The sequence below is a fragment of the Luteococcus peritonei genome, assembly GCF_039526385.1.
GTDB classification, from domain to species: Bacteria; Actinomycetota; Actinomycetes; order Propionibacteriales; family Propionibacteriaceae; genus Luteococcus; species Luteococcus peritonei.
The window spans coordinates 1-112,257 of record NZ_BAAAIX010000001.1; the positions used below are offsets into that span (position 1 = coordinate 1).

At 71.4% G+C, this 112,257-nt stretch carries 107 protein-coding genes, 1 tRNA gene and 2 pseudogenes (1 of these 110 only partly in view); 67 read left to right on the forward strand and 43 right to left on the reverse strand.

Annotation, left to right across the window (positions count from 1 at the left end):
- Nucleotides 1-180: 180 nt before the first annotated feature.
- The 5 genes from ABD073_RS00005 to rpmB are packed head-to-tail and all read right to left on the reverse strand — an operon-like array spanning nt 181 to nt 1,367.
- A complete protein-coding gene (locus tag ABD073_RS00005) occupies nt 181-453 on the reverse strand; it encodes an HU family DNA-binding protein (RefSeq protein WP_343871641.1) in 273 nt (90 codons plus the stop codon).
- A gap of 11 nt (nt 454-464) precedes the next feature.
- On the reverse strand, nt 465-644 hold the full coding sequence (rpmF, locus tag ABD073_RS00010; RefSeq protein ID WP_343871642.1) for a 50S ribosomal protein L32: 180 nt from the start codon (nt 642-644) through the stop codon (nt 465-467).
- A gap of 3 nt (nt 645-647) precedes the next feature.
- Entirely contained in the window at nt 648-947 is a 300-nt protein-coding gene (gene rpsN / locus ABD073_RS00015; RefSeq protein WP_343871643.1) for a 30S ribosomal protein S14, read from the reverse strand.
- Nucleotides 947-1,114 (reverse strand): 50S ribosomal protein L33, encoded by a 168-nt coding sequence (rpmG, locus tag ABD073_RS00020; protein WP_343871644.1) that lies wholly within the window; start codon nt 1,112-1,114, stop codon nt 947-949. The genes rpsN and rpmG overlap by 1 nt, the downstream gene beginning before the upstream one ends.
- A 16-nt stretch (nt 1,115-1,130) precedes the next feature.
- Nucleotides 1,131-1,367 carry a 50S ribosomal protein L28 gene (rpmB, locus tag ABD073_RS00025; RefSeq protein WP_343871645.1) on the reverse strand — a complete coding sequence of 79 codons (237 nt, stop codon included), beginning with the start codon at nt 1,365-1,367 and terminating at the stop codon, nt 1,131-1,133.
- Nucleotides 1,368-1,470: 103 nt separating this feature from the next.
- Between rpmB and ABD073_RS00030 the strand changes: the two genes are divergently transcribed.
- Nucleotides 1,471-1,728, forward strand: coding sequence for a type B 50S ribosomal protein L31 (locus ABD073_RS00030; protein WP_343871646.1), 258 nt, complete (start codon nt 1,471-1,473; stop codon nt 1,726-1,728).
- Nucleotides 1,728-2,819, forward strand: a complete 1,092-nt coding sequence (locus ABD073_RS00035) for a CobW family GTP-binding protein (RefSeq protein WP_343871647.1) — start codon at nt 1,728-1,730, stop codon at nt 2,817-2,819. The genes ABD073_RS00030 and ABD073_RS00035 overlap by 1 nt, the downstream gene beginning before the upstream one ends.
- Nucleotides 2,820-2,834: 15 nt before the next feature.
- Here ABD073_RS00035 and cobA read toward each other — a convergent pair whose 3' ends face one another.
- Together cobA and ABD073_RS00045 are read right to left on the reverse strand one after the other, a co-directional pair.
- Entirely contained in the window at nt 2,835-3,584 is a 750-nt protein-coding gene (cobA, locus tag ABD073_RS00040) for a uroporphyrinogen-III C-methyltransferase (RefSeq protein WP_343871771.1), read from the reverse strand.
- Nucleotides 3,585-3,661: 77 nt separating this feature from the next.
- On the reverse strand, nt 3,662-4,147 hold the full coding sequence (locus tag ABD073_RS00045) for a precorrin-2 dehydrogenase/sirohydrochlorin ferrochelatase family protein (RefSeq protein ID WP_343871648.1): 486 nt from the start codon (nt 4,145-4,147) through the stop codon (nt 3,662-3,664).
- A 61-nt stretch (nt 4,148-4,208) separates the two neighbouring features.
- Here ABD073_RS00045 and ABD073_RS00050 point away from each other — a divergent pair, with 61 nt between their 5' ends.
- Together ABD073_RS00050 and ABD073_RS00055 are read left to right on the forward strand one after the other, a co-directional pair.
- Nucleotides 4,209-4,970: a precorrin-6A/cobalt-precorrin-6A reductase gene (locus ABD073_RS00050; protein WP_343871649.1), complete on the forward strand. Its 762-nt coding sequence runs from the start codon at nt 4,209-4,211 to the stop codon at nt 4,968-4,970.
- Between the two features lie 42 nt (nt 4,971-5,012).
- Complete coding sequence (locus ABD073_RS00055) at nt 5,013-6,116, forward strand: LacI family DNA-binding transcriptional regulator (protein ID WP_343871650.1); 1,104 nt, start codon at nt 5,013-5,015, stop codon at nt 6,114-6,116.
- Here ABD073_RS00055 and ABD073_RS00060 read toward each other — a convergent pair.
- The 3 genes from ABD073_RS00060 to glnA all read right to left on the reverse strand — a co-directional run bounded on the left by ABD073_RS00060 (nt 6,103) and on the right by glnA (nt 11,048).
- Complete coding sequence (locus tag ABD073_RS00060; protein ID WP_343871651.1) at nt 6,103-6,420, reverse strand: TfoX/Sxy family protein; 318 nt, start codon at nt 6,418-6,420, stop codon at nt 6,103-6,105. The genes ABD073_RS00055 and ABD073_RS00060 overlap by 14 nt on opposite strands.
- A gap of 26 nt (nt 6,421-6,446) precedes the next feature.
- Nucleotides 6,447-9,530 (reverse strand): GH92 family glycosyl hydrolase, encoded by a 3,084-nt coding sequence (locus ABD073_RS00065; protein ID WP_343871652.1) that lies wholly within the window; start codon nt 9,528-9,530, stop codon nt 6,447-6,449.
- 96 nt (nt 9,531-9,626) lie between these two features.
- Nucleotides 9,627-11,048: a type I glutamate--ammonia ligase gene (gene glnA / locus ABD073_RS00070; protein WP_343871653.1), complete on the reverse strand. Its 1,422-nt coding sequence runs from the start codon at nt 11,046-11,048 to the stop codon at nt 9,627-9,629.
- A gap of 152 nt (nt 11,049-11,200) precedes the next feature.
- On the opposite strand from glnA, the gene ABD073_RS00075 reads away from it, so the two are divergent.
- Both ABD073_RS00075 and ABD073_RS00080 read left to right on the forward strand, forming a co-directional pair.
- Complete coding sequence (locus ABD073_RS00075) at nt 11,201-11,632, forward strand: RDD family protein (RefSeq protein WP_343871654.1); 432 nt, start codon at nt 11,201-11,203, stop codon at nt 11,630-11,632.
- Nucleotides 11,632-12,762 (forward strand): glycosyltransferase, encoded by a 1,131-nt coding sequence (locus ABD073_RS00080; RefSeq protein WP_343871655.1) that lies wholly within the window; start codon nt 11,632-11,634, stop codon nt 12,760-12,762. The genes ABD073_RS00075 and ABD073_RS00080 overlap by 1 nt, the downstream gene beginning before the upstream one ends.
- Nucleotides 12,763-12,826: 64 nt before the next feature.
- On the opposite strand, the gene ABD073_RS00085 is transcribed toward ABD073_RS00080, so the two are convergent.
- From ABD073_RS00085 to ABD073_RS00105, 5 genes are all read right to left on the reverse strand, one after another.
- The gene (locus ABD073_RS00085; protein ID WP_343871657.1) at nt 12,827-14,623 is read right to left on the reverse strand and encodes a calcineurin-like phosphoesterase C-terminal domain-containing protein; all 1,797 of its coding nucleotides are present in this window, start codon (nt 14,621-14,623) and stop codon (nt 12,827-12,829) included.
- Nucleotides 14,624-14,787: 164 nt separating this feature from the next.
- Nucleotides 14,788-16,581, reverse strand: coding sequence for an ABC-F family ATP-binding cassette domain-containing protein (locus ABD073_RS00090; protein WP_343871658.1), 1,794 nt, complete (start codon nt 16,579-16,581; stop codon nt 14,788-14,790).
- A gap of 3 nt (nt 16,582-16,584) precedes the next feature.
- The gene (locus ABD073_RS00095) at nt 16,585-17,343 is read right to left on the reverse strand and encodes a DUF4191 domain-containing protein (protein ID WP_343871659.1); all 759 of its coding nucleotides are present in this window, start codon (nt 17,341-17,343) and stop codon (nt 16,585-16,587) included.
- A 139-nt stretch (nt 17,344-17,482) separates the two neighbouring features.
- Entirely contained in the window at nt 17,483-19,324 is a 1,842-nt protein-coding gene (gene sucB, locus ABD073_RS00100; RefSeq protein WP_343871660.1) for a 2-oxoglutarate dehydrogenase, E2 component, dihydrolipoamide succinyltransferase, read from the reverse strand.
- A 157-nt stretch (nt 19,325-19,481) separates the two neighbouring features.
- Nucleotides 19,482-20,966 (reverse strand): leucyl aminopeptidase, encoded by a 1,485-nt coding sequence (locus tag ABD073_RS00105; RefSeq protein ID WP_343871661.1) that lies wholly within the window; start codon nt 20,964-20,966, stop codon nt 19,482-19,484.
- A gap of 195 nt (nt 20,967-21,161) precedes the next feature.
- Here ABD073_RS00105 and gcvT point away from each other — a divergent pair, with 195 nt between their 5' ends.
- The gene (gene gcvT / locus ABD073_RS00110; protein ID WP_343871662.1) at nt 21,162-22,280 is read left to right on the forward strand and encodes a glycine cleavage system aminomethyltransferase GcvT; all 1,119 of its coding nucleotides are present in this window, start codon (nt 21,162-21,164) and stop codon (nt 22,278-22,280) included.
- A gap of 12 nt (nt 22,281-22,292) precedes the next feature.
- On the opposite strand, the gene ABD073_RS00115 is transcribed toward gcvT, so the two are convergent.
- Genes ABD073_RS00115 through ABD073_RS00125 form a run of 3 tightly spaced genes read right to left on the reverse strand, consistent with a single transcriptional unit; the run spans nt 22,293 to nt 23,499 of the window.
- Nucleotides 22,293-22,604, reverse strand: coding sequence for a hypothetical protein (locus tag ABD073_RS00115; protein ID WP_343871663.1), 312 nt, complete (start codon nt 22,602-22,604; stop codon nt 22,293-22,295).
- Nucleotides 22,601-22,819, reverse strand: coding sequence for a hypothetical protein (locus ABD073_RS00120; protein WP_343871665.1), 219 nt, complete (start codon nt 22,817-22,819; stop codon nt 22,601-22,603). Before ABD073_RS00120 ends, ABD073_RS00115 begins: the two co-directional genes overlap by 4 nt.
- 35 nt (nt 22,820-22,854) lie before the next feature.
- Nucleotides 22,855-23,499, reverse strand: coding sequence for a DUF3043 domain-containing protein (locus ABD073_RS00125; RefSeq protein WP_343871666.1), 645 nt, complete (start codon nt 23,497-23,499; stop codon nt 22,855-22,857).
- Between the two features lie 251 nt (nt 23,500-23,750).
- On the opposite strand from ABD073_RS00125, the gene ABD073_RS00130 reads away from it, so the two are divergent.
- The 11 genes from ABD073_RS00130 to ABD073_RS00180 all read left to right on the forward strand — a co-directional run bounded on the left by ABD073_RS00130 (nt 23,751) and on the right by ABD073_RS00180 (nt 32,062).
- Entirely contained in the window at nt 23,751-24,998 is a 1,248-nt protein-coding gene (locus tag ABD073_RS00130) for an inorganic phosphate transporter (protein ID WP_343871667.1), read from the forward strand.
- A 14-nt stretch (nt 24,999-25,012) separates the two neighbouring features.
- Complete coding sequence (locus ABD073_RS00135; RefSeq protein ID WP_343871668.1) at nt 25,013-25,312, forward strand: hypothetical protein; 300 nt, start codon at nt 25,013-25,015, stop codon at nt 25,310-25,312.
- The gene (locus ABD073_RS00140) at nt 25,312-25,662 is read left to right on the forward strand and encodes a DUF3349 domain-containing protein (RefSeq protein WP_343871669.1); all 351 of its coding nucleotides are present in this window, start codon (nt 25,312-25,314) and stop codon (nt 25,660-25,662) included. Before ABD073_RS00135 ends, ABD073_RS00140 begins: the two co-directional genes overlap by 1 nt.
- Nucleotides 25,662-25,970, forward strand: a complete 309-nt coding sequence (locus tag ABD073_RS00145; protein WP_343871671.1) for a DUF3349 domain-containing protein — start codon at nt 25,662-25,664, stop codon at nt 25,968-25,970. The genes ABD073_RS00140 and ABD073_RS00145 overlap by 1 nt, the downstream gene beginning before the upstream one ends.
- Before the next feature lie 192 nt (nt 25,971-26,162).
- The gene (locus ABD073_RS00150; protein ID WP_386751643.1) at nt 26,163-27,002 is read left to right on the forward strand and encodes a PspA/IM30 family protein; all 840 of its coding nucleotides are present in this window, start codon (nt 26,163-26,165) and stop codon (nt 27,000-27,002) included.
- Entirely contained in the window at nt 26,999-27,280 is a 282-nt protein-coding gene (gene pspAA, locus ABD073_RS00155) for a PspA-associated protein PspAA (RefSeq protein ID WP_343871672.1), read from the forward strand. The genes ABD073_RS00150 and pspAA overlap by 4 nt, the downstream gene beginning before the upstream one ends.
- Nucleotides 27,280-28,350 (forward strand): glycerate kinase, encoded by a 1,071-nt coding sequence (locus tag ABD073_RS00160; protein WP_343871673.1) that lies wholly within the window; start codon nt 27,280-27,282, stop codon nt 28,348-28,350. The genes pspAA and ABD073_RS00160 overlap by 1 nt, the downstream gene beginning before the upstream one ends.
- A 137-nt stretch (nt 28,351-28,487) precedes the next feature.
- Nucleotides 28,488-28,844, forward strand: coding sequence for a HesB/IscA family protein (locus tag ABD073_RS00165; RefSeq protein WP_343871675.1), 357 nt, complete (start codon nt 28,488-28,490; stop codon nt 28,842-28,844).
- A gap of 232 nt (nt 28,845-29,076) precedes the next feature.
- On the forward strand, nt 29,077-29,943 hold the full coding sequence (ctaC, locus tag ABD073_RS00170) for an aa3-type cytochrome oxidase subunit II (protein ID WP_455429798.1): 867 nt from the start codon (nt 29,077-29,079) through the stop codon (nt 29,941-29,943).
- A 59-nt stretch (nt 29,944-30,002) separates the two neighbouring features.
- A complete protein-coding gene (gene ctaD / locus ABD073_RS00175; protein WP_343871773.1) occupies nt 30,003-31,664 on the forward strand; it encodes an aa3-type cytochrome oxidase subunit I in 1,662 nt (553 codons plus the stop codon).
- Nucleotides 31,661-32,062, forward strand: a complete 402-nt coding sequence (locus ABD073_RS00180; RefSeq protein WP_343871676.1) for a cytochrome c oxidase subunit 4 — start codon at nt 31,661-31,663, stop codon at nt 32,060-32,062. Before ctaD ends, ABD073_RS00180 begins: the two co-directional genes overlap by 4 nt.
- 70 nt (nt 32,063-32,132) lie before the next feature.
- On the opposite strand, the gene ABD073_RS00185 is transcribed toward ABD073_RS00180, so the two are convergent.
- The 3 genes from ABD073_RS00185 to ABD073_RS00195 all read right to left on the reverse strand — a co-directional run bounded on the left by ABD073_RS00185 (nt 32,133) and on the right by ABD073_RS00195 (nt 35,143).
- Nucleotides 32,133-33,590 carry a GuaB1 family IMP dehydrogenase-related protein gene (locus ABD073_RS00185; RefSeq protein WP_386751644.1) on the reverse strand — a complete coding sequence of 486 codons (1,458 nt, stop codon included), beginning with the start codon at nt 33,588-33,590 and terminating at the stop codon, nt 32,133-32,135.
- Between the two features lie 90 nt (nt 33,591-33,680).
- Nucleotides 33,681-34,721: an anthranilate phosphoribosyltransferase gene (gene trpD / locus ABD073_RS00190; protein ID WP_343871677.1), complete on the reverse strand. Its 1,041-nt coding sequence runs from the start codon at nt 34,719-34,721 to the stop codon at nt 33,681-33,683.
- Entirely contained in the window at nt 34,721-35,143 is a 423-nt protein-coding gene (locus tag ABD073_RS00195; RefSeq protein WP_343871678.1) for a response regulator transcription factor, read from the reverse strand. The genes trpD and ABD073_RS00195 overlap by 1 nt, the downstream gene beginning before the upstream one ends.
- Before the next feature lie 146 nt (nt 35,144-35,289).
- Between ABD073_RS00195 and ctaE the strand changes: the two genes are divergently transcribed.
- From ctaE to qcrB, 4 genes are all read left to right on the forward strand, one after another.
- A complete protein-coding gene (gene ctaE / locus ABD073_RS00200; protein WP_455429799.1) occupies nt 35,290-36,033 on the forward strand; it encodes an aa3-type cytochrome oxidase subunit III in 744 nt (247 codons plus the stop codon).
- 62 nt (nt 36,034-36,095) lie between these two features.
- Nucleotides 36,096-36,902, forward strand: a complete 807-nt coding sequence (gene qcrC / locus ABD073_RS00205) for a cytochrome bc1 complex diheme cytochrome c subunit (protein WP_343871679.1) — start codon at nt 36,096-36,098, stop codon at nt 36,900-36,902.
- On the forward strand, nt 36,869-38,005 hold the full coding sequence (gene qcrA / locus ABD073_RS00210) for a cytochrome bc1 complex Rieske iron-sulfur subunit (protein ID WP_386751647.1): 1,137 nt from the start codon (nt 36,869-36,871) through the stop codon (nt 38,003-38,005). The genes qcrC and qcrA overlap by 34 nt, the downstream gene beginning before the upstream one ends.
- On the forward strand, nt 38,005-39,696 hold the full coding sequence (gene qcrB / locus ABD073_RS00215) for a cytochrome bc1 complex cytochrome b subunit (RefSeq protein WP_343871681.1): 1,692 nt from the start codon (nt 38,005-38,007) through the stop codon (nt 39,694-39,696). Before qcrA ends, qcrB begins: the two co-directional genes overlap by 1 nt.
- 52 nt (nt 39,697-39,748) lie before the next feature.
- Here qcrB and ABD073_RS00220 read toward each other — a convergent pair whose 3' ends face one another.
- The 3 genes from ABD073_RS00220 to ABD073_RS00230 form a co-directional block, all read right to left on the reverse strand.
- On the reverse strand, nt 39,749-40,423 hold the full coding sequence (locus tag ABD073_RS00220) for a prepilin peptidase (protein WP_343871682.1): 675 nt from the start codon (nt 40,421-40,423) through the stop codon (nt 39,749-39,751).
- A 1-nt stretch (nt 40,424) separates the two neighbouring features.
- A complete protein-coding gene (locus ABD073_RS00225) occupies nt 40,425-40,928 on the reverse strand; it encodes a hypothetical protein (protein ID WP_343871683.1) in 504 nt (167 codons plus the stop codon).
- Between the two features lie 208 nt (nt 40,929-41,136).
- Nucleotides 41,137-42,177, reverse strand: coding sequence for a sunset domain-containing protein (locus tag ABD073_RS00230; RefSeq protein ID WP_343871684.1), 1,041 nt, complete (start codon nt 42,175-42,177; stop codon nt 41,137-41,139).
- Nucleotides 42,178-42,447: 270 nt separating this feature from the next.
- On the opposite strand from ABD073_RS00230, the gene ABD073_RS00235 reads away from it, so the two are divergent.
- A complete protein-coding gene (locus ABD073_RS00235) occupies nt 42,448-42,960 on the forward strand; it encodes a peptidylprolyl isomerase (RefSeq protein WP_343871685.1) in 513 nt (170 codons plus the stop codon).
- 94 nt (nt 42,961-43,054) lie between these two features.
- Nucleotides 43,055-43,330, forward strand: a complete 276-nt coding sequence (locus tag ABD073_RS00240; RefSeq protein WP_343871686.1) for an Lrp/AsnC family transcriptional regulator — start codon at nt 43,055-43,057, stop codon at nt 43,328-43,330.
- A gap of 3 nt (nt 43,331-43,333) precedes the next feature.
- Here ABD073_RS00240 and ABD073_RS00245 read toward each other — a convergent pair whose 3' ends face one another.
- Complete coding sequence (locus ABD073_RS00245; protein ID WP_343871687.1) at nt 43,334-45,142, reverse strand: DEDD exonuclease domain-containing protein; 1,809 nt, start codon at nt 45,140-45,142, stop codon at nt 43,334-43,336.
- A 112-nt stretch (nt 45,143-45,254) separates the two neighbouring features.
- On the opposite strand from ABD073_RS00245, the gene ABD073_RS00250 reads away from it, so the two are divergent.
- Genes ABD073_RS00250 through ABD073_RS00260 form a run of 3 tightly spaced genes read left to right on the forward strand, consistent with a single transcriptional unit; the run spans nt 45,255 to nt 47,800 of the window.
- A complete protein-coding gene (locus ABD073_RS00250) occupies nt 45,255-45,554 on the forward strand; it encodes a hypothetical protein (RefSeq protein ID WP_343871688.1) in 300 nt (99 codons plus the stop codon).
- A 52-nt stretch (nt 45,555-45,606) separates the two neighbouring features.
- On the forward strand, nt 45,607-46,719 hold the full coding sequence (locus tag ABD073_RS00255; protein ID WP_343871689.1) for a C40 family peptidase: 1,113 nt from the start codon (nt 45,607-45,609) through the stop codon (nt 46,717-46,719).
- Nucleotides 46,720-46,750: 31 nt separating this feature from the next.
- Complete coding sequence (locus ABD073_RS00260; protein ID WP_343871776.1) at nt 46,751-47,800, forward strand: ROK family glucokinase; 1,050 nt, start codon at nt 46,751-46,753, stop codon at nt 47,798-47,800.
- Here the strand turns inward: ABD073_RS00260 and ABD073_RS00265 are convergent, their stop codons facing one another.
- Nucleotides 47,801-48,304, reverse strand: a complete 504-nt coding sequence (locus tag ABD073_RS00265; protein WP_343871690.1) for a hypothetical protein — start codon at nt 48,302-48,304, stop codon at nt 47,801-47,803.
- 230 nt (nt 48,305-48,534) lie between these two features.
- Here ABD073_RS00265 and ABD073_RS00270 point away from each other — a divergent pair, with 230 nt between their 5' ends.
- The 5 genes from ABD073_RS00270 (at nt 48,535) to ABD073_RS00290 (ending at nt 53,778) form a co-directional block, all read left to right on the forward strand.
- On the forward strand, nt 48,535-49,458 hold the full coding sequence (locus tag ABD073_RS00270; RefSeq protein WP_343871691.1) for a lysophospholipid acyltransferase family protein: 924 nt from the start codon (nt 48,535-48,537) through the stop codon (nt 49,456-49,458).
- A gap of 3 nt (nt 49,459-49,461) precedes the next feature.
- Nucleotides 49,462-50,625: a MacS family sensor histidine kinase gene (macS, locus tag ABD073_RS00275; protein WP_343871692.1), complete on the forward strand. Its 1,164-nt coding sequence runs from the start codon at nt 49,462-49,464 to the stop codon at nt 50,623-50,625.
- Nucleotides 50,625-51,293 carry a response regulator gene (locus ABD073_RS00280; RefSeq protein WP_343871693.1) on the forward strand — a complete coding sequence of 223 codons (669 nt, stop codon included), beginning with the start codon at nt 50,625-50,627 and terminating at the stop codon, nt 51,291-51,293. Before macS ends, ABD073_RS00280 begins: the two co-directional genes overlap by 1 nt.
- 65 nt (nt 51,294-51,358) lie before the next feature.
- Nucleotides 51,359-52,747, forward strand: coding sequence for a class II 3-deoxy-7-phosphoheptulonate synthase (locus ABD073_RS00285; protein WP_343871694.1), 1,389 nt, complete (start codon nt 51,359-51,361; stop codon nt 52,745-52,747).
- Between the two features lie 8 nt (nt 52,748-52,755).
- The gene (locus tag ABD073_RS00290) at nt 52,756-53,778 is read left to right on the forward strand and encodes a threonine aldolase family protein (RefSeq protein ID WP_343871695.1); all 1,023 of its coding nucleotides are present in this window, start codon (nt 52,756-52,758) and stop codon (nt 53,776-53,778) included.
- Nucleotides 53,779-53,780: 2 nt separating this feature from the next.
- On the opposite strand, the gene ABD073_RS00295 is transcribed toward ABD073_RS00290, so the two are convergent.
- Together ABD073_RS00295 and ABD073_RS00300 are read right to left on the reverse strand one after the other, a co-directional pair.
- Nucleotides 53,781-54,005 carry a helix-turn-helix domain-containing protein gene (locus ABD073_RS00295; protein ID WP_343871696.1) on the reverse strand — a complete coding sequence of 75 codons (225 nt, stop codon included), beginning with the start codon at nt 54,003-54,005 and terminating at the stop codon, nt 53,781-53,783.
- A complete protein-coding gene (locus ABD073_RS00300; RefSeq protein WP_343871697.1) occupies nt 54,002-54,655 on the reverse strand; it encodes a hypothetical protein in 654 nt (217 codons plus the stop codon). The genes ABD073_RS00295 and ABD073_RS00300 overlap by 4 nt, the downstream gene beginning before the upstream one ends.
- 107 nt (nt 54,656-54,762) lie before the next feature.
- Between ABD073_RS00300 and ABD073_RS00305 the strand changes: the two genes are divergently transcribed.
- Nucleotides 54,763-55,407 carry an MBL fold metallo-hydrolase gene (locus ABD073_RS00305; RefSeq protein ID WP_343871698.1) on the forward strand — a complete coding sequence of 215 codons (645 nt, stop codon included), beginning with the start codon at nt 54,763-54,765 and terminating at the stop codon, nt 55,405-55,407.
- A 4-nt stretch (nt 55,408-55,411) separates the two neighbouring features.
- Here the strand turns inward: ABD073_RS00305 and ABD073_RS15515 are convergent, their stop codons facing one another.
- A complete protein-coding gene (locus ABD073_RS15515) occupies nt 55,412-55,603 on the reverse strand; it encodes a PASTA domain-containing protein (RefSeq protein WP_417498562.1) in 192 nt (63 codons plus the stop codon).
- A gap of 21 nt (nt 55,604-55,624) precedes the next feature.
- Nucleotides 55,625-57,598: pseudogene (gene pknB, locus ABD073_RS00310) on the reverse strand (Stk1 family PASTA domain-containing Ser/Thr kinase); the annotation flags it as partial.
- 153 nt (nt 57,599-57,751) lie between these two features.
- Between pknB and ABD073_RS00315 the strand changes: the two are divergent.
- The 3 genes from ABD073_RS00315 to ABD073_RS00325 are packed head-to-tail and all read left to right on the forward strand — an operon-like array spanning nt 57,752 to nt 59,318.
- A complete protein-coding gene (locus ABD073_RS00315; RefSeq protein ID WP_343871701.1) occupies nt 57,752-58,489 on the forward strand; it encodes a thiamine phosphate synthase in 738 nt (245 codons plus the stop codon).
- Nucleotides 58,486-58,983: a guanyl-specific ribonuclease gene (locus tag ABD073_RS00320; protein ID WP_343871702.1), complete on the forward strand. Its 498-nt coding sequence runs from the start codon at nt 58,486-58,488 to the stop codon at nt 58,981-58,983. The genes ABD073_RS00315 and ABD073_RS00320 overlap by 4 nt, the downstream gene beginning before the upstream one ends.
- Nucleotides 58,980-59,318: a barstar family protein gene (locus ABD073_RS00325; RefSeq protein ID WP_343871703.1), complete on the forward strand. Its 339-nt coding sequence runs from the start codon at nt 58,980-58,982 to the stop codon at nt 59,316-59,318. The genes ABD073_RS00320 and ABD073_RS00325 overlap by 4 nt, the downstream gene beginning before the upstream one ends.
- A gap of 25 nt (nt 59,319-59,343) precedes the next feature.
- Here the strand turns inward: ABD073_RS00325 and ABD073_RS00330 are convergent, their stop codons facing one another.
- From ABD073_RS00330 to ABD073_RS00365, 8 genes are all read right to left on the reverse strand, one after another.
- Entirely contained in the window at nt 59,344-60,444 is a 1,101-nt protein-coding gene (locus ABD073_RS00330) for a polyprenyl synthetase family protein (RefSeq protein WP_343871777.1), read from the reverse strand.
- A 47-nt stretch (nt 60,445-60,491) separates the two neighbouring features.
- Entirely contained in the window at nt 60,492-62,675 is a 2,184-nt protein-coding gene (locus tag ABD073_RS00335; RefSeq protein WP_386751648.1) for a HelD family protein, read from the reverse strand.
- Nucleotides 62,676-62,841: 166 nt separating this feature from the next.
- Nucleotides 62,842-64,173 (reverse strand): hypothetical protein, encoded by a 1,332-nt coding sequence (locus ABD073_RS00340; protein ID WP_343871705.1) that lies wholly within the window; start codon nt 64,171-64,173, stop codon nt 62,842-62,844.
- A complete protein-coding gene (locus ABD073_RS00345) occupies nt 64,170-64,769 on the reverse strand; it encodes a DUF4126 domain-containing protein (protein ID WP_343871706.1) in 600 nt (199 codons plus the stop codon). Before ABD073_RS00345 ends, ABD073_RS00340 begins: the two co-directional genes overlap by 4 nt.
- A gap of 69 nt (nt 64,770-64,838) precedes the next feature.
- Complete coding sequence (locus ABD073_RS00350) at nt 64,839-65,717, reverse strand: hypothetical protein (RefSeq protein WP_343871707.1); 879 nt, start codon at nt 65,715-65,717, stop codon at nt 64,839-64,841.
- Complete coding sequence (locus ABD073_RS00355; protein ID WP_343871708.1) at nt 65,705-66,616, reverse strand: hypothetical protein; 912 nt, start codon at nt 66,614-66,616, stop codon at nt 65,705-65,707. The genes ABD073_RS00350 and ABD073_RS00355 overlap by 13 nt, the downstream gene beginning before the upstream one ends.
- Nucleotides 66,616-67,518 carry a hypothetical protein gene (locus tag ABD073_RS00360; protein ID WP_343871709.1) on the reverse strand — a complete coding sequence of 301 codons (903 nt, stop codon included), beginning with the start codon at nt 67,516-67,518 and terminating at the stop codon, nt 66,616-66,618. The genes ABD073_RS00355 and ABD073_RS00360 overlap by 1 nt, the downstream gene beginning before the upstream one ends.
- A gap of 46 nt (nt 67,519-67,564) precedes the next feature.
- Entirely contained in the window at nt 67,565-68,461 is an 897-nt protein-coding gene (locus ABD073_RS00365) for a helix-turn-helix transcriptional regulator (RefSeq protein ID WP_343871710.1), read from the reverse strand.
- A 350-nt stretch (nt 68,462-68,811) separates the two neighbouring features.
- On the opposite strand from ABD073_RS00365, the gene ABD073_RS00370 reads away from it, so the two are divergent.
- From ABD073_RS00370 to ABD073_RS00385, 4 genes are all read left to right on the forward strand, one after another.
- Nucleotides 68,812-69,255, forward strand: a complete 444-nt coding sequence (locus tag ABD073_RS00370; protein WP_343871778.1) for a DUF6504 family protein — start codon at nt 68,812-68,814, stop codon at nt 69,253-69,255.
- Nucleotides 69,256-69,312: 57 nt separating this feature from the next.
- Nucleotides 69,313-73,206 (forward strand): DNA polymerase III subunit alpha, encoded by a 3,894-nt coding sequence (locus tag ABD073_RS00375; RefSeq protein ID WP_343871711.1) that lies wholly within the window; start codon nt 69,313-69,315, stop codon nt 73,204-73,206.
- A gap of 260 nt (nt 73,207-73,466) precedes the next feature.
- Complete coding sequence (dinB, locus tag ABD073_RS00380) at nt 73,467-74,615, forward strand: DNA polymerase IV (RefSeq protein ID WP_343871712.1); 1,149 nt, start codon at nt 73,467-73,469, stop codon at nt 74,613-74,615.
- A 94-nt stretch (nt 74,616-74,709) separates the two neighbouring features.
- Complete coding sequence (locus tag ABD073_RS00385) at nt 74,710-75,078, forward strand: DUF3040 domain-containing protein (RefSeq protein ID WP_343871713.1); 369 nt, start codon at nt 74,710-74,712, stop codon at nt 75,076-75,078.
- A 96-nt stretch (nt 75,079-75,174) separates the two neighbouring features.
- Here the strand turns inward: ABD073_RS00385 and ABD073_RS00390 are convergent, their stop codons facing one another.
- Genes ABD073_RS00390 through ABD073_RS00400 form a run of 3 tightly spaced genes read right to left on the reverse strand, consistent with a single transcriptional unit; the run spans nt 75,175 to nt 79,830 of the window.
- The gene (locus ABD073_RS00390; RefSeq protein ID WP_343871714.1) at nt 75,175-77,643 is read right to left on the reverse strand and encodes a transglutaminase TgpA family protein; all 2,469 of its coding nucleotides are present in this window, start codon (nt 77,641-77,643) and stop codon (nt 75,175-75,177) included.
- Nucleotides 77,643-78,905, reverse strand: a complete 1,263-nt coding sequence (locus ABD073_RS00395) for a DUF58 domain-containing protein (RefSeq protein ID WP_343871715.1) — start codon at nt 78,903-78,905, stop codon at nt 77,643-77,645. Before ABD073_RS00395 ends, ABD073_RS00390 begins: the two co-directional genes overlap by 1 nt.
- 4 nt (nt 78,906-78,909) lie before the next feature.
- Entirely contained in the window at nt 78,910-79,830 is a 921-nt protein-coding gene (locus ABD073_RS00400; protein ID WP_343871779.1) for an AAA family ATPase, read from the reverse strand.
- Between the two features lie 299 nt (nt 79,831-80,129).
- Between ABD073_RS00400 and mraZ the strand changes: the two genes are divergently transcribed.
- From mraZ to ABD073_RS00510, 22 genes and pseudogenes are all read left to right on the forward strand, one after another.
- Entirely contained in the window at nt 80,130-80,558 is a 429-nt protein-coding gene (gene mraZ / locus ABD073_RS00405; RefSeq protein ID WP_343871716.1) for a division/cell wall cluster transcriptional repressor MraZ, read from the forward strand.
- A 202-nt stretch (nt 80,559-80,760) separates the two neighbouring features.
- Nucleotides 80,761-81,735, forward strand: coding sequence for a 16S rRNA (cytosine(1402)-N(4))-methyltransferase RsmH (gene rsmH / locus ABD073_RS00410; RefSeq protein WP_343871780.1), 975 nt, complete (start codon nt 80,761-80,763; stop codon nt 81,733-81,735).
- On the forward strand, nt 81,732-82,370 hold the full coding sequence (gene ftsL / locus ABD073_RS00415; protein WP_343871717.1) for a cell division protein FtsL: 639 nt from the start codon (nt 81,732-81,734) through the stop codon (nt 82,368-82,370). Before rsmH ends, ftsL begins: the two co-directional genes overlap by 4 nt.
- A gap of 155 nt (nt 82,371-82,525) precedes the next feature.
- On the forward strand, nt 82,526-84,340 hold the full coding sequence (locus ABD073_RS00420) for a peptidoglycan D,D-transpeptidase FtsI family protein (protein WP_386751649.1): 1,815 nt from the start codon (nt 82,526-82,528) through the stop codon (nt 84,338-84,340).
- The gene (locus ABD073_RS00425; protein ID WP_455429800.1) at nt 84,337-85,932 is read left to right on the forward strand and encodes a UDP-N-acetylmuramoyl-L-alanyl-D-glutamate--2,6-diaminopimelate ligase; all 1,596 of its coding nucleotides are present in this window, start codon (nt 84,337-84,339) and stop codon (nt 85,930-85,932) included. Before ABD073_RS00420 ends, ABD073_RS00425 begins: the two co-directional genes overlap by 4 nt.
- Nucleotides 85,919-87,388, forward strand: coding sequence for a UDP-N-acetylmuramoyl-tripeptide--D-alanyl-D-alanine ligase (locus tag ABD073_RS00430; RefSeq protein ID WP_343871719.1), 1,470 nt, complete (start codon nt 85,919-85,921; stop codon nt 87,386-87,388). The genes ABD073_RS00425 and ABD073_RS00430 overlap by 14 nt, the downstream gene beginning before the upstream one ends.
- Nucleotides 87,385-88,461 carry a phospho-N-acetylmuramoyl-pentapeptide-transferase gene (gene mraY, locus ABD073_RS00435; protein WP_343871720.1) on the forward strand — a complete coding sequence of 359 codons (1,077 nt, stop codon included), beginning with the start codon at nt 87,385-87,387 and terminating at the stop codon, nt 88,459-88,461. Before ABD073_RS00430 ends, mraY begins: the two co-directional genes overlap by 4 nt.
- Complete coding sequence (gene murD, locus ABD073_RS00440) at nt 88,440-89,945, forward strand: UDP-N-acetylmuramoyl-L-alanine--D-glutamate ligase (protein WP_343871721.1); 1,506 nt, start codon at nt 88,440-88,442, stop codon at nt 89,943-89,945. The genes mraY and murD overlap by 22 nt, the downstream gene beginning before the upstream one ends.
- A 301-nt stretch (nt 89,946-90,246) precedes the next feature.
- The gene (ftsW, locus tag ABD073_RS00445) at nt 90,247-91,434 is read left to right on the forward strand and encodes a putative lipid II flippase FtsW (protein WP_386751650.1); all 1,188 of its coding nucleotides are present in this window, start codon (nt 90,247-90,249) and stop codon (nt 91,432-91,434) included.
- Nucleotides 91,435-91,505: 71 nt separating this feature from the next.
- Entirely contained in the window at nt 91,506-92,675 is a 1,170-nt protein-coding gene (murG, locus tag ABD073_RS00450; RefSeq protein ID WP_343871723.1) for an undecaprenyldiphospho-muramoylpentapeptide beta-N-acetylglucosaminyltransferase, read from the forward strand.
- Nucleotides 92,665-94,080 carry a UDP-N-acetylmuramate--L-alanine ligase gene (murC, locus tag ABD073_RS00455; RefSeq protein ID WP_343871724.1) on the forward strand — a complete coding sequence of 472 codons (1,416 nt, stop codon included), beginning with the start codon at nt 92,665-92,667 and terminating at the stop codon, nt 94,078-94,080. Before murG ends, murC begins: the two co-directional genes overlap by 11 nt.
- On the forward strand, nt 94,077-94,835 hold the full coding sequence (locus ABD073_RS00460) for a cell division protein FtsQ/DivIB (RefSeq protein WP_343871725.1): 759 nt from the start codon (nt 94,077-94,079) through the stop codon (nt 94,833-94,835). The genes murC and ABD073_RS00460 overlap by 4 nt, the downstream gene beginning before the upstream one ends.
- A 213-nt stretch (nt 94,836-95,048) precedes the next feature.
- Nucleotides 95,049-96,036: pseudogene (gene ftsZ, locus ABD073_RS00465) on the forward strand (cell division protein FtsZ); the annotation flags it as partial.
- A 348-nt stretch (nt 96,037-96,384) separates the two neighbouring features.
- Entirely contained in the window at nt 96,385-97,146 is a 762-nt protein-coding gene (locus ABD073_RS00470; RefSeq protein ID WP_343871727.1) for a purine nucleoside phosphorylase YfiH/LACC1 family protein, read from the forward strand.
- A gap of 69 nt (nt 97,147-97,215) precedes the next feature.
- Entirely contained in the window at nt 97,216-97,743 is a 528-nt protein-coding gene (locus ABD073_RS00475) for a cell division protein SepF (protein WP_343871729.1), read from the forward strand.
- 135 nt (nt 97,744-97,878) lie between these two features.
- Nucleotides 97,879-98,907, forward strand: coding sequence for a DivIVA domain-containing protein (locus ABD073_RS00480; protein WP_343871730.1), 1,029 nt, complete (start codon nt 97,879-97,881; stop codon nt 98,905-98,907).
- Between the two features lie 174 nt (nt 98,908-99,081).
- A complete protein-coding gene (locus tag ABD073_RS00485) occupies nt 99,082-99,504 on the forward strand; it encodes a TraR/DksA family transcriptional regulator (RefSeq protein WP_343871731.1) in 423 nt (140 codons plus the stop codon).
- A gap of 71 nt (nt 99,505-99,575) precedes the next feature.
- Entirely contained in the window at nt 99,576-100,043 is a 468-nt protein-coding gene (gene lspA, locus ABD073_RS00490; protein WP_343871782.1) for a signal peptidase II, read from the forward strand.
- Complete coding sequence (locus ABD073_RS00495) at nt 100,040-100,960, forward strand: RluA family pseudouridine synthase (RefSeq protein ID WP_343871732.1); 921 nt, start codon at nt 100,040-100,042, stop codon at nt 100,958-100,960. Before lspA ends, ABD073_RS00495 begins: the two co-directional genes overlap by 4 nt.
- Nucleotides 100,961-101,068: 108 nt before the next feature.
- Nucleotides 101,069-102,493: a pyruvate kinase gene (gene pyk / locus ABD073_RS00500; RefSeq protein ID WP_343871734.1), complete on the forward strand. Its 1,425-nt coding sequence runs from the start codon at nt 101,069-101,071 to the stop codon at nt 102,491-102,493.
- 105 nt (nt 102,494-102,598) lie between these two features.
- A tRNA-Leu gene (locus ABD073_RS00505) sits at nt 102,599-102,681 on the forward strand.
- 124 nt (nt 102,682-102,805) lie between these two features.
- The gene (locus tag ABD073_RS00510) at nt 102,806-103,450 is read left to right on the forward strand and encodes an ANTAR domain-containing response regulator (RefSeq protein WP_386751651.1); all 645 of its coding nucleotides are present in this window, start codon (nt 102,806-102,808) and stop codon (nt 103,448-103,450) included.
- Between the two features lie 120 nt (nt 103,451-103,570).
- Here the strand turns inward: ABD073_RS00510 and ABD073_RS00515 are convergent, their stop codons facing one another.
- On the reverse strand, nt 103,571-103,999 hold the full coding sequence (locus tag ABD073_RS00515; RefSeq protein WP_343871736.1) for a PaaI family thioesterase: 429 nt from the start codon (nt 103,997-103,999) through the stop codon (nt 103,571-103,573).
- On the opposite strand from ABD073_RS00515, the gene polA reads away from it, so the two are divergent.
- Entirely contained in the window at nt 103,998-106,775 is a 2,778-nt protein-coding gene (gene polA / locus ABD073_RS00520; RefSeq protein WP_386751645.1) for a DNA polymerase I, read from the forward strand. The genes ABD073_RS00515 and polA overlap by 2 nt on opposite strands.
- A 36-nt stretch (nt 106,776-106,811) precedes the next feature.
- On the opposite strand, the gene ABD073_RS00525 is transcribed toward polA, so the two are convergent.
- Nucleotides 106,812-107,513, reverse strand: coding sequence for a class F sortase (locus tag ABD073_RS00525; protein ID WP_343871739.1), 702 nt, complete (start codon nt 107,511-107,513; stop codon nt 106,812-106,814).
- Nucleotides 107,514-107,793: 280 nt separating this feature from the next.
- On the opposite strand from ABD073_RS00525, the gene rpsA reads away from it, so the two are divergent.
- The 4 genes from rpsA to uvrB form a co-directional block, all read left to right on the forward strand.
- Nucleotides 107,794-109,257, forward strand: a complete 1,464-nt coding sequence (rpsA, locus tag ABD073_RS00530; protein WP_343871740.1) for a 30S ribosomal protein S1 — start codon at nt 107,794-107,796, stop codon at nt 109,255-109,257.
- Between the two features lie 166 nt (nt 109,258-109,423).
- Nucleotides 109,424-110,437, forward strand: a complete 1,014-nt coding sequence (locus ABD073_RS00535) for an alpha/beta fold hydrolase (RefSeq protein WP_343871741.1) — start codon at nt 109,424-109,426, stop codon at nt 110,435-110,437.
- Nucleotides 110,434-111,054, forward strand: a complete 621-nt coding sequence (coaE, locus tag ABD073_RS00540; RefSeq protein ID WP_343871742.1) for a dephospho-CoA kinase — start codon at nt 110,434-110,436, stop codon at nt 111,052-111,054. The genes ABD073_RS00535 and coaE overlap by 4 nt, the downstream gene beginning before the upstream one ends.
- Before the next feature lie 45 nt (nt 111,055-111,099).
- Nucleotides 111,100-112,257: the 5' portion of an excinuclease ABC subunit UvrB gene (gene uvrB / locus ABD073_RS00545; RefSeq protein ID WP_343871743.1), read on the forward strand. The gene runs 936 nt beyond the window's last position; only the first 1,158 of its 2,094 coding nucleotides appear in the window; its start codon is at nt 111,100-111,102; the stop codon falls past the right edge of the window.

The window sequence follows — 112,257 nt, forward strand, 5'->3', positions numbered from 1 at the left end:
CCGCCTCCGCTGCCTACTCATCGCCGGCGGCCTCGACACGTGACCCCCACCTCAAGTCCGAAGAGCCGAATTGTCACCCGCCTCGCCGGGGAAATCTGTGGTGATGTGGTGAGTTCAGACATGAACGGACCCGGGACGGTGGGTCGTCCCGGGTCCGCGACGGTCTGCGGAGGACCTGGATCAGGCCACGGCGCGCTTCAGGGCGGCGGCCGGGGTGAGTCGGACGGCAGTGCGCTCGGGGATGGTGATCGGCTCCCCGGTGCGCGGGTTGCGTCCGCTGCGCTCCTTGCGTCGGGTGGGCTCGGCCACCAGCAGGCCGGCGAGCTGGACCCGCTCGCCACGACCCAGGGCCTGGCCCACCAGCTCGGCGGTGCTACCCAGCACCTCGTTGACGGTCTCGATGGGCAGGTCGGTGGCGGTGGCGACGGCGGCCACCAGTTCGGAGTGGTTCATGGGCTTGCCTCTCAGATCGTGAAGGTCTCGGGGTCGACCAGGCCGCGGTGCACGGCCCGGACCAGGTTGCGGGGCACGCGGTACTGGTGCCCCTGGTGGGTGATGGTGGCCAGGTCGGGCGCGGTGGTCTTCCACTGGGCGCGGCGGTGGCGGGTGTTGGAGCGCGACATGCGTCGCTTGGGGACGGCCACGGCTCACCAGCTCGACTTCGTGATGCCGGGCAGCTCGCCGGCATGGGCCATCTGGCGGAAGCGCACCCGGCTCACGCCGGCCTTGCGCAGGTAGCCGCGCGGGCGGCCGTCGACGGCATCGCGGTTGCGCAGCCGCACCGGCGAGGAGTCGCGGGGCAGGCGGGCCAGGGCGGCCATCGCGGCCTCGCGCTCCTGGTCGCTGCCGCTGCGGATGGTGCGCTTCAGCTCGGCACGGCGCTCGGCGAAGCGCGCCACCAGTTCTCGGCGCTGGCGGTCCTTGGCGATCTTGGACTTCTTGGCCATCAGCGGGCCTCCTTGAACTCGACGTGGGCCCGAGCGATCGGGTCGAACTTGCGCAGCACCAGCCGCTCGGGATCGTTGCGCCGGTTCTTGCGGGTCACGTAGGTGTAGCCGGTCCCGGCGGTGCTGCGCAGCTTCACCAGCGGGCGCAGCTCGGACTTCTTGGCCATCGGACTTCCTTCCTGCTCAGAGCTTCTCGCCGCGAGCCTGCAGCTCGGCGACGACGGCGTCGATGCCACGGGCCTCGATCACCCGCATCCCCTTGGTGCTGATCCGCAGCCGGACGGTGCGCCCCAGGCTGGGGACCCAGTACCGGCGGGTCTGCAGGTTCGGGTCGAAGCGGCGCCGGGTGCGCCGGTGGGAGTGCGAGACGTTGTTCCCGAAGCGGGGAACCCGCCCGGTCACCTGGCATCGTGCTGACAATCGGCACCTCCTGGGGTGGTGGCTGCCACCTTGACAGCCGAAGACAAAATGATAATCATTCTCAAGTCAAGGTCAAGTTCACGACGAGGAGTTGCCGCACCCGATGAAGAAGCAGATCCATCCCAGCTACACGCCCGTGGTCTTCCGGGACCGTTCCGCCGGCACCAGCTTCCTGACCCGCTCCACGCTCGCGGTGGGGCCCGAGTCGCCGCGCATCGAGTGGACCGACGGGCAGAGCTATCCGGTGGTGGACGTGCAGATCTCCAGCGCCAGCCATCCCTTCTGGACCGGCCGCTCGCGCACCATCGACACCGAGGGCCGCGTCGAGAAGTTCAACCGCCGCTACGGGAAGAAGCAGTGATGCTGGACGTGGTGCTGCTGGCCAGTGTGGACCCCACCGTGCGCGACGTGGCCTCGTTGGGCCTGGCCTGCGACATGGCCGAGGGCGTCGAGGTGCGCCACGACCTGGTGCAGACCGACCAGGGGCAGGTGGTGCGCTGCACCGTGGCCGACCTGGGCGGCGTGGTGCACCGCGAGGACGTCGAGCTGGACCACGGCTGCCTGAGCTGCACCGTGCGCGAGGGCCTGGTGCCCACCCTGCGCTGGATCGCCGCCCAGCAGCGCTGGCGCCAGGTCCTGGTCACGCTGCCCACCACCGGCGCCCCGGATGCGGTGGCCCACCAGGTGCAGCAGGCGCTGGACGACGGCGAGCTGGACGCTCTGCGACTGGCCCACGTGCTGACCGTGGTGGACCAGGCCCGTCTGGTGCACGACCTGCTGGGGGATGACCTGCTGGCCGAGCGCGGGCTGGAGTTGAGTGAGCAGGACGTGCGCGCGGTGGGGGAGGCGCTGGCCAACCAGCTGGACTACTGCGACACCGTGCTAACCCTCGACGACGCCGACCCCGTGGCCCTGGCCCTGCTGGAGCACGCGCTGGTGCCCGGCGTGGACCTGGTGCAGGGCATCGGTTCGCTGGACGTGGCAGCCGTCTTCGCCTCGCGCCACCAGGTGGAGCGCAACCAGCAGCGCATGGCACCCACCCGGCGTCGGGCGCGGACCCGGCAGGAGCGGCACGGGGTGTGGACCGTCGAGCTGCACAGCCCCCGCGCCTTCCATCCCGGCCGGCTGCTGGAGCAGATCGAGCTGCTGGGCATCGGGGAGGTGCGCGCGCGAGGCTGCTTCCACCTGCCCAGTCGCCCGGGCGTGGTCTGCATCTGGGACGGCTCGGGAGGCCAGCTCAGCATCGGCGAGGCCGGGCTGTGGCAGGAGCGCACCCCCTTCACCCGGCTGGTGGTGAGCGGCATCGACGAGCAGGTGCGCGACCGGATCGCCCGCGCCTTCCACGACGTCCTGCTCACCGAGCACGAGCAGCGGGTGTCCTCCCGCTGGGCCGGGCGCCCCGACGGGCTGGAGCCCTGGCTGGGCGAGGTGGAGCTGCCCTGGGCGGGCTGACGGCCCGCCCTCGGCTCAGCTGAAGTCGAGCCCGGCCACCTCGCCGATCACCGTCACGGCGGGAGGCCGGATACCCTGGGCCCGGGCGACGATGTCGGCCACGGTGCCCCGCACGGTGCGCATCTCGGGATGACCGGCGCGGGCCACGACGGCGGCCGGGGTGCCCGCGTCCAGCCCGGCGGCCAGCAGCGCGTCGATGATCTGCGGCAGGTGGGTGACGCCCATCAGGACCACCAGCGTGGTCCCCGTGGTGGCCAGCGCCGACCAGTCCAGGTCCGAGCGCGGGTCCCCGGGGGCCACATGGCCGCTGACCACGGTGAAGCCCTGCACCAGGCCACGATGGGTGACCGGGATGCCGGCCAGGGCGGGGGCGGCGACGCTGCTGGTCACCCCGGGCACCAGGCGCACCGCGACGCCGGCCTCGGTGCAGTGCTGCCACTCCTCGCCACCGCGGCCGAAGACGAAGTTGTCGCCGCCCTTGAGGCGCACCACCCGTCGTCCCCGGCGGGCGTGCTCCACCAGCAGCTCGTTGATCCGCTCCTGGGCCACGAACTCGCCGTGCGGGTGCTTGCCCACCCCGATCACCTCGCAGTCGGGGCGGCAGTGCTCCAGGCTCTCCTGCGGCGCCAGGTGGTCCACCAGCACCACGTCGGCCTGCTGCAGCGCCACCATCCCGGCCACGGTCAGCAGCCCGGGGTCGCCGGGGCCACCGCCCACCAGGGTGACGGTGCCGGGCACCAGCGGGGCCAGGGTGGACGAGCTCATCGTGGTCATGTCCTTCGTTCTTCGGGGGATGGCGGCGTGCGGGTCGCCGGGGCCCCTGGATTCTCCCAGCGGCGAGCTCACCCCTGCTGCCCGCTTCCAGCCGCTGGGACGGTGATCGCGGCGGCGATCCGGTCGCGCAGGGCGCGGGTGGCCAGCGGGTCGCCGGTTCCCAGCACGCCGACCGTGAAGCCGTCGACGGCCAGCCGCGTGGGGGTGCGGGCGCTGCCGGCCGCGGCCCGGTCGCAGCGCACGCAGAAGGTCTGCTGCCGCTCGGCCGCCTCGCCCACCAGGGCATTGGCCCGGGCCGAATCAGTGGCCGCCATCACGTACCAGGCGCCCACCACGTCCTCGGAGCGCACCTCGCGCGGCAACCAGGCCAGCCGCCCGGTGGCCGCCAGCTCCCTGACCAGCTCGCTGGCCTGCGGGGCCACCACCGTGACCACCGCCCCGGCCTCCAGCAGGGCCGGGAGACGTCGGGTGGCGACGCGCCCGGCACCGGCCACCAGCACCGCCCGACCGCGCAGGTCAAGCCCGCTGAGGTAGAAGCTCGCGTCGTCCGGCATGCCTCCCAGCATGTCAGGCCCTGCTGGTCCCCGGCCCGCCGAGGTGGTTTGCTGGGCAGCCATGGACGTCCTCGTGCTCGCCGGAACCCGTCAGGCGAAGAAGCTCGCCGAGCGGTTGGTCGCCGAGGGGGTGAGGGTGACCAGCATGCTCTTCGGCACCGTGGCGCCCCGCAACGAGCCGCCCGGCACCGTGCTGCGCGGGGGCTTCGGGGGCGTCGACGGCCTGGTGGAGCATCTCGCCCGCCACCCGGTGGATGCCGTGCTGGACGCGACGCACCCGTTCGCGCAGAGCCTCACGGTGCAGGCGGTGCGCGCCTGCCGGATGGCCAGTACGCCCTACCTGCGCTACAGCCGCACCAGCTGGGCTGAGCGGCCCGACTCCTCGCTGTGGCAGTGGGTGGACGACCACGACCAGGCCTGCCGTGCCGCGGGGCGCCACGGGGCACCGGCACTGCTGACCGTGGGGGCGCAGCCGCTGTGGCACTACCACCTGCTGCCCACCCCGGTGGTGGCCCGGCTGCGCGAGGAGCCCCGCTCGCCGCTGCCGGCCGACTGGCGGGTGGTTCGCGACCCGGGGCCCTTCGAGCTGGCCGGCGAACTGCGCCTGATGCAGGACGTCCAGGTGCTGGTCTGCCGCGACTCGGGCGGGACGGCCAGCTCGCCGAAACTGGACGCCGCCGCCCGGCTGGGCATCCCGGTGGTGATGGTGCGGCGTCCGTCGCTGCCCGGGCCCGAGGTCTTCCACCGCGACGAGGTGGTGGCCTGGCTGGCCTCCGGTGGCCCCGGGTTCACCTTTGGCCAGAGCTTGTCACCGGGTGGCTAAACCGTTTGATCGCAGCCTAGGGCAAGGCACATAGTTGGCTCCATGCGCAGGATCACCATCAAGGACATCGCCAGGGAAGCCGGGGTGTCGCCCGGCGCGGTGTCCTTCGCGCTGAACGACCGCCCCGGGGTCTCGGAGGAGACCCGGCAGCGGATCAAGCGGGTGGCCGCGGAGCTGGGGTGGACCCGCAGCGCCGCCGCCGCAGCGCTCTCCGGCCGCCGCGCCGGAGCCCTGGGCCTGGTGCTGCAGCGGGCCGGGGGCGACGACTACTCCGAGGCCTTCGTGATGCGCTTCATGGCCGGCGTGCAGGAGGTGCTGCGTCCGCTGCGCCAGTCGCTGGTGCTGCAGATCGTCCACGACGACGAGGAGGAGCACGACACCTATCGCACCTGGTGGGGCGAGCAGCGCGTGGACGGGGCGCTGCTGCTGCGCCCGCGCGAGGGCGATGGGCGCCCCGAGCTGCTGGCCGAGCTGGGCATGCCGGGCCTGGTGGTGGGTGCGCCGATCGGCGACGGTCTGGGCGCGGTCTGCGCCGACGAGCCCGCCACCACTCGGACCCTCACCGAGCACCTGCTGGGCCTGGGGCACCGATCCATCGCCTACGTGACCGGGCCCGAGCAGCGCTACTACGTCGGCTGGCGCGCCGACACCTTCCGTCAGGTCTGCGGCGAGCAGGGCGCAGCCGCCCGCGTGGTCCACCTGCCCAGCGCCGACGAGATGTCCGGCCGCCAGGCCACCCAACGCCTGGTGCGCAGCCCGGACGCCCCCAGCGCCGTGATCTTCGACAACGAGCTGCTGGCCATGGGTGGGGTGGCCGCCTGCCACGACTCCGGCCTGCGGGTGGGCCGGGACGTGGCGATGGCCAGCTTCGAAGACTCCCCGGCCTGCCGGATGCAGCGGCCCGCCATCACCGCGCTGCGGCGCCGCTCCGAGGAGCTGGGCGCCATGGCCGCGCAGTCGCTGCTGGCCCAGGTGTCCGGTGCTGCGCCCGAGCTGCGCATCGGTCCGCTGCCCGAGCTCGCCGTGCGCGCCTCCTCGGGCCCACGGCGCGATCTCTCGCAGCCCGGCCCCAACCCGGTCCCGCGGGACCGCGCCATGCCCACCGGCGAGCTGCTGGCCACCGCCCACGACCTCAAGGTCGGCTGAGCGCCACCGCCAGCCAGAAGCTCAGGCCGTCATTCTGCAGGGCGGAGGCGTCCACGCTGATCCAGCCCTCGCCCATCGGGCGGCGGGCGGCGCCCATCACGGCCGGACGGACGCCTGGCCGGGCGAGCAGCTCCGCGGCCCGGACAGGGTCGATCCGGACGAGCAGGTCGCCGCCGCTGCGGGCCGCGACCAGCATCTGCTCATCGACCATGAACGAGATGCCGCCCATCATGCGCACCTCCCGGGGCTCGTGCTCCCGCAGCGCCGCGCGCACCCGGTCCACCAGGTCGTGCTGGTCAGTCATGGCTTCTCCTCGTCCTCGGCAGGCGCTCACACCACCTCCAGCTGCACCAGGTCGACGGGGCGGTCCAGCGCCAGGCGCAGCTGCGCCGTGGCCACCTCGTCGAGCTCGACGGCCACCGACTGCTGCGGCCAGCGCACCACCAGTCGGCGCCTGGCCACCTCCCGCCAGTCGCCGTCGACCAGCACCTGGACGCGCAGCCCCACCTCGCCCGGCTGCTGGACGGTGAAGACCAGGAGCCGCGGTCTCCAGGGGCGCTCCCAGCGGGCCAGCAGCGGCCCTTCGACGCGGTAGGCACGCAGCGCGCGATCGTCCACCAGGTCGGGCACGGCCGGTTCCCAGACCGCAGCCCCGGCGCGGTCGGCGCGCCAGCTGGGCCAGTCGCGGCCCGGGCCGTCGGTGGTCAGGCTCCACGGTGCCCGCTCGCGGCCCCAGTCGGTGGGCTGCTCGGACAACTCGAAGGCCAGCTCCACCTCGCCCTGCAGCTCCTTCAGTGTGATCACCGGGTGCGGCCAGTCCTCACCATTGCGCCGCAGCGCCGCGACGAAGGGCCCCGAGCCGCTCGTGGTCACGCGCAGCGTGCCGCGCTCGCCGTGCCAGACCATCGGTGCCAGTGGGGCGCCGAGCACGTACTGGCCGCTGCCGGGGCTGAGCGGGTACAGCCCCATGGCCGCGAAGAGCCACCAGGCGCTCATCTCGCCGTTGTCCTCGTCGCCCGGATAGCCCTGCCCGATCTCGGCACCGACGAAGCCGCGGTCCAGCAGTTCGCGCACCACCTGCTGCGCGCGGTCGGGTCGCCCGGCATGCAGGTACATCCAGGCGATGTGGTGGGCGGGCTGGTTGGACAGCGCCAGGTGGCCCATCCGCAGCGCCCGCGCCTCGGCGATCTCGTGCATCCCGGCCGGGTAGTGGCCCGGATGGCGGCCGGTCTCCGGCGTCGCCAGCAGCCGGTCCAGGTGCGCCGCCAGGCCCTCGGGCCCACCGTGCAGCCGGGCCAGCGTGGCGCCGTCGTGGGTCATCGAGACGCTGCCGGTCCAGGCCGAGCTCTCGGTGTGGTCGCCACCCCAGTCCAGCGGGTCGAAGTCCTCACGGCTCCAGGCGCCGTCACGGGTGCGGCCGCGCAGCATCCGGCTGTCCGGATCGAAGAGCAGTCCCAGGCCGAGGGCCCGGTTGGTGAGCCAGCGGGCGTTCGCCAGCAGCTCCTCGCGACGTCCCTGCAGGCCCAGCTCGTCGGCGCGTCCGGCCAGGTCCGCGGACCAGGTGGCCAGCGCCGCGTCGCAGACCGCGTTCTCGATGCTCCAGCCCACCGCCTCGTCCACCTCGCTGGGAACCCATCCCAGGTGGCGCGCCAGCTGGAGTCCCTTGCGACCCATGTGCGGGTCCGGCGAGGGGCAGGAGGCATTGCGCAGCGCGGAGTCATAGGCCGCCGGCTCGTCGAAGGCCAGGCCGTGGCGGGCGGCATCGGCGAAGATCACGTCACTGGAGGTGCCCACCATGCAGTTGTTGTGCCCGGGCGCGCTCCAGCGGCCCATCCAGCCGCTCTCCCGCCAGGCCGCCAGCAGCCCGTCGACCAGGTCGCCGGCCAGCCCCGGGGTGAACAGAGCCAGGTGCGGCCAGGCGGTGCGGTAGGTGTCCCAGTAGCCGTTGTTGACGAAGATCCGTCCCTCGACGACGGGGCTGGTGGTGCGCCACAGCGCTCCCGGCCGCCAGGGGCGGGGCAGCGGGGCCCGGGAGAAGGGGGAGGCGTGCACCCAGCGCGGCTGCTCCGCGGTGCCGGTGTTCTCGTGCATCGAGCTGGGCCAGCAGTGCACCCGGTACAGGCAGGTCAGTGCGGTGGAGCGCAGGGCGGGATCGTCGGGCAGCTCGAGGCGTTCCAGCAGCTCTGACCAGGCCCGGTGAGCCCGGGTGGCCAGCTCGTCGAAGCCGACGCCCTGCACCTCCAGCGTGAGGTTGTGCCAGGCCTGGTCCACCGACCCGAAGCTGGTGGCCACCTCGAGCTCCAGCTGCTCGCCGTCGGCCTGCTCCAGCACCAGCGTTCGCAGGCCGCGGGTACGCAGGATGCGGACCGGTTGGCGGCTGCGACCGGCGAAGAAGCCCACCGGGGCGCGGAACTGGTTGCCGCCGGCCGGGTCGGACTCCAGGCGCCCCCAGAACTCGACGCGGCCGTCGGCCAGCCGGCGCGAGCGCAGCAGGCCGGCGCGCGGGATGTCCACCATGGCTCCGCGACGACCCGCGGCCGTGGGCCAGGAGAAGCGGAACAGACCGCCGTGGTCGGCGGGCACCATCTCGGCCACCGACTCGTCGGCCAGCCGCACCCGGTAGTGGTGCGGCCGGTCGTACTCGTCGTCGTGGCTGAAGCCGATGCCGCGACGCGACGGGTGGGTGACGGGCTCGCCCTGCCAGCCCATCAGCTGCAGCTGGTGGCGGTCCTTGATCCACGGGCTGGGCTGGTGGCTGAAGGCCAGCGCCTGCAGCTCGGGCGTGGCCGAGCGCTCACCGTGCCAGCGATAGGTCCACATCCGGGTGCGGGCGTCGGTGACGGGTGTGAGCATGGTGAAGCCGTGCGGCAGGCACGTGGCGGGGAAGGTGTTGCCGCGGCTGAAGCCGCGCCCCGAGTGGCTGCCGCGCGTGGTGCGGACCGCCTCGACGGGGTCGTCCACCGGCTCGGGTGCCGGACGGCTGCCCAGCACCTGCAGCCAGAGCCGACCGAGGCCGGTGGGACAGTCGAGGGCCAGCTCCACCCGACCGGTCAGCGCGTCGAGCGGGCAGTCGAGCACATTCCACTGCTGCACCACCAGGCAGGAGACCGGGCCCGGGCCGGTGTGGCCGTGCTGGTCGACCAGGGCCATGGGCCCGTCGGCGGTCAACGCCAGCGGCCAGGCGCCGGTGGCGGCGAAGCCGTCGTGCCCGTCCAGGTCCGGATGGATGGCCAGCCGCACCACGTGGCCGGCTCTGGCCTCGACGTGGATCCCCAGCGGCAGCACGCCCGGGCGCCCCAGGTCCACCCGGAAGACCTCGGGGCCGTCGGTCAGCCCGCTGCGCGGCGCCGAGCTGGGCGGCGCGGGCGGCCCGTCGTCGCGGACCAGTCGGGCGGGGGCGTGGAAGCTGGGCACGGCACCATTCGAGCACACCGGGCCGCACCCGGGACACGAAACGGCCGCCGCCCGGTGGGGCGGCGGCCGTCAGGCTCGTCGATCAGATCGCGCGGATCAGATGGCGAAGTAGAGGTCGAACTCGTAGGGGTGCGGGCGCTGGCGGATCTCGTCGATCTCGGCGCGCTTCAGCTCGATCCAGGTCTCGATCAGGTCCGGGGTGAAGACATCGCCCTGGAGCAGGAAGTCCTGGTCGGCCTCGAGTGCGTCCAGCGCCTCGTCGAGCGTGGCGGGAACCTGCTGCACCTGGGCGTGCTCCTCCGGGGGCAGCTCGTAGAGGTCCTTGTCGATCGGCTCCGGCGGCTCGATCCGGTTCTGGATGCCGTCGATGCCGGCCAGCAGCAGGGCCGCGAAGGCCAGGTAGGGGTTGCTGGACGGGTCGGGGCAGCGGAACTCGACGCGCTTGGCCTTGGGGTTGGCGCCGGTCAGCGGGATGCGCATGCAGGCGGAACGGTTGCGGGCCGAGTAGACCAGGTTGACCGGGGCCTCGAAGCCGGGCACCAGGCGGTGGTAGGAGTTCACCGAGGGGTTGGTGAAGGCCAGCAGCGCCGGGGCGTGCTTCAGGATGCCGCCGATGTACCAACGGGCCAGATCGGACAGGTTGCCGTAGCCGTTCTCGTCGAAGAAGAGCGGCTTGCCCTCGTTCCACAGCGAGCTGTGCACGTGCATGCCGGAGCCGTTGTCGCCGAAGATCGGCTTGGGCATGAAGGTGGCGGTCTTGCCGTTCACCCAGGCGGTGTTCTTGACCAGGTACTTGAACAGCATCACCTTGTCGGCGCTGGCCAGCATGGTGTCGAAGCGCCAGTTGATCTCGGCCTGGCCGGCAGTGCCCACCTCGTGGTGCGCGCGCTCGGTCTGCATGCCCAGCTTCTCCATGTGGGCGACGATCTCGTCGCGCAGGTCGCCGAAGTGGTCGACGGGGGAGACCGGGAAGTAGCCGCCCTTCATCTTCACCTTGTAGCCGCGGTTGCCGCCGTCCTCGACGCGGCCGGTGTTCCAGGCGCCGGCCTCGGAGTCGATCTCGTAGAAGGAGCCGTTGGCCTTGGTCTCGAAGCGCACGTCGTCGAAGACGTAGAACTCGGCCTCGGGGGCGAAGAAGGCGGTGTCACCGATGCCGGTGGACTGCAGGTAGGCCTCGGCCTTCTTGGCGATGTTGCGCGGATCGCGGCTGTAGGGTTCCTTCGTGATCGGGTCGTGGACGAAGAAGTTGACCACCAGGGTCTTGGAGGCGCGGAAGGGGTCCACGAAGGCGGTGGTGGGATCGGGCATCAGCGCCATGTCCGACTCGTGGATCTTCTGGAAGCCGGTGATCGACGAACCGTCGAAGGCCAGGCCGTCCTCGAAGACCTCGGGGCCGAAGGCGGCAGCAGGCACGGTGAAGTGCTGCATCACGCCGGGCAGGTCGCAGAAGCGGACGTCGACGTTCTCGATGCCCTCGTCCTTGATGAACGCGAGGAGGTCCTCGGCGCCTTGGAACATGTTTCCTCCAGGTGGTCCTTGATCGTTGTCCCGACGCTATCGGGTCCAAATTGCCCAGGCGTTCCGGCGGTGTAACAGGCGTGTTACGTGCTCGCCATGCGGGAGGCCGCTTCCGCCCGGCGAGACAGCGGGGCCGCGATAGGCTGCCTGCCATGAGTCAGGCCGATGTCGTCGAGGAGCAGTACCCCGGACAGCGGCTCGGGCTGCCGCGCGAGGGGCGGGGCTCGCTGGCCACCTGGAGCCAGCGGCTCGCCGCCCTGGTCATCGACTGGGCCGGCTGCACCATCATCGCCCGGCTGCTCTTCGGCGACGGCGTCACCTTCGGTTTCGACTGGCGTCGCTGGACCCCGATGGCGCTCTACTTCGTGCAGAAGGCGCTGCTCACCCTGCTGGTGGCCGGCTCCTTCGGACAGCTGGTCTGCCGGATCGCCGTGGTGCGCCTCGACGGCCGTCCCGTCGGGCTGCTGCGCAGCCTGGCCCGGGCCGCCATGAAGGTGCTGGTGGTGCCCGCCGTCGTGGTGGGCGGAGACCGTCGCGCCCTGGACGACCTGGCGCTGGGCACCGTCGTCGTGAGGAGGCACTGATGTTCGTCACCATCGTCGCGCGGGGTGTGCCGAGCCCGCGCACCCCGCTGTGGGGGATCTTCGAACTGGACCAGGCCCGCGCCCTGCAGGCCGCCGGCCACCGGGTGGCCATCCTGGCGCTCGACGTGCGTTCGCTGCGCCGGGTGCGCGGCTTCGGGGTGCTGCACCAGGTGATCGACGGGATCGACGTGCACACCATCCGTATCCCGCTGGGACAGGTGCCGGATGCGGTGGACCAGGCCGTCCTGGACCGAGCCTTCGACGCCGGCTTCAGCCGGATCCTGTCCTTGCACGGCGCCCCCGACGTGGTGCACGCCCACTTCACGAAGTACGCGCTGGCGGCGGCCCGCAGTCGCCACCGGCGCACCTTCCGGCTGGTGGTCACCGAGCACAACTCGAAGTTCTCTCCCCAGGGGATCCCGCTGCGCCTGCGACGCAAGGCCGCCGAGGCCTACCGCAAGGCCGACGCGGTGGTGGCGGTCTCCGAGGCGCTGGCCGAGGTGCTCACCGGCGCCTTCGACCTGCCGGTGCAGGTGCTGCCCAACATCGTCGACGTGTCCACCTTCGCCGCCCAGCCGCGCCGTGAGCACGACTCGATCCGGCTGGTCAGCGTGGGCAACCTGCTGCCCCGCAAGCGGATGGCGCTGCTGGTGGACGGCTTCGCCCTGGCCTTCGCCGAGCGCCCGGAGGTGGAGCTGGTGCTGATGGGCGAGGGCCCGGAGCGCTCCCAGATCGAGGCCCGGGTGACCGAGGCCGGCCTGGGCGACCGGGTGAAGCTGCTGGGCTTCCGCTCCCGGGCGCAGATCGCGCAGGAGTTCGCGGCCAGCGACGGCTTCGTGCTGCTCAGCACCTGGGAGACCTTCGGCGTGGTCTTCATCGAGGCGATGGCGGCCGGGCTGCCGGTGCTCAGCTCGCGCTGCGGCGGTCCGGAGGGCTTCCTCACCGAGGACCGGGGCATGTTCGCCGAGACCGGCTCCGCGGAGGAGTTGGCCGCCTCCTTGCAGACCTTCGTGCGTCACTTCCGGGACTGGGACCGCGACCACATCGTCGCCCGGGCGCAGCAGGACTTCTCGCCCTCGACGGTGGCGGCCCAGCTGACCGAGGTCTACGCCCGGGTCTGCAGCCACTGACGACGACGCCCACGACCCGGACGGGTCGTGGGCGTCGCGCGGCGCGACTGCCAGGGGCAACCGGTCAGGCCTTCACCTCGAAGCTGATCGTCTCGGTGAAGCTGCGGCCGTGCACGTCGGTCGCAGTGACCCGGGCGGTGTGGCGGCCGGGGGCCAGGTCGGTGGGCAGGCTGCTGCGCCACAGGTGCATGCTGCGGTCGGCCACCGAGCCGCCGTGCACCAGCTGCTGCTGCGCGGCGGTCGGGTCGGAGTAGGCGGCGCCGACGTACTGGCCCTCGCCCTCCATCTTCTGGGTGCGGTCGGCGGTGCGGGCGCGGCCGCCGTCGAAGGAGACCTTCACCGTGGAACCGGTGGAGCCCATGAAGAAGTTGGTGGTGAGCCAGGTCGAGGCCAGGTCGGCCTGCTTGACCACCAGCGGGTCGGCCAGCGCCTCGGCATTGCCGGGCTTCGGCTTGCCCGCGGCGGGCATGCTGCGCACGAACCAGTCGCGGTAGGCGGGGGTGTTGAGCCCGAGGGTCATCTGCTTGTCCTCGTCCTCGCCGCGCACGGTGAAGCGCTCGGTCACCGACGTGCCCTTGACGTCCAGGGTGACCACGCCGGGCAGGCCGCCGTCGCGCTGGACCGCCACCGGGTAGCCCTTGTCGGTCATCTGCCCGGAGAACCAGTCGCCCGAGATGGCACCCGAGGTGAGGTGGGTGAACGGCAGGCCGGTGACGCCGAAGAGCTTCTCCCAGCCCTGCATCGCATCGCCCTTGCGCATGTTCTCGATGCTGTGGGTGTGGCCGGAGACGTGGATCGCCTTGCGGCCCTTGAGCAGCTTGTAGACCTGGGCCACCTCGTCGATCTGGTGCTGCTGGCTGCCCTCGTCGGCGAAGGTCAGCAGCGGGATGTGCCCGGCGATCACCACGAGCCGGTCCTTGGGGGTGCGGGCCAGGTCATTGGCCAGCCACTCCATCTGCTCGGCGCCCAGCATGCCGTTGTAGGACCTGCCCACCACCGGGTAGTCGACGGTGTCGAGCGAGATCACGTGCACCTTGCCGGCGTCGTAGGAGTGGTAGGTGGGCCCGAACTGGTTGCGGAAGGAATCGAAGCGGTGCTCGCGCTGCTTCGCGTCGAAGTCCAGGTCGTGGTTGCCGGGCAGGAAGCGGGCCGGACCGTTCAGCATCGAGGTCAGCTCGCGGGTGCGGGGGTAGAGGCTGGGGTCGTCACCGACGATGTCGCCGATGAACAGGGCGCCGCAGCCGGCGTAGTCGGTGCGCCGGGAGAGGTCCTTGAAGGCACCGTTGGCGGCATAGGTGACCTCCTTGTCCTTGTAGGTCTGGATGTCACCGCCGATCAGGCAGTGCTGGTCCGTGGTGTGGGTCAGCTTGCTGGCGCTGAGCGGGAAGTTGACCGCCTTCGGGGTCTCGCCGGTGGGCTTGATGCCGCCGTACTTCAGCGCGGGCGAGCCGGCGGGCAGGTGGTTGTAGTAGAACTGGGCGACGTTGTCGGCGTCCACCGGCACCTGGTAGCCGCGCGGCTGGGTGATGAAGACGGTGGTGTTCCCGTCGACGGCCAGCGAGTAGCGGCCCTGGCGGTCGGTGACCACGACGTCACGACCGTTGGAGACCCGCACGCCGGCCAGGCCCTTCTCGTTGCGGTCCTGGCGGGAGTCACGGTCGGCGTCGACGAAGACGGTGCCGGTGAGCTTCTTCGGATCTGCGGCGCGACCCTTGACCACCTGGACCTTGCCCACATAGGTGGCGCCGTCCTTGGCGGCCGGGGCTGCCTGGGCGGCGGGTGCGAGCAGGGTGGCGCCCAGGGCGAGGGCGGACAGGCCGGTCAGGCCGATGCTGAGGTTGCGGGAGCGGGAGTGGTTCATGACGACTTCCTTCCGGGGTGGGGCCGCCGTCTGGCGGCGCAGCCCACGCTAGGCAGCCGACGTGACCTCCCGGTGTCGCCCAGCGCAACCCTTCGGCTCGCAATCTGAACTCTGCAAGCACATCCGGCGAAAGCCTCGACACCGGCCGGGCCGGTGCGCGAGGATCAGCCCTCGGCGGTCTCGGCCGCCTCCAGCCAGGCCAGCTCCAGCTCGTCGGACTCGTCGGTGGCCAGCTGCAGCTCGGCCTGCAGCTCCGCCAGCCGGGTGTAGTCGCTGGCCGCCTCGGCCATCTGCTGGTGCAGTCGGTCCATCCGGGCGCGCAGTTTGGTGAGCTGGCCGTCGATCCGGCTCATCTCCTTCTTCGCCGCCCGCTGCTCGGCCGCCGACACCTTCGGTCCCGAGGCCGCGGCGGGGGAGTCGGGCTGCTCCGCGGCGGCCGGTGCCGCGGCCCGCGAGCTGCGCCGGTGCTCCAGGTACTGGTCCACGCCGCCGGGCAGCAGGACGCAGCGGCCGTCGCCCATCAGCGCATAGGTGTGGTCGGTGACGCGCTCCAGGAAGTAGCGGTCGTGGCTGACGATGATCATCGTGCCCGGCCAGGTGTCGAGGTAGTCCTCGATCACGGTCAGGGTGTCGATGTCCAGGTCATTGGTGGGCTCGTCGAGGAGCAGCACATTGGGCTCCTCCATCAGGATCCGCAGGAAGCTCAGCCGTCGGCGTTCGCCACCGGACAGCTCGCTGATCCGGGTCACCAGCTTGTCGCCGGTGAAGCCGAACTCCTGCAGCAGGTTGGAGGCGCTGGCGTCCTTGCCGGTGGCCAGCTTCGTCTCCGCCTTGATCCGGTTCACGCTCTCCAGCACCGTCTCGCGGTCGTCCAGTTCCCCGACGTGCTGGCTCAGGTGGCCCAGCCGCAGCGTCTTGCCCTGCTTGATCCGCCCGGAGGTGGGCTCGATCTGGTGCGCCAGCAGGTTCAGCAGGGTGGTCTTGCCGGCGCCGTTGACGCCCAGCAGGCCGATCCGGTCGCCCGGGCCGATGGACCAGGTGAGCTGGTTGAGCAGGGTGCGCTCGCCGAAGCGCAGCGTCACCTTCTCCAGGTCGAAGACGTCCTTGCCCAGCCGGGTGACGCTGAACTGCTCCAGGGCCAGCCGGTCGCGCGGTGGCGGGACGTCTGCGATCAGGCTGTTGGCCGCCTCGATGCGGAACCTGGGCTTGGAGGTGCGGGCCGGGGCGCCGCGACGCAGCCAGGCCAGCTCCTTGCGCACCAGGTTCTGGCGTCGTGCCTCGTTGGCCGCGGCCTGGCGGGCGCGCTCGGCGCGGGCCAGCACATAGGCCGCGTAGCCGCCGTCATAGGCGTCCACGACGCCGTCGTGCACCTCCCAGACCCGGTTGCAGATGGCGTCCAGGAACCAGCGGTCGTGGCTCACCACGAGCATGGCGATGGAGCGCTGCTGCAGGGTGTTGAGGTGGTCGGCCAGCCAGGCCACCGCCTCCACGTCGAGGTGGTTGGTGGGCTCGTCGAGCACCAGCAGGTCGTGCTGGCCGAACATCAGGCTCACCAGGCCGGCCCGGCGGCGCTCGCCGCCCGAGAGGCGGGAGAGCTCGGCATCCAGGTCGATGTCGGCCAGCAGGTGCTCCACCACGGCCCGGCGGTAGGCGTCGCGGGCCCAGACGTGGTCGGGTTCCCCGGCGACGATCAGGTCGCGCACCGTCTCGCCGGAGCGGACCTGCTCGGCCTGGGTGAGCACACCGATCGAGACCGAGCCGGTGCGGGTGACACGGCCTTGGTCCGGTTCCAGGGCGCCGGTGAGCACCTTGAGCAGGGTGGACTTGCCGTCGCCGTTGCGGCCGACGACGCCGATCACGTCGCCCTTGCCCAGGCCCAGCGAGACCTGGTCCAGGATGGTGCGGGTGCCGAAGGTCTTGCTGACCTGCTCGGCGTTGACGAGGTTGGTGGCTGCCACGGATCAGCGGCCGCGCATGGCGCGTCGCGAGCCCTGCTGGGGCAGCGGGCCCTTGGGCAGCGGGACGCGGGAGCGCACGGCGTCCATGGCGCGCAGGCGTTTGGTGACGTCGTCCACCTGCACCTTGGTGAGCGTCTTGGGCATCTTCTTGATGTGATCGGCCAGCTTGGCCAGCGGCACCTGGCCCTGGCCGTCGCCCATCTGCACGGTCTGTACCTTGACGCCGTAGGCGGTCTGCTCGTGGCGCTTCACCTCGGTGGCCAGCAGCTGCTTGAGGCGCTTGGGATCACCTTCGCCCACCAGGATCAGGCCGCCGGGGCCCACCACGCGGTGCACCACGTCCATGCTGCGGGTGGCGGTGATGGCCGGGGTGGAGTGCCAGTCCTTGCCCAGCATGTTGAGCGCGATCTCGGCGGAGCCGGGCTGGCCCTCGTAGCGGGTGTAGACCGACTTCTTGACCCGACGGGTGAACAGGAACAGGGCCAGCGACAGGCCGGCCATGATGCCCAGCGGGATCCACAGCCAGACCGGCTCGAAGACGAACAGTCCGAGCAGCAGGCAGACCAGGAAGGGCACCAGGAAGCCGGCGGCCAGCACCCACGGCAGCTGCGGGTCCGCCTCCTGGGTGAGGCGGTAGCTCTCGCGCAGCTGGCGCATCTGGCTCCAGTCCCGCGGGTCGCTGGAGTTCTTCTTGCGCTCCTTCTCAGCCTTGATCTGGGCCTTCTGCTGGGCCCGCAGTTCCTTGGCCTTCTCGCTCGCCATCGTCACTCCGCACTAGGTCTGGTGGTGGATCTGGTGCTGCCGGGCAGCGCCACCGAGCCATGCTATCCGCCCGCGGCGCCCGGACACGAACGGGCCCGCACCCCCGAGGGGATGCGGGCCCGTTCGACGCGTGCTGCGATCAGGCGCCGAGCTCACCGGCGAAGTCGCCGTCCTCGAGGCGACTCTTGACCGCCGCCAGGAAGAGGGCTGCCTTCGCACCGTCGATCAGGCGGTGGTCGTAGGTCAGCGAGAGGTACATCATGTCGCGCACCGCGATCACGTCCGCACCGTCCACGTCGAGCACGACGGGGCGCTTCACCAGCGCGCCGGTGCCCAGGATGGCCACCTGCGGCAGGTTGATGATCGGGGTGTCGAACAGGGTGCCGGCCGAGCCGTAGTTGGTGATGGTGAAGGTGCCACCACCCAGCTCGTCGGGGGTCACGCTGTTGCTGCGGGTACGCGCGGCCAGGTCGGCGATCTTCTTGGCCAGGCCGGCGATGTTCAGGTCGCCGGCGTCCTTGATGACCGGGACCAGCAGGCCCTTGTCGGTGTCCACCGCGATGCCGATGTGCTCGACGTCGTGGTAGGTCACCTGGTTGTCCTCGATCGTGGCGTTCACGAAGGGGAACTGCTTGAGGGCCTCGATGGACGCCTTGGTGATGAAGGGCAGGTAGCTCAGCGAAGCACCCTCGCGCTTCTTGAAGTCGTCCTTGTGCTGCTTGCGCAGCTGGGAGATCTTCGTGAGGTCCACCTCGACCGTCGCGGTCAGCTGGGCCGAGGTCTGCAGCGATTCGGTCATCCGCTTGGCGATGGTCTGGCGCAGGCGACTCATCTTCTCGGTGGTGCCGCGCTTGCTGGAGTCGGCACCCTTCGGGACCTGCGGGGCGGCAGCCGGAGCAGCCGGGGCGGCAGCGGGAGCGGCGGCCGGGGCCGGAGCCTTCTTGGCCTCGGCGGCGGCGATCACGTCCTGCTTGCGGATCCGGCCACCCACGCCGGTCCCGGTGATCTCACTCAGCTCGACGCCGTTCTCGGCGGCCAGCTTGCGCACCAGCGGGGTGACGTAGATGCCCTCGTCGGAAGCCTTCTTGGCAGCCGGGGCCGCGGGAGCGGCGGGGGCAGCCGGGGCCGCGGGAGCCGGAGCAGCGGCGGGAGCCTCGGCCTTGGGAGCCTCGGCCTTGGGGGCCTCCTCCTGCTTCGGGGCCTCCTCGGCCTTGGGGGCCTCCTCCTGCTTCGGCTGCTCGGGAGCCGCGGCGGCCTCCTCCTGCTTCGGCTGCTCGGGAGCCGCGGCGGGGGCGGCGGCCTGGGCGGAGGCGTCACCGATCACGGCGAGCACGGAACCCACCTCGGCCACCTCGTCCTCCTTCACCCGGATCTCCAGCACGGTGCCGGCGACGGGGGAGGGGATCTCGGTGTCGACCTTGTCGGTGGAGACCTCCACCAGCGCCTCGTCGGCCTCGATGCTGTCGCCGACCTCCTTCAGCCAGCGGCTGATGGTGCCCTCGGTCACGGACTCGCCCAGCGCGGGCAGCGTGACCTCGGTGCCCTGGGCAGCACCGTCGGCGGGAGCCGCGGCGGCCTCGCCACCGGCGGGGGCCTCGGCGGCCGAGGGATCGGCCGGGGCGGCCTCGGTCTCGTTCACGGCCTCCTGCGAGTCGACGGCGGCCTCGGCGGGCTGCTCGTTGTCGACCGGCTTCTCGGTGGAGGGGGTGGTGGGGGCTGCGGCGACGTCGGCGCCGGCCTCGGACTCCTCGCCGATGACGGCGAGCACGGCGCCCACCTCGGCGACGTCGTCCTCGGCCACGCGGATCTCGAGGACCACGCCGGCAGCCGGGGAGGGGATCTCGGTGTCCACCTTGTCGGTGGAGACCTCGACGAGGGCCTCGTCGACCTCAACACGGTCTCCGACCGCCTTCAGCCAACGAGAGACGGTGCCTTCGGTGACGCTTTCACCAAGGGCGGGAAGGGTGACTTCGGTCGCCATGAGGTTGGGGCTCCTTTGCAGATCCACGGATTGTCCCGGCCAGACTATCCCCCTGCGGGGCTTGTCACACATCCCCCTGCGGATCGGGACGCGCGCGGCGCCGGCGACACCGACGGGGCGGCACCCCGCGGTGCCGCCCCGTCGTAGCGAGAAGGCGTCAGTCCTGCAGCGAGCGGGCCAGCTCCACCAGGGTGCGCACCGAGGCGCCCGTGCCACCGTTGGGCACGTAGTCATAGGGCTGCTCGCTGTTGAAGGCCGGTCCGGCGATGTCCAGGTGGGCCCAGGCGGTGTCCTGCGCGACGAAGCGCTGCAGGAAGGCGGCGGCCGTCATCGCACCGCCGTAGCGCGAGCCGCCCGACTTCAGGTCGGCCACCTTCGAGTCCAGCTCGCTGCGGATGTGCTCGGGGATCGGCAGCTGCCAGAAGTCCTCGCCGGCCACCTCGGCGGCGTCCAGCACCAGGTCGGCGGTGGCATCGTCCGAGGTCATCAGCCCCGCGGTGCGCAGCCCCAGGGCCACCATGCAGGCGCCGGTCAGGGTGGCCACGTCCACCACCAGGTCGGGCCGGTCGGTCTGGGCGCGGGCCAGCGCGTCGGCCATCACCAGGCGGCCCTCGGCGTCGGAGTTCACGTTCTCCACGGTCTGGCCGCCGTACATGGTGATCACGTCGCTGGGCCGGTAGGAGCTGCCCGAGGGCATGTTCTCGGCCATCGAGGCATAGCAGGTGACGTGGACCGCCAGGCCCAGTTCGGCGATGGCGCGGGTGGCCGCCAGCACCGCCGCAGCGCCGGACATGTCGCACTTCATGGTGTACATGCCCTCGGCCGGCTTCAGGTTCAGGCCGCCGGTGTCGAAGGTGATGCCCTTGCCCACCAGCACCAGGTGGTTGCGGGCGCCGCGGGGCTTGTAGTCCAGCCGCACCAGGCGCGGCGGACGGGCCGAGCCGCCGCCGACGGCCAGGATGCCGCCGAAGCCCTGCCGGGCCAGCTCCTTCTCGTCCAGCACCTCCACCTCGATCTTCGAGCCCTTGGCCAGATCCTTGGCCTGCTCGGCGAAGGTCTGGGGGTAGAGCAGGTTCGCCGGGGTGTTCACCCAGGTGCGTGCGGTCAGCACGGCGCGCGCCACGGCCTCGGCATCGGCCAGCACCTGCTTGGCCTCTGCACCGGAGACGGCGCTGACCACGCTGAGCCGCGAGACCCGCTGCCGGGGCTCGCTGCCCACCTTGGTGAACTCGTCGGCGCCCAGCACCGCGCCCTCGATGGCGGCGCGCACCGTCTCGGGCTCGTCGGTGGACAGGTTCACCGCGACATGGACCGGCGCCTCGCCGCTGCGGCCCAGCAGGGCGCGCACCGCGGCGCCGGTGCTGCGGCGCACCTGTTCCGGGGTGGGCTCGTCCTCGCCCAGGCCCACCACGGCCAGCGCGGTGTCCAGACGGGGAAGCAGGGTGACGTGACCGGCCCTGGACTCGGCACCCAACGAGCGGGCCAGCTCCAGCACGCCGCCGAAGGGCTTGGCCGCCTTCTCGGTGGCGGAGCCGACGCCCACCAGCCGGGGCTCGCCGCCCTGCAGTCCCACCACCACGTGGTCGGCGCCGGAGGGGACCTGGTTGACGATCTCGATTGCGGGGAGCTGGGTGCTGGGCACGGAGGGCCTTTCGACGGTCAGACGGTTACCTGAGCGAGGCTAGCCCAGCGCGCCCGAGGGCCCAAGGGGACTGTCGATGGCAAATTGGCGTCGGCTAGCCTGTGTCGAACGAGAACCTTTCGCGGTTCGGGCGACGCTGCCCGAATTGTGCCGTTGGGCCCACCGGACGCCGAAAGGCGATGACTGAGGAGAGAGATGACCGAGGAACTGCTGCGCTCCCCGCTCCACGAGCGCCACGAGCAGGCCGGTGCCAAGTTCGCCGAGTTCGGCGGCTGGTCGATGCCCCTGGAGTATGCGGGGGGCGGGGTGATCGCCGAGCACCACTGCGTGCGTGACCAGGTGGGCATCTTCGACGTCTCCCACCTGGGCAAGGCCCGGGTCACCGGCGAGGCCGCCATCGACTTCCTGAACCGCTGCCTGACCAATGACCTGCACAAGGTGGGCCCGGGCAAGGCGCAGTACACCATGCTGTGCAACGAGCAGGGTGGCGTCACCGACGACCTGATCGCCTACGTGAACTCCGAGACCGACATCTTCCTGATCCCGAACGCGGCCAACACCGCCAAGGTGGTGCAGGTGCTCGCGGACCGGGCCCGCGCGGAGGTGAACGACATCCAGGTGGTCAACCAGCACCAGGACTTCGCCGTCCTGGCGGTGCAGGGTCCGAGTTCGGAGGCCCTGCTCAACGACCTGGGGCTGCCCACCGACATGGACTACATGGCCTTCCGCGTGATCGAGCGCGAGGGCTGGACCATGACGGTCTGCCGCACCGGCTACACCGGTGAGAAGGGCTACGAGCTGGTGGTCCCCACCGAGCACGCGCTCACCGTCTGGGACGAGGTGATGGCCGCCGGCCAGCGGCTGGGCATCCGTCCCTGCGGGCTGGGGGCGCGCGACACGCTGCGCACCGAGATGGGCTACTCGCTGCACGGCAACGACATCAGCCCCGAGATCAATCCGGTGGAGGCCGGCCTGTCCTGGGCGGTGGGCTGGAAGAAGACCGAGCCCTTCCTCGGCTCCGACGTGCTGCGCGCCATCAAGGCCGAGGGGCCGGCCCGACGGATGCGCGGCCTGCTGGCGCTGGGGCGCGGCATCCCGCGGCACGGCATGTCCGTGGTGGACGACGAGGGTTCTGTGATCGGTGAGGTCACCAGCGGCACCTTCTCGCCCACCCTGAAGCAGGGCGTCGCCCTGGCACTCGTGGACGCCGCGGTGGAGCTCGACGACGAGGTGGGGGTGCAGGTGCGCAACCGGGTGGAGCGCTTCCGCGTGGTGCGCCCGCCCTTCGTGACCCCCGAGGTCCGCGAGGGCTGAGGCGGGACCCCGTCAGGCCCGGGCGGCGTCCTCGCGACGCAGGTCCTGCACCAGCAGGGCGCCGCCGAAGGCCAGCACCAGCGCGCCGGTGCCGATCACCACGGGCTGCGAGATCCGGGCCGAGTGCAGCCGCTGCTCATAGCTCTGCACCTCGTCGGTGCCCATCTGGCCGAAGCCGTTCTTGTGGCAGACGTCACCAGGGTGCATCTCCACCCCGCGGCAGCTGACGTCCGGGCTGGCCACCCGGACCACCCCGAGGACCAGCAGCGCCAACCCCGCCAGGGCCAGCAGCAGGTGCGCGGCCCGGCGCCCGGTGAGCCTCACTCCGCCTCCAGCGACATCGGTCCGTAGACCAGGCGGTCCTCCTCGAACAGGCTCACCTGGGCCACGCCCAGGTCGGCGAGCTCCTGGTAGTACTCGGCCAGCCAGGCCTCGGCCATCGCCTGGTCCTCGAAGCGGCGGCCGATGCCGGCACCTGCAAGATCATCTTCGGTGGCCTCCCCGGCGGGGGAGAGTTCGGCGGTCCACAGATATCCCATGATCAACTTCTCCTGGTCCTGGTCCGGCGGCCTGCTCAGTAGGACTCGCCGCGCGCGATCGCGGGCTGGGGGCGACGCAGGGCGCGCAGCGTCATCATCCGGTTGATGATGTACATCATGATGCCTCGCTGCTTGACCAGACCGCGCTCGGCCAGCAGGCGGGTGTACCCGCGCCAGACCACGACGATGTTGAGGATCCACAGCGCGAACAGGCCCAGCATGGCCAGTGAGGTTCCGGTCACGACAGCCTGGTGGCGGCCGCCGGCCAGCGAGATGGCCATGATCACCAGCATCAGCGGGATCGTGAACTCCGTGATGGTCCATCGGGCGTCGACGTGGTCGCGGGCCAGACGCCGCTCCTTGGTGTTCTCCACGGCGTCCAGGTTGCGCAGCCGGGCGTCGCGGGCGGCCTCGCGCTCGGCGCGCTTGGCCTCCTTCGGGCTGAGCTGGGGGTGCAGACGCGCCATCCTGGCCGCTTCGGCCTCGGCGCGGGTGGGGGTGCGGGTGCCCTTCTTGCGCGGCTGGCGGGAGGCGGTGGCTGCCTGGTCGAGCGAGGGGTCCTCGACGGTCTCGGTGGCCGCGGGGCCACCGGCCAACCGGGCCTCCGTGGCCCCGCCGCTCCTGCGGGCCGCGCGGCCCTGCTCGGTCTTGCCCTGCTCATAGGGTCGGAAGAGTCCCACGGTGTGTCCTCGTCGTCTCGGGTCGCCTGCCGGTGCCGGCGTGATGGGGACATGCTAGTGCCCGGTGCCAGCGGCCCGGTCGCGACGGTCTCCCCGGCCACTCCCACCACAGCGGCTGTGAGATTTCTCGCTCGGGCCCGGCCGAAGGCGGCCCTGGGGACGTGACCAACCGGTCATTGTTCACCTTTCCATACACCTGCTGTTCACCTTGTGGTTCGTTCAAACCCTGCCCGTGGGTTCACACTGGCTTCGTGACTGTAGAACTGCTGCTTCTCGTGCTGGTGGTGGCGACGGCGATCGCCTTCGACTTCACCAACGGTTTCCACGACACCGGCAATGCGATGGCCACCTCCATCGCCACCGGGGCCCTGAAGCCCAAGACCGCCGTGACCCTGTCCGCGATCCTGAACCTGATCGGGGCCTTCCTCTCGGTGGAGGTGGCGCTCACCGTCACCAATGCCGTCGTGAAGATCCAGGACAAGACCGGCGCCCCCAAGAGCGAGTACCTCGCCAACCACGGCCACATGCTGCTGATGATCGTCTTCTGTGGACTCGTCGGCGGCATCGTGTGGAACCTGCTGACCTGGCTGCTGGGCCTGCCCTCCAGCTCCTCCCACGCCCTGTTCGGCGGTCTGGTGGGCTCCACCCTGGTGGCTCTCGGCGCCGGCGGCGTCAACTGGATGGGCGACGGCCACAAGCTCGACGGCGTGGTGGGCAAGGTCGTCCTGCCCGCCTTCGCCTCCCCGGCCGTGGCTGCCCTGGTGGCCACCTGCGGCACCTGGCTGGTCTACAAGATCACCGAGGGCGTGGCCGAGCGCTACAAGGAGTCAGGCTTCCGTTGGGGCCAGATCGGCACCGCCTCGCTGGTCTCGCTGGCCCACGGCACCAATGACGCCCAGAAGACCATGGGTGTGATCACCCTGGCGCTGATCGCCTACGGCACGTGGACCGACACCACCTCGATCCCGTGGTGGGTCAAGGTGGCCTGTGCGGTGGCCATCGCGCTGGGCACCTACATCGGTGGCTGGCGCATCATCCGCACCCTGGGCAAGGGGCTGGTGGAGATCAGCTCCCCGCAGGGCATGGCTGCCGAGGCCTCGTCCGCTGCCGTCATCCTCACCTCGAGCCACCTGGGCTTCGCGTTGAGCACCACCCACGTCGCCACCGGCTCCATCCTGGGCACCGGCCTGGGCAAGCGCGGCGCCGAGGTGCGCTGGGGAGTGGCGCTGCGCATGGTGCTGGCCTGGTTCATCACCCTGCCCAGCGCCGCGCTGGTGGGGGCCCTGTGCTACCTGGTGGGGGACAACCTGCCCGGCTACCTCGGCGTCGCCGCGGTCTTCACCATCCTGCTGGTCACGGCCGGCTGGATCTACGCCCGTTCCCGCAAGGCCCCGGTGAGTGCTCACAATGTCAACGACGAGTGGGAGGCCGCCCCGGCCGCCGCACCCGCCGTGGGCAGCACCACCGCCACCACCGAGTCGGCTCCGGCCGCCCTCTGAGAAGGAGCACGACGATGGCCAACATGCTCTCCATGTTCTTCAGCGCGATCGGACAGGTGCTGCTCATCGGCCTGCTGGTCGGCGCCGGCCTGCCCGCCCTGTTCAGCGTGGGCATCAAGGCGATGGCCTACGGCGTCGGCGGCGACGCCGAGATCAGCCACGAGAGCGGACACCCGGTCGGCAAGGTGATCGGCTACCTGTGCTTCGCGCTGGTGCTGGCCTGCATCGCGCTGGGCATCTCGATCGTGGTCTCCTCCGGCCTGGGCTACAAGGTCAGCTTCGAGAACGTCTTCCCCAGCTTCGTGGAGAAGTGATGAACCGCCTCGACCGGATCATCGGCTGGCTGCGCGCCGGCTATCCCAAGGGGGTCCCGCAAGGCGACTACATCGCCCTGCTCGGTGTCCTGCACCGCGAGCTGACCGACACCGACATCGAGAAGGTGGCCCTCAAGCTGCGGGCCACGGGGGAGTCCGGCATCCCCGAGGACGTCAGCGAGGAGCGGATCCGCGAGATGATCCGCAGCCGGATGCTGCAGGAGCCCACCGAGGCCGACGTGCGTCGCGTCGCCGCCCACCTGGCGGCCGGCGGCTGGCCGCTGGCGGGGCTGTCCGCCGAGGACCCGCAGGGTGCGGCCGAACGAGCCCCGGACGGGCCCGTGAGCTGATGTTCGGCTACATCGAGCGGGCCGTGGACTGGCTCAAGGCGGGCTATCCGCAGGGCATCCCGACGGGGGACTACATCCCGCTGGTGGCCGTGCTGAAGCGACGCCTCACGCCCGAGGAGATCGCCGAGCTGGGCACCGCCCTGGACCGCAGTGGCATGCTGCCGGCCGACCACGTGGACGTGGGCAGCGGCTACATCAAGCTCACCGACGAGGTGCCCAGCATCGAGGAGCTGGAGAGGGTCACCCGCAAGCTCCACGAGGGCGGCTGGTGGATCGAGGACCCGCGCTGGCGCGAGCGCCAGGCCTGAGCCCATCGGCGAGACCACCCACGGGTCCGTCCCGTCCGCCACCGCGGACGGGGCGGACCCTGACTCTTCCCCCACGCCCTCGGCTGAACCCGTCGCAATCGCTGGGTTGCGGGACCTTCTGCCCCTAGGCTGGTCAGCGACTGCCGCGTCGGCCTCAGGTCGGCGCCCCACGACCGGAAGGACCACCACCCAATGCCCGGCATTTTCCAACGCCTGTCCACGATCTTCCATGCCAAGGCTGACAAGGCCCTGGACCGGGTCGAGGACCCCCGTGAGACGCTCGACTACTCCTACCAGCGCCAGCTCGACCTGCTGCAGAAGGTGCGCCGCGGCGTCGCCGACGTGGCCACCTCCCGCAAGCGCGTGGAGCTGCAGGCCAGCCAGCTGAACAGCGAGGTCGACAAGCTCAACCTGCAGGCCCAGCGTGCCCTGGAGCAGGGCCGCGAGGACCTGGCCCGCGAGGCGCTGACCCGCAAGTCCGGGCTGCAGCAGCAGCTCACCGACCTGCAGACGCAGCACGCGCAGCTGCAGGGCGAGGAGGAGAAGCTGGTGCGCGCCTCCACCCGGCTGCAGGCCAAGGTGGACGCCTTCCGCACCCGCAAGGAGACCATCAAGGCCACCTACTCCGCCGCCGAGGCCCAGACCCGGATCAACGAGGCCTTCAGCGGCATCTCGGAGGAGATGGGCGACGTCGGCCTGGCGATCCAGCGGGCCGAGGACAAGACCCAGCAGATGCAGGCCCGTGCCGGTGCCATCGACGAGTTGCTGGCCTCGGGCGCCCTGGAGGATCCCTCGGGCACCTACAAGGACGACATCACCCGTGAGCTGGACCAGCTGGCCTCCTCCTCCCAGGTCGAGAACGAGCTCGCCGCCATGAAGGCCAAGGTCAGCGGCGAGATCACCGGTGGTCCCGCGCAGCCGGCCGGCGCCATCGAGCCCGGCCGTCCGACGCAGCAGGCCGCCCCGGCGGCGCAGCCGCAGGCAACCGCCCGCCAGTCCGAGTTCAGCGAGGCCGAGGAGGACCGGGCATGATCATCCGCATCCTGGGCGAGGGCCAGTGGCGCCTCGACGAGTCCGCCATGGACCAGCTGAACCAGCTCGACGACCGGGTGGCCGCCGCCATCGAGGCCGGCGACCAGGGCGCCATGCAGGAGGCCCTCGGTCGCCTGCTGGACCAGATCCGTGCCGGAGCCGAGGTGGCCGACGACGAGCTGGCGGAGTCCGACCTGGTGGTCCCGGACGCCTCCGCCACCCTCGACGAGGTCCGGGCCCTGCTGGAGGGCACCGACGAGGGGCTCATCCCCGGCTGATGCGCGTCGTCGTGGCCTGCGGGGCCTTCACACAACTCACCTCCGCCCAGACCGGGGCCGCGCTGGCCCGGGCCTGGGCGGAGCTCGGTGCGCGGTGCGCCGTGGTGCCCATCGGCGAGGCCGGGGCGGGCTTCGGTCAGGCCTGGGCCGACCTGGTGGGCGCCGAGCCGGCCGGGCTGTGGCAGCTCGACGGTCTGCAGGCCGAGGTGCACCACCGTCCGGCCGACGGTTCGCTGTGCCTGGCACTGCGCCCCGAAGCCCTCGCGGAGCAGGCGGTGGACGCCGCCAGTTCGCACGCTGCCGGGGCCGCCCTGGCACGTGCCCTGGCCGACCTCGGCCCCGCCGGCGGTCCCCGGCAGGTGCTGCTGGAGATCGCCGAGGGCGCCTGGCACGACGGGGGAGCGGGCTTCCTGGCCGCCCTGGGTGCCGAGGCCGATGTCCCCCTGGACCAGGGGGTCGCCGCGCTGTCCGGCATCACCCGTCTGGACCTGGCGCCCGTGCGCGAACTGCTGGCCGGGGCCGAGCTCCATCTGGTCACCAGGGGCGAGCAGGCCGAGCGCCATCTCACCGGGCTGCGCGGGATCACGTCGGTGCGTGGCCATGCCCGTGGTGACCATCCCGGTCAGATGCTGGCCATCGACCAGGCCCTGGTGGACCTGGCGGGTGCTGCGGGCGTCCCGGAGGCCGCCACCGCTGCCGGCGGAGGAGCCGCCGGCGGCCTCGGCTTCGCCGTCCTCGCCCTGGGTGGGCGGGTGAGCCAGGGGCCGCGGCTGTGCGCCGAGCTCTCCCGGCTGGCGCGCAGCATGGGCCAGGCCGACCTGGTGGTCACGGGCTACGACCAGCTCGAGTTCGGCACCAAGGGGGGTGACCTGCTGCCCGAGGTGACCGAGCTGGCGATGCAGGCGATGAAGCCGGTGGTGGCGATGTCGCGTCGCAACTGGATCTCCGCGCGCGAGCTGCGCACCATGGGCATCGAGGAGGCCTACTCGCTGGCCACTCCCGACCAGGTGCTCGACGAGAAGGCCATCACCGAGGCCTCCGCCGCCTCGGCCCGTACCTGGACCTGGTGACGGGGGCGTCCGTCGGGGCGCTGCCGAGACTTTCCCCGGCCAGTACCGTGAGAGGTATCGTTGAATTCCCGGGCAGCGGGAATAGCCAGCGGAACCGCCGGCGTTGAACAGCTGAACTTGTCCGTCCAGGAGGAACCATGACCGATATCACCATCCAGCCCACCACCACCGACGGCATCGTGCTGACCGACGGCGCCGCCGCCAAGGTGAAGGCCCTGCTGGAGGGCGAGGGTCGCGACGACCTCGCGCTGCGCGTGGCCGTGCAGCCGGGCGGTTGCTCCGGCCTGCGCTACCAGCTCTTCTTCGACGAGCGCCAGCTCGACGGCGATGTCGTCAAGACCTACGGCGGCGTCAACGTGGTCACCGACAAGATGAGCGCCCCCTACCTGTCCGGTGCCACCATCGACTTCGTCGACACCATCGAGAAGCAGGGCTTCACCATCGACAACCCGAACGCCCAGGGCTCCTGCGCCTGCGGCGACTCCTTCCACTGAGTCGGTGAGGGGTCCCCGGACCCCTTGTCCACCACGTGAACCACCCCTCATCCCGTCGTGTCGAGCAGATGCGACGGGATGAGTCTTTTGCGTTAGTCTTTGGGCAGAAACCAGCCGGAACGGCCGCGCCGTGCCCTCGTATGAGGCATCGGGTGTGGTCAGGCAGGTTGCAGGAGGGGTGGCGAGCCCCACTCCCCACGGGGGAGACCGAACACGGTGGAAGGGCGAAGACGTGGGTCGTGAACTCAAGCAGTGGCGCCGCGGGTCGATGAGGACCGCTGCGCTGGTACTGGGCGGCGTCGCGCTGCTCGGCCTGACGGCGTGCAGCCCGGAGCTGCAGTCCCAGGCCGCACGAGTGGGCATGGTGGCGCCGGCGTCCGACCGCGCGCACTACATGAAGGACCTGTGGGTCGGTGCCTGGATCGCCTGCGCCGTCATCGGCGCCCTGGTCTGGGGCCTGATCTTCTACGCCATGTGGAAGTTCCGCAAGCGTCCCGGCAACGAGGTCCCGCACCAGACGCGCTACCACGTGCCGCTCGAGGTGCTCTACACCATCGTGCCCTTCCTGATCATCGGCGTGCTCTTCTTCTACACGGTCAAGGCGCAGAACGGCGTCAACGCCAAGGTGGAGCAGCCGGCCCACACCGTCAACGTGGTGGGCCAGAAGTGGTCCTGGACCTTCAACTACATGGAGAAGGACAACCCGGCCATCGGCGCCACCGTGCACGAGGTCGGCACCATCGAGAAGATCCCGGACCTCTACCTCCCGGTGAACAAGCCGGTCCGCTTCAACCTCACGTCGGCCGACGTCATCCACTCGTTCTGGGTCCCGGCCTTCTACTTCAAGCTCGACGTCATCCCGGGCCATCCCAACAGCTTCGACCTGACGCCCACCAAGACCGGCACCTTCGACGGCAAGTGCGCAGAGCTCTGTGGCACCTACCACGCAGCCATGCTGTTCACCGTGCACGTGGTGAGCGAGGAGGAGTACAACGCCTACGTCAAGGGCCTGGCCGCCAAGGGCCAGACCGGCGAGCTGACCGGGCCGGCGAACCCCTCGGCCCTCCCGGTTGCCACTCCCAAGGAGGAAGAGAAGTGACCACCGTCTCCCGCACCACCTCGGCGCCCTCGGTCCAGGTGCGTCGTCGTGAGCACTCCATGGGCAAGCTGTTCATGGACTACTTCACGACCACCGACCACAAGAAGATCGGGCGGCTGTACTTCATCACCAGCTTCATCTTCTTCGGCATCGGCGGCCTGATGGCCTTGGCCATCCGCGCCGAGCTCGCCAGCCCGGGCATGCAGTTCATGACCCACGAGACCTTCAACCAGATGTTCACGATGCACGGCACGATCATGCTGCTGATGTTCGCGACGCCGGTCTTCGCAGGTTTCGCCAACTACCTGATGCCGCTGCAGATCGGCGCCCCCGACGTGGCCTTCCCGCGCCTGAACATGTTCGCCTACTGGCTCTACCTGTTCGGCTCGCTGATGGCCTGCGCCGGCTTCCTCACCCCGGACGGTGCCGCCTCCTTCGGCTGGTTCGCCTATGCCCCGCTGTCCAACTCGGTGAACTCGCCCGGTTACGGCGGCGACCTGTGGATCATGGGCCTCTACCTGCTGGGCCTGTCCTCCATCCTGGGCGCGGTGAACTTCATCACCACCATCCTGTCGATGCGCGTGCCCGGCATGACCATGTTCCGGATGCCCATCTTCACCTGGAACATCCTGATCACCTCGATCCTGGTCATCCTGGTCTTCCCGGTGCTCGCCGCCGGCCTGCTGGTGCTGGCCGCGGATCGCAACCTGGGCTCCCACATCCTCGACCCGGCCAACGGTGGCGCCATCCTGTGGCAGCACCTGTTCTGGTTCTTCGGTCACCCCGAGGTCTACGTGCTGGCGCTGCCCTTCTTCGGCATCATCACCGAGGTGCTGCCGGTCTTCAGCCGCAAGCCCGTCTTCGGCTACTCCGGCCTGGTCTTCGCCACCATCTCCATCGGTGCCCTGTCGGTGGCCGTGTGGGCGCACCACATGTTCGTCACCGGCGCGGTCTCGCTGCCCTTCTTCAGCTTCATGACCTTCCTGATCGCGGTCCCTACCGGCGTGAAGTTCTTCAACTGGGTCGGCACCATGTGGGGCGGCGCGATCAGCATGACCGCCTCGATGACCTTCGCCGTCGGCTTCCTGACCACCTTCCTGTTCGGTGGCCTGACCGGCGTCATCCTGGCCAGCCCGCCGCTGGACTTCAACGTCTCGGACACCTACTTCGTGGTGGCGCACTTCCACTACACGCTGTTCGGCACCGTGGTCTTCGCGATGTTCGCCGGCTACTACTTCTGGTGGCCGAAGATCACCGGGCACATGCTCGACGAGACGCTGGGCAAGATCCACTTCTGGCTGCTCTTCATCGGCTTCCACACCACCTTCCTGGTGCAGCACTGGCTGGGTGTCGAGGGCATGCAGCGTCGTATCGCCGACTACCTTCCCGGTACCGGGTTCACCTTCCTGAACCAGGTCTCCACCTTCGGTGCCTTCCTGCTGGGCGTCTCCTTCCTGCCCTTCCTCTGGGCGGTCTACAAGTCCTTCCAGACCCCGAAGGTCGCGGTTGACGACCCGTGGGGCTGGGGCCGCTCGATGGAGTGGGCCACCAGCTGCCCGCCGCCGCGTCACAACTTCACCAGCCTGCCCCGCGTCCGTTCGCCCTACCCGGCCTTCGACGCCAACCACCCGGATCTCGCCGGACACGAGACCGGCTTCCAGGCTGCCGTCGTGCAGTCCGAGGACGCCGAGGCCACTGCCACGAAGGGAGCCCTGCGATGAAGGTCGAGCGGGACATCTTTGGATTCCTCGGACTCTTCTACCTGGTCACCGGCCTGGTCTACTTCTTCGTCTTCGCAAAGAACGAGTGGGTGGGCCTGTTCGTCCTGCTGCTCTCCGCGGGTCTGTCCTTCATGATCACCGCCTACCTGTGGGTGATCGGTGCGAAGAACGACACCCCGCTGTCGAACGAGAAGGATGCGGAGATCGCCGACGGTGCCGGTGCGCTGGGCTTCTTCCCGCCGCACAGCATCTGGCCCTTCTGGGTGGCCGTCGTGGCCTCCCTGATGCTGCTGGGCCCGATCTTCGGCTGGTGGATCTCGATCCTCGCCTTCGGCGCCGGCATCTGGGCCGTCTGCGGCTGGGTCTTCGAGTTCTACCGCGGCGACTACGCCCACTGAGCACGAACCTGCACGACGGGATCGGGCCCCGCACCTCACGGTGCGGGGCCCGATCCGTGTCTGGCCTCGGTCAGCTCCAGCTGGCCGCCAGCGGGCGTCCCTCGTCATAGCCCGAGGGGCTCTGCACGCCGACGACGGCCTTCTCCGCGAACTCGGCCAGGGTGCGGGCGCCGGCATAGGTGGCGGAGCTGCGCACGCCGGAGGTGATCCAGTCCACCAGGTCCTCCACCCCGGGGCGTTCGGGGTCCAGGTACATCTTGGAGCTGGAGATGCCCTCCTCGAAGAGCGAGGCCCGGGCCCGGTCGAAGGCGGACTGCTGGCGGGTGCGCGAGCGCACGGCGCGGGCGCTCGCCATGCCGAAGGACTCCTTGTAGGCGCGGCCGGAGGCATCGGTGAGCAGGTCACCGGTGGACTCGTGGGTGCCGGCGAACCAGGAGCCGACCATCACGCTGCCGGCACCGGCCGCCAGGGCCAGGGCCACGTCACGGGGATGGCGCACGCCGCCGTCGGCCCAGACCGAGCGACCCACGGAGCGCGCGGCCTCGGCGCAGTCCAGCACCGCGGAGAACTGGGGCCGGCCCACGCCGGTCTGCATCCGGGTGGTGCACATGGCGCCGGGGCCCACGCCCACCTTCAGCACGTCGGCGCCCGCCTCGGCCAGGTCGATGACCGCCTGCGGGGTGACGACATTGCCGGCCACCAGGGCGATCCGTCGGCCGGTGGCGCGCTCGTGGGCGTCACGCACCTGGCGGACCACCGAGAGGGCCTCCAGCATCTTCTCCTGGTGGCCATGGGCGGTGTCGAGCACCAGCACGTCGGCGCGAGCCTGCAGCAGCCGCTCGGCGCGGCCGGCGACGTCGCCATTGATGCCGACCGCGGCGCCCACCATCAGGTGCTCCTCCGGGTCCACGGCGGGGCGGTAGAGGGCGGCCCGCAGCGCGGACTTCTGGGTCATGATGCCCACCAGCTGGCCCTCACGCACCGCCAGGGCGGCCGGGACATGGTGCTGGGCCAGCAGGTCGAAGACCTGCTGCGGGCTGGTTCCCACCTCCACCAGGGTCATGTCGGTCACCATCACCTCGTGCACCTGGGCGAACCGGTCCACGCCGGAGGCCTCGGTGGGGGAGACCAGACCGATGGGCTCACCGTCGCGCACCACCACCACGAGGCCGTGGGACCGCTTGCCCAGCAAGGCCATCGCCTCACCGACGGTGGTGTCGGGCGAGACCCGCACGGGGGTGTCGAAGACCAGGTCGGCAGCCTTCACCCGGTCGATGGAGGAGGCCACCACGTCGGTGGGGATGTCCTGCGGCAGGACGGCGATGCCGCCGCGGCGGGCGATGGTCTCGGCCATGCGGCGCCCGGAGATGGCGGTCATGTTGGCCACCACCAGCGGCAGCGGGGTGCCGATGCCGTCGGTGGAGGTCAGGTCCACGTCCATCCGGCTGGTCACCGACGAGCGGTTCGGCGCCATGAAGACGTCGTTGTAGGTCAGGTCGTAGGCAGGCTTCTCGGTCAGGAATCTCACGCCCACCATCATGCCTGCCGCCACCAGCGGCGACGGACACCGGCCACCGCGGGGCGTGGCAGGCCGGGGGAGGGGCAGGGCCGTGGCGGCTCAGGCCTGGTGCGTGGCCTCCACCAGGCGCTGCAGCGCCTGGGCGGCGCCACCCTGGTCCAGCGACCTCGCGGCATCGGTCAGGCAGTCGTGCAGCTGGTCGGCCAGCGGCCGGTCCAGGTCCACCCCGCGCCAGGCCAGCAGGGCGGCGGCGGCATTGGCCAGCACGATGTCACGCACCGGCCCGGTACGGCCCTCGAAGACCTCACGAGCCACCCGGGCGTTGTGCTCCGGCGCCCCACCCACCAGGTCCTCGGGGCGGGCGGGCTGCAGGCCCAGCTGCTGGGGATCGAGCTCGGTGCGCTCCACGCGGCCGTCGCTGATCATCCACACCTGGCTGGTGGTGGTCGTGGTGAGTTCGTCCAGGCCGTCGCTGCCGTGGAAGACCAGACCGCGGCTGCCACGGGCGGCCAGCACGCCGGCCACGAGTTCCGCCATCCGCGGGTGCGCGATGCCGATGGCCTGGGCGCGGGGCCGGGCCGGGTTGGTGAGCGGGCCCAGGAAGTTGAACGTGGTCTGGATGCCGAGCTCCTTGCGGGGAGCCGCGGCGAAGCGCAGGGAGGGGTGGTAGAGCGGTGCGAACAGGAAGGCGATGTTGGCCTGCTCCAGCACCCTCGCCTGGTCCTGCGGGGCCACCTCCAGGCGTACTCCGAGCGCCTCCAGGCAGTCCGCGGTGCCGCACATCGAGGAGGCCGCGCGGTTGCCGTGCTTCACGACCCGGGCGCCCGCGCCGGCGGCGGTGATCGCCGCCATGGTGGACACGTTGACGGTGTTGGCCCGGTCACCACCCGATCCCACGATGTCCACCGACTCGGGGTCCAGATCGACGGCCGTGGCGCGGGCGGTCATCGCCTGGGCCATGCCCTGGATCTCGTCGACCGTCTCGCCCTTGCTGCGCAGCGCCACCGCGAAACCGGCGATCTGCACGCCGGAGGCGTTGCCCGCCAGGATCTCGTCCATCACCCAGGCGGTCTGCGCGCTGGTCAGGTCCTCGCCCTCGACGAGCCGGGTCAGCAGGTCGGGCCAGCGCGGCGGGGTCATCAGTTGGCGGCGGCCAGGCGGGTGCGGGCGGCGCGGGCCACGGCCTGGGGCAGGCGCACCGGGTCGATCGGCAGCGGCTCGATCACGTCCGCATTGGACCAGGTGGCCAGCCAGGCGTCGGCGGCACGGGCCACCAGGAGCACGATCGGCGGGCAGTCGCGCAGCTCGTCCTTCAGCTGGTGGGCCAGACCCATCCCGCCCAGCGGCACCGCTTCCGCGTCGAAGACCAGCACGTCGAAGCCACCCTTCTCGGCGGCCTTGACCGCGGCCGGACCGGTGGCGACGTCGAAGATCTCGAGCTCCGGCAGGTCGGACGCGATGCGACGCCCCAGCGCCAGGCGCACCTGGTCACGCGTGCTGCGGTCGTCGGAGTACAGCAGGACCTTCAGCCGGGGCTCGGTGGAGGGGGTCGGGTGCGTCATCGGTGATCCTGTTCGCGGTGTCGACAGCTGGATGTGTGCATGGTAGCGCGTGGCGCCCGGGCGGCGGGCAGGCCGCCCGGGGAGCGGCCCGCCGGGCCACCGGTGCCCACGGATTGGAACTTTCGAGTCCACCCAGAGCGTTCGACATGACCAAAACAGCTTTTTGCGGCAATAATGTGCCCGTGGCTACTTCACCCCATGCGACCAGCGCCGTCCCGAAGCCAGTTGGGGCGGTCCACCCCATCGCTCCCTCGCGTCTGCACGCGCCCAAGGGCCGCCCGGACATGGTCCCCCTGGGCACCTGGGTGTGGCTGGCGAGCGAGCTGATGTTCTTCGCGGCACTGTTCGCCGCGTACTTCATGATCCGCGAGGTCACCAACGGCCAGGCTCCGGCGGGTGAGATGAGCATGTTCCAGGCGAGCGTGACCCACCTGAACAAGCCCTTCGCCATGGTGAACACGCTGATCCTGGTGCTCTCCTCGGTCGCCTGCCAGCTGGGCGTCATGAAGGCCGAGCACGGACAGGTCAAGCGCACCTCGTCGATCTTCAACATCGCCAAGTGGGGCCTGCGGGAGTGGTACATCCTCACCTTCCTGATGGGCGCCTTCTTCATCGCCGGCCAGGTCTGGGAGTACGCCACCCTGATCCACGAGGGCTTCGTGATCAGCACCAATGTCTACTGGTCGGCCTTCTTCCTGGCCACCGGCTTCCACGGCCTGCACGTCTTCGGTGGCCTGGTCGCCTTCCTGTTCGTGCTCGGTCGCACCTACCTGGCGCGCACCTTCACCCATGAGCAGGCCGTCAGCGCCATGGTGGTCAGCTACTACTGGCACTTCGTCGACGTCATCTGGATCATCCTGTTCAGCGTCATCTACCTGCTGCCCAACTGATCCTTCTCTGGGCCATCCCCAGACCCCAGTCCAGAATTCCCAGCACCAGAGAGGCGATCGAAGTGCGATTCCTGTCCACGCGACGCAAGCACCCCGCGGCCAAGCCGCTGGTCCTGCTGCTCGCCCTGTTCCTGATGGGCGCCGTGTACTCGGTGGTGTCCCCGGCCCAGACGTCGGTGGCCGACACCAACACCAACCCGCAGGTCGCCCAGGGCAAGGCCCTGTTCGACGTCACCTGCTCCTCCTGCCATGGCCTCAACGGTGAGGGCACGAGTCAGGGGCCCTCGCTGATCGGCGTCGGCGCCGCCGCCGTGGACTTCCAGATGGGCACCCGTCGCATGCCGATGGCCAAGCCGGCCGCCCAGGCGCCGCGGAACTCGGCCCCGGAGTACACCCAGGCCGAGATCAACGCGATCGCCGCCTATGTCGCCTCGCTGGGCCAGGGCCCGGCCGTCCCGGAGGAGAGCAAGTACACCGCCGCCGGGCTGAGCGAGGAGGAGATCGCCCGCGGTGGCGAGCTCTTCCGCACCAACTGCTCCGCCTGCCACAACATCGAGGGTCGCGGCGGTGCCCTGCCCTCCGGCGCCTACGCCCCGTCGCTGATCGGGGTCTCCGGCAAGCACATCTACGAGGCGCTGCGCACCGGCCCGCAGCAGATGCCCGTCTTCAGCACCGGCGCCCTGCCCGACCAGGACGTCAAGGAGATCATCGGCTACCTGCAGACCAATGAGCAGCAGCCGAACTACGGCGGCCTCGCGCTCGGCGGCATCGGCCCGGTGGCCGAGGGCTTCTGGGGCTGGCTGGTCGGCGTCGGTTCCCTGGTGCTCGTCGCCATCTGGCTCGCAAAGAAGGGGGCTCGCGCCCGATGAGTGGAAATGAGATGGACACCCTGAACCACGGAGCAAGCGCCGCGGAGCCCACCGCGGACGTGGTCGAGTACCACCCGGTGCCCGATCCCGGCGTGGAGCCCCACGTCGAGCGCTGGACCGACGCGAACCCGGCCGCTGCCGCCCGCGCCGCCCGGCAGGTGATCACCATGCTGGCGATCTCCATGCTGTGCTCGCTCGCCTTCGTGGTCAGCTACTTCGCCATCCCGCGCGAGAACTTCGTGAACTTCGGCCCGCTGCACATGAGCGCGCTCAACCTCGCACTGGGGCTGTTCGGCGGCCTCGCCGTGCTGCTGATCGGCTTCTCCTGCATCCACTGGGCCAAGCAGCTCATGGGCGACGAGGAGATCCAGCAGGAGCGCCACCCGATGGCCTCCAGCCAGGCCGACGTCGAGGAGATGGCCGGCGAGTGGAACAAGGGTGTCGCCGACTCCGGCATCGGCCGCCGCAAGGTGATCGGCGGCATGCTCGCCGGCGCCGCCGGCCTGGTGGCCCTGCCCGCCGTCGTGACGCTGGCCGACATGGGTCCGCACCCGGGCAAGGGCACCCGCGCCGCCACCATTGAGAAGACGATCTGGGCCGAGGGCGTCAAGCTGGTCAACGACATCACCTGGAAGCCGATCAAGATGGCCGACATGGAGATCGGCCAGCTGGTCAACGCCGAGCCCGAGAACCTCGAGCACCTGGCCCACGACGACCCCGCCGCCTTCCAGCGTGAGAAGGCCAAGGCCGCCATCATCATCGTCCGGATGGACCCCAACTCCATCAAGGTTCCCGAGAGCCGCAAGGACTGGCAGGTCAACGGCATCCTGGCCTACTCGAAGATCTGCACCCACGTGGGTTGCCCGATCTCGCTGTGGGAGCAGAAGTCGCACCACCTGCTGTGCCCCTGCCACCAGTCGACCTTCGACCTGGGCGACTCCGGCGTCGTGGTCTTCGGTCCTGCCGCCCGTTCGCTGCCGCAGCTGCCCATCACCACCGATGCCCAGGGCTACCTGGTGGCCCGCAGCGACTTCACCGTCCCGGTCGGCCCGAGCTACTTCGAGCGCGACTCGCGCAATGACTACAAGAAGGGTGACAACTGATGGCCCGCCCGGCACCCGTCGCCGAGTCCTCCGAGGCACTCGAGGTCCAGACCCCCAACCGTGAGAACGTCGGCGCGGCCAAGCCCTCGGGCGCCTACGGCTGGCTCGACGAGCGCCTGGGCCTGGCCCGGATCGGCAAGTCCAACCTGCGCAAGGTCTTCCCCGACCACTGGAGCTTCCTGCTGGGCGAGATCGCGCTGTACTCGTTCATCATCCTGCTGCTGACCGGCATCTTCCTGACCATCTGGTTCCGCCCCTCGATGGCCGAGGTGGAGTACACCGGCTCGTACCCGCTGATGCGCGGCGTGCCGATGTCAGAGGCCTTCGCCTCCACCCTGACGCTGAGCTTCGACGTGCGCGGCGGCCTGCTGATCCGCCAGGTGCACCACTGGGCCGCCATCCTGTTCATCGCGGCCGGCGTGGCGCACATGCTGCGCATCTTCTTCACCGGCGCCTTCCGCAAGCCGCGTGAGCTGAACTGGCTGATCGGCGTCGGCCTGATGGCCCTGTCGCTGCTGGCCGGCTTCTCGGGCTACTCGCTGCCCGACGACCTGCTCTCGGGCACCGGCCTGCGCTTCGCCGACGGCCTGATCCGCTCCATCCCGCTGATCGGCACCTGGGCCGAGTTCTTCGTCTTCGACGGCGAGTTCCCGGGCATGCAGATCATCCCGCGGCTCTACATGGCGCACATCCTGCTGATCCCGGCCCTGATCCTGGGCCTGATCGCCGCGCACATGGCCCTGCTCGTCTACCACAAGCACACCCAGTACCCCGGCCCGGGTCGCACCGAGACCAATGTCGTCGGCTTCCCGCTCTTCCCGGTGTACATGGCCAAGGCCGGCGGCTTCTTCTTCGTCGTCTTCGGCGTGGCCGTGCTGATGGGTGGCCTGTTCCAGATCAACCCGGTGTGGAAGTTCGGCCCCTACAACCCCGCTCAGGTGACCGCGGGTTCGCAGCCTGACTGGTACATGGGCTGGGTCGAGGGTGCCATCCGCATCATCCCGAACTGGGAGAGCCACATCGGCTCCACCACCTGGAGCTGGCAGATCTTCCTGCCGGGTGTGGGCCTGATGGGCATCCTGTTCACCGGCCTGGCGCTGTGGCCCTTCATCGAGCAGTGGATCACCGGCGACAAGTCCGAGCACCACCTGCTAGACCGTCCCCGCAACGCCCCCACCCGCACCGCCCTCGGCGTGGCCGGCATGACCTGGTACGGCCTGTTCTGGCTCGGCGGTGGCAACGACATCTTGGCCACCAACTTCGGGCTGAGCCTGAACGACGTAACCTACTTCCTGCGTGCGGCCGTCTTCATCGGCCCGGTGATCGCCTTCTTCATCACCCGCCGGATCTGCCTGTCGCTGCAGCGTCGTGACGCCGAGCGCCTGCTCCACGGCTCGGAGACCGGCATCATCGACCGGGCTCCCGACGGCCGCTACTCCGAGGAGCACGAGCCGATCAGCCATGACGAGGCCTTCACCCTGACCCAGCACAGGGAGTACGACATGGTCGAGGAGGGCGAGGAGGATGCCGACGGCAATGTCGTCAGCAAGCGCCGCGCTCGCGCCTCGCGCTTCCTGGTCGGCAACGACATCGCGAAGCCCACGGCTCAGGAGATCGAGGACGCCCACCACCACGGTGGTCACGATCCGCTGGACGGGGCGGACGACGCCCCGGCGCTGCCGCGCCACTGAGCACCATCCACGAAGGGCCCCGGGAGACCGGGGCCCTTCGTCGTGCCCGGGATCAGGCCAGCAGCAGTGAGGCCCACAGGCCCAGCCACAGGGCGGGGCCGTAGGGGAAGGCCTGCCCCAGCGGGCTGGGGTGGCGGCGCCGCCAGGCCTGGCTCGCGAGACCCCAGACGGCGCCCAGCAGGCTGCCGGCCAGCAGCCAGGTCTGCCAGTGCTGCCAGGACAGCTGTGCCGCCCCGGCACCGAGCATGGGAGCCAGACGCACGTCGCCGAAGCCCAAGCCGGCTCGCAGCCGCCAGACCAACCAGAAGACCGCGAGCGCTGCCAGGGCACCGCCCAGAGGCTGCAGCAGGCCTGACGGTGCCCGCCCACCCAGCACCGGTGCGACGGCGGCCAGGCCGCTCAGCAGCCAGCAGGCGTGGGTGAGCCGGAGCGGTAGCCAGGTGGTGCGCAGGTCGACGAGTACCAGGGCCGCCACCGGGCCGGCCAGCACGGCGAGCAGCGGCAGGAAGGGCGTCGGCTGCAGGCCGGCCACGGTCCCGGCAGCGGCACCGAGGGCCAGGCTGGCCGCCTGCTGGCCTGCGCCGGCCAGCCCGGCGTAGCCCGGGGAGGGGTCGCCGTCGAGCTCTTCTGTCGGGGGTTCTGGCAGCCGGGGCACCGCGAAGCGAGTGGTGGCCCAGCTGGCGGCGGCGCAGCCCGCGGAGACGGCCGCGACGAGGCCCGGGTCCATCTCAGGCGGCGTCGGGGCACGGGGCGGGGCTCATGGCCGCGATCCTAGTGGCGGGGGTGGCAGCGCTCCTGGTGCGGGTGGCGGCCACCCGGTGCGCCAGGGCCTGCAGCCGCAGGCTGGTCAGCCGGGTGGTCCAGGCCAGCGAGCCATGGCGCAGCTCCTCGACCGTGAAGCGGTCCACCTGGCTGTTCTCGGCGATCCAGGCCGACGGGCAACCGGTGGCGCGCAGCTGGGCCACGGCGCGGCGGGCCGCCAGGGAGCGCACCTGTTGGCCGGCCAGGTCGCCGAGATCCATGGGGTCCAGCGACAGCAGGGCCCGGGCGTCGCGGCTGCGAATCCGATCGCGATGCCGAGGCCGGCGCTGCCGCAGCGCGGCGACGCTGGTGGGGCTCACCCCGGCGGCCAGCGCGACCACGTCCGGGGACAGCCCGGTGCTGGCCAGCACGTGCTCCAGGTGGGCGCGGAAGGGGGCGGCATCCACCCAGGCGTCCTCGTCGGCTCCCATTGGTCCTCCTCGCTCTGGGGGCGTCTCGGACCAGCCTCGTGGTCGCTGCTCGTCAGCAGCCAGCCCTGGCCGCGAGGCGACAACACGCCATGCCGGGTGGACCACACCCGCGGCAGCTCGGACAACACCGTCAGGCGCGCGGACAACACCGGGGACGCAGAACGGCCCGCCCCGGAGGGCGGGCCGTTTCGTCGGCGTGGTGCCTGGCTCAGCGCTGTGCGCGCGTGAAGCCAGCCTTCTCGGCGGCTTCCACGGAGCTGAAGTAGACATCCGCGATGGTCCGGTCGTAGCCGGCCGAATCGGCGGTGTGGAACTTCATCGAACGCTCGTTGCCCTTGATGGTGTAGCCGGCCGGCGGCTCGTCACCGACATAGGAGCCCTCGCCGTACTCGTTGAGGATGTTGAGGTCCTCGGCGAGCGCCTCGCTGTGGGCGGGCCCGCCCTCGGCACCCATCCGCTCCTCGGGATCGGGCTCGGAGACCACGTCCAGCCTGGTGGCCTCGGTCTCCGCGGCATCCAGCTTGGCATCGTCGGCCTTGACCCAGGTGGCCTCCGCCGACGGCCCGGCCCCGGCCCCGGCCTCGGAAGGCTGGTAGGCGGTGCTCGGCTGGTGGGCGGTCCAGGCGTCGTCCTTGGTGGCAAGGAACTGGCGCACGGCGACCGCGGCAGCGGCCAGCACCGCGCCAGCTGCGGCCACGCGAGCAATGGTGCCGCCCGCGGACCGCTTCTTCTTCTCCGGGAGGGAGAGGTCGCCACGCAGGGCGGCGGCCGCCGCGGTGCTGCGCTTGGTGGCCTCGCTCACGGCGGGGTGGTTCTCTGCCTGGTGCAGCAGGTCGAGCAGCTGCGGGACCAGCTCGTCCTGGACCTTCTGGCGGGCCTGGTCAACGGTGGGCTCCAGCTGGTCCTTCGCCTTCGCGGCCACGCCCGCCGCAGCGGTGGCAGCCAGCGGGGCGACCGTCTTGCGAGCGGTCTCGGCGCGCTGCCGCGCAGTGTCTGCCAGCGGCGCGATGCGCTCCTTGGCGGTGTCGGCCAGCGGGCTCATCCGGTCCTTCGTGGGGGCGATGCGATCCTTGGCGGTCTCGGTGTACGGGGCGGCCTGCTTGCGGACCTCCTCGACCTTCTCCGTCGCCGTCTCCAGCAGCGGGTTCAGGGCGTCGAGCACCTGCTCGAGGATCGCAGCTCCTCGGTCAGCGGCCGTGTGAGTGGTCTCTGCGGCGGCTTCGCGCAAGTCCTTGTTCTTGCGGGACACGTTTCCTCCGATGGTTGTCGGTTGCGGGGCTCGTGGTCGAGCACCCTCTGGTTCCACGCTAGCGGCCGGGGTGGCGGCGCAACAGGGCGGCCCCGGAGCCGTCCACCAACAGCGAACAGGGGCTCCGCCGCTTGTCGGAGGCTGGTGGGGCGTGGCAGGCGGGATCAGTGCCCTGCGGACCGGATAGGCTCGTGGTCGAGCCAGGGCGGCCCAGAAGGGCCGACGGCCCCACCGGGCCGGGATCTGGCCCCAGCAACGAGAGGAAGACCAGTGGCATCCACTGCAACCCTGCACACCAACCACGGTGACATCGTCATCGAGCTCTTCGCCGACCAGGCCCCCAAGACGGTCGACAACTTCGTCGGCCTGGCCACCGGCGCCAAGGAGTACGCGGATCCCCGCACCGGCGAGAAGACCACCGGCAACTTCTACGACGGCCTCACCTTCCACCGCGTCATCGACGGCTTCATGATCCAGGGCGGCTGCCCGCAGGGCACCGGCACCGGTGGCCCCGGCTACCAGTTCGGCGACGAGTTCCACCCCGAGCTCGCCTTCAACAAGCCCTACCTGCTGGCCATGGCGAATGCCGGCCCCGGCACCAACGGCTCGCAGTTCTTCATCACCGTTGCGCCGACCCCGCACCTGAACCACCGCCACACCATCTTCGGCGAGGTGACCGACGAGGCCAGCAAGAAGGTCGTCGACGAGATCGCGCAGGTTCCCACCGGTCGCATGGACCGCCCGGTGGAGCCGGTCGTGATCAACTCGGTGACGGTCGCCTGAGGCACCACAGCACGCACGACCGCAGGGGTCGCCGGCCTGGCCGGCGGCCCCTGCTGCATTCCCCGGACCCGTCGGCTGCCCTAGGATCGGAGCCATGATCACCGCCATCGTCTTCGTCAAGGCCGACGTCTCCCGCATCCCCGAGGTGGCCGAGGAGATCGCCTCGCTGGAGGGGGTGAGCGAGGTCTACTCGGTGACCGGGCAGGTGGACCTGATCTGCATGGTGCGGGTGCGCGACACCGATGCCGTCGCCGAGGTGATCGCCGACCACCTGAACAAGGTGCCCGGCGTGCTGGAGACCGAGACGCACATCGCCTTCCGCGCCTATTCCTCACGCGACCTGGAGGCCGCCTTCTCGTTGGGGATGTGAGCCTCAGCCCGCCAGGGGCGCGGGCAGCTCCCCAGCCAGGCTGGCCGCCGCGTCGACGGGTGCGGTCAGTTCGGCCACGGTCTGCTCGGCCAGGGTGAGCCGGGCCAGGTCGCCCTCGGCCAGGCCGACGTGCCGCGGCCAGGACCAGTCGCCGTCGATGTCGATCAACCGGACGCCCGGCGTCTCCAGCCAGCTGCACAGCATCTCGCACTCCTCGATGCTGGCCGCCGGCATCCCCTCCACCGGGGGCAGCACCGTCCCCGCCGCCGCGACGGCCTCGCGGGCCACCCGTTGTGGCACCTCTCCGGGCAGGCTGACCACCGCCGCGGCCAGCCGCCCGTGGCGCAGGACGTGGATCTGCCAGCCGCCGCCCTCGCGGGGCAGTGCTGCCACGATCTGGCGGCAGCCGGCCACCGAGGCCATCCGCTGGCCGCGCAGCGTGGTGCGGGCATAGCCCGACAGCCGCGCGGAGAGCACCTGCGCCTCCTCGTAGCGTTGCTGGGCGACCAGGCGCCCCATCCGTCGTCCCACGGTGCGCAGCACCGGACGCACATCGCTGGACAGCGCCTGGTGCAGCTCGTCGACCATGGCCTGGTAGTCCCGCTCCACACCCTCGCGCAGCTCGCAGGGGGCCAGGCAGCGGCCCATCTCCGCCAGGGCACAGGACTGGCTGGCGGTGCGCCGGCTGAGCCGCTTGGTGCACTGCCGCACCGGAAAGGCGTCGTAGAGCGCCAGCACCGCCTCGTCGGCCGCCTGACGCGAGCTGAACGGACCCCAGTAGCGCGCCTGGTCGTCGAGCACGCCCCGCACCACGCTGAGCCGGGGGAAGTGCTCCCGGGTGAGCTTGACCCACAGCAGCCGGGACTGGTTGCGGGAACGACGGTTGTAGCGGGGGGAGTGGGCCGCGATCATCCGCAGCTCGCGGACCGCGGCCTCCAGCTCGGTGGCGCAGGGATGGGCCTCGACGCCGGTGGCCACCCGTACCATCTCCTCCATCCGGCCCCGCTTCTCGGCCGCGGTGAAGTAGCTGCGCACCCGGGTGCGGATGTTGACCGACTTGCCTACGTAGAGCACCTCGCGGCGCGTGGCGCCGCCCGAGGTGTGGTGGTCGGCATAGAAGCAGTAGACGCCCGGGCCGGTGGGCAGGTCCTTGGCCCACACCCGCTTGGCGCGACGCTGCGGGGAGACCCGGCGGGTGAACTCGGTGAGGTCCTCCAGGGTGTCCACGCCCAGGTTGCCCACCCGCTCCAGCAGCCCGTGCAGGACGTCGACGGTGGCCCGGGCATCGGACAGGGCGCGGTGGTTGGGCACGGTGGTGGCACCGAAGTGGGCCGCGAGGGTGGACAGCTTGCAGTTGCGCACCTCGTCGCGCAGCAGCACCTGACGCGCGAGGGCCACGGTGTCCACCACCGCGAAACCTGGCCAGGGGGTCTCCTGTGCGGCGCAGGCCCGCTTCAGGAAGCCGATGTCGAAACCGGCGTTGTGGGCCACCAGCACGGCGCCGCGGCTGAACTCCAGGAAGCTGGGCAGCACCTGCTCGATGCGCGGACTGGTGGCCACCATCTGGTCGGTGATGCCGGTGAGCACCGCGATCATGGCGGGGATGTGCGAGCCCGGGTTGACCAGGGTCTGGAACTCCCCGACGATCTCGCCGCCGCGTACCTTCACTGCGCCGACCTCGGTGATGGCGCTGTCCTCCGCGCCGCCGGTGGTCTCCAGGTCGACCACCACGAAGGTGACCTCGGCCAGTGGGGTGCCGAGATCGGCGAAGCTGGGCTGCACGCTGCTGGTCATCGGCTGGCTCCTGGACATGAGGGGAAGGCTAGGCAGCGCCACTGACAGTTTCGGGCGAGTCGCCCGCAGGATCCGGGCTGTCGAACGCCTGTGCGAAAAATTGTCAGTGGGCAGCTGCAGCATGGCTGGCATGGAGACGACGATCGACTGCGGCGGCTGCCGCAACCGGGGCCCGGCCTGCCAGGACTGCGTGGTGGCCGTGCTGCTGGAGCAGAGCGACCTGGCCGGTGCCCCCACGGCGCACCAGGAGCCCTGTCTGGACGAGCAGGAGCGGGCCGCCGTGGCCGCCCTGGCGGGTCAGGGACTGGTGCCGCCGCTGCGCCTGCTGCCGCCGCTCACCGTGGTGCAGGGGGAGGCCCAGGTGGGCAATGCGCTGAAGAGTGTGGCGACCGGGCCAGCAGGTTTGGGCGGATGTCCGGTGGCGGTTTAGAATTTCTCAGACTCGCGACCAGACCGTCGTGACCAGGATTGGGGATCGAAGCGTGAAGTTCACAGCACGGGCGTTCAGCGCCGCAGCGGTGGCCGGGGTCCTGGCCACCTCCATGGTGTGCGCCCCCGCGCAGGCCGATCCCGACGCCGTCACCCAGGCGCAGGAGAAGCTGGCCAGGATCGAGGAGGAGAGCTCCGCGATCGATGCCCGCTACATCCAGCTCCAGTCGCAGCTCGACGACGCCAGCGCGGAGCTGGCGCAGGCCCGTCAGGACGAGGCGGCTCAGGCCAAGCGGGTGACCGCCCTGTCCAAGGACCTGGGCCAGTTCGCGATGCTGCGCTACCAGACCTCCGGGGTCGACCTCACCACGCGGCTGCTCACCAGTCAGGACGAGGCCGACTTCCTGGGCCAGCTCGCCACCATCCAGACCGTGACCGACCGCGCCAACGACCGGGTGCAGAGCCTGCAGCTGGCCCAGGCCCGCCTGGCCCAGGTCAAGGACGAGGCCGAGACCACTCGCGCCCGGATCGCCGAGGACAAGGCCGAGCAGGCCGCCGTCGCCAAGCAGTACCAGCGCAAGGAGGCCGAGGCCCGCGCGGTGCTGGAGCGGCTCACCGCCGAGGAGAAGGCCCGGCTGGCCGAGATCGAGCGCAAGAAGCAGCAGGCAGCCGCCAAGGCGCTGCAGGAGGCCCGCAGCCGCGCCGCGGCCTCGCAGCAGGAGCAGGAGCAGTCCGAGGACGAGACCCGGGCTGAGCCCGAGGAGAAGACCACCCAGAAGGCCGAGCAGGCGGGCACCGCGACGCCCACGAGCGGCAGCGGCCGTGCCTCCGATGCCATCTCCTTCGCCCTGTCCCAGGTGGGCAAGAGCTATGTCATGGGGGCCACCGGCCCCGGTGCCTACGACTGCTCCGGCCTGATGCTCACCGCCTGGAAGCAGGCGGGCGTCTCGCTGCCGCGCACCTCCCAGCAGCAGTTCGGTGCCGGCAGCCAGGTGCCCACCTCCAGCCTGCAGCCCGGGGACCTGGTCTTCTACTACGGCGGCATCAGCCACGTCGGCATGTACATCGGCAACGGGCAGATCGTGCACGCCTCCAACCCGCGCACCGGGGTGAAGGTGGCCCCGGTGGACTCCATGCCGATCGCCGGCGCCCGCCGTGTCGGCTGAGATCGGGGCCCGTCGGCTGCGCACCACCCCGGTGCTGAGCGTCGGCATCGACATCGGCGGCACCAAGGTGGCCGCCGGTGTGGTCGACGAGGACGGGCAGATCCTGCGTCGCCTGCAGCGACCCACCCCCTCGCGCAGTCCACAGGCCGTCGAGGACGCCATCGTCGACGTGGTGGGGGAGTTGTGCCGAGACCACCACGTGGAGGCCGTCGGCATCGGCGCGGCCGGCTGGGTGGACACCGACCAGGCCGTGGTGCGCTTCTCGCCCCACCTGGCCTGGCGCAACGAGCCGCTCAAGGCGCGACTGAACCAGCGCATCGCGCTCCCGGTGCTGGTGGACAACGATGCGAACGCGGCCGCCTGGGCGGAGTTCCGCTTCGGCGCGGGCCGCAATGCCAAGGTCATGGTCTGCCTCACCCTGGGCACCGGGATCGGCGGCGCCCTGATCATCAACGGCAAGCTCTTCCGCGGCCGCTACGGCATGGCCGGAGAGTTCGGCCACATGGGCGTGGTGCCGGAAGGGCACTGGTGTCCGTGCGGCAACCGTGGCTGCTGGGAGCAGTACGCCTCCGGCAACTCCCTGGTGCGTGACGCGAAGGCGCTGCTGCGTGAGAACTCGCCGCAGGCCAGCGGCCTGATGGAGCGGATCGGGGGAGACATCGACGCGCTCACCGGCCCCGACGTGACCGCCGCGGCCATGGCCGGTGACCAGATGGCCACCGAGCTGATCAGCGACGTGGGCACCTGGCTCGGGCGCGGGATCGCGGACCTGGCCGCCGCCCTGGACCCGGACCTGTTCGTGGTGGGTGGCGGCGTGAGCGCCGCCGGGGACCTGTTGCTGCGGCCCGCGCAGCATGCCTTCGACCGCACGCTGACCGGCCGCGGCTTCCGGCCCCCGGCCCGGCTGGTGATCGCCGAGTTCCGCAACGACGCCGGCCTGGTCGGGGCTGCGGACCTGGCCCGCCACTCGATCGCCGAGCCGCCGGGCTCGGATCGCGGCTTCTGGCCCCGGCGGCGCCACAGCAGCGGCCGGCTGCGCCGACTGCGTGACAGCCTGCTGGTGGAGCCGGGCAGGGTCTGATCAGACCCTGGCGCCGTCGTCCCAGGGATCGCGGGGAGTACGCGGCAGGTTGAGCAGCAGCACCGCGAGGCCTACCGCGAAGGCGGCCACCGCCCAGCGTCCCCAGTGGCGGCCGAGGCCCAGGTCGAGACCGAGCAGTCCCAGCAGACCCAGCAGGATGCCGGCTCCCAGCAGCAGCGAGCCCACCAGCACCGCTCCCCGCGGGCGCGGCAACGGTGACGGGCTGGGCGGCACGAAGGGTTCGTCCGGCTCGTCGCCAGAGGCCTGCTCCATGGCGCGGGACAGGTTGAAGGGCTCCGCGTGGTCCCCGCGCGTGCTCTCCTGCGGCCTCCCGGCCGAGTCCTCGGGGCTCTCGGGCGGGGCTGACGGACGACGCCGGGGGCGGCGGTCACGCTCGACGCGGGCCACGTCGTCGTCGCTGGGCCCGGCCGAGAAGGACGGGTCGTCGCCGAACTCGGCCCGCATGATCTGCTCGAAGCGGTCGCCGGTCTCCTCGGTGCTCACGGCTCCAGCCTAGGTCGTGGCGGCCATCCGCCCCAGCCCGTGCGCCGCGGCTCGTGGCGGCGCCGGGCTGCCCTAGGGTGGTGGCGTCCGAGGAGGAGAGCCGTGTGGTACCAGCTGTTCGAGCACCCCAGGGGCGTCATGCACGCCCCGGGCGCCATCAGTTCCACGGGGCAGCGGTCCGGCGCGGTGCCGGCCCCCGAGCAGAAGCAGGTCCAGCGGTGAGCAGCGACATGACCGAAGCACCCGGCACGCTCGCGCGGGTGCGCCAGGCGGTGAGCCAGGCCGCCGACCAGGTGGGCCCCCACCTGGAAGGCGCCGAGCACATCCCCTCCGAGGGAGGGGCCATCCTCGCCTTCAACAATGTCTCGCCGCTGGAGTGGCTGCGGACCCAGGTGGACGGTCGACGGATCACCTTCGTGGCCGAGGACGCGGCTCCGGCCGGGTTGCGCAGTTGGCTCTCGCGCCGTGGTCGCGGCGCGCGCTGGCCGCAGGAGACCGACGAGTTCGGCGACGCCCGTCGGCTGCTGGAGGCCGGCGAGCTGCTGGGGGTCTTTCCCGAGGGGCCGCGCTCGCCCGACGGTGACCTCTACCGGGGTCAGCCCTTCACCGCGCGCCTGGCCCTGGCCCACCCGGTGCCGCTGGTGCCCGCCGCCGTGCTCGTGGACCGCTCTGCCCTGGGGCGGGCCGTGGCCCCCCGGATCAGGATCGGTGCCCCGCTCGACATCGAACGCTTCCGTGGCCTGGCCGAGCACGAGTGGGCGGTCCAGGCCGTCACCGACCTGCTGATGGAGGCCATCGCCGAGCTGTCCGGCCAGACCTACCACGACGTGCCCAGTGGGGAGCGTCGGGTGGCGCTGCACGAGCAGCGACGCCGGGCCAGCGCCGAGGTGAAGGAGCAGGCCGCGCGTCGTCGTGCCCAGGAGGCCGCCCGGGTGGAGCAGCGTCGAGCCGACCGCGCCGCGGAGGCGGCCGAGCTGGCGCAGGCGCGGATGCTGGCCGCGCAGGCCGCGGCCGACCACGCCCGGCGGGCCGCGGAGGCCGACCGCCGGCGCCGCGAGCAGGTCCGCCAGGTGCGCATGCCCGCCGCCCCCGAGCGTGCTCCGCGTGACCTGCGCGCCCCCGTGGAGCACCGGCCCGAGGCGGAGCGGGACTGAGCCTTGGCCAACCTCCGCCGCCAGGACGACGAGGTCCTGCAGCCCGTCTTCGCGGTGATCGCCACCTTGCGCTGGATCCTGCTGGTCCACGCGCTGGTGGTGAACCACCTGCGGATGGGCGAGGTGCAGCGCCCGGTCCTGCTGGTGCTGTGCTGCGCGGTGATGGTGGCCTGGACCGCTGTCGCCGGGCTGGCGCAGAGCCGTGGGCACAGCCGGACCCGCCAGGTGGTGGCCGCGGACCTGCTGGTGACCTTCTGCCTGCTGGCAGTGGGGCGCCACGTCCTGGGCCGGCCCGCGCTGGTGGCCACCTATCTGCCGGTGCCGGTCTACTGGACGGTCGTCTCCCCACTGGTGGTGGCCGTCTGGCGGGGCCGATGGTGGGGCCTGGCCGCCGCGGCGCTGCTGAGCCTGGTCAAGTTCGTCCAGGAGCCGCGTCCGGACCCACGGGTCTGGGACGCCATGGTTCTGACGGGAATGTGCGCCTGGGGGCTGGGTGCCGTCGTCGACACGCTGCGCGAGTCGGCCGAGCAGCGCGAGCTGGAGCGCACCAGGACCGCCGCGCTGGCCGAGCGGGACCGGCTGAACCGGATCGTGCACGACGGCGCCCTGCAGGTGCTGGCGATGGTGGAGCGCGAGGGTCCTGAGCTGGGTCCGCGGGGGCAGCACCTGGCCGAGCTGGCACGCCAGCAGGAGGTGGTGCTGCGCAAGCAGCTGCAGGACCGGGGCACCACCGCCGTGGGCGAGGAGTCGGCCGTCGGTGCGCCGGTGCAGGCCGAGGTGGACGTCGCCGCCCTGCTGGAGGCCCATGCCGGCGAGCGGGTGACCGTCTCGGTGGTGGCCGACCAGGTGCCGATGAGCGCCCGTCGGGCCCGGGAGCTGGAGGCCGCGGTGGCCGAGGCCCTGTCCAATGTGGTCAAGCACGCGGGCCCCGGGGCCAGGGCGTGGATCCTGCTGGAGACCGAGGGCGACCAGATGATCATCTCGGTGCGGGACAACGGCGTCGGGATGTCGCGTGAACAGGTCGATCGCGCCTTGTCGGGTGATCGGCTCGGGATCCAGAATTCGATCCTGGGCAGGATCGCCGAGGTCGGGGGAGAGGCCGTTGCGCGCTCCCAGCCCGGCCGTGGTGTGGAGTGGGAGTTCCGGATTCCCCTGGAGGAGGACTGATGGCTGCACGGCGTCGTGTGATGCTGGTGGACGACCACCCGATGTGGATCGACGCGCTCAGCGAGGACCTGCTCGGTGAGGGCTTCGAGATCGTGGCGGTGGCCCACGACGGCGAGCAGTGCCTGCGCCGGGCCCGTGCCACCCGCCCCGAGGTGGTGGTGATGGACCTGCGCATCCCCGGCCCCGACGGTGCCAGCTGCATCGAGACCCTGCTGCGCGAGTTCCCGGACATGCATGTGTTGGTGCTCAGCGCCTCCGGCGAGCGCGATGACGTGCTGCGCGCGGTGAAGGCCGGGGCCAAGGGCTACCTGGTGAAGTCGGCCTCCCGGGCGGAGGTGCTCGACGGCGTGCGACGCACCGCCGAGGGCGACGCCGTCTTCACCCCCGGCCTGGCCGGGCTGGTGCTGGGCGAGTTCCGGCGGATGGCCACCGTCGCGCACCAACGCAACGAGGAGGGACCGCAGCTCACCGCCCGCGAGATCGACGTGCTGCGTCGGGTGGCCAAGGGGATGGCCTACCGCGAGATCGCCGAGGAACTGTTCGTCAGCCACCGCACGGTGCAGAACCACGTGCAGAACGTGCTGCGCAAGCTGCAGCTGCACAACCGTGTCGAGCTCACCCTGTACGCCATCGAGCAGGGCTTCGGCGAGGAGGACCCGCAGCCCTGAGCCGGCCTCCCCGGCGCCGTGGACGCGGCGGCGCGGCCCGCTGCACGCTGGGTAGGCTGTGGCGCATGTCACCACACGTCCCGTCGCTGGAAGAACTGCACGCCCTGGGCAAGGTCCAGCAGCCGACCTATGAGGACCCCGCCGAGCTGGCCCAGGTGCTCGACCAGCTCCGCAAGCTGCCGCCGCTGGTGTTCGCGGGCGAGTGCGACGAGCTGCGCGAGAACCTGGCCGAGGTGGCCGAGGGTCGTGCCTTCCTGCTGCAGGGTGGCGACTGCGCCGAGACCTTCGACCAGGTCACCGGCGACAACGTCAAGGGCAAGCTGCGCGTGCTGCTCAGCATGGCCGTGGTGATGACCTATGCCGGCCAGGTGCCGGTGGTGAAGGTGGGCCGGATCGGCGGGCAGTACGCCAAGCCTCGCAGCAAGGACAGTGAGACCCGCGAGGGCGTGACCCTGCCGGCCTACCGAGGTGACGCGGTCAACGGCTTCGACTTCACCCCCGAGGCCCGCCGCCACGACCCGAAGCGGTTGCAGCAGGTCTACAACGCCTCCGCGGCCACCCTGAACCTGGTGCGCGCCTTCGTGAAGGGCGGTTTCGCCGACCTGCGCACCATCCACTCCTGGAATGCCGACTTCGTGCGCAATTCCAATGTGGAGAGCCGCTACGAGGCGCTGGCCGACGAGATCGAGCGCGCCCTGGCCTTCATGGTCACCTGCGGCGTCGACGACTCGACGCTGTCCGGCGTCGACTTCTACTCCAGCCACGAGGCGCTGCTGCTGGACTACGAGCACGCCATGACCCGGATCGACTCGCGCTCCCAGCTGCCCTACGACACCTCCGGCCACATGGTGTGGATCGGCGAGCGCACCCGCCAGCTCGATGGTGCCCACGTGGAGCTGCTGAGCCACATCCGCAACCCGATCGGCATCAAGCTCGGCCCCACCTCCACCCCGGAGGATGCGCTGGGCCTGGCCGACAAGCTCGACCCCGACCGGATCCCGGGCCGGATCAGCTTCATCACCCGGATGGGCGCGGCCAATGTCCGCGAGAAGCTGCCGCCGCTGGTGCGCGGGATCGAGGCCTCCGGCCGCAAGGTGGTGTGGGTCTGCGACCCGATGCACGGCAACACCTTCGAGGCCGCCAACGGCTTCAAGACCCGCTCCTACTCCGACGTGGTGGAGGAGCTGAACGGCTTCTTCGACGTGCACCACGAGCTGGGCACCTGGCCCGGCGGCGTGCACGTCGAGCTCACCGGTGACGACGTCACCGAGTGCGTCGGCGGCGCCTTCCAGCTCTCCGAGTCCGACCTGGTGAACCGCTACGAGACCACCTGCGACCCGCGGCTGAACCGCAACCAGTCGCTGGAGCTGGCTTTCATGGTGGCCGAGCGGCTGAGCGACGGCCGCATCGAGCGCCCCAACCTGATCGACGAGTTCCGCAACCTGGACTTCTGAGGAGGGCCATGATCGACCTGCGCTCCGACACCCTCACCCGCCCGACGCAGGCCATGCGCGAGGCGATGGCCGCGGCCCCGGTGGGGGACGACGTCTACGGTGAGGACCCCACCATCGCGGAGCTGGAGGCGCGGGTGGCCGCGCTGCTGGGCCACGAGGCGGGCCTGTTCACGCCCACCGGCAGCCTGGCCAACCTGCTGGGTGTCTGGCTGCTGGTGCCGCCGGGCGACGAGCTGCTCTGCGATGAGCAGGCCCACGTGGTGCGCGCCGAGATGGGCGCCCACGCCCAGCTGCACGGCATCACCACCCGCACCTGGAGCTCGGCCGACGGGATCGCGGATGCGGCCACCGTCGCGGCCGCCATCGCCCCGGACAACGGACCCTTTTTGGTGCGCACCGCGGCGATCGCGATCGAGAACACGCACAACTTCGGTGGCGGCACCGTCCATCCGGTGGAGCTGCTGCGCGAGATCCGTCAGGTGGCGCAGGCCGCCGGCCTGCCGATGCACCTGGACGGTGCCCGGCTGTGGAATGCCCACGTCGCCACCGGCACCCCGCTGCAGGCCTATGGCGAGCTCTTCGAGACCGTCAGCGTCTGCCTGTCCAAGGGGCTGGGCGCCCCGGTGGGTTCGGTGCTGGTCTCCAGCGCGGAGAACACTGCGCGCGCCCGGGTGCAGCGCAAGCGGCTGGGCGGCGGTTGGCGCCAGGCCGGGCTGCTGGCCGCGGCCGGGCTCTACGCGCTGGACCACCACGTCGAGCGGCTGGCCGAGGACCATGCGGCGGCACGAGTCCTGGCCGAGGCTGCTGCGCTGGCCGCCCCGGGCTGCGTCGAGCCGGAGCTGGTGCCCACCAACATCGTCGTGCTGCGCACCGGGCAGCGCGCCGCCTCCGAGGTGGTGGCAGCCGCCGGGGAGCGGGGGATCGCGGTCTCCGCGGTTGGCGCCCACCTGGTGCGCGCCGTCACCCACCTGGACGTCCAGGCCGAGGAATGTCGTCGTGCCGGGCAGGTGCTGGGCGAGCTGCTGGCCTGAGCTCAGCCCCGCAGGCTGAGCAGGTCGCCGGGCTGGCAGTCCAGCGCCCGGCAGATCAGCGTCAGCGAGGTGAAGCGCACCGCGCGGGCCCGGCCGTTCTTCAGCACCGACAGGTTGGCCAGGGTGATGCCCGTGATCGCGGAGAGCTCGGTGAGCGTCATGCCGCGGGCGGCGAGCAGCTCGTCGAGGTGCACCTCGACGGCGTGGTCGCCCTCCTCCTGGCTCATACGGTGGCCTCCAGCTCCTCACGCATCGGCACGGTCTGACGCAGGATCCTACCGATGGTGAGCAGGCCGAAGCCGCCGATCACGATGGGCCAGCTCCAGTCCAGCTGGGCGACGAAGCCGCGCGCCAGGTCGTGGCCGGGCACCACGTGGTGGACCGCCAGGCTCTTCATGGCCGCCACCAGCACGGTGAGCAGGGTCCAGCCGGCCAGCACCCAGCGGCCCAGCCGCTCCAGCTCGTCGGCCAGGGGGCTGGTGAACAGCCCGGTGCGACGTGCCCGGCCGATGGCCCGGTGGATCAGCAGCAGGAAGCCGGCCGCCCAGCCGAACCAGAGCAGCCCGGGCAGGGAGACCAGCGCCCCGTCGAGCCAGGACATCGACTGCGGGCACAACCGCACCTGGTCAGTGGCGCCGACGGTCAGCCCGGGCGCCAGGGTGGCCTCGACGGGGGCCTGGGAGGCCGGCAGCCCGGCTCGGGGCGCGTCGAAGCAGCCGTCGCTGAAGCCCCAGACGCCCAGGTGGCCGTGGCCCACCAGGAAGGGCAGGCCCACCCGGTAGACGGCGTAGCCGATCATCAGCAGCCCGGCCAGCCGCAGCACGGCGTCGATCGGGCGCAGCGGGTCGGACTCGTGGATGGCGGAGGACGGCGACATGACCACTCCTTATCGATAGTCGATGTTATCGAGAAACGATAAGAATTCTGGCGGACTGCGTCAAGGGCTTCTCGACAGGCCTTGTCCGAGCGGCCAGACTGGGGGACATGAAGATCACACAGCTGGGACATTCCACGGTGCTGGTGGAGACCTCCGAGGTGCGCCTGCTGATCGACCCGGGCAACTTCTCCGACGCCTGGCACGGGCTCACGGACCTGGATGCCGTGCTGGTCACCCACCTGCACCCCGACCACGCCGACCCGGAGCACCTGCCGGAGCTGGTGCGCGCCAACCCGAAGGCCCGCGTGCTGGTGGAGCCCGGCGTGCTGGAGGCCGTCGACCTGCCCACCGGCGAGGGTCTGGTGGCCGACAGCCAGGTGCAGCTGGGCGGTGTGAAGGTGAGCGCCGTCGGCGGCACCCATGCCGTGATCCACCGTGACATCCCGATGATCGGCAATGTCGGCCTGGTGCTGGAAGCGGAGGGCGAGCCCACCTTCTTCCACCCCGGCGACTCGCTGGCCACCGTCCCGGCCGGCATCGACCTGCTCGGCATCCCCGCCTACGGTCCGTGGGCCGCCATGAAGGAGACCATCGACTTCGTGCGCGACGTGGACGCCCCGCAGGGCTTCCTGATCCACGACGGGCTGCTCAACGAGCGCGGCTGGAAGCTCTCCTTCGACCGGATGGGTGACCAGACCTCCACCAAGGTCTGTGACCACCGCGACGGCACCGCCTTCGAGGTCACCGCCTGAGGGCTCAGATCACCCACAGGGTGACGGTCGAGCCCTGCTTGGCCAGCTTGCCCTGGGTGGGGCTGGCCGCCTTCACCTTGTCATCGCGCAGCCACTCCGGGGTGGCGTGCACCACGCTGACCTGGAAGCCCTTGTCCTTCAGCGCCTTGGTGGCGGCCGCCTCGCTCTGACCGGCGACGGCGGGCACCGCCACCATCACCGGTCCCTTGGAGACCACCAGGGTGATGGTGTCGCCCTTCTTGCCCAGGCCCTCGCGCGGGTCCTGGGAGATGACGCGGCCGGCGGCCACCTTGTCGTCGTTCTTCTCGCTGGTCTTCACCGTGAAGCCGGCGTTCTGCAGCGCGGTGCGCGCCTGGTCAGCGGACTTGCCGGTGAAGTCCTCGACGGGCACCGGCTGCGGCCCCTTGCTCATCACCAGGTTGATCCGGGTGCCCGGCTTCAGGCTGGTGCCCGGCGACTGGGAGACCGTGGCGACGATGCCCGCGGGCACGGTCTCCGAGTACTTCTCGCCCACCTCGCCGACCACCAGTTGCGCGTCGGTGATCGCCTTGCTGGCCTGCTCCCGGTTCAGGCCGACCAGGCTCGGCATGGCATGGCGCTCCGGCCCGCGGGAGACCACCACCTCGACAGTGGACTCCTTGAGCACCTTCTCTCCGGCTGCCGGGTCGGTGCTGATCACGGTGCCCTTCGGCACGGTCTCGGAGTACTGCTGCACCACCTCGGTGGTGAAGCCGTTGGCGCCGGCGATGCGCTGCGCCTCGGCCTGCCTGGCGCTGGTCAGCGCCGGCATGGCCGTGTAGCGGCCCTCCGCGTACCAGTAGGCACCCAGCGCCAGGCCCAGCGCGAGCAGCAGGGTGAGCAGGCTGAGCACCACGGCGCGTCGACGCCGCAGCACCCGGCGACGACGCTCGGCCGCCAGGTCCGGGCCCCCGCGCACGGCGCTCGCGCCGGAGGGACGGGCGGGGGAGACAGGGGAGCGAGGGGCCCATCCGGCGTCGGGACCTGCCGCGACCGGCTCCCGGTGGGCAGAGGACGACTCCGGCACGTGGGGCTGTTCGGCCCGCGGCTGCCCCAACAGGGCCGCCTGCTGCCCGGTGGGCGAAGAGGCGGCAGCACCGACGCCGATGGCCGCGGCCGCCGCGAGCCCACCGGCCACGCCGGAGGCCGGCAACGCCGGTTCGGCCTGGCGCAGCTGCACCACCTCGGTGCGCTCCTCGACGGCCGGCTGGACGGCGGTGGCGGGTTCGGCGGCGCGCATCGAGGCGCCCATCACACCGGTCAGCTGCGGGTCGTCCAGGATGCCGTGGCCCAGCGCCTTGCGGGCCTGGCGCACCAGGTGCAGCAGCTCACGGCCGTCGCGTGGTCGCAGCGCCGGGTCGCGTCGGGTGCAGGCCACCACCAGCTCGTCCAGGTAGGGCGGGATGATGCGGCGCGAGTCCATCGAACGCGGGTCGTTGCCGGCCAGCAGCGTCGAGGGCGCCGGGATGTCGTTGTGCACGTGGGAGTAGGCCACCTGGATCGGGGTCTCACCGGCGTGCGGCTTCTTGCCGGTGAGCATCTCGAAGAGCACCACGCCGGCGGAGTAGACATCGCTGCGGGCATCGGCGCGCCCCGAGGTGACCAGCTCGGGCGGCAGGTAGCTCACGGTGCCGATCAACAGGCCCTGGGTGGCGGTGGCGGTCTGGGCGGTGATGGCGCGGGCCAGCCCGAAGTCGGCCACCTTCACCTGCCCCCGGTCGCTGATCAGCACGTTCTCCGGCTTCACGTCGCGGTGCACCAGGCCCGCCTCGTGGGCGCTGGCCAGCGCGCTGGCCAGGCTCTCCATCATGTCGAGGGCCCGCAAGGGCGGCAGCGGGGCCTCGCGGGTGATCATGTGGCGCAGGGTGCAACCGGTGACGAACTCCATCACGATCCAGGGCCGGCCGTTCTCCATGCCCTGGTCGAAGACGCTGACCACGTGGGGATTGGACAGGGTGGCGGCGGATCGCGCCTCGCGGTCGAACTTGCGCGCGAAGTCGGCGTCGTCGCCCAGCCCGTCGTGCATCACCTTGACCGCGACCGTGCGCGTCAGGCGGCGGTCCTGCGCGCGGTAGACGGTGGCCATGCCGCCACGAGCCAACCTCGAGAGGATCTCGTAGCGACCGTCCAGCAGGCGCCCGACCAAGGGGTCGCCAGTGCTCGGTGAGGTCACGACAGCTCCAGACACGGTATGGGGAAGAGAAGGCCGTGCAGCCCTTCGAGGCATGACGCCTCAGTGACGAAGTGTAGGCGGTGGCAGGTGCGAATCGGAGCAGCCCGGGCCGAGTTCTCCCCGTCACGGCACCCCCGGCCGTATCCTTGGCGCGTGACTGCACTCATGGGACTGACCGGCCGCCTGCGCGTGGCGAAGCTGCACCTGATCACCGACGTGCGCTCCGAGCAGGGCGACTTCCGCGACTTCGTGGTGGCTGCGCTGCGCGGCGGCGTCGACATGCTGCAGGTGCGTGACGCCCGGGCCGGGGAGGACGAGCTGCTGGAGGCGCTGGAGATCGCGCGCTCGGCCGCCAACCAGGTCAATGCGACCGTCGTGGTGGGCCGCAATGCCGCCGTCGCCCGCCGCTTCGAGGCCGACGTGCTGCACCTGGGCGCCTCCGACCAGACCGAGGGCGCCCGTACCGCGGTGCACGCCTACGGCCTGCTGGGGCGCTCCGTCCACGACGTCGAGGATCTCACCGCGCCGCAGGCCGACTACCTGTTCGTCGGGCCGGTCTTCGACGCGGACCCCACCGACGAGCTGCAGATGCCGGGCCTGGAGCTGGTGCGCCGTGCCGCCGAGCTGCAGCCGGTCGACGACCGCCAGGCCACCCCGTGGTTCGCCGTGGGTGGCATCACGGCGAAGAACATCGAGCAGGTGGTGGAGGCCGGAGCGCTGCGCGCCGCGGTCTCCTCGGCGATCACCGCCGCCGACGACCCCGAGACCGCCGCCGCCGGGCTGAAGCTGGTGCTGCAGCAGGCCTGGGACGCGAACCCGGCGATGGAGTCCTATGCCATCGGGTCGTTGGGCGGCGGCAACGCCCGACTGCTCACCGACACCGCCGAGTGAGGCTCTCGCCCCGCTCCCGCCTGGTCTTGGGCCTGCTGCTGCTCGCCCTGCTGGGCCTGGCCTGGTTGGCGCTGCCGGGTGGTGGCGGGAGGTCGGCGGATGACGCCTCCGGCCAGCGCACCGGCAGCAGCCGCAGCACAAGCTCGAGCCGCTCCGGTGGCCAGGCCGGATCGTCGGTGGGCAGTGGCCTGCAGCCCGGCAGCACCGACCCCGACAGCGGCCTGCAGGTGGTCGCGCTGGACCAGCTCCCGGCGCAGGCGGCCCGCACCGTCGAGCTGATCCGCGCCGGTGGCCCCTTCCCCTATCGACAGGACGGCGTCGTCTACCACAACGCCAACCGGGTGCTGCCGCGCAAGGCCGACGGCTACTACCACGAGTACACGGTCAAGACGCCCGGCCAGTCGAGCCGCGGTGCGCGGCGCATCGTGCACGGCAACGGCGACGAGTACTACTGGACCCAGGACCACTACGACAGCTTCCGGAGGATCGCATGAGCCCCCAGCTCCCCGACGGCGTCCGCCACGTCGAGATCGACCTTCCCGCCGGCCGCCGCGAGGCGGTGACCGCTCTGGTGCGCGCCCTCGGCCTCGACGAGCTGCTCGGCCTGGAGGCGGGAGCCCACGGCACCGGGCTGGACGCGCTGGCCGATGCGCTGAGCGAGCTGGAGGCGCCCGTCGTGCTGGTGCTGCGCGACTGGCAGGAGATGGCCTGGGCCGATCCCGAGGGCTGGCAGCAGCTGCGCGAGGTGCTGGACCGGCGCGCCACGAACCGGCTCGAGAACTGGCAGGGCAGCATCGAGCTGCCCGCCTTCGGCGTCGAACCGGCCTGAGACCAGGGCTCCCGGTTCAGCAGGCTCAGAAGTTGCGCTTGACGCAGGCCTGGGCCAGCGCGGTGAGGGCGGTCCGGCCCTCCTCGGTGACCCGGGCGGCGTCCAGCGCCTCCATCGCCTGCTGGTAGGCGGCGTCGATGGTGGCCTCCACCGCCTCCTTGGCGCCCGAGGCGGTGATGATCTCGCGTCCCCGGTTCACCTGCTCGGAGGTGAGGGAGTCGTCACCCAGCATCGCGTCGAGCTCCGCGGCGGCCGAGGCCTCGGAGCGGGCCAGGGCGTGGGCCACCAGGACGGTGCGCTTGCCCTCGCGCAGGTCGTCGCCGGCGGGCTTGCCGGTCAGCTCCTGGTCTCCGAAGATGCCCAGCAGGTCGTCGCGGAACTGGAAGGCGCGCCCGATCGGGGAGGCGAAGCGGGCCAGCTGGTCCAGCAGCTCCTGGTCCGCGCCACCGACGGCGGCACCGAACTGCAGCGGGCGCTGCACGGTGTAGCGGTTGGTCTTGTACTCCACGACGCGGTTGGCGGTGGCCAGCGCCTCGTCCAGGCTGCCGGTGAGCGGCGCGGACTGGGCGGTCACGTCGAGGAACTGCCCGCAGGTGACCTCGGTGCGCATCGCCTCGATCAGCGGGCGGCCGCGGCGCAGCTCGTCGTTCTGCAAGCCGGAGCGGGAGAGCATCTGCTCGCTCCAGACCAGCAGCAGGTCGCCCAGCAGGATCGCCCCGGCACGGCCGAAGGCCTCGGCCTGGCCGCGTCCCTGCCGCTCGGCATGGCCGGCGGCGAACTGCAGGTGCGCGGCCGGCACCCCGCGTCGGGTGTCGGAGGAGTCCATCACGTCGTCGTGCATCAGCGCCGAGACGTGCAGCAGGTCCAGGCTGGCCACGGCCCGCACCAGGGCCTCGTGGTCGGTGGGCATGCCGCCGGCCGCCACCCGTCCCCAGTAGCCGAAGGCCGGGCGCAGCCGCTTGCCGCCGCCGGTGAACAGGTGCGCCAGCTCCAGCGGCAGGTCGAGCTCGGGGCCGATACCGGACAGCTCCGCGGCGCGCTCGTCGAGGAAGGTGGTGATCGCCTCCCCGACGGCCTCACGGAAGCTGGCGCCGACGGGGTCGGCGGGGGACAGAGGGTGCTGGATGGCCACGGCCCGAGCCTATCGGGCGTGGCCAAGCCGGTCACCGGTGGTCACAGCCCCTGCGGGCGCCAGTGTCCGGGCCGACCGTCCACGTCGAGGATGGTCAGGCGCTGCGTCGGGCGGGTCAGCGCCACGTAGAGCACTCGCTCGCGGCCCGGGGTCTGCTCGACGATGTCGTCGGGCGAGACCACCAGGACGCCGTCGTACTCCAGTCCCTTGCTCTCCAGCGGCGTGATCAGCACGCAGCGCTCCAGGTTCTCCACCAGCGCTGGCTGGCCGGAGGCCCCGCGGCGCACCTGGGCCATCAGCGAGGGCGGCACGATGATGCCGATGGTGCCGGCCACCTGCTCGGCCAGCGTCGCCACCTCGGCGCCGATCGCCTCCAGCAGCTGCTCGCGCCCGCAGACCGCCAGCCGCGGCTGGTGGCCGGTGGAACGCACCGCGTGCGGCAGGTCCGCCTCCGGGAAGACCGGCTCGATCACCCGCGCGGCCAGGTCGAAGACCTCGGCAGGAGAGCGGTAGTTGGTGGACAGCCGGAAGGAGCGGTGCGGGGCGGAGCCGATCAGCTCGCGCATCACCTGCTCGGTCTCGGTCGGCACCGGCCAGGAGGACTGCGCCGGGTCGCCCACCAGGGTCCAGGAGGCCTGCGGGCCGCGACGGCGCAGCATCCGCCACTGCATCGGCGTGATGTCCTGCGCCTCGTCCACCAGCACGTGGGCGAAGGTGTTGTGCGGCTCGTCGTCCAGACTGTCCTCACGCTCGTCGCGCAGCAGGTCGGCGGTGGTGACCAGCTCGGGCACCGCCTCGCCGCCCTCGACGAAGATCGGCTCGTCGCGCTCCTCCTCACGCGGGGCCGGCCCGATGATGCTGACCAGCTCGTCCAGCAGGGCCACGTCGGCCACGCTCCAGCCGGCGCTGGTGGCGGACTCCTCGTCGCGCTCGACGGCGAAGGAGGCCGCCAGCACCTGCCGCTCGTGCTCGTCGAGCAGGTCCCCCGCGACGCGGCCCAGCAGCTCCGCGTCGGCGCAGCGCGCCAGCACCCGGGGCGCCGAGAGCATCGGCCACCAGGCATTCATCAGCATCTGGAAGGAGGCCTGGCCGGTGACCAGGTCGGTGAACTGGTCACGGTCCAGCTCGTGCTCGACGGCCACCTCCTCGGGGAATCGGCTCCACAGCGAGTTCACCACCGCCTGCTCCGCCACCTCGCGGGAGCGGTTGTTGCGGTGGTTGGACAGGATGTCGGCGCGCATCCGGCGCAGCTTGTCGGCGCCCAGGGTGAGCACCTCGCCCTTGACGCTGACCCGCAGGGTGAGCGCCTCGTCGAACTCCACCAGGGGAGCGACCACCAGCCGCTTGAGCAGCGGCAGCATCCGCAGGCTGCCCTTGACGGTGGCGGCCTCGGCGGAGTCCACCCGGTCCACGGCCAGCCGCAGCACGTCGCTGGCCACCGCGCCGATCGACTTCAGCGTCACCGAGTCCTCGCCCAGGCTGGGCAGCACGCGCTCGATGTAGTTCATGAAGACGCTGGAGGGGCCCACGACGAGCACGCCGCCCTTCTCCAGCCGCTTGCGGTTGGAGTAGAGCAGGTAGGCCGCGCGGTGCAGGGCCACCACCGTCTTGCCGGTGCCGGGGCCGCCCGCGATCACCGTGACGCCCTGGTAGGGGGCGCGGATCGCCTCGTCCTGCTCGCCCTGGATGGTGGCCACGATGTCGCGCATCTGGTGGCCGCGGGCGCGGGTCAGGGCGGCCATCAGGGCCCCCTCGCCGATCACCGGCAGGTCGGTCTCCACCGAGCCGTCCAGCAGGTCGTCCTCGATGCCGATCACGCGGTCGTTGCGGCAGCGCAGCACGCGGCGTCGGACGACCTCCATCGGGTTGGCCGGGGTGGCACGGTAGAAGGCCTCCGCGGCCGGGGCGCGCCAGTCGATCACCAGCGGTTCGTAGTCCTCGTCGCGCACGCCGATCCGGCCGATGTAGCGGGTCTCCGGGGTGGTCAGGTCGAGTCGGCCGAAGACCAGGCCCTCGTGCTCCGCGTCCAGCACGGCCAGCCGCTTGGCGGCCTGGAAGGCGAAGGCGTCGCGCTCGAACAGGGCGGTGCCGTCCTCCTCGCGCATCCAGTTGCCGCGGTCGGTGACGAACTTGCTCTTGCCCTCGGCCTCCACCTGCCGGGCCGACCGGGTGGCCACCTCCAGCTGTTCGTGGACGCGGTCCACGTGGGCCTGCTCGATGGCCATCTCGCGCTCGACCGAGGCCTGTGCCTCGTCCTGGCCGTGATGCTGTTCGCCCTGCTCTGGGAGATTCAAGATGGGGATCCTCACTAAGACTTGCCGAGCCACTTTACGCCCTCGCCACGGCGCTGGCGATCCCGCAGCACCGCGCGGGGCGATGATCAGCCCGGGTTCAGCCCGCGACCCGGGCGGCAGCGGTGGGACGGCGCCGACGCGGCAGCTGGGGAGGGTTCTTGTTGGTGGGGCGGATGTCGGTGTCGGTGAGGTACTCGTGGATCTCGTAGACCGCCAGTGCGCCGCTGAGCAGCTCGGCCCAGGGCTCGCCGCCGGCATGGCTGGCCGCCGAGGCGTGCCAGTGGCCCTCGCCGCCCAACCGGGGACGCTGCTGCCAGGCCCGCCAGCTGTTCGGCGCCAGGCCCCAGGCCAGGTCGGGGCGGGGCCGGTTGTGGTCGTGCACGGTCTCCACCACCCGGCCGTCGCCCAGTGGGCGGCGCCAGGTGACCACGGGGGTGCCGGCGGTGTGGTCCACCACCTCGACGATGCCGGGCGTGGCTGTCGCCTCCTCCACGATCCGGTGGGCGACGGTGGGGGCCAGCGCCGGCCGGCCCAGCCGCCGGCCCAGGAAGCCCTCCGGCAGCACGGGCAGCGCCTCCAGCTCGGCGTCGGCCTCGGCCGGTCCGCTGCCGCCCAGTCGGCTCAGGTCCGGTGTCCCGGTGCCCAGCAGCGGGGTGGGCTGGCCCACCCGCTCGACGCCGCGCAGCGTCAGCCGCTCGCTGAGCAGCTCCAGCAGTCTAGAGGCCCGCACCGGGGCCGGCTGCTCGGCGGAGAGGTCCACCAGCTGCCAGGAGCCGAAGCGCCGCAGCACCGCCAGGCGCACGGCCAGCAGGGCCGGGTTGCGGCCCGGCGCGGCACCGCCCAGCGCCGCCTGGCTGCGCACGATGCAGGCCAGGTGGGGGTCGCCGGCGCGGTCGGCCAGCTCGTCGACGCTGCGCTCGGCCATCAGCTGGGCCCGGGTGGTGCGGTCGAAGGTGTCAGGGCCCACCGGGCGCTCCAGCCCGGCCATCCGCAGGTGCTGCCACAGCTCGTCCAGTTCGTCCAGCAGGGCGGTCCAGCGCGTGGCCGCCTCCGACCCGAAGGCCAGGGCGACGGCATGGAACTGCCCCCCGCGTTCGGTGGGCAGGCTCAGCTCGCGACCGTCGGCGAAGCGGTGCAGCTGGTCGGGGGCGGCCACCAGGTCGAGCCGGTGACGGGCCAGCTCGGCGTCCAGCGCCCGGCCGGACTTCTTGAACAGGTCGCGCCAGGCGGCCGGCAGCAGGAAGGTCTGCGGCAGCTCGTCCACCGCCACGCCCAGGTGGCTGCGCGCTGCCCAGTGGCCGCCGTCGGGCAGCCCGGCGGCATCGAGCACCACCTCGTGGCCGGCCTTCGCCAGCCGGGCGGCGGCGGCCATTCCGGCCAGGCTGGCGCCGTGCACCCGGACGCGTCCGGGCAGGTAGGTCTCGCTCACAGGCCCGGCTCCTGCTGTCCGCGACGCAGCCGTGAGGTGACGCGGCGCAGGCCGCGACGCACCTGGTGGTAGACCACGGCGCACAGCACCAGGCCCACCAGCAGCAGCAGGCCGGCGATCACGGCGGCTGCGGTGGGGTGGGCGGCGGCGATCGCCAGCACGGTGACCAGGCTGACGTCATTGGCCACCGAGGCGGTGACATTGCTCACCGGCTCGGGGGAGGTGTTGATGGCCATCCGCAGGCCGGTCTTCGACAGGTGGCTCAGCAGGGCGGTGGTGCCGCCCACCGCCGCCAGGGCCAGCGTGGTGAGCGAGTCGGTGGAACCGGCCACCAGGGCGGCGATCACAGCGCCCGCGATCGGGCGGATCAGGGTGGAGACGGTGTCCCAGGCGGAGTCCACCATCGGGATCTTGTCGGCCACCAGCTCCAGTGCGGCCAGCACCCCGGCCACCGCGAGCACGTCGGTGCGCTGGAAACCGGCCGGCACCTGTGCCAGGTCCGCGAAGCGGCCCAGCAGCCCCAGCACGAAGACCGTCGCATAGGCGTTGATGCCACAGGCCCATCCGGAGGCGAAGGTGAGGGGAAGCAACTCCATGGCGTCCAGACTAGGTCAGTCGCGCCGTCCGCCCGGACACCCTCGCCGCCCCAGCGGGGCAGGTCCGGCTCACCAGGTCCAGTCCAGGGTGTGGGTGCCGGGGCTGGCCGTGGGCACCACGACGTGGAGGTGGTACTGGGAGACCATCACAGACTGCACCACGGGCAAGCTCTGGCCGTCGGGGTCCAGGAAGCACCGCTCGACGTGGCGGGGCATCCTGCTCTCGAAGCGCGCCTCCAGCACCAGCATGTCCACCGATCCGCCCACCAGCCGTCCGAAGCGGGTGCACGGCTCGGCGGCATCGCCCAGGTAGTGGGTGCGGTGTTCGGTGAAGACCGTCTCGCCGCGATGCAGCGGCCGGGGCAGCAGGGCCTCCACCACCAGGATCGAGCTGCCCGGCACCGGGACGGTCTCGCCCAGCCGCAGTGTGGCGAGCGCCTCCACCTCGGCCGCCTGGCCGTCCTCGGGACGCACCACGATGCCCCAGCGGTCCACCCCGTCCACCTCGGCGCGGATCACCTGGCGGGTGGAGCAGTGGCGCTCCTGCCCGCTGGCGTCCAGCAGGTTCGTGTCGTGCACCAGCATCCGCCGGTGCTGGCCGGGATAGTTCAGGCCCATGTCGCGCAGCACCTGGGCCAGTGCCCCGGCGTCGGGCACCAGCCGCTCCAGCACGGGGGAGGGCTGCGAGCCCAGCGCCTCGGCCAGGTGGCCAGGCTCCACCTGCAGCACCCGCTCCAGGCTGTGCACCATGTCGAGAGAGCGACCGCGGGTGGGCCGGGAGCGGCCGGAGGCCCAGTAGCTCAACGTGGCGACGGAGACATCCAGGCCGAGGGCCTGCAGGTGCGCCCGGATCCGGTGCAGGGACAGGCCACGCTCGGCGATCGCCAGGCTGAGCCGTTCGGCGAACAGGTTCGGGACGCTTGAGGGATCGCTGTCTACCACTGCCATGCCACCCCGTGGATACCGGTGACGGCGTCGCTGAGCACCACCTGCACCTGCTTGCCGTCCACCGGCACCGGGCTGCCGGGCAACGGTCCGTGCTCCCTGATCGTGCCGCGCGGGTCATCCTGGCTGGTGCGAAGGTAGCGGGTGGCGCGTCGCGGCGGCTCGCCCTCGAAGATGATGGTGGCAACCTGGGTGCGGTGCAGATTGGGCAACGAGCGCTCGAAGAAGGGTTGGGTCTCCTGGCTTGGCGTCGAGTCGATCCGGTAGGAGACGAACTGCTGGGCGCCACGTCGCAGTTTGCGTGGCAGCAGCATCTCGGCCACCACCAGCCGGGCGCTGGGCACCTGCACCACCTGGCCCAGCAGACAGCCGGTGAGTGCCTGGACCGAGGGTGCCTGCGCCAGTTCGGTGTCCTGTCGCGAGACGATCGGGAAGCGGCTCCAGCCATCCTCCTCGCTGCGCAGCAGCCGCTGCAACAGGACGCTCCTCTCGGCGCGGTTCGGTGCGATGACCACCTCGTCGAGGCTGATCACCCCGGTGAAGCGCCGCTCCAGGTCCAGGCCCATCGAAGCCAACGCCTGGGTGACGGTCTCGTCGTCCGGCATCACGCTGTGCGGGTCCCAGCGGGTGAAGGCATCGCCGGGCAGGGCGCCGATCAGCCGTCCCGGGGGCAGCTGCAGGATCTTCTCGAGCTCCAGCAGGGCCTTGCGGGAACGGGCCCGGGTGGGCAGCGAGCGGCCGGTCTGCCAGTAGCTCAGAGTCGCCGAGGAGACCGGTGTCCCGGCGGCCTGCAGCCGGGCCTGCAGCCGGGTCAGGGTGAGGTCCTGGCGGGCCACTGCCTCGGAGAAGATGCTGGCGAAGTCCTCGGGCTTGCTCGGGTCGGGGGCGGGAGGGGTGCCCACTACAGGTCCTCCGCCCTGGTCGGAGGCTGTCCGGCCATCCGCCAGGTGAGATGGTGCAGCCCGGCGGGGGCATCGGCGAGAGCAACCTGGAGGTGGGGACTGGGCTCCAGCTCGCGACGAACCCACTCCTCGCGGGGGGTGTTCTGGCAAGGAGCGTAGAAATAGGCCGCCTGGGCCGGGGGCTCGCCGTCGAAGCGGGCGTCCAGCACCAGGAATTCCGCAGCGGCTGGCAGCGATCGGGCAGCGCTGTCGCCTGGCCTGTCGTACTGCCACAGCACCTGGTACTCGTACAGGTGCAGGTCTCCCCGATTCAGTGACCGGGGGAAGACCAGCTCACCGGCCACCAGCTGGTCCTCCTCGACCACCTTCATCTGACCGATGACGCAGCCATGCCCGGAGCTGAGCAGCGGGGTACCGTCGTCGGGGTCAAACTGCGAGAAGACGGCCGGGACGTGTACCAGCTCGTCGTCCTCGGCACGCACCAGGTGGCGCGAGGTCTGCACCTGCAGGGTGCGGTCCGCGTTGAGGTGGAGGCTGTCGTGCAGCTGCAGGGTGCGCATGTGCCGGTTCAGGTCCAGGCCCATGTCGTCGAGGATGAGCTGCACCTTCTCCTGCAGCGGCAGCACCCCCTTGGGGTCCCAGCGCCGGAAGCTGTCACCGGGGAGAGCGCTGACCAGGTGGCCGGGGCGCACCTCGAGGATGGTCTCCAGGTGCTCGAGGGCCTTGAGGGAGCGGGCCCGGGTGGGCAAGGAGCGCCCGCTCTGCCAGTAGCTCAGCGTGGCGATCGAGACCGGCGTGCCCTGGGCCTTGAGCCGGCTGCTGAGCCGCTCCAGGGTGAGGTTGCGGTGCTGCACCGCCCGGGTCAGGACCTGGGCGAACTCGTTGGGCGCGTGCTGGGTCATGGTCGGGTCCTGGGGTGCTCGGGGGCGGCGGGGGCTGGGCGGCGGGTCACCAGGTCCACCCCATGCCGTGGCTGCCCGGTGCGGGATCGGTGAGCACCATCTGGACGTAGCAGGAGACCGCCAGCTGTTGGTTCATCGGGGCCCCGTTGCCGGAGACGTCACGCCGCGGCGACATCCAGTAGTTCACCTCACGGGGCAGGCCGTTGTCGAAGTGCAGGTCCATCACCTGGTAACGCACCGGGCTGCGCAGTTCCCGGGCGAAGCCGGGGTCGAAGTCGTCGGCGGTGTCCCAGCTGATCTCGTAGTCCATCATCGCCAGCTCGCCATGGCGCAGCGGTCGGGGCAGCAGGATCTCGCCCACCACCAGGCCGTCCTCCTCGAACTGCACCACACGACCCAGACTGCAGCCCACACCGGCCTGGATGGAGGGCGGGACGTCCTCCGGGCTGGACTGCTGGAAGGCCAGGCCGAAGCGGTCCAGGCCGTCCACCTCGGCGCGGATCAACTGGCGGGTGGTCTCGGTCTGGACATGGTTGGCTCGGTCCACGTGCAGGCTGTCCTGCACGGTCAGGGTGGTGTAGGGGCGACGTGGATCGATGCCCATCTCGCGCAGGATGCCGTCGATCTGCTCGTCGCGCGGCAGCCGGGTGACCGGTTCCCAGCGGCTGATGGCGTCGCCGGGCAGTGCGCTGGTGAGGTGACCCACCGGGACCCGCAGGATCTTCTCCAGTTCGGCGATGGCCTTGAGCGAGCGGTTGCGGGTGGGCAGCGAGCGGCCGGTCTGCCAGTAGCTCAGCGTGGCGATGGAGACCGGGGTGCCTGCGGCACGCAACCGCTGGCTGAGCCGGTCCAGGGTGAGGTTGCGGCGTGCGATCGCCTTGGACAGCACATCGGGGAAGTCAGGCTGTCCGGTGCTGCTGGAGCGGTGGTCGGGGCTCGGCATGGACCCATTGTCACCCACCCGTGAGGATGTGGTCGTCGAGGCTCGCCCTCGGACAGTAAATCCACACCTGACGCCGGTGATCTGCCGTCCTGCAAGGGGATCTGTCCTCCCATTGACGTTTTGTCGGCAGGCCTGTCTATAGTTGTCCTTGCTCGAACGGATGTTCGATTGGAGGTCTTGCGCAGGGCCTCCGCGCGCGCTGGGGAAGGTTCGCAGACGCATCCGTGAGGGCATCCGGGCACGCCCGGCGCGGACGACCTCGACCCCCGTCCGTGCCGGGTCTGCCAGGCGCAGCCGGCATGCCGCTGCGTCCCGGGGTCGAGATCCGTGACGGGGTGTGGCCGAAAGGGATGCTTGTGCGCAGGCATGACGAGGTGATCGAGGTCCGCCAGGGCCGCATCGGCGAGGGCATCGCCGGTCTGGAGCCGGCCGTCGACCCGCAGCTGGCCGAGGGGCCCAGCCAGTTCCTGTGGCGTGACCGCCTGTGGCGGGTGCTGCAGGTGCAGGCGCGCTGGGTGGAGTCCGGTGCCTGGTGGGACTCACCGGGGGTGCGTGCCGCCCGCGGCGACTGGGAGCCCGCGCCGCAGGAGGCCTTCTCGCCGCACGAGGGTGCGGTGACCGCACCGGAGCCGGGCCACGCCGCGACGGCTGCCCTGGCCGACGACGACCTGCTCTGCGAGCAGGAGGTCTGGCGGGTGGAGGCGGCCTGCGGCCGGATGTTCAGCCGCGGGGTCTACGAGCTGGTGCACGTGCTGGGCAGTGACGGCTGGCGGCTGCGGACGGTGATGGACTGATGTCCGTCCGGATGCTGCGCCCCGGCCTCGGGTCCTGCCCGGTCCCGGGAGGCCGTCATGGCTGATCCCTTCGTGCACCTGCGGGTGGCCTCGGGCCACTCGCTGCAGTACGGCGCCTCCCATCCCGAGGAACTGGTCAACGCCGCCGCCGCCCAGGACATGGACACCCTGGCCCTGACCGACCGCGACGGGCTCTACGGCGCGGTCCGCTTCGCCAAGGCCTGCCTGCGCACCGGCGTGGCCCCGGTGGTGGGGGTGGACCTCGCCGTCCCGTTCAGCGTCGACGACCCGCAGCACCCGGCCCATGCCCCCGCCGCCCCACGGCGCAGCGCCGCCCGGGGCGGCACGTTGCGCGATCCCCGGCTGCCGCGCGTGGTGGCCATGGCCACCTCGCGCTCCGGCTGGGGCAGCCTGTGCCGGCTGACCACCGCCACCCATCTGGCCGGCGAGCGGGGCCGGCCGGTGAGCACGCCCGAGCTGGTGGCCTCACACGCCCAGGCGGGGGACCTGCTGGTGGTGCTGGGGGCCGACTCCCAGTTCGGCCTGGAGGTGGCCCGCGGCCGGCGTCGGGAGGCCACCCGGGAGCTGCGCCGCTGGCTGGACCTGGTGGACCCCTCCCAGCTGGTGGTGGCGGTGACCAACCACCAGGTGGCCGGCAGCGGGGTGGGGAGCGCCCGGCAGGCGGGCGGCATGCTGGCCATCGCCGACGAGCACCGCCTCACCGGCATCCTGACCAACCAGGTGCGGATGGTGGAGCGTCGCCAGGCCACCACGGTGGACGTGCTGGACGCCGCCCGCCGGCTGGTGCCGCTGGACGCGCGCAATGTGGACCGGCGCAATGCCGAGGCCCACCTGAAGACGGGCAAGCAGATGTTGCAGGTGGCCCAGGAGGTGGCCCGGCTGGCCGGGCGCGACGAGCGCGGTGCCGAGTGGCTGCTGGCCGACACCCGTACCACCGCGGTGCGCTCCCGGCTGGATCCGCGCGCCGACATCGGCCTGGGCGAGATCCACCTGCCCGAGTTCGAGACCCTGGGCACCACCACCGAGCAGGCGATGGCGGTGCTGCGGCAGCGCTGCGAGGCCGGCATCGCGGCCCGCTACGGCGCCGGCTCGCAGGCCGTGCTGCAGCGCCTCGACGAGGAGCTGGACGTGATCGCCACGCTGGGCTTCGCCTCCTACTTCCTCACCGTGGCCGACGTGGTGGAGCTGATCGGTTCGATGGGCATCCGCTGCGCGGCGCGCGGCTCGGGCGCCGGCAGCCTGGTCAACTACCTGCTGGGCATCTCCGGGGTGGACCCGATGGCCTACGGGCTGGTGATGGAGCGTTTCCTGTCGCCGCTGCGCCAGGCGCTGCCGGACATCGACCTGGACGTGGAGAGCGCCCGTCGTACCGAGATCTACGAGCGCATCCTGGAGGTCTTCGGTGGCCGGCGGGTGGCCTGCGTGGCGATGCTGGAGACCTACCGGGTGCGCCATGCGGTGCGCGACGTGGCGGCCGCGCTGAGCCTGCCGCCGGCGGAGGCCGATGCCATCGCCAAGGCCTTCCCGCACATCCGGGCCCGCGACGCCCGCAAGGCCTTGCGTGACCTGCCCGAGCTGCGCGCCGCCGGCCTGGCGGAGCGTCGTCTGGAGGTGCTCTTCGAGCTGGTGGAACAGCTCGACGGCCTGCCCCGCCACGTCGCCCTGCATCCCTGCGGGGTGCTGCTGAGTGATTCCACGCTGGGCGACCGCACCCCGCTGGAGGCCAGCTTCGGCGGTTTCCCGATGAGCCAGTTCGACAAGGACGACGTGGAGGACCTGGGCCTGCTGAAGCTGGACGTGCTGGGCATCCGGATGCAGTCCTCGATGGCGCACGCGCTGGCCGAGATCGAGCGCACCGAGGGCAGCGCGCCCGACATCGACGCACTGGCCCCCTTCGACGACCCGGAGACCTACGACATGATCGGCCACGCCCAGACCCTGGGCTGCTTCCAGATCGAGTCGCCCGGCCAGCGCGAGCTGGTGGGCAAGTTCGGCCCCACCACCTTCAACGACATCATCATCGACATCTCGCTCTTCCGCCCCGGGCCGGTGAAGTCGGACATGGTGGTCCCCTTCCTGAACACCCGGCAGGGCTGGTCACCGCCGCGCTACCTGCACCCCTGCCTGGAGCCGGCGCTGGCCGAGACCGGCGGGGTGGTGGTCTTCCACGAGCAGGTGATCAAGATCATCGCCGCCACGACCGGCTGCACCCTGGCGCAGGCCGACGAGGCCCGGCGGGCGCTGGGCGACCCGGCCGGCCAGCTGGACGTCAAGGAGTGGTTCGGCCCGCTGGCCCTGGCCCGCGGGATCGAGCCGGAGGTGGTGCAGCGCATCTGGCAGGTGCTGGAGTCCTTCGCCAGCTTCGGCTTCTGCAAGGCGCACGCCGCGGCCTTCGCGCTGCCCACCTACCAGTCGGCCTGGCTGAAGCGGCACCACCCGGCCCACTTCCTGGCCGGTGTGCTCACCCATGACCCGGGCATGTACCCCAAGCGGCTGGTGCTGGAGGAGGCACGGCGGATGGGGATCCGGGTACTGGGGGTGGACGTGAACGCCTCCACCGGCGCCTACCACGTGGAGCGGCTGGCAGACCTGGATGAGCCCGGGGACCAGGCGGAAGGCGAGGAGCTGTTCCCGGATGATCCCGGGCCCGATGGCTTCCGGCCCCCGGACGGGCTGCCCGACGCCAGCGCCTGGGGGATCCGGCTCTCGCTGGCCGACGTGAAGGGCATCAGCGAGGTGGAGCTGGCGCGGATCGTGGCGGGCCAGCCCTACACCAGCCTGAGCGACTTCTGGGCCCGGGCGCAGGTGCAGGCCTCGCTGGTGGAGAACCTGGTGCTGGCCGGGGGCTTCGACCGGATGTACGGGGTGGGCCGGCCCAGCGCCGTGCTGCGCCGGGGGCGGCTCACCCGTCGTGACCTGCTGCTGGCGCTGGCCGACCTGCGGCGCACCGCGATGGCCGATGCCCGGGCCGCCAGCCGGGCCCGTGGGCTGCGACGCAGTCGACCGGCGGCGGTGGCCGGTGACGACCCGCGTGACCTGGCCCGACGCCAGGCCAGGGGGGAGGTGGTGCCGGGCCGGGCTGCGGAGCGGGGGATGGCCGGGGTGCAGCTGGCGCTGCCGCTGGACGAGCCCGACCAGGAGCAGCTGCAGCTGCAGGAGGAGCTGCCGCCGCAGCTGCGGGTGCCCACCGACGTGGTGGCCACCGGCCTGCCGGAGATGAGCACCAGCCAGCGGCTGGCCGCCGAGCTGGAGATCCTGGGCATGGATGCCAGCCAGCACGTCGTCGACTTCTACCGCGAGCTGCTCGACGAGCTGGGCACCACGCCCTCCACCGAGCTGCTGCGCCATCGCCAGCAGGCGGACCTGCTGGTGGCCGGGGTGAAGGTGGCCACCCAGACGCCACCGGTGCGCAGCGGGCGACGGGTGGTCTTCCTGACCGTCGACGACGCCACCGGCCCGGTGGACGCCACCTTCTTCGAGGACGTGCAGGGCCCCTATGCCAACACGGTCTTCAACTCCTGGCTGCTGGTGGTGCGCGGCGAGCTGCGCCGCACCGGTCCGCGGGGGGTCTCGCTGCGGGCCACCGGCGCCTGGGACCTGCAGGTGCTGCACGGACTGTGGAGCGAGGCGCTGGCCGCTGGTGCCAGCCGTCGCGAGGCGCTGGCGGCGGTGCTGGCCGTGATGGACGAGGTGCCCGAGGGCTTCGCGATGGTGGGGGAGCCGCTGGCCCCGGCCCGGCTGGGCGAGCAGCGCCCGCAGGCCGAGGGACAGGAGAAGAGCCGTGCCGGCGGGATGGGCCGGCGCCGGGTGCTGGTGCACGCCAGCGGCTTCGCCCAGTCGCCCTATGCCGACGTGCAGCCGGCCGGCCTGCCCGCCGGCCAGGCGCCCCGCAAGCTGTGGCACTCCTCGCCCGGAAGCTCGGGCCGATGAGCGCCGGGGGCTCGGTGGGTCAGGTGGATGGTGGAGCGCAGTCGGCACGGCGCGACGCAGGAGCGCCATCGGGTGCCGCGCGGAGCGCAGGGACAGGTTTGTCGGCTCCGCTCCAGAGTCGCTCCGCAGACAGGGGGATCGCTCCCCCTGGGCAGGGCGGAGCGCAGTCGGCACGGCGCGACGCAGGAGCGCCATCGGGTGCCGCGCGGAGCGCAGGGGGTTCCAGGGGGATCGCTCCCCCTGGGCATCAAGACCGCATCGTGCTGCACGTGGACATGGACGCCTTCTATGCGGCGGTGGAGCTGGCGCGGCATCCGGAGCTGGTGGGGCGCCCGATGTTCGTGGGCGGGGCGCAGCGCGGGGTGGTGCTGAGCGCCAACTACGAGGCCCGCAAGTACGGCATCGAGGGCGGGATGAGCTCCACCCGGGCACGGCGGCTCTGCCCGCAGGCGGTGGCGGTGCCACCGGACTTCGACACCTATTCCTTGGTGAGCAAGGGGGTCTTCAAGATCTTCGAGACCATCACCTCGCAGGTGGAGGCGGCCAGCATCGACGAGGCCTTCCTGGACATCACCGGCTCGGTGCGTCGACTGGGTGATCCGGCCGCGATCGGGGAACGGTTGCGGGCCCAGGTGGCCGACGAGCAGCAGGTGGCCTGCTCGGTGGGCATCGCCCCCACCAAGTTCGTGGCCAAGCTGGCCTCGAAGCAGGCCAAGCCGGACGGGCTGGTGCTGGTGCGCCCGTCGGAGGTGGTGGACTTCCTGCACCCGTTGGCGGTGGAGAAGATGTGGGGCGTGGGGGAGGCCACCGCCGCGAAGCTGCACCAGCTGGGGCTGTTCACCATCGCGGACCTGGCGCACACCCCGCGGGCCACCCTGCAGCGGGCCTTCGGCGCGCACCAGGGCGGGATGCTGCACGACCTCGCCTGGGGTCGTGACCAGCGCCGGGTGGTTCCGGACAGCCAGGAGCGCTCGATCGGGGCGCAGGAGACCTTTGCCCGCGACACCGACGACCCCCAGCTGGTGCGCACCGAGCTGCTGCGGCTCAGCGCCCGCACCGCCTCGCGGATGCGTCGCGCCGGCCTGCTGGGACGCACGGTGACCATCTCGGTGCGCTTCAGCGACTTCACCACCATCACCCGTTCGGGCACCCTCACCTCGCCCACCGATGTCACCGACGAGGTCTTCGACTGCGCCTGGCGCACCTTCGGGCGGCTGAACCTGCAGCGCGCCCGGATCCGTCGGGTGGGGGTGCGGGTGGAGGGCCTGGTGGAGGCCTCGGAGGCCTTCCAGCAGCTCCCGCTGGACGCCCCGGACAAGGGGATGCGGGAGGTGGAACTGGTGGCCGACGAGGTGGTCACCCGCTTCGGTCCCGCGGCGGTGCAGCGGGCCAGCCTGACGCGTCGATGAACTCTGCGTCCGGGTCTTTTCCCGTACCGGCGCCCGACCTACACTGGTCCCACCGACGGCCACCGAGGGCCTCGGACCGGCAGAGGAGATGGCCATGGCGCTTTCTGAGCAGGAGCAGAGGCTGTTGGCCGAGCTCGAGGCCTCGCTCGCTGCCGACGACCCCAACCTCGCCAGCACCCTGCGCGGCGAGCGGCCCCGCACCCCGGTGGCCCGACGCCGCGTCGGCCTGGCCGGCCTGGGTTTCGTCGTGGGCCTGCTGGGCCTGGTCGGCGGCATGCAGGTGCACCCGGTGGTGAGCGCCCTGGGCTTCGTGGTGATGCTGCTCAGCGTGCTGGCCGGCTCCGGCATCCTCAACGGCCGACGAAGCCCCCCTCCCGAGGCGCAGCGCACCGCCCCGGTGGACAACCGCCGCGGCACCCGGTTGGACGACCGCAGCTGGCGTCCCCAGAACGACGGCCGCTGACGCCACCTCCTCCAGACACTGGGCACGACGAAGGCCTCCACCCGATCGGGTGGAGGCCTTCGTCATGTCGACAGTCCGGGGCGGGGAGCACCGGGATCACGCCTGGTCGGCCGGCTCGTCGCCACGATCCAGTGGTTGGTCCGTTTCGGGGCCGTCGGCCTCGAAGCGGTCGTCGTCGTGCGCCAGCGGGCTGGCGCTGCCGTCGTCGGGCCGCGGGCCCTGGTCGCGCTGGGCCGCGGCGCGGGCGTCGATGATCTGCTGGCCCGCCCGGCTGAACTGCTCGTGGTCGGTGGCCTGCTGCCGGCGGGCCTGCTCGTCCTCGATCACCTCGTCCTCGTCGCGGGCGCGGGGCTTCGGCGTGAGCCGCTTGGCCGCCCGGGCCCACAGCGAGCGGGGCAGCAGCAGCGCCAGCAGGCGCTCGGAGAAGGAGGCATCGGTGCGCAGGTCGGTGCGCAGCTGGCGCACGTCGGCGGCCACGTCGCCCACCTCGCCCATCTCGCGGGCGTAGCGGGAGCGCTCGACGGCCAGCGAGAGCCGGCCCAGGGCATCGCTGCCCTCGTCGGTGAACAGCGGATCCACCGTGTCGGCCACCTCGCGCGGTGTGCCGTGGGGCCAGCGGTGGCCGTGGTCCACCAGGCTGTCGCGCAGCTCGCCCCAGGCGCGGGCCACCCGCAGCGGGGCGGCGGCGTCGGGGTTGAGCCGGCGACGGCGCACCAGCAGTCGCACCAGGGCGGGCAGGCCCAGCACCAGCAGGGCCAGGGCGGCACCGCCGAGCCAGGTCAGGATCTGGCGCCAGGGCAGTCCGCCGTCGGTCGCCGGGGCGGGCTTCGGGCTGGCGCTGCTGGCCGAGGCGCTGGGGCTGGCCTTGCTCGGGCTGGGGCTGGCGCTCGCGGAGGGGTTGCCGCCGGAGGCGCTGGCGGAGGGCAGCGGGCGCACCTGCTCGTTGACCAGCGACCACTCGGGCTGCTGGGCCACGCGGCTGGTGGGCTCGAAGCGCACCCAGCCGTAGCCCTCGAAGTAGAGCTCGGGCCAGGCGTGCATGTTCGAGGCCTTCACCTCGTAGTGGTCGCCCACCTTCTCGCCCGGCAGGAAGCCCACCGAGACCCTGGAGGGGATCCCCTCGATGCGCGCCATCAGCGCCATGGTGGAGGCGAAGTGGACGCAGTAGCCGGCCTTGTCCTTGGTGAGGAAGTTGACCAGTACGTCGAAGCCGTCACCGGGCGGGGCGGTGGTGGAGTAGGAGAAGTTGCGCGGGTCGGACAGGTAGCGCTGGATGGCGGCCGCCTTGAGCACCGGGGTGCCGGCGTCCTTGGTCACCTGGTGGGTGATGTCCAGGATCGGCTTCGGCACGTCGGCCGGCACCTGGGAGGTCACCTTGTTGTCCGGCGGCGTGCCGGGCTGGGCCAGCGTGAAGTTCTCCGCGCCCGGGTCGTTCAGGGTGCTGGTGACGGTGTAGGTCTTGTCGCGGATCGCCTCGGTGCGGTCCTTGTCCAGGGTGGAGATGATGGCCAGCGAGAGCGGGTCGTGGCGCCAGCGCCCCTCCGCGTCGAAGGACTGCGGGGCGTAGGGGGCCGGCAGGTACTCACCGCCCAGGTCCTTGACCTGGATCGTGGTGGTGACCTGCTCTCCCTGCTGGGACAGCCCGGGCGGCACCGGCAGGGCGCCGTCGGCCAGCTTCACCGGGGCCATGTGCCAGCCATCGGCGTCCATCACGGTGAGCGAGGCGGTGCGCAGGTAGAGTGGCTGGTCGCCGCTGTAGCTCAGCACGACGCGGTCCACCGGCAGGTTCAGGTTCTTCGACAGGTCGATGCTCGGGTCGGCCATCTGCAGCGGACCGCTGCCACGCGGGCGGGCGGACTCGATGTCCAGCGAGCCGAGCCGCGGCACCACGGAGCCGAGCAGCAGGGCCAGCGCCAGGGTGGGGACGGCCACCAGGGCGGCCAGTCGCAGGGCGCTGGAGGTGGAGTGCGGCTTGTGCGCCGAGTCACGGGCGATGTTGCGGGTCCACGAGGCATTGGTGTTGATCGCATCGACGGCCAGCACCATCAGGTAGGCGGCGCCCAGCAGGATGAAGACCGGCCAGCGCACGTCGTGGTCCAGGGCCAGCGCGGGCACCAGGTAGAGGGCCAGCAGCGGGGCCAGCATCCAGGCGGGGGAGAGCAGGGTGAGCACCAGCATGTCGGCCAGGATCGTGACCAGGCCCACCAGCACCACCATCACCCAGCGGACGCCGGGCTGGAAGCCCATCGGCGCGGTCTCCATCCGGATGTGGATCACCGAGGAGTTCCACAGCTGCCACAGGCCCGACAGGCCCTGGGCCCCGGCGGGCTGCGAGTACAGGCCCAGGCCGACGGCCAGGGCCACCAGCACCAGCAGCTGCACCAGGTGGACCAGCCAGCCGGGCAGCTCGAGGCGGCGCAGCACCAGGGAGACGCCCTGCAGCAGGCAGATCGCCACGGCGGCCATCCACCAGAAGGAGCGGTCGACGGTGAGCGGCGTCAGGCTGGCGCTGCCCAGCACCATCGCGGCGGCGACGGCGATCGCGAGTCGGTCGGTGGTGCGCATCAGGAGGCCCCTCCCCGTCGTTCGAGTTCGGCCCAGGCCTCGGAGACCGAGCTGCCGCGGCGCACCTGCACGACGCGCCACTGGGCCTCGGCGAGCTGGTTGACGCACTGCTGGTGCAGCTCCATCACCTCGGGCTCGGCGCGCAGGCCCCGGATGGTGAAGGAGTCCACGTCGAGCACGATGGCTAGGCCGACGGTGCGGCCGCGCCGGGCGGTGGCCAGGGCGGTCACGTCGTCGGGGGTGAGCCGGCCCAGCACGGCCACCAGCATCTCGCCCTGGCGCTGGCTGTTGGTCTCCAGCGCCGACTCCAGGGTCTCGCGGTGCGAGAGGTCCTCGTCGGTCATCGCCAGCAGGACGGCCTCCCGGGCTGCGAAGGGGTCCTCGGCGCTGGCGGCGGGCACGGCGCCGTCGGCGTCCACCATGCCGAGCCGGAAGCCGTTGGTGATCAGGTGGTGGGCGATCGAGGTGGTGGCCGAGACGGCCCACTCGAAGCTGGCGGTGCGGCCGCTGCCGGCATGGCTGGTGGAGCGGTTGTCCAGCAGCAGGGTGACGCTGGGATCCCAGGCCTGCTCCTCGCGACGCACCATCAGCTCGCCCTTGCGGGCGGTGGAGCGCCAGTGGATGCGGCGCACGTCGTCGCCGTCGCGGTACTCGCGCACCAGCACGTCGTCCTGGCCCACCAGGCCGATCCGCTGCGGGGTGGACTCTCCGGAGGCGTTGTTGCCGCTGGCGGTGCCCATCTGGCCCAGCGGCTCCACCGCGGGGGTGACCAGCACCTCGTTGGAGGCGCGGAACTGGCGGTCGATCTGGGCCAGGCCGAAGGGGTCGACGGCGCGCACCAGCAGCGGTCCGACGCGGTAGCGGCCGCGGGCCAGGCCCATCAGGGGATAGGTCAGCTCGCGGGTCCAGTCGCCGGCGAAGGTGTGGATGGTGAAGCGGGGGCGCCGACCCAGCTCGCGGGGCACGGTGTCCTCGAAGCGCAGCAGGCCCACCGGGAGGGCACCGGCCTTGGTCAGCGAGAGGCTGGCCTCCATCCGCTCGCCGAGCGTCACCCGGGGCGGTTCGATGGTGCGCTGGCTCACCAGGTGCAGCCGCGAGCGGCCCACCACCATGATGGCGGCCAGCGGCAGCAGCACCAGCAGGACGAAGACCCAGGCGAGGTCACGCTGGCCGAAGGCGATCGAGGCGCCCAGGCCCAGCAGGCCCAGCAACAGGAAGGCCCGGCCGCGGCCGGTGAGCACGCGCCATGACGTGGCGATCAAGAATTCACCTTCGGTCGGGGATGGCGACGGTGGCCACCGCGGCGTCGATGATCTCGTCGACCGTGCGTCCGGCCAGCTGCGCCTGCACCGAGGGCAGCACGCGGTGGCCCAGCACGACGCCGGCCAGGGCCTGCACGTCGTCCGGGATGGCGTAGTCGCGGCCCTGCAGGGCGGCCTGGGCGCGCACGGCCCGCAGCAGCTGCAGGCTGGCGCGCGGCGAGGCACCCAGGCGCAGGTCCTTGGAGGTGCGGGTGGCCGAGACCACCGCGACGATGTAGTCCTTGACCGCCGGGGCCACGTAGACGTCCTTCACGACGCCGATCAGCTCGACGATGGTCTGCGCGTCGGTGACCGGCTGCAGGGCGGCCAGCGGATCGGTGGCGCCGTGGGAGTCGAGCATGTCCAGCTCGGAGGCGCGGGTGGGGTAGCCCATCTCGATGCGGGCCATGAAGCGGTCGCGCTGGGCCTCGGGCAGCGGGTAGGTGCCCTCCATCTCGATGGGGTTCTGGGTGGCGACCACCATGAAGGGTGCGGCCAGCGGGTGGGTCACGCCGTCATTGGAGACCTGGCGCTCGGCCATCGCCTCCAGCAGGGCGGACTGGGTCTTGGGGGAGGCGCGGTTGATCTCGTCGCCCACCACGATGTTGGCGAAGATGCCGCCCGGCTTGAACTCGAAGCTGCGGGTGTCCTGGTTGTAGACGCTGACACCGGTGATGTCGCTGGGGAGCAGGTCAGGGGTGAACTGGAGGCGTCGCACGCTGCAGTCGATGGAGCGGCCCAGGGCCTTGGCGAGCATCGTCTTGCCGACGCCCGGCACGTCCTCCACCAGCAGATGGCCCTCCGCCAGCAGCACCGCCAGGGCGATGTCGATCTGCTCGGTCTTGCCCTCGATCACGCTCTCGATCGCGGTTCGGACCCGGCCCATCACCTCGACCACGTCGGACAGGCTGCGGCCGGCTTCCAGGTTCTGCTCCACCGGTTCTCCTCAACGTCGGGCTCCGCGGTCGCGGGCCGTGGATGACTCGGTCTGATGACCAAGCGCGCTCCGACCCTACCGCGCGAGCCCAAGCCGGACGGTATTCGCGGGCCGCGTCTGGGCAACCTGAAGAAACTGCCAGGTGGGGGTCCCGGGGAGTGAAAGGTATTGGAAGTGGGGCGTAGTGGAGTATTGTGGAGCCAAATGGAGGAGATCGGCACGATCGTGGAGCGAGTGGAGGTGGCCAGGTGTTCCTGGGTACCCACACGCCAAAGCTCGACGAGAAGGGCCGTTTCTTCCTGCCGGCGAAGTTTCGCGACGAGCTGGCCGACGGTCTGGTGATCACCAGGAGCCAGGACAGGTGTCTGGCGATCTACCCGACCGCGACCTTCGTCGAGATGACCCAGCAGGTGAGCACCGCTCCGACGACCCTGAAGCAGGTCCGCGACTTCCAGCGCATGCTGGCGGCCGGGGCCTCGGACGAGACGCCGGACAAGCAGGGACGCGTGACCATCCCCCCGCAGCTGCGCAGCTACGCGGGACTGGACGGACAGGTGGTCGTGGTGGGTGCCATCAACCGGGTCGAGGTCTGGGACGTCGCCGCGTGGGAGGAGTACTCCGCGCAGCAGGAATCGGTCTTCGCCGAGATGAATGAAGAGGTCTTCCCCGGCATCTAGCCGAGGACGACGACGGTAGGCGGATTGTGCCGCGAGGCTTCAATCCGGGGTCCCGACCCCTGGCTCACCTTCCCCGGTGCCAGGCGTCCTTCCCAGGGCTCCGGGTTGAAACCCCGAGGCACAAACGCGGGCTCGCGGACAGCGTGCACGCAGCGCACGGGCACGACGGGCAACTGATGGGTGGGGTCGCATGGGCGAGGACATGACGGTGGCTGGCGCTGCCGATCCTGCGCGCATCCATGTCCCGGTGATGCGCGAGCGCATCATCGACCTGCTCCGTCCGGCACTCCAGGCGCCCGGCGCCGTCCACGTCGACGGCACGCTGGGCATGGGAGGCCATGCCGAAGCCGTGCTGGAGGCCTGCCCCACCGCGCGGGTGGTGGGCATCGACCGTGACCCCGACGCGCTGGCCATCGCCGGCGCCCGGTTGGCCCGTTTCGGGGACCGCTTCACCGCCGTCGAGGCCGTCTATGACGAGCTGCCCGAGGTCCTCCAGGAGCTGGGGATCGAGCAGATCAACTCCATGCTGCTGGACCTGGGGCTGTCCAGCCTGCAGATCGACCGGCGCGAACGCGGCTTCGCCTATTCCGTCGACGCCCCGCTGGACATGCGGATGGACGGCAAGCAGGGCCTCACCGCGGCCGACGTGGTCAACAGCTACGAGCCCCGCGAGCTGGTGCGGATCCTGCGCGTCTACGGTGAGGAGCGCTTCGCCGACCGGATCGTGCGCGCCCTGGTGGCCGCCCGCGAACAGGAGCCCTTCGAGCGCTCCGGCCGGCTGGTGCAGGTGATCGGCGACGCCATCCCGATGGCGGCCCGCAAGAGCGGCGGGCATCCCGCCAAGCGAACCTTCCAGGCGCTGCGCATCGAGGTGAATGCCGAGCTGGAGGCCCTGGAGGGCGTCCTGCCGGCAGCACTCGACGCGCTGGCCGTGGGCGGCCGGCTGGCCGTCCTGGCCTACCACTCCCTCGAGGACCGGATGGTCAAGACCGTCTTCCGCGAGGGATCCACCGACAAGGCCCCGAAGAACCTGCCTGTCGTTCCCGAAGGGATGCGTGCGGAACTGATGTTGTTGACCCGAGGGGCCGAGAAGCCCGGCGACGACGAGGTCCAGAGCAATCCCCGGGCGGCATCAGCCCGACTGCGGGTGGCAGAGCGAATCAGGAGGACGGCATGAGTGCCCTGCTAGCCCCCCTCGAGCGCGCCGAGCAGCGTCCGGCGCGTCCCACCCTGCGTGCCCTCGACGTGCACCCGCTGCGCGTCGGCCGGATCGGCTTCGTGATCGTGCTGCTCACCCTGCTGGGCGCCGGCATGGTGGGCGTGCTGGTGCTGAACACCATGATCCAGCAGCGCGCCGGCGAGGTGACCGCGGTGCAGCGCCAGGCCGACGACCTGGGCTACCAGCAGGCCTCGCTGACCGCCGAGGTGGAGCGGCTGCGCTCCAGCTCCGACCTGGCCGAGCGGGCCTGGCAGATGGGCCTTCGCCCCAACCCCTACCCCGTCTTCGTGCAGCTGGAGACCGACGGCACCGGCCGCGTCGTGGGAGAACCCACCCGCGTGTTCGGTGGCGAGATGCCGAACCAGAAGTACGCCAGCGCCGATGATGTGACCAAGCAGATCGACGCGGCGCGGGCGGCCTACAAGGCCAAGCAGGAGGCCCAGAAGAAGGCCCTCGCCGAGAAGATCGCACGTCAGAAGGCCGAGGCCGCCAGGAAGGCCGAGGCCGCGAAGCAGGCCGAGGCTGCCAGGAAGGCTGCGGCCGCGACCAGGGCCAAGGCCACGCCGAGCGCGAAGCCCACCGGAGGCAACTGATGGTTCCACCCAGCCAGGGACGCGAGCCGCGCGCCCAGCGCCGCCCGTCCGGCGCCGGACGTGCCGGCGGCCCGCAGGCCCGTCGCCCGCAGGGCTCCTCGCACGGAGCCACCCGGCGCCCGGCTCCCCGGCCCGCCACCTCCCAGCGCATCCAGCTGGCCAACCCGGCCCAGCGGCTGCGCTGGCTGCTTGTTGCGGTCCTGATGGCGCTCACCCTGTTCATGGGCCGCGCCTTCCAGCTGCAGGCCTTCGACTCCCAGGCCTATGCCGCCAAGGCCGCCGAGCAGATGACCCACACCGTGGCCCTGATCCCGCAGCGTGGCACCGTCTCCGACCGCTTCGGCACCTCGATGGCCGCCACCATCCCGGCGGTCAAGGTGATCGCCGATCCCAGCATGATCGCCCGCAACGGCGTGGATGCCCGGCGTGAGATGAGCCCGCGCGAGCAGGCCGTGGCCGCGGCGGCCCCGAAGGCCATCGCCACCATCCTGGCCAAGCACCTGGGTGGCAAGCCCGAGCAGTACCTGCCGGCGCTGACCAAGAAGGACGCAAAGGGCAAGTACGTCGGCTACCAGGTGGTGGCCCCCCAGGTGGAGACCAGCGTGTGGAATGCGGTCAAGAAGGACCTGGCCGCGGGCGGGGCCGCCGGTGAGTACAAGACCTCCTACTGGTACGGCCTGTACAAGGAGGACAACCCGAAGCGGATCTACCCCTCCGGCTCGGTGGGCGGCAACGTGGTGGGCGTGATGCAGGGCAAGCAGGGCGTCACCGGCCTGGAGCGCTCGCTGAACGCGGAGCTGACCGGCGTCGAGGGCCGCGAGACCTACGAGAGCTCGGTCTACGGCCGCATCCCGCTGGGCACCAATGTGCTGGTGCCGGCCACCGACGGCTACAACTACACCCTCAGCCTGGACGCCACCCTGCAGCAGGCCACCGAGGCCGCGCTGGCCAAGGGCGTGCGCGATGCGGCGGCCGAGACCGGCATCGCCATCGTGATGAACGTCAAGACCGGCGAGGTGCTCGCCGACGCCTCGCTGCCGGGCTATGACCCGAACAAGATCTCGGCCGAGGCCGCGAAGAAGTCCATGCTGAACCGCTCGGTGGAGAGCGTCTACGAGCCCGGTTCGGTGCAGAAGGTGCTGACCATGGCCGCGCTGGCCGACCAGGGCAAGGTGACCGCGGACACCCGGGTCGAGGTCCCGGCCAAGCTGGCCTCCGGCGGCGGCTACATCCGTGACTCCTTTCCCCACGAGACGCTGCACATGACCGCACGCGGCGTGATCGCCAAGTCCTCCAACATCGGCACCGCCATGCTGGCCCGCACCATGGACAAGGCCACCCTGGTGGACTACCTGGACCGTTTCGGGCTGGGCCGACGCAGCGGCATCGAGCTGCCGATGGAGGCCTCGGGCACCCTGCCCAAGAAGGACCTGGCCGACTACTCGCGTGACCAGGTGGCCTTCGGCCAGGGCCTGGCGGTGAACGCGGTGCAGGAGGCCGCGGCGGTGGCCGGAATCGTCAACGACGGCGTCTACAACCCACCCACCCTGCTCAAGTCGGCCACCACCACCGACGGCCAGTCGGTCAGCCTGCCCACCAAGAGCCCGCGCCGCGTGATCTCCAAGCAGGCCTCCGCGGAGGTCCGCGACATGATGGAGTCGGTGATCCAGCTCGACCCCAGGAAGCGCGAGATCCCCGGCTACCGCACCATCGGCAAGTCCGGCACCGCCGAGCGCCCCGACGGCAAGGGTGGCTACGACGGCTTCACCGCCTCCTTCGTGATGGCCGCGCCCGCCGAGAACCCGCAGATCCTGGTCTACGTGGTCCTCGACAAGCCGCTGACCAACCACCAGGGCTCGCAGAGCGCGCTGCCCGTCACGCAGGAGGTCATGAAGCTGGCGCTGCCGCGCTACGGTGTGCTGCCCTCCAGCACCCCTGCCCCCGACAACCCGATTGAATACAAGCCGTGAGCACTTCCGACGCCTCCCTGCTGAGGCCCTCCGCACCGATCAACCGCCGCCTCGACGAGCTCTTCGAGAGCGACGTGCGCCTGCCCGAGCAGGCCGGCGCCGTCGAGGTCAGCGGCATCACCCTGGACTCGCGCACCGTGCGCCCCGGTGACCTCTACGTCGCGCTGCCCGGCAGCCGGGTGCACGGCGCGCGCTTCGCCGAGGCCACCGTCGCCGCCGGCGCCGTGGCTGTCCTCACCGATCCCACCGGGGCGGAGCTGGCCGCCGCGGCCGGTCTGCCCGTCGTGGTGGCCGACGATGCCCGCGATGCGATGGCGGATGCCGCGGCCACGCTGTTCGGCCGGCCCACCCACGAGCTGATGATGTACGGCATCACCGGCACCAATGGCAAGACCACCACCGCCTTCCTGCTGGAGGCGGCCCTGGAGGCCTGCGGCCGACGGGTGGGCACCATCGGCACCATCGGCTTCCGGCTCGACGGCGCGGAGCTGCCGAGCAACCGCACCACCGTGACCACCCCGGAGTCTCCCGACCTGCAGGCCCTGCTGGCGGTGATGCTGGAGCGCGGCGCCGACTCGGTGGCCATGGAGGTCAGCTCCCACGCGCTGGCCCTGCAGCGGGTGGACCACATCGGCTTCGACATCGCGGCCTTCACCAACCTGGGCCGCGACCACCTGGACTTCCACCCCACGGTGGCCGACTACTTCGAGGCGAAGGCGCGGCTCTTCCAGCCCGAGTGGTGCCGCGTCGCGGTGGTCAACACCGACGACGAGCACGGCCAGGAGCTGGCCCGCCGACTGCGCGAGCAGGGCAGCCCCCGCCTGGTCAGCACCGGCTTCGGCGAGAGCGACCACCGGCTGCTGGAGGTGCGCCCCGAGGGCCCGGGCATGTTCGTGCGCTGCCAGGGCCCCTACGGTGAGCGCAGCTTCACCATCGACCTGCCCGGCGAGCACAATGCCCGCAATGCCGTGATGGCGCTGGCGATGGCCAGCGAGGCCGGCCTGGACGCCGATGCTGCCATCGAGGGGCTGCGTCATGCCCAGGTACCCGGCCGGATGCAGCTGGTCCGCCTGGAGGGCAGCCGCCCCGACGGTCGCGGCGCGCCGCGGGTGCACGTCGACTTCGCCCACACCCCGCAGGCGATCAGCTCCGCGCTGGCCGCCGCACACCCCGGACCGGGAGGCCGGGTGCTGGCCGTGCTGGGCGCCGGGGGAGACCGCGACGCCGCCAAGCGGGAGCCGATGGGCCGCGCCGCGGCAGAGGGCGCCCAGGTGGTCGTCGTGACCGATGACAACCCGCGCAACGAGGATCCCGACACCATCCGGGCAGCCGTGCTGGCCGGTGCCCGCGCGGTGGACGGCGTCGAGCTGGTGGAGCAGGCCGGACGTTCGGCCGCGATCCGCACCGCGCTCTCCCTGGCCGGCCCGCAGGACGTGCTGCTGGTGCTGGGCAAGGGCCACGAGAAGGGCCAGATCATCGCCGAGAAGGTGCACCGCTTCGACGACGTCGAACAGGTGCGCACCATCTGGAATGCGCTGCGACTGGTGGGCGATGCCCCGGCGGCGGAGGAGGACACCGATGCGCAGCACTGAGAGCGCCGAGCTGGCCCGGCTGGCCGGCGGCCGGCTGGAGGGTGACGGACAGGTCCTGGTGGGTCCCGACGTGGTGATCGACGCCCGTCGCGCCACCCCCGGCAGCCTGTTCGTGGCGATCGACGGCGAGCGCGTCGACGGGCACGACTTCACCGGCCAGGCAGCAGCCAACGGCGCCGCCGCGGTGCTGGGCAGCCGCACCACCGAGTCCGAGCTGCCGCACGTCGTGGTGGAGGACCCGGTGGCGGGGCTCAGCGAGCTGGCCCGCTCGCTGGTGGCCCGCGAGCAGCAGCGTGGCATGGTCACCCTGGCCGTCACGGGCTCCTCGGGCAAGACCTCCACCAAGGACCTGCTGGCCCAGCTGCTGGAGGCCGTCGGCCCCACGGTGAGCCCGGTGGGCAGCTTCAACAACGAGATCGGCGTCCCGCTCACCGCCTGCGGGATCGACGAGCGCACCGCCTTCCTGGTCAGCGAGATGGGGGCCCGCGGGCTGGGCCACGTGGCCTGGCTGTGCTCCATCACCCGCCCCGACGTCGCCATGGTGCTCAATGTGGGCACCGCCCACCTGGGCGAGTTCGGCAGCCGCGAGACCATCGCGCAGGCCAAGGGCGAGATCATCGAGGCGCTTCCCGCCGAGGGCTGGGCCGTGCTCAATGCCGACGACCGGATGGTGGCCGGCATGGCGCCGCGCACCGCCGGGCGGCTGGCCTGGTGGACCCGCACCGACTGGGCGGGCCGGCAGGGCACCGCGCCGGCCGGCGAGCTGCACGTCAGCGCCGTCGACGTGGCGCCCAATGACCTGCAGCAGTATGGCTTCACCCTGGTGGTGCGCCGCGACGGCGAGGAGCAGCGCTTTGCCGTGCAGCTGCAGCAGCTCGGCAGCCACCAGGTCTCCAACGCCCTGGCCGCCTTCACCGCGGCGCTGTGCGCCGGTGGCGAGCCGGCGGTGCTGGCCGAGGCGCTGAACGCCGCCACCGCCCGCAGCCCCTGGCGGATGGAGATGACGGTGCGCCCCGACGGGCTGGCCGTGCTGAACGATGCCTACAACGCCAACCCGGACTCGATGCGCGCCGCGCTGGAGACCTTCGCCCGGATCGCCCGGGCCCGTCGTGCCGCCGACCCGGATGTCCGCACCGTCGCCGTGCTGGGCGACATGCTGGAGCTGGGGGAGGGTTCGGACGAGCTGCACCGGGCCCTGGGCCGCGAGGCGGCCGGCCACGGGCTGGAGCTGGTGGCCGTCGGCGGCGAAGCCGAGCAGATGGTGGCCGGGGCCCGCGAGGCGGGGGGACGGGCCGTCGCGATGGACCGCGACCAGGTGGCCCAGGCACTAGCCTTGTCCGGTGGCGACGCCGTGCTGTTGAAGGCCTCGCGAGGAATCGGACTGGAAGTGGTCGCAGAGCAGCTGCTGGCGTCGGACGCGCCGCAGACCGCTCCGACGAGTGGAGATGCGCAGTGAAGAACATCCTGTTGGCCGGGGCGCTGGCCATGCTCGGCACCCTGCTGGGCACCCGGGTGCTGATCGGCTACCTGGTGCGCCAGGGCTATGGCCAGTTCATCCGCGACGACGGGCCCACCTCGCACCACACCAAGCGTGGCACGCCCACCATGGGCGGCGTGGTGATCATCGCCTCGGTGGTGCTGGCCTACTTCCTGGCGCACCTGCTCACCTGGACCCCGGTCACCGCCTCCGCGCTGCTGGTGCTCTACCTGTTCGTGGCGCACGGCGTGCTGGGCTTCCTGGACGACTGGACCAAGATCTCGCGGCAGCGCTCGCTGGGCCTCAAGGGCCGGGCGAAGATGCTGGGCCAGGGCTTCATCGCCGCCTCCTTCGCCGTGATGGCCATCGAGTTCTTCCCGAACCGGCGCGGCATCAATCCCGCCTCCAATGCCATCTCCTTCCTGCGTGACATCAGCTGGCTGGTGCTGCCCACCGTGGTGGCGGTGGTCTGGATCATGCTGCTGATCGCCGGCGCCTCCAATGCCGTCAACCTCACCGACGGGCTGGACGGCCTGGCCACCGGCGCGGCGACCATGGTTTTCGCGGCCTATGCGCTGCTCAACATCTGGCAGTTCAACCAGTGGTGCGGGCGTGAGTCCACCGCCGGTCCGCTGTGCTACGAGGTGCGTGACCCGCACGACCTGTCCGTGGTGGCGATGGCCATGGCGGGTGCCTGCTTCGGCTTCCTGTGGTGGAATGCCAAGCCGGCCAAGATCTTCCTGGGCGACACCGGCTCGCTGGCCATCGGCGCCGGCCTGGCCGGCCTGGCCATCTGCACCCGCACCGAATTCCTGCTGGTGATCCTGGGCGCCCTCTTCGTCATCGAGACCGTCTCGGTGATGATCCAGGTGAGCTACTTCAAGGCCACCGGCGGCAAGCGGGTCTTCAAGATGACCCCGCTGCACCACCACTTCGAGCTGCTGGGCTGGGGCGAGGTCACCGTGGTGATCCGCTTCTGGATCATCTGCGGCCTGGCGGTGGCCGCCGGCCTGGGCATCTTCTACGCGGAATGGGTGGTGGGGCAGCAGTGAGCCTCGACTGGATCGACGACGCCGACCGAACCTCCGACTGGCAGCAGGCCAGGGTCGTGGTGGCCGGCCTGGGCACCTCCGGCTTCGCCGCGGCCGACGGGCTGCTCGAGGTGGGCGCGCAGGTGCGCGTGCTGGACGAGAACGACGATGCCGCGAACACCGAGAAGGCCACCGTGCTGGAGATGCTCGACGCCCGCGTCGAGCTGGGCCGTGGCACCACCACCGAGCTGCCCGACGACGTCGACCTGGTGGTCACCTCGCCCGGCTGGCGCCCCTCGGCGCCGCTGCTGGCCCAGGCCGCCGAGCGCGGCATCCCGATCTGGGGCGAGGTGGAGCTGGCCTACCGGCTGCAGCACCCCGACCGCGTGGTGCCGTGGCTGGCAGTGACCGGCACCAACGGCAAGACCACCACCACCCAGATGCTGGAATCCATCCTGCTGGCCGCCGGGCTGAAGTCCTCGGCGGTGGGCAACATCGGCCGCCCGGTGATGGAGGCGGTGCTCGACGAGACCGCCTACGACGTGCTGGCCGTCGAGCTGTCCAGCTTCCAGCTGCACTGGATGACCCGCGGCGGCCGGATGAGCCCGGCCATGCACTCGGCCGCGGTACTCAACCTGCAGCCCGACCACCTGCAGTGGTACGTCGGCCAGGGCTTCGAGGGCACCGAGCCGATCGAGGCCTACGGCGCCGACAAGGCCCGGATCTACGAGCAGGTGCGCCACAGCTGCGTCTACAACGTCGCCGACCCGGCCACCGAGCGGATGGTCGAACAGGCCGAGGTGGTCGAGGGCGCCCGCGCCATCGGCTTCACCCTGGGCGTGCCCGGGATGAGCATGCTGGGCGTCGTCGACGACCTGATCGTGGACCGCGCCTTCGTGGAGCAGCGCAAGGACTCGGCCCTGGAGCTGGCCCGGATCGAGGACGTGCACCCCGCGGCCCCGCACAATGTGGAGAACGCCCTGGCCGCCGCCGCGCTGGCCCGCTCCTTCGGCGTGAACGCCCGCGCGGTGGGCGAGGGCCTGCGCAACCTGACGCTGGGCGGGCACCGGATCCAGACCGTCGCCGAGCGCGAGGGCGTGGCCTGGGTGGACGACTCCAAGGCCACCAACCCGCACGCCGCCAACTCCTCGATGCGCGCCTTCGACTCGATCGTGTGGATCGCGGGTGGCCAGGCCAAGGGCACCACCTTCGACGACCTGGTGGCCACCCATGCCGACAAGCTGCGTGGCGCCGTCCTGCTGGGCGTGGACCGCGCGGTGGTGGCCGAGGCGCTGGCCCGCCACGCCCCGGACGTCCCCGTGGTCGTGGTCGACGACGCCTCCACCGCGGCGATCCAGGCCGCGGTCCGGGCGGCGGCTAGCATGGCACGCCCCGGCGACACCGTCCTGCTGGCGCCCGGTTGCGCCAGCCAGGACATGTGGAGCGGCTACGACGCCCGCGGCGACGACTTCGCCGCCGCGGTGAAGGCGCTGGACCAGGCCTGATCCGGTCCCCGGCGGGGGCCGACGGGCAGAGCACGACGACAGGAACGAGCAGCAGGTGGCAGCCACGAACCCGGTGGGGGACGACGAGCGCGGCACGGGCCGCGGCCGTCCCGCGCGCCCGGCCGGCCAGGCGCGCAGGCGCCCCGCCGGCCAGCGGTCCACCGGGCAGCCCTCCGGCGCCCAGCCCACCGCGGGCCAGCGCGCGGCCTCGACCCAGCGTGGGGCATCGGCCCAGCACAGCCGCCAGCAGCGCGGCCGCTCCGGTGCCACCGCGGTGCCGCGCTCCGGCCGGCTCGGGGCCCTGGGCGAGGCGCTCAATGCGCCGCTGGCCTCCTGGTACCTGGTGCTGGTCTCCTCCAGCCTGCTGGTCTTCCTGGGCGCGCTGATGGTGCTCTCTGCCTCCTCGGTCTACTCCCAGTCGATCTCGGACAACCCCTGGTACATCGCCCAGCGCCAGCTGATGTTCCTGGTGCTGGGTCTGCCGCTGGCGTGGTGGGTGAGCCGCCGCGAGGAGAGGACGCTCAAGACCCTGGGCTGGGTGGGCTTCATCGGGGCGCTGGTCCTGCTCCTGCTGGTCTTCGTGCCGGGCTTCGGTGACGACGCCGGCAAGGGCAACCTGGCCTGGCTCAAGCTGGGCCCGATCCGGATCCAGCCCTCCGAGTTCGCCAAGCTGGGCCTGGTGGCCTGGTCGGCGGCGGTGATCGCCGCGAAGGAGAAGGTGCTGGACCGGCCGCGCGAGCTGGCCTTCCCGCTGCTGGTGGGCTTCGCGCTGGTGGAGATCCTGGTGCTGGCCCAGAAGGACCTGGGCACCGGCCTCGTGATCGCCGCCATCATCTTCTCGATCCTGTTCGTGATCGGCGTCCCGGGCCGGATGCTGGGCGCGCTGGGCGGCGTCGGCCTGCTGGGTGTGGCCTTCCTGGTCATCACCAGCCCGAACCGGATGAAGCGCATCCTGATCTTCTGGGGTGCCAGCGATGCCGACCCCAATGCCTCGCAGCAGCCGATGTCGGCCATCTACGCCCTGGCCTCCGGCGGCTGGTGGGGCAGGGGACTGGGCTACTCACGCCAGAAGTGGGGCAACCTGAACGACGGCGCCCAGAACGACTTCATCTTCGCCGTGCTCGGCGAGGAGCTGGGCCTGATGGGCACGCTCGCCGTGCTCTGCCTGTTCGCGGTGCTCTGCTATGCCGGCTACCGGATCGCGATGCGCGCGGACTCCATCTTCATCCGGGTGCTGGCCGCGGCCACCACCAGCTGGCTGATGTTCCAGGCGCTGGTCAACATCGGCGTGGCCATGAAGATGCTGCCCGTGGTCGGCGTCCCGTTGCCCTTCATCTCCGCCGGCGGCTCCGCGCTGCTGGCCAACCTGCTGGCCGTCGCCCTGCTGCTGGCCTGCGCGCGCCAGGAGCCGGAGGCGCGCCGGCTGCGGGAGCGCAAGGCTGGCGGGCCCCGGCCCCGAATCACTACGGTGGTGGACGGGGACCGATGATCCCCGACGGGCACCCTGCACCACCCTTCCCCGACCTCACCGGCCGCCCGTCGCCGGACCCAGGAGCACCCATGCCCCAGACCCAGGCCGCCGAGCGCCAGCAGGCGCCGCGCGTGGTGCTCGCCGGCGGCGGCACCACCGGACACATCGCCCCCATGATCGCCACCGCGGAGGCCCTGCAGCGCCTGGCCCCCGGCGCCGCGCTGGTCTGCATCGGCACCACGAAGGGTCTCGAGGGGCGCCTGGTGCCGCAGGCCGGCCTGGAGCTGCGGATGATCCCGCCGGTCCCGCTGCCCCGCAAGCCCGGGCCCGACCTGCTCAAGGTGCCCGCCCGGCTGGCCGGCTCGGTGCGCCGCGCGGGCGCCGTGTTGGACGAGCACGGGGCCCAGGTGGTGGTGGGCTTCGGTGGCTATGTCTCGCTGCCCGCCTACCTGGCCGCCCGCCGCCGGGGCATCCCGGTGGTGCTGCACGAGGGCAATGCCGTGCCCGGGCTGGCCAACAAGGTGGCCGCCCGCTTCGCCCGCCGGGTGCTGGCCTCCTTCCCCGGCACCCCGCTGCCGCGCGCCGAGGCCGTCGGCCTTCCGCTGCGCGCCTCGCTGACCGAGCTGGCCCGCCTGGGCCGCACCAGCGGCGCCCGCCAGGCCCGCGAGGAGCTGGGTCTCGACCCCGATCGAGCGACGCTGCTGGTCACCGGCGGCTCCCAGGGCGCCCGCAGCATCAACCAGGCCACCCTCGCCGCCCGCGACGAGCTGCTGGCCGCCGGCGTGCAGGTGCTGCACGTGCTGGGCCCCCGCAACCTCACCGAGCAGACCATCGCCACCACCCACCCGACCACGGGGGCGCGGTACGTGCCGGTCGGCTATGTGGACGGCATGGAGCGCGCCTATGCCGCGGCCGACCTGATGGTCTGCCGCTCCGGTGCCGGCACCGTCTGCGAGGCGGCCTCCACCGGGCTGCCCGCCGTCTTCGTCCCGCTGCCGCACGGCAACGGCGAACAGGCCCGCAATGCCGACGCCCTGGTGGCGGCCGGCGGCGGCGTGCTGGTGCCCGATGCCGAGGTCGACGGCCCCCGGCTGCTCGCCGAGGTGCTGGGCCGGATCACCGATGCGGACCAGCTCGCCACCATGGGGCGGGTGGGGCCCGGCCTGATCGCCGCCGACGCCGCCGACCGCGTGGCCCAGGTCGTGCTGGACTGCTGCCAGCCGGCTCCCCGTGGAGAAGGAGAAGACCATGCTGCGTGAACCCGTCGAGGTGCTGCCCGCCGAGCAGGTGGGGCCGGTGCACTTCATCGCCATCGGTGGCGCCGGCATGAGCGGCATCGCCGAGCTCTACCACCAGCTGGGCGTCGAGGTCTCCGGTTCGGACCAGGCCGACTCGCCCACCCTGCGCCAGCTGGCCGCCGACGGCATCCGCACCCACGTCGGGCACGACGCCGCACAGCTGGGCCAGGCGCGCACGGTGGTGGTCTCCTCGGCCATCCGCGAGGACAATCCGGAGCTGGCGGCCGCCCGCGAACGAGGGCTGCGGATCTGGCACCGTTCCACCGCCCTGGCCGCGCTGATGCTGGGCCGCGAGGGCGTGGCGGTGGCCGGCACCCATGGCAAGACCACCACCACCGGGATGACCTCGGTGATGCTCACCGAGGTGGGTGCCGATCCCTCCTATGTGATCGGCTCCCCGCTGGCCAGCACCGGCCGCAGCGCCCACCTGGGGGCGGGGGAGGCCTTCGTCGTGGAGGCCGACGAGTCCGACGGCACCTTCCTGCAGTACCCGGCCACCATCGCCGTGGTGACCAATGTGGAGGCCGACCACCTGGACAACTGGGGCACCCCGGAGGCCTACCGTCGCGGCTTCGAGCGCTTCACCACCGGCGAGCACGTGCGCGCGGTGGTGCTGGACGGCGACGACCCGATGGCCGCCGAGCTGGGCCAGTGGCTGCGCGAGCAGGGCCGCACGGTGCTGGCCTACGGTGAGCAGGCGGACTGCGAGCTGCGGCTGTCCCACCTGGACTTCGAGGGCACCACCGCCGGCTGCACCATCAGCCATGACGGGTGGACCGGACGGCTGCAGCTGCAGGTGCCGGGCCGCTACAACCTGGGCAATGCCGCCGCCGCCTTCGCGGTGGGTCGGCTGCTGGGCCACCAGCCGCAGGCGCTGGTGGAGGCGATCGGCAGCTTCACCGGAACCCTGCGACGCTTCCAGCTGGTGGGCGAGGCCGCCGGGGTGCGGGTCTACGACGACTACGCGCACCACCCCACCGAGGTGCGTGCCGCGCTCACCGCCGCGCGCAAGGCCGCCGGCGAGGGCCGCCTGGTGGCCTGCTTCCAGCCCCACCTGTACAGCCGCACCAAGGAGTTCGCCACCGACTTCGGCGAGGCCCTGGCACTGGCCGACCTGGTGGTGCTCACCGATGTCTACGGCGCCCGCGAGGACCCGATGGAGGGCGTCGACGGCACCCTGGTGCTGGACGCCGCCCTGGCGGCCGGGGCGCAGGCCGTCTACGTACCCAACAAGGCACACCTGCACAATGCGCTGGCCGAGCTGGTGGCGCCGGGCGACCTGGTGATGACCCTGGGTGCCGGCGACGTGACCCTGGTGGGTCCGCTACTGGTGGAGCAGCTCGGTGGGCGCGAGGGTGAGCGGTGACCGCTGGGGAACCGGCCGAGCAGCGGCGTCCCCGCCCCGCCACCCCCACCGACGTCTCGGCGGCCATCGCGGAGCGCCGTCGGCGGGAGCGCCGTCGGCGCCGCCTGCTGGTGGGCGCGGTCGCCGGCCTGCTGGCGCTCTCCCTGCTGCTGGTCTGGCTGGTGCGCTTCAGCTCCGTGCTGGCGGTGCGCACCGTCGAGGTCACCGGCACCCGCCTGGTGGACGCGAAGCAGGTGGAGCAGGCCGCCGAGGTGCCGCTGGGCACCCCGATCGCCCGGCTCGAGACCGGGCCGGTGGCCCAGCGCGTGGTGGACCGGCTGACACCGGTGGGCTCCGTGCGGGTGCGCACCCGGCTGCCGGGCACCGTCGTGCTGGAGGTCAGCGAGCGCACCCCGGTCTACGAGCGGCGCACCGCCACCGGCTACCAGTGGGTGGACGCGGCGGGCGTGATCTTCCACACCGAGGCCAAGCACGCCAAGGGACGCACCATCGTCACCACTCCCGGCGTGCAGAACCGCACCCTGGCCGACATCGCCACCGTGGTGGCCGCCCTGCCGCCGGCGCTGGCCCAGCGGGTGGACCACGTCACGGCCGCCAGCGGCGACGACATCGTGCTGGTGCTGGACAAGGGCCAGCAGGTGCGCTGGGGCAGTGCCGCCGCCAGTGCCGACAAGGCGAAGGTGGCCATGGTGCTGCTGGGGCAGAAGGCCACCGTCTTCGACGTCTCCAGCCCGGGCAGCCCCAGCACCCGCTGACCGGGTCAACAGCGGCCTTCGGGAATCCTTCAGCCACGGCCTCAAGGTCTGGTTGAGAGTCTGCAGGCAACCTTCAAGCGCTGTTGGACACGGCTTTTGCCCCTCTCATAGCCTGTGGGGGTCAACCGATGCGTCGTTGCGCCGCCCCCCTGATGCGGGCGCCGTGCGGGCGTGCCGGAGCCCGGAACGTACAAGAATTGAGGCGGGATCCCCGTGGCGAGTGCTTCGCAGAACTATCTGGCAGTGATCAAGGTCGTCGGCGTGGGTGGCGGCGGCGTGAACGCCGTCAACCGCATGATCGAGGCCGGCCTGAAGGGTGTCGAGTTCATCGCGATCAACACCGACGCCCAGGCGCTGCTGATGAGCGATGCGGACGTGAAGCTCGACGTCGGCCGCGAGCTGACCCGCGGTCTGGGTGCCGGCGCGGATCCCGACAAGGGTCGCCAGGCCGCCGAGGACCACGCCGACGAGATCGAGGAGTGCCTCAAGGGCGCCGACATGGTCTTCGTCACCGCCGGTGAGGGTGGTGGCACCGGCACCGGTGGCGCCCCCGTCGTCGCCAAGATCGCCCGCTCGCTGGGCGCGCTGACCATCGGTGTGGTGACCCGCCCCTTCTCCTTCGAGGGCAAGCGCCGCTCCACCCAGGCGGAGGAGGGCATCTCCCGCCTGCGCGACGAGGTCGACACCCTCATCGTGATCCCCAATGACAAGCTGCTGCAGATGACCGACCACCAGGTCGCGATCCTGGACGCCTTCAAGCAGGCCGACCAGGTGCTGATGCAGGGTGTCTCGGGCATCACCGACCTGATCACCACCCCGGGCCTGATCAACCTGGACTTCGCCGACGTGAAGTCCGTGATGAGCAATGCCGGCTCCGCCCTGATGGGCATCGGCTCGGCCCGCGGTGAGGACCGCGCCCGCGCCGCCGCCGAGATGGCCATCTCCAGCCCGCTGCTGGAGGCCTCCATCGATGGTGCCCACGGCGTGCTGCTCTCGATCGCCGGTGGCTCCGACCTGGGCCTGTTCGAGGTCTCGGCCGCCGCCAACCTGATCGAGGCCGCCGCCCATGACGAGGCGAACATCATCTTCGGCACCGTGATCGACGACGGCATGGGCGACGAGGTCCGCGTCACCGTGATCGCCGCCGGCTTCGACGGTGGCCAGCCGCCGCGCCGCCAGCCCGGCGTCGCCGCTCGTCCCGGCCTGAACCTGAACGGCACCCGCAACACCTCGCTGACCCCGCCGTCGGCCCAGACCACCCCCACCGCCACCCAGGTGGCGCGTGGCCCGATGGTCACCGGCTCCTCGGCCACCAGCCCGGCCAGCCCCGCTCCCCAGCAGCAGCCGCCGGCCCAGCCCGCCGCGCCGACCTACCAGGCCCCGGCCCAGCAGCCGGCGCAGCAGCCCTTCGAGCAGGCGCGCACCCCGCGTCCGGCCGATGACGACGACCTGGACATCCCGGACTTCCTGAAGTGACCGGGCTGTCCTGAGGCTCCGGACGGGGCGCGACCTGCGGGTAGCGCCCCGTCCTCGCGTCTAGGCTCGTGCCATGTTCAGCTTCCTGGAGCGCAGCGCCGGAGTGGGGGTCGCCTTCACCGACCGCCACGGCGGGGTGAGCGACGAGCACCTCGGACCGCTCAACCTGGGCCGCACCGACGTCGACGGGCCCGAGGCCGTCGGGCGCAACGGCGAGCTGGTGGCCGCCGAGCTGGGGGTGCGCCACTGGGTGGCCACCCACCAGGTGCACGGCGCCGAGGTGCTGGTGGTGGACCGCGACTTCCTGTCCGGCTGGGGCCCGCGCAGCTGGCTGGGGGCCGATGCCGGCCAGCCGCCGCTGGTGCCGGCCGATGCGATGGTCACCGTCGAGCCCTCGACCGCCCTGGTGATCCGGGTGGCCGACTGCGTCCCGGTGCTGCTGGCCGCCGTCGACGGCAGCGTGGTGGGTGCCGCCCACGCGGGCCGCGCCGGTTTCGACCTGGGGGTGCTGCAGGCCACCGTGGAGCAGATGCGCGAGCTGGGGGCCGGCCCGATCCGGGCCTGGATCGGGCCGCACGTGTGCGGGGAGTGCTACGAGGTGCCCGACGAGATGGCGGCCGCGGTGGAGGCCCGGCATCCCGGGGTGGCGGTGCGCAGCCGCTGGGGGAGCGCCGCCCTGGACCTGGGCGCGGGTTGCGCGGCGCAACTCGCGGCCCTGGGCATCGCGGCCGAGCGGCGTGACCCCTGTACGCTCACCACCACGGACCTGCACTCCCACCGTCGCGACGCCGAGCGTGCCGGCCGGCTCGCCGGCATCATTTGGCGCGTGTCGTGAGCCGGGTGGATCGCCCGTGCCCGGCCGAGCGGGTAACCTCGACATGACGTCTTTCAGGAGGGGCAACACATGCCGGACAGCATCAAGAAGGCCGCGCGCTGGCTCGGGCTGGTCGAGGACTCGCGCTACGACTACGACGAGGTCGACGGCGAGCTGACCGAGGAGGTCTTCAGCGACGCCGACTACGAGCCCTCCCAGATCACGCCGCTGCCCGAGCGTCGCAGCTCCGGCGGCGGTGCCACCGCAGTTGCCACCGCCTCCTCCCAGGTGGTCGGCCAGAGCCAGCCGAAGGCGGCCCCCGTGCAGCGAACCGCAGACCTGACCCGCATCATCACCGTGCACCCGCGCACCTACAACGAGGCGCGCACCATCGGGGAGCACTTCCGTGACAGCGTGCCGGTGATCATGAACCTCTCCGACATGGAGGATGCCGACGCCAAGCGCCTGGTGGACTTCGCGGCCGGCCTGATCTTCGGGCTGCGCGGCACCATCGAGCGCGTCACCAGCAAGGTCTTCCTGCTGTCCCCGCAGAACGTGAACGTCACCGCGGAGGACAAGGAGCGGATCGCCGCGGGTGGCTTCTTCAACCAGAGCTGATCCCGGCCGACGGTTCCCTCAACCTGGGTTGAGGTCTTCTTGGCGCCCCCGAAGCGGCCGCGCTAGCCTTGACAAGGACCCGACGGGTCCGTGCAGAAGGCTGCATGCCATCAACGTGCTGGGAGTACTACCGAAATGACGCTGACCCTGGAGGACGTGAAGAACGTCCGCTTCCGCATCGCCAAGCGACAGGGCGAGGGCTACATGGCCACCGAGGTCGACGAGTTCGTCGACCGCGTGGACGAGACCTTCGGCACAATGCTCGAGGAGAACGAGCGGCTCAAGGCACAGCTCGACGCCCTCGACGGCAGCGCGGGCGAGGCCGGTCAGGCCGACAACTCCGAGCTGGAGGCCGAGAACCAGCGGCTGCGCGCCGAGCTGGAGCAGGCCCGCACCGCCGCCCCCGTCGCCCCCGTCGCCGACGACAGCCAGGACAGCGCCGAGCTGGAGCTCCTGCGCCGCGAGAACGCGGAGCTGCGCGGACAGCTGGACGGTGCCCGCAGCGAGCTGGAGCAGGCACGCGCCACCACCGGCCTGACCGTGATGGACGGCAACCAGAGCGGCACCGGCCGCGTCGAGAAGATCGTGGTCACCACCGCCGCGCAGGCCAGCCCCGCCGTCACCCGTCTGGTGCAGCTGGCCACCGAGCAGGCCGAGGCCGTGGTCTCGGAGGCCGAGAACGAGGCCGCTCGCAAGGTGGAGGAGGCCAACCGCCAGGCCCACGAGGTGACCATCGACGCCCAGACCCGCGCCGAGCGGATCCAGTCCGAGGCCCGCGTGAACGCCGACCAGATGACCCAGGGCGCCCGCGCCGAGGCCGAGCGCGTCGAGTCCGAGGCCCGGGCCCGCAGCGAGGCCCTCACCACCGATGTCGACAACCGTCGCCGTGAGCTGTTCACCGCACTGGAGAGCGAGCGCGACGAGCTGGTCGGCAAGGTGGACCACCTGCGCAGCTTCGAGACCAGCTACCGCAGCAACCTGGTCAACCACTTCCGCAGCCAGCTGGACGCGGTGGAGAACAGCCGGATGGAGCCCTCCGAGGCCCCGGCCCTGCTCACCGAGGAGCGCCCGCAAGCCCCGGTCGGCCAGTCCGCGGCCGCGCCGCAGGCGGCCGGGCAGTCCGCCACCCCGCGCCTCGACGCCCTGCTGGCCGAGGGCAACTGAGCCCACCTCCGGTCCGCCGGAGACCAGCGCGAAGGCCCCGCCGTCCCACCGGACGGCGGGGCCTTCGTCACCCGCTTGCGGCATCGCTTGACAACGGGTGTATCTTCGCAGCTCAGAACCAGATCACCCGGGGGATCCCTTCCTCCGCGGTGCCCCACGACAGGAGCACAGCCCATGGCCACCACCAGCAAGGCCCAGCCCCCCGCCGAGCTTCCGGTTCGCGAGGGCGAGGAGGCCTGGACCGCCGACGAGGTGGCCGAGGTTCGCCAGGAGCTGACGGACGAGATCCAGCGCCTCCAGAAGGCCATCGAGGTGCACGAGCAGGAGCTCGCAGGCCTGATGCGCGAGGGCAGCGACGGCGCGGGTCGTGACCCGGCCGATGTCGGCTCCTCCAACTTCGAGCGCGACCAGGAGATGAGCCTGCACGCCAACCAGCGCGAGATGCTGGACCAGGCCCAGCTGGCGCTGGCGCTGTTCGACGAGGGCCGCTACGGGCTGTGCGAGAACTGCGGCCAGCCGATCGGCAAGGCGCGCCTGCAGGCCTTCCCGCGCGCCACCATGTGCGTCTCGTGCAAGCAGCGCGAGGAGCGCCGATAACCATCGTCGAGAACCAGGCAGGCGCCCGCGCCGTGCGGTCCGTGGAGGAACCGCGCGGCGCGCGTGCCGTGATGGCCGCGACCGCGTTGGCCGGTGTCGTGCTGGACCAGTCCAGCAAGGCGCTGGCGGTCGCCCGACTGGATCCCGAGAACCCGCCCCGGTTGCTGGGCGGGCTGCTGCGGCTGCAGCTGATCCGCAATCCGGGGGCCGCCTTCTCACTGGGCTCCGGGGCCACCGTGGTCATCTCGCTGCTGGCCCTTGCGGCCGCCCTGGCCATGGTGCTCGTGGTGGCGCCCCGGCTGCAGCAGCGTTGGCAGGGCCTGCTGGCGGGCCTGGCCACCGCCGGCATCGTGGGCAACCTGCTGGACCGGCTGCTGCGTCCGCCGGGCGTGCTGCGCGGCCACGTGGTGGACTTCTTCCAGCTGCCCCACTTCGCCATCTTCAACGTGGCGGACATCTTCATCACGCTCACCGCCGTGGTCCTGGTCGTGCTGGCCTTCCGCGGCGAGGGCGAGGACCGCGAACAGGAGCGTCGATGAGCGTGCTGCTGGTGCCCGACGGCCTGGACGGTGACCGCGTCGACGCGGCGGCCGCCCGGATGACCGGCCTGTCCCGCTCCCGCCTGGCGGACCTGGTGGCCGCCGGTGCGGTGCGGCTGGACGGTGCCACCGTCGACAAGCCCTCGGTGCGGGTGCGCGCCGGCGCGATGCTGGAGGTGGACCTGGAGGCCGTCCCCAGCGGGGTGCAGGTGACCCCGCAGGAGGTCGAGGGCGTGCGCATCGTGCACGACGACCGCGACATCGTCGTGGTGGACAAGCCGGTGGGCGTGGCGGCCCACCCCTCGCTGGGCTGGGAGGGTCCCAGCGTCGTGGAGCACCTGGCCGGTGCGGGTTTCCGGATCTCCACCAGCGGGGCCGCTGAACGCCAGGGCATCGTGCAGCGCCTCGACGTGGGCACCTCCGGGCTGATGGTGGTGGCCAAGAGCGAGCAGGCCTACACGGTGCTCAAGCAGGCCTTTCGCGACCGCACCGTGGACAAGACCTACCACGCCCTGGTGCAGGGCCATCCGGATCCCTTCCAGGGCACGATCGACGCCCCGATCGCGCGCCACCCCGGCTCGGAGTGGAAGATGGCGGTGGTGGAAGGTGGACGCCGCTCGGTGACCCACTACGAGACGCTCGAGGCCCACCGCGCGGCCACCCTGCTGCAGATCCATCTGGAGACCGGCCGCACCCACCAGATCCGGGTGCACATGGCGGCCTTCAAGCATCCCTGCGTCGGGGACCCCACCTACGGCGCCGATCCGGTGCTGGCCGCGAAGCTGGGGCTGGAGCGGCAGTGGCTGCACGCCGTCGAGCTCTCCTTCACCCATCCCGGCACAGGGGAGTGGGTCACCTACCGCTCCGGCTATCCCGATGACCTGGCCCACGCCCTGGAGCTGGTGCGTTCCGGGTGAATGGCGGGCGGCCGGAGGGCCACCGGCCGGGGTGCGACATCTGACCAAAGCTTGGCAACCGCCTGTGAAGCCCTGCCCACGGCACGCCCAAGGGGTAGGGTGAAGTACGTGCGTAGAGCAAAGATTGTGTGCACGCTCGGGCCGGCGACGTCGACCCCGGAGCGTATGGAAGAGATCATCGCAGCGGGCATGGATGTCGCCCGCCTCAACATGAGCCACGGTGACTACGCGGAGCACGAGAAGAGGCTCACCCTCACTCGTGACGCCGCGAAGGCCGTCGGCCGTACGGTCGGCGTGCTCGCCGACCTGCAGGGACCCAAGATCCGTCTCGGCCGGTTCGCCGAGGACAAGGTGACCCTGACCTTCGGGCAGACCTTCACCATCACCACCGACGACATCCAGGGCGACGCCACCCGGTGCTCGACCACCTTCAAGGGCCTGCCCGGCGACGTGAACCCGGGCGACTCGATCCTGATCGACGACGGCCGCATCGGCCTGGAGGCGGTCGAGGTCACCGACACCGACGTGATCTGCAAGGTCACCGTCGCGGGGCCAGTCTCCAACAACAAGGGCATCAACCTGCCCGGCGTGGCCGTCAGCGTTCCCGCCCTGAGCGAGAAGGACGAGCGCGACCTGCGCTGGGCCCTGGGCAAGGGCGTCGACATGGTGGCGCTGTCCTTCGTCCGCTCGGCCGACGACATCAAGCGCGTCCACGAGATCATGGACGAGGAGGGTCGCCGGGTGCCGGTGATCGCCAAGCTCGAGAAGCCGCAGGCCATCGAGAACCTGGACGCCATCATCGACGCCTTCGACGCCTTCATGGTGGCCCGCGGCGACCTGGGTGTGGAGCTGCCGCTGCAGGAGGTGCCGCTGGTGCAGAAGCGCATCGTGCGCGCCGCCCGCACCTGGGCCAAGCCGGTCATCGTCGCCACCCAGATGCTGGAGTCGATGATCTCGGCCCCGCGCCCCACCCGGGCCGAGGCCTCCGATGTGGCCAATGCCATCCTCGACGGTGCCGACGCGGTCATGCTCTCCGGCGAGACCTCCGTGGGTGCCTACCCGATCGAGACCGTGCAGACCATGGCCAACATCGTGGAGAGCACCGAGGAGCACGCGATCGGGTCGATCAACGAGATCGACTGGGATCCGCACACCACCGGCGGCGTGATCGCCAAGGCCGCGGCCGAGGTCGCGGAGCGGATCGGCGCCAAGTACCTGGTGGCGTTCACCAAGTCGGGTGACACCGGCAAGCGGCTGTCGCGGCTGCGTCCCAACATCCCGATGGTGGTCTTCACCCCCGACGAGTCGACCCGCCAGGAGATGACCCTGGTCTGGGGCGCCACCGCCCGCACCACCCCCGAGTTCACCAACATCGAGGAGATGGTGCAGGCCGTCGAGGCCATCCTCGTGGAGGAGGGCATGGTGGAGGTCGGCGAGCGCATCGTCATCGTCTCCGGCTCGCCGATGGGCGTGCCCGGCAAGACGAACTCGCTGCGGGTGCACAAGGTCAAGCCCCGCGGCATGGACGCCTGAACCGAGATGTCGTGAACGGACGGCGGATGCCCTCGGGCGTCCGCCGTCCGTCGTCTCCCGGCCGGGAACCGGTGCGCCCTTGTGCAACAATTGGCGTGCTTCCCGGCCCGGGTGGCGGAACGGTATACGCGGACGGCTCAAACCCGTCTGGTCGAGAGACCTTAGGGGTTCGAATCCCCTCCCGGGCACCGTCGCCCGGATCCGCCAGCCGCCCCGATCCGCTGAGGCAAAGCTGTGACAGCGCGCCCCAGGTCACCGGGTGGGGCGTAGGCTGTCGGATGTCCGACCCACAGGTCAGACCACATGAACCGCATGTTTCCCGGCACACCCACAACGCAAGGATGCACCGTGAGCAAGACCACCGAAGAGAACAACCGTCCGCGACCCCGCGTCCTGGTCGCCGAGGACGAGGCACTGATCCGCATGGACCTCGTCGAGCTGCTCGGCGACGAGGGCTATGACGTCGTCGGCCAGGCCGGGGACGGCGAGGAGGCCGTGAAGCTGGCGCGCGAGCTGACCCCGGACCTCGTGGTGATGGACGTCAAGATGCCCAAGATGGACGGCATCACCGCGGCCGAGAAGATCGCCGAGGAGCGCATCGCGCCGGTGGTCATGCTGACCGCCTTCAGCCAGCGGGACCTGGTGGAGCGCGCCCGCGAGGCCGGCGCCATGGCCTATGTGGTCAAGCCCTTCGACGCCTCCGACGTGGTGCCCGCCATCGAGATCGCCATGGGCCGCTTCGCCGAGATCCGCGCCGTCGAGGAGGAGGTCGCGGACCTGGAGGAGCGACTGGCCTCCCGCAAGGCCGTCGACCAGGCCAAGGGGCTGCTGCAGGAGGGGCTGGGGCTGAGCGAGCCGGAGGCCTTCCGCTGGATCCAGAAGACCGCCATGGACCTGCGCATCTCGATGCGTGAGGTGGCCGAGAAGGTCATCGCCCAGGGCAAGGGCGGCAAGTGAACCATCGGCTCTGAGCAGCCGACGAGGCCCCCACGACCGCACGGTCGTGGGGGCCTCGTGCCGTCCCTGTGCCGGCGCACGCGCACCCGGTCGGGGCTGGTGCCCCGTCGTCGGACTCGGTCAGGGGCTCTTGGGCGGGTCGATCAGCATGCAGGTGAGCCGGCCGGTGGCCACCCGGTGTCCCTCGTCGTCGGTCAGCTCCACCTGGTAGCTGCAGATGGAGCGACCCAGCTGCAAGGGGGTGGCCACGCCCGTCACCCACCCGGTGCGCGTGACGCGGTGGTGGGTGACCGAGATGTCCAGTCCCACCGCGATCCGCCCGAAGCCTCGGGCATGGGCATAGGCACCCATCGAACCCAGTGACTCCACCATCACGGCGCTGGCACCGCCGTGCCAGATCCCGGCCACCTGGGTGTTTCCCTCGACGGGGACGCGGCCCGAGACGCGCTCGGGGGAGAGCTCCAGCATCTCCAGGCCCATCTTCTCGTCGAGGGCACTGCTCATGCCCGTGGCCCACTCGGGCAGGTCAGGATTCGTCTCCCACAGCATGGCGGCAACCCTAGGGCCTGCGTCGCCGGGCAGGAAAGTGTCGGTGGCGCGCACTAGAGTCGCCTGCGTGACTCCTGAGACGACGCGCCCCAAGCTGCTGCTGATCGACGGCCACTCGGTGGCCTACCGCGCCTTCTTCGCGCTGCCGGTGGAGAACTTCTCCACCAGCACCGGCCAGCACACCAATGCGGTCTACGGCTTCACCTCGATGTTGATCAACCTGCTGCGCGACGAGCAGCCCACCCACCTGGCGGTGGCCTTCGACCTCTCGCGGGTCAGTTTCCGCACCGAGAGCTATGCCGACTACAAGGCCACCCGCTCCGCCTCGCCGGACGAGTTCAAGGGCCAGGTGGCGCTGGTGCAGGAGGTGCTGGACGCGCTCAACATCACCTGGGTCACCAAGGAGAACTACGAGGCCGATGACATCATCGCCACGCTGTCCACCCGCGCCACCGCGGAGGGCTTCGACAGCCTGGTGGTCACCGGTGACCGCGACGCCATGCAGCTGGTCGACGAGCACGTCACGGTGCTCTACCCGCGCAAGGGCGTCAGCGACCTGGCCCGGATGACCCCGGCCGCGGTGGAGGAGAAGTACCTGGTGGCGCCCGCGCGCTACCCGGAGCTGGCCGCCCTGGTGGGCGAGACCAGCGACAACCTGCCCGGCGTGCCCGGTGTCGGCCCGAAGACGGCCGCCAAGTGGCTGGACGCCCACGACGGCCTGGAGAACCTGATCCGGCAGGCCGACAGCGTCAAGGGCAAGGCGGGGGAGAGCTTCCGCGCCCACCTGGACGACGTGCGCCGCAACCGCGAGCTGAACGCCCTGGTGCGAGACCTCGAGCTGCCGGTGGGCCCGGCCGACCTGGAGCGCCGCGACTGGAACCGGGAAGCGGTGCACGAGCTCTTCGACTCGCTGGAGTTCCGGGTGCTGCGAGACCGGCTGATGGAGGCCCTGCCCACCGAGCAGACCGCCCCCGAGGGTGGTTTCGAGGTGGTCGGTGAGGTGCTGGCGCCCGGTGCCCTGCCGGCCTGGCTGGAGGCGCACGGCCATGGTGAGCTCACCGGTCTGGACGTGATCGGCCACTGGGGATCGGGCAGCGGCGACGTCACCGCCCTGGCGCTGGCGGCCAGCGACGGGGCCGCGGCCTGGCTGTCCACCACCGAGCTGCTGCCGGCCGACGACGCCGCGCTGGCCGGCTGGTTGGCCGACCCCTCGGCCCGCAAGGCCGTCCACGACGCCAAGGGCCCGCAGCTGGCGCTCTGGGCGCGCGGCTGGCAGCTGGAGGGGCTGGCCTGCGACACCCTGCTGGCGGCCTACCTGCTGCGTCCCGACCAGCGCACCTTCGACCTGGCCGACCTGGCGCTGCGCCACCTCAAGCGGGAGCTGCGCGTCGAGGACTCCGGCGAGCAGGAGACCGCAGACCAGGACTCGCTCTTCGAGCTGGGCGACGACGACTCCGGCGCGGAGCAGGCCGCCCGCGCGGCCATGGTGCGGGCCCGCGCCGTGATCGACCTGGCCAATGCCCTGGACACCGAACTGGCCGCACAGGGCGGCAGCCAGCTGCTGGCCGAGGTGGAGCTGCCGCTGGAGACCACCCTGGCCCGGATGGAGCAGGTCGGCATCGCCGTCGACGTGGACCACCTGGAGCGGCTGCGCAACGACTTCGATGCCAAGGTGGTGGCCGCCGAGCAGGCCGCCTACGAGACCATCGGCAAGCAGATCAACCTGGGCTCGCCCAAGCAGCTGCAGGCGGTCCTCTTCGAGGACCTGGACATGCCGAAGACCCGCAAGACCAAGAGCGGCTGGACCACCGACGCGGAGGCCCTGGAGGGGCTCTACGCCAAGACCGGCCATCCCTTCCTGGAGCACCTGCTGGCCCACCGCGACTCGATCCGGCTGCGGCAGACCGTCGACGGCCTGCTGAAGAGCGTCGCCGACGACGGCCGGATCCACACCACCTACATGCAGACCATCGCGGCCACCGGCCGGCTCAGCTCCACCGAGCCGAACCTGCAGAACATCCCGATCCGCACCGAGGCCGGCCGCCGGATCCGCGAGGCCTTCGTGGTGGGCCCGGGGTACGACTGCCTGATGACCGCCGACTACTCGCAGATCGAGATGCGCGTCATGGCCCACGTCTCGGCCGACGAGGGCCTGATCGAGGCCTTCCGCTCCGGCGAGGACTTCCACTCCGAGATGGCGGCCAAGGTCTTCGAGACCGAGGCGGAGGCCGTCACCGGTGGGCAGCGCGCCCGGATCAAGGCGATGAACTACGGCCTGGCCTACGGCCTGAGCGCCTTCGGCCTGTCCAACCAGCTGGGGATCGCGGTGAGTGACGCCAAGGCGCTGATGGAGGACTACTTCGAGCGCTTCGGCGGGGTGCGTGACTACCTGCAGGGCGTGGTGGCCCAGGCCCGGCGCACCGGCTACACCGAGACCCTGCTGGGGCGGCGCCGCTACCTGCCGGACCTGAACTCGTCGAACCGCCAGCGCCGAGACATGGCCGAGCGGATGGCGCTGAACGCCCCGATCCAGGGTTCGGCCGCGGACATGATCAAGATCGCCATGCTCGACGTGGAGTCGGCGCTGTCCCAGGCCGGCCTGGCCTCGCGGATGCTGCTCCAGGTGCACGACGAACTGGTGCTGGAGGTGGCCCCGGGGGAGCGGGAGCAGGTGGAGGCCCTGGTGCGAGACCGGATGGGCCACGCCATGGACCTCCAGGTGCCGCTGGACGTCAGCGTCGGCTCCGGCCGTTCCTGGCACGAGGCCGCGCACTGAGCCGGATCCCCCGCGGGGACGGTCCGCTCGACAGGCTCAGGCCACCAGCGGGACGGCGTGGTAGACGATCCGCGAGGCCCAGTACCTGGTCGGCTTCTCGTAGTCCCAGCAGATGACGATGGCCAGCTGCGGGGCGCCGGCGTCGTCGTAGATGAGGGTCGAGTTGGGGTCGTAGTCCTTGACCCAGACCTTCGTGGCGCCGCTCACCGTCCAGCACAGGGTGCGCCCCTGGGCGTCCGACATGGCGATCACCGCGCCGGGCTTGAGCCCGTCGCTCGCGGCCAGGGCATTGCCCAGCGCGTGGCCCTTGCTGAAGGTGTGCGCGGTGAGCACCGCCTTGCCCTGCGTCGCGCCCGGTCGGGGGCCGCGGTTGTACCAGCCGACGGTGAAGGGCTGGCTGTAGGGCGGGGTCTCGGGGGTCCCGTCGTCGGCCAGGCCCAGGCTGAGCACGGGGGAGTCGACGTCCATGCTGCGCAGCTGGATGCGGGTCGGCACGATCGGCTGGTGGCTGCGGGCGCAGCCGGCGGGCAGGCCTCCCCGGGCGGCCGGCGTGCTGCTCGGGGCCGGGCTGCCCGAGGGGCGACTGGTGGCCGTCGAGAGCTGGCCCGTGGTCTGCTGGCCCGGCAGGCCGTCCACCCCACTGCTCGTGGCGGGTGAGCGCTGCTGCCACCAGCCCACGGCGAGGACCACCGCCAGGATCCCGCTCAGCAGTGCGACCAGCCTGCGTGTCCTGCCCACGGCATGCCCCTTCCCCCGCGGGCCACCCCCATGGCCCGTCTGCTGCGACCCTACCCGGGCGCCACGGCCAGCAGGCGTGGTGCGGGCGTCGGCCGGATTGACCCTTCAGGAGGCCGAAAGATAGTCTGGTGGACGCACTGTGGTCTGCGCACGCCTCGGACGTAGCAGGTCTGCGCTCGTATCGGTCGGTTCGGCCGTCGGTTCTTCCGGCACCTGTCTGGCTCTACGGAGGGTCGCGGTGCGTCCACACCACACACAATCCAAATCGGAGCCCTACTACATGACCTCCTCCACTGAGGCCTCTCCTCAGGTCGCAATCGACGACCTCGGCTCGGCCGAAGCCTTCATGGCTGCGATCGATGCCACCATCAAGTACTTCAACGACGGCGACATCGTCACCGGCACCGTCGTCAAGGTCGACCGGGACGAGGTCCTGCTCGACATCGGTTACAAGACCGAAGGCGTGATCCCCTCCAAGGAACTCTCCATCAAGCACGACGTCGACCCCTTCGACGTGGTCTCCGTGGGCGATGAGATCGAGGCCCTGGTCCAGACCAAGGAGGACAAGGAAGGCCGCCTGATCCTGTCCAAGAAGCGCGCCCAGTACGAGCGCGCCTGGGGCACGATCGAGAAGATCAAGGAAGAGGACGGCGTCGTCACCGGCTCCGTCATCGAGGTCGTCAAGGGCGGCCTGATCGTCGACATCGGCCTGCGTGGCTTCCTGCCCGCCTCCCTGGTGGAGATGCGCCGTGTCCGCGACCTGCAGCCCTACGTGGGTCAGGAGCTCGAGGCCAAGATCATCGAGCTGGACAAGAACCGCAACAACGTGGTCCTGTCGCGTCGCGCCTGGCTGGAGCAGACCCAGAGCGAGGTTCGCCAGAACTTCCTCACCCAGCTGCAGAAGGGCCAGATCCGCAACGGCGTCGTCTCCTCGATCGTCAACTTCGGTGCCTTCGTGGACCTGGGCGGCGTCGACGGCCTGGTGCACGTCTCCGAGCTGTCCTGGAAGCACATCGACCACCCGTCCGAGGTCGTCGAGGTCGGCATGCCCGTCACCGTCGAGGTGCTGGACGTGGACATGGACCGCGAGCGCGTCTCCCTGTCGCTCAAGGCCACCCAGGAAGACCCGTGGCAGACCTTCGCCCGGATGCACCAGATCGGCCAGATCGTGCCCGGCAAGGTCACCAAGCTGGTTCCCTTCGGTGCCTTCGTGCGCGTCGAGGAGGGCATCGAGGGCCTGGTGCACGTCTCCGAGCTGGCCGAGCGCCACGTGGAGATCCCCGAGCAGGTCGTCAGCGTCAACGACGAGGTCATGGTCAAGATCATCGACATCGACCTCGAGCGTCGCCGCATCAGCCTCTCGCTGAAGCAGGCCAACGAGGGTGTCGACATCGCCGCTGACGACTTCGACCCGTCGCTGTACGGCATGACCGCCAGCTACGACGAGAACGGCAACTACATCTACCCCGAGGGCTTCGATCCGGAGACCAACGAGTGGAAGCCGGGCTTCGAGGAGCAGCAGCGCGCCTGGGAGGCCCAGTACGCCGAGGCCCAGGCCCGCTGGCTGGCCCTGAAGAAGCAGGCCGAGGAGGCCGAGCAGGCCGACAAGAACGCCGCGATCGAGTCCGCCACCGCCGCCACCTACTCGTCTGCGGCCCCGGCCGACGTCGAGCCGGAGGGTTCGCTGGCCTCGGACGAGGCCCTGCAGGCCCTGCGCGACAAGCTCTCGGGCGGCGCCAACTGAGGCCCTGTGCCCCAGCAGCCGCTCGCGATCTGACGAGCTGAACGGATCGGCCCCCACCCTCGTGGTGGGGGCCGATTTGTGTGTCCTGACAGGAAAAGCCTGCGGGATCGCTGATTCTTCCGTGCCGCTGGCGGACCGAGCCGTCCAGCCTCGATAGCCTGCCCGCATGGTCCCCCAGACATCCCCCACGCGCTCTGGCATGCTCCCGGTCGGCCAGGGCCACCAGCTGTACTGGGAGGAGAGCGGCAACCCCGACGGAATCCCGGCCCTCTACCTCCACGGCGGCCCCGGCGCACCGCTGCGCTCCGGCCACCGTTCCCGCTTCGACCTGGAGCGCTACCGCCTGGTCTCGCCGCAGCAGCGCGGCGCCGGCCGCAGCACGCCCCGGGTGGGGGACCCGGAGCACCGGCTGGCCGACAACACCACCGCCCACCTGCTCGAGGACCTGGAGCTGCTGCGGGCCCACCTGGGCATCGACAGCTGGCTGGTGGTGGGCGACTCCTGGGGCTCCACCCTGGCCCTGCACCATGCCCTGGCCCACCGCGAGGCGGTGCGCGGCCTGCTGCTGGTGGCGGTCACCACCACAGGTCCGCAGGAGGTGGACTGGATCAGCGAGGGCGTGTCCAGCATCTATCCCGAGGCCTGGGAGCAGCTGGCCTCCACCGTGGAGCGGCTGCACCCCGACTGGCGCCGCGGTGGGGGGCCACTGGTGCAGGCGGTGGCCGACCTGATGTCCCATGGCGACGAGGAGGTCCGCACCGAGACCGCCATCGCCTGGATGGACTGGGAGGACACCCACATCCAGGTGGGCCTGCCCAGCGAGCTGTTGCCCTGGGACCGCTTCGGCGAGCGGCCGCTGTCCGAGCTGGTGGCCATGACCACCCTGGTGAGCCACTACTGGAGCCACCATCGTGCCCTGGACCCGGCCTGGGTGCCCACCGGCGGCCTGCTGGCGCACCTGTCCGAGCTCTCCGGACTGCCGCTGTGCATGGTCCACGGCCGCCGTGACGTCTCCGGCCCGGTCTCGATCCCGTGGGCTGTCAAGCAGCAGCTGCCCGAGGCCCAGCTCCACGTCGTGGAGACCGAGGGGCACGGGGGTGAGCTGATGGCGGCGCTGGCGCGTCGCGCCACCGACCACTTCGCGAGCACCGGGGACTTCTCTGGCATGCTGGGGCGATGATCCGGATCGGCCTCACCGGGGGCATCGCCTCGGGCAAGTCCACGGTGGGGGAGATGATGCGCCGCCGAGGAGCGGTGCTGATCGACTCCGACCAGCTGGCGCGTGACGTCGTGAGCGTGGGCAGCGAGGGCCTGGCGGCCGTCGTGGAGCGCTTCGGCAAGGGCGTCCTGCAGGCCGACGGCAGCCTGGACCGCGCCGCCCTGGGAAGCCTCGTCTTCGCCGACGAGGCGGCCCGTGCAGACCTGAACGCCATCGTGCACCCGCTGGTGCGCGCGGCCTCGGCGCAGGTGGAGGCACAGGTGGCCGACCCCTATGCCCTGGTGGTGCACATGATCCCGCTGCTGGTGGAGACCGGCCGGGCGCGTGACTTCGACGCCCTGGTGGTGGTCGACGTCGACGAGCAGGTCCAACTGGAGCGGCTGATGGCCCGCAACGGCCTGGATGAGGCACAGGCCCGGGCCCGGATCAGCGCGCAGGCCAGCCGTCTCGACCGGCTGCGGGTGGCCGACTACGTGATCCGCAATGACGCCGGTCTGGAGGAGCTGGCCGAGCGCACCCATGCCGTCTGGCACCAGCTGCTGGCACTGCGTGACGGCACCGACTCCTGCGGCTGCTGAACCGGCCCGGGAAAACTGTCAGGGGCCCGCGCTAGCCTCTGGGGTATGCGTCCCGTAGAAGACCTCCAGCGCGTCGTCGCCCCGTTCACGATGCAGGCCGGCTTCGAGCCCTCCGGTGACCAGCCGGCCGCCATCGACGAGCTGGAGCGCCGGATCCGCGCCGGCGAGCAGGACGTGGTCCTGCTGGGCGCCACCGGCACCGGCAAGACCGCGACGGTGGGCTGGCTGACCGAGCGGCTGCAGCGTCCCGTCCTGGTGATGCAGCCCAACAAGACGCTGGCCGCGCAGTACGCCAACGAGCTGCGCCAGTTCTTCCCGGACAATGCCGTGGAGTACTTCGTCAGCTACTACGACTACTACCAGCCCGAGGCCTACGTCCCGCAGACGGACACCTACATCGAGAAGGACTCCTCGCTCAACGAGGAGGTGGAGCGGCTGCGGCACTCCACCACCGCCAGCCTGCTCACCCGGCGCGACGTGATCGTGGTGGCCACCGTCTCGGCCATCTACGGCCTGGGCACCCCGGAGGAGTACGTCGACCGGATGGTGCGGCTCAAGGTGGGCGAGGAGATCGAGCGGGAGGCGCTGCTGCGCCGCCTGGTGGAGATCCAGTACGCCCGCAACGACCTGGCCGGCACCCGCGGCACCTTCCGGGTGCGCGGCGACACCCTCGAGGTCTTCCCGATGTACGAGGAGAATGCGGTGCGCATCGAGTTCTTCGGCGACGAGATCGAGGCGCTCAGCACCATGCACCCGCTCACCGGGGAGGTGCTGAGCAATGACCAGGAGATCTACGTCTTCCCGGCCACCCACTACGTCGCCGGCCCGCAGCGCATGGAGAAGGCGATCGGCACCATCGAGACCGAGCTGGAGGAGCGACTCACCGAGCTGCACGAGCAGAACAAGCTGCTCGAGGAGCAGCGGTTGCGGATGCGCACCACCTACGACATCGAGATGATGCGCCAGATCGGTTCCTGCTCCGGCATCGAGAACTACTCGCGGCACATGGACGGTCGTGCCCCGGGCAGCCCGCCCCACACCCTGCTGGACTTCTTCCCGGAGGACTTCCTGCTGGTGATCGACGAGTCGCACGTCACCGTGCCGCAGATCGGCGGCATGTACGAGGGCGACGCCTCCCGCAAGCGCACCCTGGTGGACCACGGCTTCCGGCTGCCCAGCGCCATGGACAACCGGCCGCTGCGC

Bases quoted from the DNA above. Each gene is read 5' to 3' on its own strand.
- ABD073_RS00005 (WP_343871641.1), bottom strand. From the start codon at position 453: ATGAACCACTCCGAACTGGTGGCCGCCGTCGCCACCGCCACCGACCTG.
- rpsN (WP_343871643.1), bottom strand. From the start codon at position 947: ATGGCCAAGAAGTCCAAGATCGCCAAGGACCGCCAGCGCCGAGAACTG.
- rpmG (WP_343871644.1), bottom strand. From the start codon at position 1,114: ATGGCCAAGAAGTCCGAGCTGCGCCCGCTGGTGAAGCTGCGCAGCACC.
- ABD073_RS00030 (WP_343871646.1), top strand. From the start codon at position 1,471: ATGAAGAAGCAGATCCATCCCAGCTACACGCCCGTGGTCTTCCGGGAC.
- ABD073_RS00035 (WP_343871647.1), top strand. From the start codon at position 1,728: ATGCTGGACGTGGTGCTGCTGGCCAGTGTGGACCCCACCGTGCGCGAC.
- cobA (WP_343871771.1), bottom strand. From the start codon at position 3,584: ATGAGCTCGTCCACCCTGGCCCCGCTGGTGCCCGGCACCGTCACCCTG.
- ABD073_RS00045 (WP_343871648.1), bottom strand. From the start codon at position 4,147: ATGCCGGACGACGCGAGCTTCTACCTCAGCGGGCTTGACCTGCGCGGT.
- ABD073_RS00050 (WP_343871649.1), top strand. From the start codon at position 4,209: ATGGACGTCCTCGTGCTCGCCGGAACCCGTCAGGCGAAGAAGCTCGCC.
- ABD073_RS00055 (WP_343871650.1), top strand. From the start codon at position 5,013: ATGCGCAGGATCACCATCAAGGACATCGCCAGGGAAGCCGGGGTGTCG.
- ABD073_RS00060 (WP_343871651.1), bottom strand. From the start codon at position 6,420: ATGACTGACCAGCACGACCTGGTGGACCGGGTGCGCGCGGCGCTGCGG.
- glnA (WP_343871653.1), bottom strand. From the start codon at position 11,048: ATGTTCCAAGGCGCCGAGGACCTCCTCGCGTTCATCAAGGACGAGGGC.
- ABD073_RS00075 (WP_343871654.1), top strand. From the start codon at position 11,201: ATGAGTCAGGCCGATGTCGTCGAGGAGCAGTACCCCGGACAGCGGCTC.
- ABD073_RS00080 (WP_343871655.1), top strand. From the start codon at position 11,632: ATGTTCGTCACCATCGTCGCGCGGGGTGTGCCGAGCCCGCGCACCCCG.
- ABD073_RS00085 (WP_343871657.1), bottom strand. From the start codon at position 14,623: ATGAACCACTCCCGCTCCCGCAACCTCAGCATCGGCCTGACCGGCCTG.
- ABD073_RS00095 (WP_343871659.1), bottom strand. From the start codon at position 17,343: ATGGCGAGCGAGAAGGCCAAGGAACTGCGGGCCCAGCAGAAGGCCCAG.
- sucB (WP_343871660.1), bottom strand. From the start codon at position 19,324: ATGGCGACCGAAGTCACCCTTCCCGCCCTTGGTGAAAGCGTCACCGAA.
- gcvT (WP_343871662.1), top strand. From the start codon at position 21,162: ATGACCGAGGAACTGCTGCGCTCCCCGCTCCACGAGCGCCACGAGCAG.
- ABD073_RS00120 (WP_343871665.1), bottom strand. From the start codon at position 22,819: ATGGGATATCTGTGGACCGCCGAACTCTCCCCCGCCGGGGAGGCCACC.
- ABD073_RS00135 (WP_343871668.1), top strand. From the start codon at position 25,013: ATGGCCAACATGCTCTCCATGTTCTTCAGCGCGATCGGACAGGTGCTG.
- ABD073_RS00140 (WP_343871669.1), top strand. From the start codon at position 25,312: ATGAACCGCCTCGACCGGATCATCGGCTGGCTGCGCGCCGGCTATCCC.
- ABD073_RS00145 (WP_343871671.1), top strand. From the start codon at position 25,662: ATGTTCGGCTACATCGAGCGGGCCGTGGACTGGCTCAAGGCGGGCTAT.
- ABD073_RS00150 (WP_386751643.1), top strand. From the start codon at position 26,163: ATGCCCGGCATTTTCCAACGCCTGTCCACGATCTTCCATGCCAAGGCT.
- pspAA (WP_343871672.1), top strand. From the start codon at position 26,999: ATGATCATCCGCATCCTGGGCGAGGGCCAGTGGCGCCTCGACGAGTCC.
- ABD073_RS00160 (WP_343871673.1), top strand. From the start codon at position 27,280: ATGCGCGTCGTCGTGGCCTGCGGGGCCTTCACACAACTCACCTCCGCC.
- ABD073_RS00165 (WP_343871675.1), top strand. From the start codon at position 28,488: ATGACCGATATCACCATCCAGCCCACCACCACCGACGGCATCGTGCTG.
- ctaD (WP_343871773.1), top strand. From the start codon at position 30,003: ATGGGCAAGCTGTTCATGGACTACTTCACGACCACCGACCACAAGAAG.
- ABD073_RS00180 (WP_343871676.1), top strand. From the start codon at position 31,661: ATGAAGGTCGAGCGGGACATCTTTGGATTCCTCGGACTCTTCTACCTG.
- trpD (WP_343871677.1), bottom strand. From the start codon at position 34,721: ATGACCCCGCCGCGCTGGCCCGACCTGCTGACCCGGCTCGTCGAGGGC.
- ABD073_RS00195 (WP_343871678.1), bottom strand. From the start codon at position 35,143: ATGACGCACCCGACCCCCTCCACCGAGCCCCGGCTGAAGGTCCTGCTG.
- ctaE (WP_455429799.1), top strand. From the start codon at position 35,290: ATGACCAAAACAGCTTTTTGCGGCAATAATGTGCCCGTGGCTACTTCA.
- qcrB (WP_343871681.1), top strand. From the start codon at position 38,005: ATGGCCCGCCCGGCACCCGTCGCCGAGTCCTCCGAGGCACTCGAGGTC.
- ABD073_RS00220 (WP_343871682.1), bottom strand. From the start codon at position 40,423: ATGGACCCGGGCCTCGTCGCGGCCGTCTCCGCGGGCTGCGCCGCCGCC.
- ABD073_RS00225 (WP_343871683.1), bottom strand. From the start codon at position 40,928: ATGGGAGCCGACGAGGACGCCTGGGTGGATGCCGCCCCCTTCCGCGCC.
- ABD073_RS00240 (WP_343871686.1), top strand. From the start codon at position 43,055: ATGATCACCGCCATCGTCTTCGTCAAGGCCGACGTCTCCCGCATCCCC.
- ABD073_RS00245 (WP_343871687.1), bottom strand. From the start codon at position 45,142: ATGTCCAGGAGCCAGCCGATGACCAGCAGCGTGCAGCCCAGCTTCGCC.
- ABD073_RS00250 (WP_343871688.1), top strand. From the start codon at position 45,255: ATGGAGACGACGATCGACTGCGGCGGCTGCCGCAACCGGGGCCCGGCC.
- ABD073_RS00270 (WP_343871691.1), top strand. From the start codon at position 48,535: ATGACCGAAGCACCCGGCACGCTCGCGCGGGTGCGCCAGGCGGTGAGC.
- ABD073_RS00280 (WP_343871693.1), top strand. From the start codon at position 50,625: ATGGCTGCACGGCGTCGTGTGATGCTGGTGGACGACCACCCGATGTGG.
- ABD073_RS00285 (WP_343871694.1), top strand. From the start codon at position 51,359: ATGTCACCACACGTCCCGTCGCTGGAAGAACTGCACGCCCTGGGCAAG.
- ABD073_RS00290 (WP_343871695.1), top strand. From the start codon at position 52,756: ATGATCGACCTGCGCTCCGACACCCTCACCCGCCCGACGCAGGCCATG.
- ABD073_RS00295 (WP_343871696.1), bottom strand. From the start codon at position 54,005: ATGAGCCAGGAGGAGGGCGACCACGCCGTCGAGGTGCACCTCGACGAG.
- ABD073_RS00300 (WP_343871697.1), bottom strand. From the start codon at position 54,655: ATGTCGCCGTCCTCCGCCATCCACGAGTCCGACCCGCTGCGCCCGATC.
- ABD073_RS00305 (WP_343871698.1), top strand. From the start codon at position 54,763: ATGAAGATCACACAGCTGGGACATTCCACGGTGCTGGTGGAGACCTCC.
- ABD073_RS15515 (WP_417498562.1), bottom strand. From the start codon at position 55,603: ATGGTGGCGGTGCCCGCCGTCGCCGGTCAGAGCGAGGCGGCCGCCACC.
- ABD073_RS00325 (WP_343871703.1), top strand. From the start codon at position 58,980: ATGAGCCCCCAGCTCCCCGACGGCGTCCGCCACGTCGAGATCGACCTT.
- ABD073_RS00335 (WP_386751648.1), bottom strand. From the start codon at position 62,675: ATGGCCATCGAGCAGGCCCACGTGGACCGCGTCCACGAACAGCTGGAG.
- ABD073_RS00345 (WP_343871706.1), bottom strand. From the start codon at position 64,769: ATGGAGTTGCTTCCCCTCACCTTCGCCTCCGGATGGGCCTGTGGCATC.
- ABD073_RS00350 (WP_343871707.1), bottom strand. From the start codon at position 65,717: ATGGCAGTGGTAGACAGCGATCCCTCAAGCGTCCCGAACCTGTTCGCC.
- ABD073_RS00360 (WP_343871709.1), bottom strand. From the start codon at position 67,518: ATGACCCAGCACGCGCCCAACGAGTTCGCCCAGGTCCTGACCCGGGCG.
- ABD073_RS00365 (WP_343871710.1), bottom strand. From the start codon at position 68,461: ATGCCGAGCCCCGACCACCGCTCCAGCAGCACCGGACAGCCTGACTTC.
- ABD073_RS00370 (WP_343871778.1), top strand. From the start codon at position 68,812: ATGCTTGTGCGCAGGCATGACGAGGTGATCGAGGTCCGCCAGGGCCGC.
- ABD073_RS00375 (WP_343871711.1), top strand. From the start codon at position 69,313: ATGGCTGATCCCTTCGTGCACCTGCGGGTGGCCTCGGGCCACTCGCTG.
- ABD073_RS00385 (WP_343871713.1), top strand. From the start codon at position 74,710: ATGGCGCTTTCTGAGCAGGAGCAGAGGCTGTTGGCCGAGCTCGAGGCC.
- ABD073_RS00390 (WP_343871714.1), bottom strand. From the start codon at position 77,643: ATGCGCACCACCGACCGACTCGCGATCGCCGTCGCCGCCGCGATGGTG.
- ABD073_RS00400 (WP_343871779.1), bottom strand. From the start codon at position 79,830: ATGGGCCGGGTCCGAACCGCGATCGAGAGCGTGATCGAGGGCAAGACC.
- rsmH (WP_343871780.1), top strand. From the start codon at position 80,761: ATGACGGTGGCTGGCGCTGCCGATCCTGCGCGCATCCATGTCCCGGTG.
- ftsL (WP_343871717.1), top strand. From the start codon at position 81,732: ATGAGTGCCCTGCTAGCCCCCCTCGAGCGCGCCGAGCAGCGTCCGGCG.
- ABD073_RS00430 (WP_343871719.1), top strand. From the start codon at position 85,919: ATGCGCAGCACTGAGAGCGCCGAGCTGGCCCGGCTGGCCGGCGGCCGG.
- murD (WP_343871721.1), top strand. From the start codon at position 88,440: ATGGGTGGTGGGGCAGCAGTGAGCCTCGACTGGATCGACGACGCCGAC.
- murG (WP_343871723.1), top strand. From the start codon at position 91,506: ATGCCCCAGACCCAGGCCGCCGAGCGCCAGCAGGCGCCGCGCGTGGTG.
- murC (WP_343871724.1), top strand. From the start codon at position 92,665: ATGCTGCGTGAACCCGTCGAGGTGCTGCCCGCCGAGCAGGTGGGGCCG.
- ABD073_RS00470 (WP_343871727.1), top strand. From the start codon at position 96,385: ATGTTCAGCTTCCTGGAGCGCAGCGCCGGAGTGGGGGTCGCCTTCACC.
- ABD073_RS00475 (WP_343871729.1), top strand. From the start codon at position 97,216: ATGCCGGACAGCATCAAGAAGGCCGCGCGCTGGCTCGGGCTGGTCGAG.
- ABD073_RS00480 (WP_343871730.1), top strand. From the start codon at position 97,879: ATGACGCTGACCCTGGAGGACGTGAAGAACGTCCGCTTCCGCATCGCC.
- ABD073_RS00485 (WP_343871731.1), top strand. From the start codon at position 99,082: ATGGCCACCACCAGCAAGGCCCAGCCCCCCGCCGAGCTTCCGGTTCGC.
- lspA (WP_343871782.1), top strand. From the start codon at position 99,576: ATGGCCGCGACCGCGTTGGCCGGTGTCGTGCTGGACCAGTCCAGCAAG.
- ABD073_RS00495 (WP_343871732.1), top strand. From the start codon at position 100,040: ATGAGCGTGCTGCTGGTGCCCGACGGCCTGGACGGTGACCGCGTCGAC.
- ABD073_RS00510 (WP_386751651.1), top strand. From the start codon at position 102,806: ATGTTTCCCGGCACACCCACAACGCAAGGATGCACCGTGAGCAAGACC.
- polA (WP_386751645.1), top strand. From the start codon at position 103,998: ATGGCGGCAACCCTAGGGCCTGCGTCGCCGGGCAGGAAAGTGTCGGTG.
- ABD073_RS00515 (WP_343871736.1), bottom strand. From the start codon at position 103,999: ATGCTGTGGGAGACGAATCCTGACCTGCCCGAGTGGGCCACGGGCATG.
- rpsA (WP_343871740.1), top strand. From the start codon at position 107,794: ATGACCTCCTCCACTGAGGCCTCTCCTCAGGTCGCAATCGACGACCTC.
- ABD073_RS00535 (WP_343871741.1), top strand. From the start codon at position 109,424: ATGGTCCCCCAGACATCCCCCACGCGCTCTGGCATGCTCCCGGTCGGC.
- coaE (WP_343871742.1), top strand. From the start codon at position 110,434: ATGATCCGGATCGGCCTCACCGGGGGCATCGCCTCGGGCAAGTCCACG.